This is a genomic window from Stenotrophomonas oahuensis (assembly GCF_031834595.1).
In the GTDB taxonomy this organism is placed as follows: Bacteria; Pseudomonadota; Gammaproteobacteria; order Xanthomonadales; family Xanthomonadaceae; genus Stenotrophomonas; species Stenotrophomonas oahuensis.
In genome coordinates, this window is sequence record NZ_CP115541.1 from 2102501 (window position 1) to 2216565 (window position 114065).

Consider the following 114065-nt stretch of genomic DNA (forward strand, 5'->3'; position numbering starts at 1 on the left):
GTTTATCAAAAACACAGCACTCTGCAAACACGAAAGTGGACGTATAGGGTGTGACGCCTGCCCGGTGCTGGAAGGTTAATTGATGGGGTCAGCCGCAAGGCGAAGCTCTTGATCGAAGCCCCAGTAAACGGCGGCCGTAACTATAACGGTCCTAAGGTAGCGAAATTCCTTGTCGGGTAAGTTCCGACCTGCACGAATGGCGTAACGACAGCGGCGCTGTCTCCACCCGAGACTCAGTGAAATTGAAATCGCTGTGAAGATGCAGCGTTCCCGTGGCAAGACGGAAAGACCCCGTGAACCTTTACTATAGCTTTACACTGAACGTTGAGTTCGTCTGTGTAGGATAGGTGGGAGGCTATGAAACTGTGGCGCTAGCTGCAGTGGAGCCATCCTTGAAATACCACCCTGTCGTGCTTGACGTTCTAACCTGGGCCCATTATCTGGGTCGGGGACCGTGTATGGTGGGTAGTTTGACTGGGGCGGTCTCCTCCTAAAGAGTAACGGAGGAGCTCGAAGGTACGCTCAGCGCGGTCGGACATCGCGCACTGTGTGCAAAGGCATAAGCGTGCTTGACTGCAAGATCGACGGATCAAGCAGGTAGGAAACTAGGACTTAGTGATCCGGTGGTTCTGTATGGAAGGGCCATCGCTCAACGGATAAAAGGTACTCCGGGGATAACAGGCTGATACCGCCCAAGAGTTCATATCGACGGCGGTGTTTGGCACCTCGATGTCGGCTCATCACATCCTGGGGCTGTAGTCGGTCCCAAGGGTATGGCTGTTCGCCATTTAAAGTGGTACGCGAGCTGGGTTCAGAACGTCGTGAGACAGTTCGGTCCCTATCTGCCATGGGCGTTGGAGATTTGAGAGGGGCTGCTCCTAGTACGAGAGGACCGGAGTGGACGAACCTCTGGTGTTCCGGTTGTCACGCCAGTGGCATTGCCGGGTAGCTATGTTCGGAAGCGATAACCGCTGAAAGCATCTAAGCGGGAAGCGCGCCTCAAGATGAGATCTCCCGGGGCACAAGCCCCCTGAAGGAACCATATAGACTATGTGGTTGATAGGTCAGGTGTGTAAGTGCAGCAATGCATTGAGCTAACTGATACTAATGATCCGTGTGGCTTGACCATATAACCTCAAGTTGCCTTGGCTTTACGACAGCGTCGTAAGAGCATCCAAGTGCACGCTACGTCACAAGAACTATGCGAGACAGGCGCTGATAGCGCTGCTCCAACCGTCTCCCTGGTGAAATTAGCGCTGTGGAACCACCCGATCCCATCCCGAACTCGGAAGTGAAACGCAGCTGCGCCGATGGTAGTGTGGCTCAAGCCATGCGAGAGTAGGTCATCGCCAGGGTTTACACCCAAAACCCCGCTGCTCACGCAGCGGGGTTTTTCTTCCGGTAGCACACGACCGTTGGTCGTGTGACCCGTGGGAAACATGCCGAGCTGGCGCAACGCGCTGCTCCAACCGTCTCCCTGGTGAAATTAGCGCTGTGGAACCACCCGATCCCATCCCGAACTCGGAAGTGAAACGCAGCTGCGCCGATGGTAGTGTGGCTCAAGCCATGCGAGAGTAGGTCATCGCCAGGGTTTACACCCAAAACCCCGCTGCTCACGCAGCGGGGTTTTTCTTTGTGCGCGAAATACCGGAACCACGGGCTAACCGGATTGGGGTGTTTGGGGATGGTCGGGACTGGTAGCGTCGGTCGCAAGACGACGGCCGATAACCTGGGTGATTGCTATAACGCATGGACCCGTGCAATCGAACGCGTGACATCACGCGTTCCCTCCGATTCTGGTCATGCCCCATCGAACGCGGACACGACATCGGCGGTCGACTATCGTGCGACCCGCGCCACAGTAGCACCGACGCACCGCATCGATGAACGCGTCGCCACGCGCCCGGGCGACCAATTCCCGACAAACAAACCCGCGCTTCCCTGATACCTGATCGACTGCCGCTGGCTGCATCAAACCCCAGACAGCACAAACAAAAACGGCACCCCGAAGGATGCCGTTCCTGATTGAACCGAACCCCGCCGCTTACTTCGCAGCCGGCTCCGAAACCTTGCCCTTCATCATCTCGTCGCGGGCCGCCTTGAACGGGTTGCCCTCGTACCAGTTCGGCCACTTGCCAGCGGTCGCCAGCTCCTGACCCACGCCGTACAGCAGCTGCAGGTCTTCCACCGTGCCGTCCAGCTTCCAGGTGGCCTGGTCGTACTCATCCTTCGGCCCGTGGTAACGATCACGCCCGTAGGCCTCAGCCGCCTTGCGGCCGGCTTCCACGCCACCGTCGCGCAGGTCTTCGCCGCCGTCGGCATACAGTGCCGGCACACCCGCCTTGGCGAAGTTGAAGTGATCCGAACGGAAGTAGAACCCGCTCTGCACCGAGGTCTCACCGTGCAGCGTACGGTCCTGCTTGGCCGCGAGCGGCTTCAGGATGTCTTCCAGTTCGGAGCTGCCAAAGCCGGTCACGGTCATGTCCTTGGCACGCCCAGCCACCGACATCGCGTCGATGTTGATCACGCCGGCAATCTTGTCCAGCGGGAAGGTCGGGTGGGTCACGTAGTACTTCGAGCCCAGCAGGCCCGACTCTTCCAGCGTCACCGCCAGGAACACCACCGAACGTTCCGGGGCCGGCTTCTGCTGCGCCATCGCACCGGCGATTTCCAGAATGCCGGCCACGCCAGTCGCGTTGTCCACCGCACCGTTGTAGATGTTGTCGCCCTGCTCACCCTCGTGCTTGCCCAGGTGGTCCCAGTGCGCCATGTACAGCACCGCTTCGTCGGCCTGCTTGCTGCCCGGCAGCACGCCCACCACGTTGCGCGAGGTCTTCTCGCTGATGGTGCTCTTCAGGTCCACCGACATCTTCGCCTTCAGCGGCACCGGCTTGAAGCCGCGCTTGTTGGCATCCTTGTACGCCTGGTCCAGGTCCAGCCCGGCGTCGGCAAACAGCTGGCGCGCGGCATCCGCACTCAGCCAGCCCTGCGCCGGCAGGCGCGGTTCCGGATCACCCTTGGCCGGCAAGTCGTACTGCGGGCCGGCCCAGGAGTTCTTCACCACATCCCAGCCGTAGGAAGCGCCTGCGGTGTCGTGCACGATCAGCGCGGCGGCAGCACCCTTGCGCGCGGCCTCTTCGAACTTGTACGTCCAACGGCCGTAGTAGGTCATGCGCTTGCCGTCGAACAGCTTCTCCTCGTTGACGTGGAAGCCCGGGTCGTTGACGAACATGACGACCGTCTTGCCCTTCCAGTCCTGGCCGGCGTAGTCGTTCCACTTCTGTTCCGGCGCATCCACGCCGTAGCCGACGAACACCAGGTCGCTGCCGTCGATCTTCACTTCCTGCTGGCCGCTGCGCGTACCGATCACCATGTCAGTGCCGAACTTCAGGTCGCGCGCCTTGCCGGCCTGGTCCAGCTTCAGAGCGGTGCTCTCATCGGCCGTGGTTTCGGTCATCGCCACGTCCTGGAACCAGCTGTCGCCGTTGCCCGGCTGCAGGCCGATGCGCTGCATCTGGTCGCGGATGTAGTTCACCGTGCGCTCTTCGCCGGCGCTGCCGGGGGCGCGGCCCTCGAACTCGTCCGAGGCCAGGGTCTTGACCAGTTCGCCGAAGTCGGCCTCATTGATCTCGGGCGAGAACGCATGCGCGCTCGCCGTGGGAGCGGCGTCAGTGGCCGGCGCAGGCGCGGCGGCGGGGGCTTCGGGCTCGCCCTTGCACGCGGTCAGCGCGGCAGTGGCGGCCAGGCACAGCAGAAGTTTGCGGGGCATCATCAATTCCTGGTGACTAAGGGCCGGTACCCGGGCAGGGCACCGGATGAAAAGGGTATCAATCCTGCGGCGCGGTATCGGTGTCGTACGGAATCGGCTCCGCACCATTCACCGGACCGATGGTGGCGGTGCGATGCACGTACAGCACCACTTCGCGCTCGAACTTCAGCTCACCCGCGACCGAGGCCTTCGGCCCGATGATCACACGCGGCTTGCGCGGCGCGTTGAGCGAGATGCTGAAGTTGGGCTTTTCGATGTGGATGCCGCCCTCGACCTGCGAACCGATGCCCACGGTGATGTCACCGTTGACCGTCTTGATGCTGTTGCGCACCCGCGTTTCGACCAGGCCAATGCCACCGTTGACGGTCTCAACGCCGCCCTCGATCTGGCCGCCGCGGTCAACGAAGATGCTGCCATTCACCGTTTCAACAGTGCCGCCCGCGGTGACCCGCGGGCCCAGAGAGATCTTGCCGTTGACCGTGGACACGCCGCCGGTGCGCGCGCCCTCTTCGATATCAATCCCGCCGTTGACGGTCTCGACGCTATGGGTGGTTGCCCCGGCACCTACCCGGATGCTGCCGTTGACGGTCTCCAGATCGCCAAACGCCTGCCCGGCCTCCACCTTGATGCTGCCGTTGACCTTGCTCACGTCCTCCAGCGCCCACGCCGGCCCGACGGGCAGCAGCAGGGCAAACAACAGCGGGAGCGAAAACTGTCTCATGAGGTCCTCTTCGGTCGTATGAGCGGCTGGCAGGCCGCGTGCAGGAATGTCACCATGCAGTGCTGCAATCCGCATCTGCCTGAAGTCACTGGAAAGCCCTTGCGCGCCAACGCTTTTTCCTCACGCCGGGATAACAAATCCATCGCCGCGCAGGGCATGAAAGCGCGTGGGCCGCTGCTGGCGACCGCGCTGCTGCTGGTGGCCAGCCTGCTGCTGCCGGCTCCGTTGCCGGCGCAGACGTCCAAGGAAACCGAACGCAAGCTGCAGAAGCTGCGCACCGAACTGAAAGGCGTGGCGCAGGAACGGCGCAGCCTGGAAGGCCAGCGTGGGCAGGCCTCGCGGCAGTTGCGCGAGGCCGATGAAAAGGTGGCGCGCACCGGGCGCGTGCTGGCCCAGACCGAAACCGCCCTGCAGGCTGAAACCCGCGCACTCGAACAGGCGCAGCAGCGCCGCGTCGAGCTGGAAACGGGCCTGGAGCAGCAGCGCAAGGAGCTGGCCTCCCTGCTGCAGGCCGCCTACCGCATCGGCAACCACGCACCGTTGAAGCTGCTGCTGTCCCAGGACCGCGTGGCCGACGCCAACCGCAGCCTGGCGTATCACCGCTACCTGCAGCGCGAGCGCGCCCGCCGCATCGGCACACTCACCGCCGACCTGACCGAACTGCAAACGCTGGAAGCGCAGATCACCGAGCGTCGCCAGGCACTGGAAGGCACCCGCCAGCAGCAGAAGCAGCAGGCCGCCGAACTGGCCAAGGACCGCCGCGACCGCGCCGCCACCGTGGCCAACCTGGACGAGCGCTTCAAGGACCGCAGCGAGCGCGAAAAGGCGCTGGGCCAGGATGCCAAGGCACTGGAAACCCTGCTCGCCAACCTGCGCGCCGCCGCCGCGCGCGCCGAAGCCGAGCGCCGCGCTGCCGCGCGCAGGGCCGCGGCCGAAAAGGCGGCCGCCGAGAAGGCCGAACGCGAAGCCGCCGCCAGCGGCACCAAGCCGCCGCCGCGCGCCACCAAGGTGCCGCCGCAGGTCGCCTCCGCGCCGGCCCCGAAGGTCGGCGGGTTGGGCTGGCCGTTGTCCGGCAATCTGCTCGCCCGTTACGGCGGCAAGCTGCCCGATGGCCGCACCAGCAGCGGCGTGCTCATCGGGGCCAACGCCGGCAGCACGGTCACCGCCGTAGCGGATGGCACCGTGGTGTTCTCCGACTGGATGACCGGCTACGGCATGATCCTCATCGTCGACCACGGCAACGGCTACATGAGCCTGTACGCGCACAACGACACCCTGCTGCGCGATGCCGGTTCCGCGGTGAAGAAGGGTGATGCCGTGGCCAAGGTCGGTAACTCCGGCGGCCAGGGCGTCACGGCGCTGTACTTTGAACTGCGTCGCAACGGCCAACCGGTCGATCCCACCTCGTGGCTGCAGCGACGCTGACATTCAACGGGAATTTACCCCTGCTTCGCGCATAATCGGGACGATGTTTCCCCGCACACCCTGGAGTGCTTCATGCGCGTAGCCCGTTCCGCCACCTTGCTGCTGGCCCTGCTGCCGGCGCTGTCCTGGGCGCAGCAGACCGCACCGGCCGCCCAGAGCGACAGTGACGCGGCCAACAGCGAAGAGGCGGTGACCTCGCGCGTGCCGCTGGAAGAGATCCGCCGCTACGTGGGGGTGTACAACGCGGTGCGGGCCGCCTACGTGGACCCGGTGGACGACAAGAAGCTGATGCAGTCGGCCATCCGCGGCCTGCTGCTGGACCTGGATCCGCACAGTACCTACTTCGACAAGGAAGATGCCGAAGCCTTCGACGAACAGGCAGAAGGTGCCTACGAAGGCATCGGTGTCGAACTGCAGCAGCAGCCTGACAACAGCAGCTTGAAGGTCATCGCGCCGATCGACGACACCCCGGCATCGAAGGCCGGCATTCTTGCCGGCGACCTCATCATTGCCATCGACGGCAAGCCGATCAGCGCCATTGAAGCCACCGAGCCGCTGCGCGGCAAGGCCGGGTCCAAAGTCGTGCTGACCATCGTCCGCGAAGGCAAGGCCAAGCCGTTCGATGTCTCGATCACCCGCCAGACAATTCGCGTCACCAGCGTGCGCAGCCGCATGCTCGAACCGGGTTATGGCTATGTGCGCCTGAGCACCTTCCAGGCCGACACCGGTGCCGATTTCCAGAAGCACGTGGCGCAGTTGCAGAAGCAGGCTGGCGGCCAGCTCAAGGGCCTGGTGCTGGACCTGCGCAGCAACCCCGGTGGCCTGCTCACCGCCGCCGTGCAGGTGGCCGATGACCTGCTGGAGAAGGGCAACATCGTCAGCACACGCGGTCGCATCTCGATCAGCGATGCGCGCTTTGACGCCACCCCGGGTGACCTGCTCAAGGGCGCACCGGTGGTGGTGCTGACCGACGCCGGTTCGGCCAGCGCGTCGGAAGTGCTGGCCGGCGCACTGCGTGACAACGGCCGTGCCCGCGTGATCGGCAGCCGCACCTTCGGCAAGGGCTCGGTGCAGACCGTACTGCCGTTGGACAACGGCGATTCCGTCAAGCTCACCACGGCGCGCTATTACACCCCCAGTGGCAAGTCGATCCAGGCCACCGGCATCGTGCCGGACGTGGTGCTGCTGCCGGAGAAAAAGGATGGCGACGATGACCTGCCCGCCAGCCTCACCGACTACAGCGAAGCGACGTTGCCGGGTCACCTGCGCGGCGATGATGAAGGCGGCGAAGGCTACACCGCCGGCGATGTGCTGCCGGGCGATGGTCCGATCAACGATGCGCTGGCGGAATTGAAGCAGCCGGGTTCGGTGGCGGCGAAGCAGAAGGCGGAGGCGGCGAAGAAGCCGGCGGTGGAGGCAAAGCCGGCGTCGGAAGCGAAGCCTGCTCCGAAACCCTGAGGTATGCCTCAGTTACCGACCAACGGTCGGTACCTACCGGTCTCCGATCCCCGGTAGCGCACGACCGTTGGTCGTGCGCCCGCACCCTCAAAACCCGTGGCGTTTACGCAACCGCCGCGCGATCGCCGCCCGCACATAGACCCCATACCCCAGCCCGAACGCAAACCCGGCAATGTGTGCCCACCACGCCACCATGCCGAAGCTCGGGCCGATGTAGGCGAACACCACCTGCAGTGCCGCCCACACCCCGATCAACAGGTACGCCGGCGCACGCACGAATTCCAGGAACAGCCCCAGCGGGATCACCACCCCCAGCCGTGCCCCAGGGAACAGCGCCAGGTACGCGCCAATCAGCGCCGACACCGCGCCGCTGGCCCCGATGATGATCTGGTCCGGGTTGCCCATCGTGTAGATCGCGGTGAGGTTCGAGATCGCCCCGCCCACCAGGAACAACAGGATCAGCCGCCACGGCCCCAGCACGCGCTCGGCCGGCAGCCCGAAGATCAACAGGAACACCAGGTTGCCCAGCAGGTGCGACCAGTCCGCATGCAGGAACAAGGCGGTGAACAAGCGCAGCACGCTGCCGTCCTGCAGCGTCGCCCACCAGTCCTGCGGATGGGTCAGCCCGGTGGACAGCGCCCCCCAGTCCAGCCACAGGCTTCGGCGGGCGTCGCCCGGCCGAGAAATCGACCACAGGAACGCCAGCCACAGGGCCGTGAACAGCAGCGGCGTGGCCCAGCGCAGGGCGGTTTTTCGGCGTGAGGGCAGGGAGACGAACATGGGTGGTGCAGCCTAACCCGGAGCAGGTCTGAGCGGGGTAAGGAGGCGTTCAGGCTGAATGGCCGAATACGCCTATCGCGTTATTGTTTCATTAACCGGTCTGGGTATACTCGCATACGGCGTCGTATGTCGGGAGGGGACTCCGGCGCATGTTTTCCGGCCTTTGCGGGTGGGAAAGCGTGCAGGCGCGCGTTGCCAAACATCACCGCAAATCCGGAGAGTAAAAACGATGCAAACCGCTTCCACGCTTGCCCGCGTCACCGCCCTGGCCGTCGGCATCGCCGGTGCCCTGGCCGTTGGCCACGTTCACGCCGCCGCCTTCCAGCTGAAGGAAAACAGCGCCAAGGGCCTCGGCCGCGCTTTTGCCGGTTCCGGCAGCGCCGCCGGCGACGCCTCGATCATCGCCGTCAACCCGGCCGGCATGCGCCAGCTGGACGGCACCCTGGTCCAGGGTGACCTGAGCGCCATCAGCTTCAAGGCCGAATTCGAAGGCACCGGCCGCAAGCCGACCGGCCAGCCGCAGACCGGCGGCGACGGCGGCGACGCCGGCATGATCGCCCCGGTTCCGGCCGCGTACTTCCACATGCCGATCGGCGAAAAGGCCCACTTCGGCGTCTCGCTGACCGCACCGTTCGGCTTCAAGACCGATTACGACAACGGCTGGGTGGGTCGCTACAGCGGCCTGAAGACCGACCTGAAGGCCATCGACCTGGGCTTTGCGGCTTCGTACGACGTCAACCCGTACGTGTCGTTCGGCGCGTCGGTGTTCGTTGAGCACCTGACCATCGAACTGAGCAACAACATCGACTTCGGCACCGCGCTGGCCCAGTCCCGCGTTCCGGGCTTCGCCCCGGGCAGCGCCGACGGCAAGCTGACCATGGAAGGCGATAACAACGCGGTGGGTTGGACCGTGGGCGGCCTGTTCAGCCCGAACGACGACACCCATATCGGCATCAGCTACCGTTCCAAGGTCGAGCACAAGATCACCGGCGGCGACGCCACCTTCGACGTGCCGCCGCCGGCCGCACAGGTGCTGGCCGTGGCCCAGCCGGGTCGTTTCGTGACCACCTCGGGCAAGGCCACCGTGACCCTGCCGGCCTCGGCCACGATCAGCGTCACCCACAACTTCACCCCGCGCTTCACCATGATGGCCGACGTCACCCGCACCGCGTGGTCGACCGCGTTTGACAGCGTCACCATCGACTACGGTTCGGCCCAGCCGGATTCGGTGCTGGACTTCAGCTACCGTGACACCACCTTCGCTTCGATCGGTGGCGACTACAAGCTGAACGACACCGTCACCCTGCGCGCCGGTGTGGCTTACGACCAGACCCCGACCACCGACGCCCACCGCGACGTCCGCGTGCCGGACACCAGCCGCAAGTGGCTGTCGTTCGGTCTGGGCTGGACCCCGTCGGCGAACACCGAATACAACTTCGGTTACACCCACCTGTTCACCAGCGACCCGAACGTGAACATCGCCGGCACCACCAACAACCAGGGCAACTCGCTGCAGGGCAAGTACAAGGTCCGTGGCGACGTGCTGGCCGCTTCGTTCCAGTACAAGTTCTAATCGCAACAAGCTGAAAAAAGAGGCCCCGCAAACGCGGGGCCTTTTTTGTTCAACATTCACCACTCCGCCCCGCCGCATACAACAACCCCTGCCGCAGGTGCGCCTGGAAATCGCGGTTCCGGTACACCGCCGTGTCATGCCCCAGCCCGGTGTACCAGCTGCGCCCGCCATCAAACGCGTGGCACCACGCAATCGGGTGATCAGCCCCCATCGTCCCGCCCTGGTACATGCGCTCATCCACCGTGGCGATCACCTGCACCGTTCCACGCGGGTTGCTCCGGAAGTTGTACAGCTCATCCCGCACCGGCCAGAACGTGCCCACCGGCTTGCCATCGCGCTCCGGCTGCACCCGGCTGAACTGCAGCCCCTCCGGATGATTGCGGAAGTACGCGCCCACCAGCCGCCCGTACCATGGCCAGTCGTACTCGGTATCCGCCGCCGAATGCACGCCAACGAAGCCCCCGCCGGCGCGGATGAAACCCTCCATCGCCGCCTGTTGCTCCGCATCCAGCACATCGCCGGTGGTATTGGCGAACACCACCACCTTGTAGCGTGCCAGGTTCGCCGCATTGAAGTCCGCCGGGTTCTCACTCTGGTCCACCGCCATGCGCTCGCGCCCGGCCAGCAGGCGCAGCGTACTGACCGCTGTGGGAATGGAATCGTGGCGGAACTTCGCCGTGTGGGTGAAAACCAGTACGCGTTCGGTCGGCGCGGCGATGGCCGCAGGCACGACGGTCAGGCACATGACCAGCAGCAGAGGCAGGACATTCGGGCGCATGGGCCGATCATGCCACAGCCGCGTACAATCGCCCCTCACCGTGCGCCCGGCCATACCCGCGCGCGGCGCACGGACCGCTCGATGCTTCATGACAAGGAAACCGCATGTCGTCTGTTCTGCTTCGCACCACTTTGGCCCTGGGCCTGTCTGCCATCGCCGCCCCGGCCTTCGCCGCCGGCGACTTCGCTGCCTGCTTCACCCTGACCCCGGGCGTGTCCTGGTCCAACGGCAGTGAAACCCTGTCCATCAGCGAGGCCACCGTGGCCGGCGAGTCCGCGCTGGCCGTGACCACCTCCGGTGGCGGCGTCAGCAGCGCTACCGTGCACGACCGCAGCGGCCGCCAGCTGCTTGCCGAGATCCGTTACGGCATTGCCGCCTGGGGCGGCGACGCCGCCGCGCCGGTAATGACCGACACCTTTGACCCGGCACCGACCTTCCCGGCCACCGCCAAGCCCGGAGAGCGTTTCACCGTCACCGGCAAGGGCGAGCGTACGAACCACGCGCAGGACACCGTCACCGATCTCGAGTTCGACGGGTTCTCCGACTACACGTTCGTCGGCTATGAAGACCTGGACGTGGAGATCGACTTCAAGCCGCGCACCTTCGCCAACACCTGCCACCTCACCACGACCTTTGAAGATGGCCGTGCCGAGGTCTGGTATGCCCCAGGCTTTGGCCGCATCAAGTTCCAGCGCTACAGTGGCGACAGCCTGCTGATGAGCGACGAGATCAGCAGCATCGTCAACGAGTAAGGACTGTCCTGCGCGCATGAACCTCGCCGACCCCAACTTCCAGCTGGAAATCGCGGCCAACGTCATGGTCGCAGGCTCGATCCTGCTGGCCGGGCGCAACAACGTCCACACCTGGTGGATGGGAATCGTCGGCTGCGCGCTGTTCGCCCTGGTGTTCGAGCACAACCACCTGTACGCCGACATGGTGCTGCAGTTCTTCTTCATTGCCATCAGCGTGCTCGGCTGGTGGCAGTGGCTGCGCGGCGACCACGGCGCGCCGCTGCCCATCACCCGGGTGCGTCCGCGCGCCTGGGTGTGGCTGGTCCCGGTGGCGGTGCTGGGCACGTTTGGTTATGGCTGGATGCTGCATCGGTTGACCGATGCCCATGCGCCGTTTGTGGACTCGGCTGTGCTCGTGCTGAGTGTCATTGCGCAGTTCCTGATGATGCGGCGCAAGCTGGAATCGTGGTGGGTGTGGCTGCTGGTGAACAGCATTGCCGTGCCGCTGTACTACAGCCGTGGGCTGCATCTGACGTCGATTCTGTATGTCGGGTTCTGGATCAACGCGTTGGTGGCGTACCGGCATTGGCGGAAGTTGATGGTGGCTCGGTAACGGTCGCGGTTTTGATCCGGGGTCATGCGTTACCGGGCGTGGAGGATTTCACGGCGGTCGTCTGTCGACCGACCCTACCTGGCCACGCCCCGTAGTGACACGCCATGCGTGTCATCGATAGCCCATCCGCAAGCCACGCCGTTGCCGTGGATTTTCCCGTGGCCACCGATCACCTGTCGAAGGTGGGGCGGGGTGGGTTTGCGGGACCGTAGAAAACATGGATGTTTTCTACGAGCCCCCATGGATGGGTTTACGGCGTGTCCCGCAAACCCATCCCGGCCCGCCAAACCAGGAAGGCCGTGAACCGAAGGCTGTTCGCACGAATCCAACAGCAGCCGGGCAAGCCCGGCTCTACGTGATCGCGATCAATCGCCCAGCGTCAGCAGCGACGCATTACCGCCGGCAGCCGTCGTGTTCACCGTCACCGTCTTCTCGGTAGCGAAACGCAGCAGGTAGTGCGGGCCGCCGGCCTTCGGACCCGTGCCCGACAGGCCCTGGCCGCCGAACGGCTGCACGCCCACCACCGCGCCGATCTGGTTGCGGTTCACGTACACGTTGCCCACGTTCACCCGCGACGAGATGCGGTCAACCGTTTCATCGATGCGCGAATGCACGCCCAGGGTCAGGCCGTAGCCGGTGGCGTTGATCTGGTCGATCACCGCGTCCAGCTGATCGCCCTTCCAGCGGATCAGGTGCAGCACCGGTCCGAAGATCTCCTTGTGCAGCTGGTCCAGGCTCTTCAGCTCGTACGCGCGCGGCGCGAAGAACGTGCCGTGTGCCGCCGCTTCGCTCAGCTCCGCCGCCGCGATCAGGCGCGCTTCCTTCTCCATCCGCACCGTGTGGTCGCGCAGGATCTGCAGCGCGTCCGCATCGATCACCGGACCCACGTCGGTCGACAGCAGGCCCGGATCGCCGATCTTCAGCTCCGCCATCGCGCCCGCCAGCATCGTCATCACCTTGTCGGCAATGTCGTCCTGCACGAACAGCACGCGTGCCGCCGAGCAGCGCTGGCCCGCCGAAGTGAACGCTGAACCGATCGCATCCTTCACCAGCTGTTCCGGCAGTGCCGACGAATCGGCAATGAACGCATTCTGGCCGCCCGTTTCCGCAATCAGCACGCCAATCGCCGCATCACGCGCCGCCATCGCACGGTTGATCGCACGCGCTGTCTCGGTCGAACCGGTGAACGCCACGCCCGCCACGCGCGGGTCGGCGGTCAGCGCCGCACCCACCGTCGCGCCGTCGCCCGGCAGGAACTGCACCACGCCTTCCGGCACGCCCGCGTCCAGCAGCAGCTTTACCGCGTAGTAGCCAATCAGGTTGGTCTGCTCCGCCGGCTTGGCAATCACGCTGTTACCCGCAGCCAGCGCCGCAGCCACCTGGCCCAGGAAGATCGCCAGCGGGAAGTTCCACGGGCTGATGCACACGAACACGCCGCGGCCATGCAGCTGCAGTTCGTTCGATTCGCCGGTCGGGCTCGGCAGCTTTTCGGCATGGCCGAACTGCTCGCGGGCCTGCTTGGCGTAGTAACGCAGGAAGTCCACCGCCTCGCGCACTTCCGCGATGCTGTCCGGCAGGCTCTTGCCCGCTTCCTTCACGCACAGCGCCATGAACTCCGGCAGGCGTGCTTCCAGCTGATCTGCGGCGTGTTCCAGGATCGCCGCGCGGCTCGCGGCCGGCGTGCGGTTCCACTGGGGCTGCGCCGCCACTGCGTTCACCAGCGCCTTTTCAACGGTGGCGCTGTCGGCGGCCTGCCACTGGCCCACCACCTGGCGGTTGTCGGCCGGGTTGATCACGTTGATCTGCGCACCGGTCGGCTGTGCGCCCGGCACCAGCGGCGCTGCCTGCCACGGCTTCACCGCCGCGTTGAGCTGCTCGGCCAGAGCGCGCAGATCGTTGTCGTTGGCGAGATTGACGCCCATGGAGTTCTTCCTGTCGTGGTTCTGGCTGCGCAGCAGGTCAACCGGCAGCGGGATTTTCGGGTGCGGAATGGAATCGAACGAAGACACGGCTTCAACCGGATCGCGGATCAGGTCATCAATGGCCACGTCTTCGTCGGTGATGCGGTTGACGAAGCTCGAGTTTGCGCCGTTTTCCAGCAGGCGGCGCACCAGGTACGGCAGCAGGTCCTCATGCGAGCCCACCGGCGCGTACACGCGGCACGGCACGTTCAGACGGTTGGCCGGCACCACTTCGGCATACAGGTCATCGCCCATGCCGTGCAGCTTCTGGTGCTCGTACTGGCCGCCCTTGGCAATCGCCTTCACCGCCGCGATGGTGTGCGCGTTGTGGGTGGCGAACATCGGGTAGATCGCATCGGCGTGGGTGAACAGCCGCTTCGCGCACGCCAGGTACGACACGTCGGTGTTCTGCTTGCGGGTGAACACCGGGTAGGCCGGCAGACCGTCGATCTGCGCGCGCTTGATCTCCGCGTCCCAGTACGCGCCCTTGACCAGGCGCACCTGCAGGCGGCGGCCGATGCGGCGGGCCAGGTCGGCCAGGTAGTCGATCGTGTACGGGGTGCGCTTCTGGTACGCCTGCACCACCACGCCGAAACCTTCCCAGCCCACCAGCGAAGCATCGCTCACCACCGCTTCAATGATGTCCAGCGACAGTTCCAGGCGGTCGGTTTCCTCGGCGTCCACCGTGCAACCAATGCCGTACGACTTGGCCAGCTGCGCCAGTTCCAGCACGCCCGGCACCAGGTCGGCCATCACGCGCGCGCGCTTGGCGTGCTCGTAGCGCGGGTACAGCGCCGACAGCTTGATCGAGATGCCCGGGGCCGAGTTCACGTCGCCGTCCGGACGGCCGCCACGGGCCTTGTGGTCGCCACCGATGGAGTGGATCGCGCGGCGGTAGTCTTCCAGGTAACGCTTGGCGTCCTTCATGGTCAGCGCGCCTTCGCCGAGCATGTCGAACGAATAGCGGTAGCTGGCGTTGTCACCCTTGTGCGAGCGCGACAGCGCTTCGTCAATGGTGCGGCCCATCACGAACTGATGGCCCATGATCTTCATCGCCTGACGCACGGCCAGACGCACCACCGGCTCGCCCACGCGGCCCATCAGGCGCGCGAACGCGCCCGGCACGTCGGCGCGGGTGGCGTCGTTGATGTTGACGATGTGGCCGGTGAGCATCAGGCCCCAGGTGGAGGCATTGACCAGCACCGAATCGCTGCCGCCCAGATGCTTCTTCCAGTCGGCCTCGCCCAGCTTGTCGCGAATGAGCTTGTCAGCGGTGTCCTGGTCCGGAATGCGCAGCAGGGCTTCGGCCACGCACATCAGCAGCACGCCTTCCTCGCTGCCCAGGTCGTACTGGCGCATGAAGGCTTCGATCGCCCCCTGGTCCTTGGCGCGCACGCGCACCCGGGCCACCAGGTCGGCGGCGGTGGCCTGCACCTGGGCCTGCTCGTCGGCCGGCAGACGCGCCTGGGCGAGCAGCTCGGTGACGTGACTGGCCTCATCCTTCATCCAGGCATCGGTAATTGCCTGGCGGAACGGGTTGGGCACGGGCGGCAGCTCGGGGCTGAGCAGGGCCGGGCGGGAAGCAGCAGCGGCGGCCGCTGCGGGGGGATGGGCGGAAGGTGCGGTCATGCCGGAAGGCTCGTGGAGAACTTGACCATTTTATGCGTTTTTTCGCCCCCGCAACATCTCCCCCGGGCCCCTTCCCATCCGCCGCATAGCCTTTCATAGAGGGGGATTTGGCCGATTCCGACAGTCCGTCAGGAACTGTGCTGAATTCGGCAAAACGGTTGCCGAGGTCATGCTGTGTTGCAACATTGCTGAAAATGTGAATGGACCCTTGCGGCTCGCGCGAGAGCAGGGCTACCATCGAGACGCGTCCCCCACGGGCGCTCGATACCGGCGCGTGTGGAGGCCCTGCCTGCACCCGACGTCCAGAAGGCTTGCTCGCGGCCAGCGATGGCTGCAACCGACGACGCTAAGGGTCTAGGCAATGAAGCAACGCAGAAAGTGGGGTACGACGTTTGCAAAGGCAGTGGGGTTCGGGGGCGCGTTGAGCGCACCGGTATTGGCGTTGGCCCAGTCGGCCGACCCCAAGCCGTGGCAGCTGAACATGGGCAAGGGGGTCACCCAGAGCTCGCGGCTGGCCTGGGAATCCAACATGTTTTCCCTGTGGGTATGCACCATCATCGGCGTGCTGGTCTTCGGCGCGATGGGCTACGCCATCTTCAAATTCCGCAAGTCCAAGGGCGCGGTCGCTGCCACCTTCAGCCACAACACCAAGGCCGAGATCATCTGGACGGTGATTCCCGTGCTGATCCTGGTGGTGATGGCGTGGCCGGCCACGGCCAACCTGATCAAGTTCTACGACACCCGTGATTCGGAAATGACCGTCAAGGTCACCGGTTACCAGTGGATGTGGAAGTACGAATACCTGGGCCAGGACGTCGCTTTCACCAGCCGCCTGGACCGTGAATCCGACCGCGTCCGCCAGAGCGGGCAGGTGCCGGACCGCAACAGCCACCCGCATTACCTGCTGGATGTCGACAACCGTCTGGTGCTGCCGGTCGACACCAAGGTGCGCTTCGTCATCACCTCCGACGACGTGATCCACGCGTGGTGGGTGCCCGCGCTGGGCTGGAAGCAGGACGCCATTCCGGGCTTCATCAACGAAGCCTGGACCAACATCGAGCAGGTCGGCGTGTATCGCGGGCAATGCGCGGAGTTGTGCGGCAAGGACCATGGGTTCATGCCGATCGTGGTGGAGGCGGTGTCCAAAGAAGACTTCCAGAAGTGGTTGGCGGAGAAGCGGCCCAAGGCGGCGGAACCCGCGCCAGCGACAGCACCGGCAGCACCGGCCGAAGCGCCCGTGCCGGCAGAAGCGCCGGCCCCGGCACCGGCCCCGGAAAAAGTCTGACTTCCCATCGCGCGCGCCGCACGGCGCGCGTCGCTACCAGCGGAACCAATGAGGTGTAGTGGCAATGGCGCATACCGCAGTTGATCACGACGGGCATCACGGTCATCAACAGGGCTTCTTCGAGCGTTGGTTGTTCTCGACCAACCACAAGGACATCGGCACCCTGTATCTGATTTTCAGCTTCATCATGTTCATCATCGGCGCGGCGATGAGCGTCATCATCCGCGCCGAGCTGATGCAGCCTGGGCTGCAGTTCGTCAAGCCGGAAACCTTCAACCAGCTCACCACCGTGCATGCACTGGTGATGATCTTCGGCGGTGTCATGCCGGCCTTCGTCGGCCTCGCCAACTGGATGGTGCCGCTGCAGATCGGCGCGCCGGACATGGCCCTGCCGCGCATGAACAACTGGTCGTTCTGGTTGCTGCCGGTGGCCTTCAGCCTGCTGCTGATGACCTTCCTGCTGCCCGGCGGCGCACCCGCCGGTGGTTGGACCCTGTACCCGCCACTGTCGCTGCAGGGCGGCTACAACGTCGCCTTCACCGTGTTCGCCATCCATGTGGCGGGCATCAGTTCGATCATGGGCGCGATCAACATCATCGCCACCGTGCTCAACATGCGCGCGCCCGGCATCGACCTGCTGAAGATGCCGATCTTCTGCTGGGCCTGGCTGATCACCGCCTTCCTGCTGATCGCGGTGATGCCGGTGCTGGCCGGTGCGGTCACCATGCTGCTTACCGACAAGTTCTTCGGCACCAGCTTCTTCAATGCCGCCGGTGGCGGTGACCCGGTGATGTTCCAGCACATCTTCTGGTTCTTCGGTCACCCCGAGGTGTACATCATGATCCTGCCCGCCTTCGGCGTGGTCAGCGAGATCATTCCCACCTTCAGCCGCAAGCCGCTGTTCGGCTACCAGGCCATGGTCTACGCCATCGCCGCCATCGCCTTCCTGTCGTTCATCGTGTGGGCGCATCACATGTTCACGGTGGGCATGCCGCTGGGGGGCGAGATCTACTTCATGTTCGCCACCATGCTCATCTCCATTCCCACCGGGGTGAAGGTGTTCAACTGGGTCAGCACCATGTGGCGCGGCTCACTCACCTTTGAAGCGCCGATGCTGTGGTCGGTGGCCTTCGTCATCCTGTTCACCATCGGCGGCTTCTCCGGGCTGATGCTGGCCATCGTGGTCGCCGACTTCCAGTACCACGACACCTATTTCGTGGTGGCGCACTTCCACTACGTGCTGGTCACCGGCGCGGTGTTCGCGCTGATTGCCGCGGTGTATTACTGGTGGCCGAAATGGACCGGGCGCATGTACAGCGAGAAGTGGGCCCAGGTGCACTTCTGGTGGACCATTGTGTTCGTCAACCTGCTGTTCTTCCCGCAGCACTTCCTCGGCCTGGCCGGCATGCCACGCCGCATTCCCGACTACAGCGTCGCCTTCGCGGACTGGAACCTGATCAGCTCGATCGGCGCGTTCGGCATGTTCGTCACCCCGTTCATGATGGCCGCGATCCTGATCGCCTCGTTGCGCAATGGGGAAAAGGCGGCGGACCGTTCCTGGGAAGGTGCGCGCGGACTGGAATGGACGGTGCCGTCACCGGCTCCGGCGCATACCTTCACCGTGCCGCCGGTCATCCGTCCGGGTGATCTGGCCCACGACGACGTCACCCACTGAGGTTGCCGATGAACACCACGCCTTCCGGATTCGATGACCTGGCCCTGCGCCGCCGCCGCGCCCGTCGTACCGCGATGGTGGTCGGTGCCGTGGCCGTGGCCGTGTACCTCGGTTTCATTCTGAGCGGGGTGATCGGCCGGTGAGCGAGGTGCAGCCCGCCAAGACGTCACCCACCGCCGGACTGCCGCGCCTGATCGCGGTGGTAGTGGCGGTGTTCGTGCTGACGTTCTCGCTGGTGCCGCTGTACCGCATTGCCTGCGAGAAGATCTTCGGCGTGCGTCTGGAGCGTGGGCCCGGCAGCGACATGGCCGGCACCGCCGTCGGCAAGCAGCGCACCGTGCGGGTGGAGTTCGACGGCGGCGTCAACTCGCACCTGCCGTGGGCCTTCCATCCCGAACAGCTGAGCATGGATGTGGTGCCCGGCGAGCTCAACGAAGCGCTGTACTTCGCCCGCAACGACAGCGACCACGCGCTGGTCGGCAGTGCGGTGCCTTCCGTGGCACCGGCCAAGGCCTCCGGCTACTTCAGCAAGACCGAATGCTTCTGCTTCACCGCGCAGACCCTGCAGGCGGGTGAAAAGCGCGACATGCCGGTGCGTTTCATCGTCGACCCGGATCTTCCGGCCAACGTGACCACCATCACCCTGTCCTACACCTTCTACAAGAACGATGCGCTGAGCGCGCAGCTGGTCGCGGCCCCGCCGCCGGCCACTGCCCGTTCCGCGCCCTGACCGTCTTACGGATACCGACCATGGCCCAGCACAGTCCCGACGCCAACGTGTACTTCGTACCCACGCACAGCAAGTGGCCCTTCATCGGCTCCATCGCGATGATGGTGACCATGGTCGGCGTGGCCAGCTGGCTCAACGACGCCGGCTGGGGCAAGTGGACCTTCTACGTCGGCCTGGCGATGCTGGTACTGACCCTGTTCTGGTGGTTCAGCGACGTCGTGCGCGAATCCCAGGCCGGGCACTACAACCGCCAGGTGGACGGCTCGTTCCGCATGGGCATGGTGTGGTTCATCTTCTCCGAAGTGATGTTCTTCGGTGCCTTCTTCGGCGCGCTGTTCTACACCCGCACCCTCGGCCTGGCCTGGCTGGGCGGCGAGGGCGACGGGGTGATGACCAACGAACTGCTCTGGGACGGTTACTCGGCCGCGTGGCCGACCAACGGCCCGGCCGGCATCGGCGGCCACTTCCAGACCATTCCGGCCTGGGGTCTGCCGCTGATCAACACGCTGATCCTGCTCACCTCCGGTGTGACCCTCACCATCGCCCACCATGCGCTCAAGGCCGGCCATCGCCGCCAGCTGCTGGTGTGGCTGGGCATCACCGTCGCCTTGGGTCTGTTCTTCCTGACCCTGCAGGCCGAGGAGTACATCCACGCCTACAAGGAGCTCAACCTGACCCTGGGTTCGGGCATCTATGGGTCGACCTTCTTCATGCTCACCGGCTTCCACGGCGCGCACGTGCTGCTGGGTACCATCATGCTGGCGGTGATGTGGCTGCGCGCGGCCAAGGGCCATTTCACCCGCGACAATCATTTCGGCTTCGAAGCCGCCGCGTGGTACTGGCACTTCGTCGACGTGGTCTGGCTGATGCTGTTCCTGTTCGTCTACGTGCTGTAGCGCAGGTGCGGAAGGATCAGCCGCCGATCCCGTGCGGCTTGATCCAGCCGGTGTAGATGCCGATCGCCACCAGTGCGATCAGCGCCACCGACAGCGCAATGCGGCGGGTGAGTGCATTGACGGTGCGCTTGGTCTGGCCCCGGTCCACCAGCAGGTAGTACAGCCCTGCGCCCAGATTCCAGACGATGACGATCAGAAACGCGATTACCAGCAGGGTCTTCAACGAATCATTCATGCGCGGCTCGAGGGCAGGGCGGGTTGACGTAGTTCACCGCGTTTGCGCCCGATTGTCATGATGCGCCAGCACACGCGCCTGATCGGCTGGGTGGCTGCCGTAGGGGTGATGGCGGTGTTCTGCCTGCTCGGCCGCTGGCAGCTGCAGCGGATGGAGCAGAAGCAGGCGCTGCTGGATCAGGAAGTCCCCGCCCGAGCACAGACGCTGGCGTTGGGACCCGCCTTGGTCGCGCCGCCGCAGCTGCGCTGGGTGGAGGACCATGGGCAATTCCTGGCCGGAACCGTGTTGCTGGACAACCAGATGCGGGAAGGCCGCGCCGGGCTGAAGGTGTATCAGCCGTTCCGCAGTGACAGCGGTGCGGTGGTGCTGGTGGATCTGGGCTGGTTGCCGATGCCGGCGGACCGTACGTTGCCGGTGATTGCCCCGCGCGAGGGACCGGCTCAGCTGGCTGGGCTGCTGGCTCCGCCGCCTGCGCCGGGGCTGGCGGTGGGTCCGGCGATGACTGCTGCCAAGCAGCCGGGGGTCTGGCTGGCCAGCCGGATGCCGCCGCAGGAGGTGGCGGCGGTGCTGAAGCTGCCGGGCGCGCTGCCTTATTCGGTGTTGCGGCTGGACCCGGCCTTGCCGGGTGGGTATGTCCGTGACCTGGAGCTGCTGCCCAACACCATGCCGCCAAGTCGGCACCTCGGGTATGCCGTGCAGTGGTTCGGGCTGGCGTTGACCGTGCTGGTGGTCGCGCTTGTGCTCGAGTGGCGTCGCCGCAAGCCCCCGTAGAGCCGGGCTTGCCCGGCTGGCTCTTCGCGACCACCCCCGCCCCCCCCCTCCCATCCCCCCTCAACATGCGAAAATCCCGCCCATGAACGCCATCACCCCGGAACAGCTCAAAGCCCGCAACCGCGGCCGCTGGACCCTGGTCGCCCTGTTCGGCCTGTTCTTCGGGGCCATGGCGCTGGCCGGGCTGCTGCGCTTCTCCGGCTGGCAGCCCACCGCCCACCGCAACACCGGGCAGATGATCGAACCGCACCTGGACGTACGCGCGCTGCCGCCCACCCTCGCCAGCGGCCAGCCCTACCCGTGGAAGTCCGATTCCCAGGTCTGGCGCATCCTCGTCGCCCCGTCACTTGGCTGCGCCGCCGAGTGCGTCACTTTGTCGCAGGACTTGGCCAAGGTGTGGCAGCTGTTCGGGCATAGGGCCGATAATGTCGAGATCCTGTGGCTGGGTACGCCGCCGGCCGAGGTCCAGGGCCTGCCCGCCCTGCGCGCGCTGCAGCCCCAGCCGGAGCTGCGCGCCGTGTTGCCGGGTGTGGACGATGCCGCCGGCACGCCTGTGTATGTGGTCGACCCGAACGGGTTCGTGCTCATGCGGTATGCGCCGGGATTCGAACTGGCCGGTCTGCGCAAGGACATGGCCACGCTGTTGAAACTGAAGTGAGTTCCGTTTGATGAACCCCACCGCGCGCCCGGCGCTGCACCGTAATTTCCACCGTCTGGCGTGGTTCGCCCTGATCATGACGGCCAGCACCATCATGTTCGGCTCCTTCGTGCGCCTGTCTGATGCCGGCTTGAGCTGCCCGGACTGGCCGACCTGCTATGGCCGCGCCACCTGGCCGCAGCATGCCGCTGAAGTGGCCGACCACGCCGCCACCCAGATCCGCCCGCTGGAAACCCACAAGGCCTGGCGCGAGCAGGTGCACCGTTTCCTGGCCGGCGCGCTGGGTATCGAGATCCTCACCCTGGCGCTGCTCGCCACCCGCCGCCGTCGCTGGGGCAGTACCGCCGTGGTCACCGCCTGCGTGCTGGTGGCGGCCGGCATTCCGCTGTACATGATGGGTCACCACGTGCCCGCCAGCATCATCGCCGTGCTTGGCGAGGTGATCCTGCTGATCGCCGCGCTGCGCTGGAACAACATCGACCTCTCACGCGCGGCCCTGCTCACGCTGGCGGTGGTGATCTTCCAGGCCCTGCTGGGCATGTGGACGGTCACCCTGCTGCTCAAACCGATCGTGGTCATGGGCCATCTGCTCGGCGGCATGCTGATGTTCGGGCTGCTGGTGTGGATGGCATGGCGTGCCACGCACATGCCGATCACCCTGGTTGAAGCGCCCACATTGAAGAACCTGTTGCGCGTCGGCGTAGCCGTGCTGGTGGTGCAGATTGCGCTGGGCGGCTGGGTCAGCGCCAACTACGCCGCGCTCGCCTGCGGCGGCGGCAGCGCCTCGCTGGACAACTTCCCGCGCTGCGTCAGCCAGTGGTGGCCGCCGCACAACTTCCAGGAAGGCTTCACCCTGTGGCGCGGCATCGGTGTGGATTACGAAGGGGGCGTCCTCGACGGAGCCTCGCGTATCGCCATCCAGATGGCGCATCGCATGTTCGCGGTGATCGTCGCCGTGTACTTACTGTGGCTCTCGTTCCGCCTGTTCCGCCTGCCGAGCATGCGTGGCTGGGCGACGGCCCTGGGTGTGCTGGTCGTCCTGCAGATCACCCTGGGCATCCTGAACGTGAAGCTGGCGCTGCCGCTGGAAGTGGCTGTCGCGCACAGCGGTGGCGCGGTGGCGTTGCTGTTCGTGCTGGTCACCCTGTTGGCGCGGATGCGTGCGCCGGACGCAGAAGGCGGCCGACCAACGGTCGGCGCTACCGAAACTGCGGCGGGTACTTCGCCATGAGCATCAGGCAGTACTGGGATCTCACCAAGCCCAAAGTCGTCGCCCTGATCGTGTTCACCGCACTGGTGGGCATGTTCCTCGCCATTCCCGGTCTGCCGACCGCGCAGCAGGCGCTGACCGGCGCGCTGGGCTTCCTGGGCATCTGGCTGGCCGCTTCCGCCGCCGCGGCCATCAACCAGCTGCTGGACGCGCAGATCGACGCGCAGATGGCGCGCACCTCGTGGCGCCCGCTGGTGGTGGGCAAGGTCAAGCCGTGGCAGGTGCTGGTGTTCGCCAGCGTGCTGATCGTACTGTCGATGACCATCCTGGTGATGTGGGTGAACGTCATCACCGCCGTGCTGACTTTCGCCTCGCTGATCGGCTACGCGGTGATCTACACCGTGTACCTCAAGCGTGCCACCTCGCAGAACATCGTCATCGGCGGACTCGCCGGGGCTACCCCGCCGATGCTCGGCTGGGCGGCCATCACCGGCATGCAGGGCCCGATGGACTGGGTGTATGCCTCGCTGCTGGTGCTGATCATCTTCATCTGGACCCCGCCGCATTTCTGGGCATTGGCCATCTTCCGCCGCGAAGACTATGCGAAGGCCAAGATCCCGATGCTGCCGGTCACTCACGGCGTGGCGTACACCCGCAAGTCGATCCTGGTGTATTCGATCGCGTTGGCGATTGTCGCCATCCTGCCGGTCGTCGTCGGCATGAGCGGGCTGTTCTACCTCGGCGGCGCGGTGGTGTTGAACGCCGTGTTCGTCTGGTACGCCTGGCGCATGCTCAACCCGCCGGACGAGCTGTTCTCGATGAAGATGTTCGGCTATTCCATCGTCTACCTGATGGCGCTGTTCGCCTTCCTGATGGTCGACCACTGGATGCTGCCCTGGTTGTAAGGGCACGCGCGTACGCGATGCGCGCTGTGCACGTGATCTTCGGGACGTGCATGGTGCTCCCGACGTTCGGGATCTTCGGGGCGTGCGGTGGTGGGCGTTGGTAGGGTCGCACGACAGTCGACCGCCGATGACGGCACATCGCCCGGTGGGGCATGACCGCGGAACGGAGGCATTTGCCCGATGGGGTCCATGCGCCAGCGTGCCGATCACCGTTATCGGCAGGCGTCTATCGACCGCCTCTACCAGTGCCATCATTGCGGCGTGCATCCATGCCCGTGCCACGCCGCGGCTGTGCCGTGGTGATGCGGCCGCGCATATGCAATGCGATTACGACACGAATCCCAGATCCTGCGCCAGCACGGCCGATCGCACAACGAGCACCGGGCGTCATCCTCTGTCGCATTGAACCCATCTACGCGTAGGAAACATCCGCGACCGACCCCAAGAGTCGAAAGTCGTCGCATCAGCTGTACGCATTTCCAACTTCCGTCGACGTCCAGACCCTAGAATCGAATCCGCGAAATCCTTCTCGCGCTATCGAATGGACTCCTCATGAATTCGCTGAAACTCCCCCTTCTGATTGCCGGCTGCCTGCTCAGTGCTTCGATTCACGCCGCTCAGGATGACGTTGATGACGTAGGAAAATGGCTCAACGAGCGCACCATGCAGGCAGCGCGAGAAGACAGTGCCCCAGGTCCGGCCAGTGCCGAGCGCGAAGGTACTTACCGCGTGATTCCATTGGCCGAACTGGAAGCGCCGGAGGAAGTCAAACAGGGTTTCCGCGACGAGATCGCGCAGAGCAAGGTGAAGGTGAAGCGCGCCTCCGTTGGCGAAATTCCATCAGTCGCCGAGATGACCGCGTCGCTGCCCAAGGTCGTGCTCGCAAGCGAAGCGCTGCGCAGCCGATTGCGCTCACCGCCGACCGACCTTCAAGCCACCCTTCTAGGAACTGCCGAGCTGATCGGCATGGAGCCGAGTGGTGCACTGGATGGTGTTCTGCACACGGGCCTGACGCGGTTCTATCGGCTGGAGGACATCGGCATTGTGGAATTCAATGAAAACCACTTCCGAGCGCCAGGTTCCACCATCACGGTGATTGCTGAAATGCAGAACCTCCGCGTCAATGGCGTGCCGGGGCGGTTGGACAGGATTGCCGATAGTCAGGGGCGTAGCCGCGCGACATTGAACTGGGCAGGAGAGAGCAAGCTCTATACCCTGATCGCAACGGGCGAAGGCGACGTGCAGCGCAAAGCCGAGGTGTTGCAGCAGATTGCGGCCGCCGTGAGGGATTGATGTAGTACGCATGGCAGCTCGTTGCGCACCAGGAATTCATTGCCTGGGCGCGTTGCGACGCGTTCATCAATGCGGTGCTTCAGTGTTATGGCGGCGCGGGTCGCCGGTAGGGTCGCACGACAGTCGACCGCCGATAGCGGTACATCGCCCGGTAGAGCATGACCGTTGAACGGAGGCGTTAGCCCGGCGGGGTCCATGCGTCAAAGCACCGACCAGCGTTATCGGCAGGCGTCTTGCGACCGCCTCTACCGAGAGTGTCCGTATTTTTGTGTTCGGGCGACGTGGGCTGCCCTGTGACAGCCCGGCTTCTTAGTACGGGCTCCGGATAAATCGGTCCCCGTAAAGTACGGCAAATTGGTTCATCGCGTTCTTCCAGCCGTGGCTGGTGCCTCCCCAGTTGGCCGTGATGTTGCGCAGCCCCAGCCAGATCAGCTTGATCGCCGCCTCGTCAGTTGGAAAATGCCCTCGGGTTTTGATGACCTTCCGCAGCTGCGCATTAACGCTCTCGATGGCGTTGGTGGTGTAGATGACACGACGGATCTCAGGTGGAAACGCGAAGAAGGGTATGACGCGGTCCCATGACCGTCGCCATGCCTGGGGCGCCGAGGGGTAGCGTTTGCCCAGCGGCGAGGCCTCCAGCGCTTCCAGGGCCTGTTCGGCGGACTCTGCATTGATGGCCTGGTAGATGGGCTTCAGCTCGGCTGCGAGAGCCCTTCGATCCTTCCAGCCGGCGTAGTCCAAGCTGTTGCGGATGAGATGCACGATGCAGGTCTGGAGAGTGGTCGCTGGGTAGACCGCCGCCAGCGCCTCGGGCATGCCTTTAAGGCCATCGGTCACCGCTATCAGTACGTCCTCCACGCCGCGCGTCTTGAGGTCGTTGAAGACCTTCATCCAGAACTTGGCCCCTTCTGTGTTCTCGATCCAGATGCCCAGGATGTCGCGACTTCCATCAGGTAGAACGCCTAATGCCAGATAGATCGCTTTGTTGCGCACTACGCCCTCGTCACGCACCTTGACGCGCAGGGCATCAAAGAACACCACCGGATACATCAGCTCCAGCGGACGCGTCTGCCACGCCGAAATCTCTTCCAGAACCTCGTCGGTCACCGAGCTGATGAAGTCCGCCGACACGTCTGTTCCATACTGTTCAGACAGAAACGCGCGGATGTCGCGGACGCTCATTCCGCGCGCGTACATCGCGACGATCTTGTCGTCAAAACCAGTGAAACGCCGCTCGTGCTTGGGAATCAGGATGGGCTGGAAGCTGCCATCCCGGTCCCGGGGAACGTCCAGTCGCAGGGGGCCATCCTCAGTCAGAACGGTTTTGCTGGACGTTCCATTTCGCTGATTGCCGGTCGATTCCGGTCGCTCGCTTCCGGGTGGGTACCCCAGGTGATGGCCCAGCTCGCCCTTCAGTGCCCGCTCAATCAAGGCCTTTTTCAGGGCTGTGGTGATGTCCAGGATCTCGCCCGCGGTCGTCGCTCCGTTGGCAAGCTGCTCAACGAGCTCGGCAGGCAGGGTAGGCAGCTGACGGGCAGCGGCCTTGGCGGTCATTTTCTTGGGTGGCATACATGATCCTTTTCAACATGTTATGCCCGAACACAAAATTCCTGACAGTCCCCCTCTACCAGTACCTCCATTGCCGCATGCATCTGTGCATCCTTGCCCCTTGCATCCTTTCCGATCGTCACCATTGCTGTTCTGACCGACCAAGGAATGACGGCATGACCCATAGACGCTGGATCGCGGCACTCCTCCTCGCACTCGCTTCATCCCTTTCCCACGCCACCCCGCCGGATGTGTACCAGGACATCGCCGAGCAGATCCGCACGCGCTCCGGTGACCATCGTCTGCTGGTGCTCGGCGAACTGCACGGCACCCGGGAGACGCCGCTGCTGGTGCAGGCACTGGTCGTCGGCTACGTCGACCAAGGCATCCCGTTGCAACTGGCCCTGGAACTTCCCGAGGCAGAAAACGCCGCACTCGCCACCTACATGGCGTCAACCGGCGACGCCGCGGCCAACCAGGCCCTACGCACCTCTCCTTACTGGAACGTCAAAGACCACCTGCATGACGGCCGTCGCAGCCAGGACATGCTCGACCTGATCGAGGCCGCACGCGCGCTGCGTGCGCAGGGCAGGGACGTCTCGGTGGTCGGCTTCGATGCCAATCCCACCGGAGAGCGTGCCCCCGGGGCCCGCGACGCCGACATGGCCAAGACCCTGCGTGCGGGATTCCAGGCGCTGCCGGCGAACGGCCGAATGATCGTGCTCACCGGCAACATGCACGGAAGTCGCGAGAGCTACGGCTTGATCGACTACCCGCCGGCCACCGCGCTTCTGACGGACCTGCCGCTCTACAACGTCCGCATCGAGGCGCAGCGTGGTGAGTTCTGGGCCTGCATGGGATACCGGAAGTGCGGTACGCGCAACCTGATCACCCGTGATGTCGGATCTCCGAGGGCCTACAACGATCCAGATCGTGATTACGACCTGTGGGTATTCCTGCCGCGCTTCACCGTGGCCCGGTTGTTGGATGCGGGCGACTGACGACGCGTCGTGCGTTGGGGAACGACCACGCCATGCCCCGGCCATTCATTTCACGGGCGCATGGCGACGCGTTCATCGATATGGCATGTCGGGGTCATGGTGGCGCGGGTCGCCGGTTTGGTCACCGGTAGGGTCGCACGACAGTCGACCGCCGATAACGGTTCAACGCCCGGTAGGGCATGACCGTTGAGCGCAGGCACGTGCCCGGTCGGGTCCATGCGCCAAAGCGCCGATCACCGTTATCGGCAGGCGTCTGTCGACCGCCTCTACCGATCCTGTGTCCGCGCATACCGCTTGGCGATCACCGCACACACAATCAACTGGATCTGGTGGTAGATCATCACCGGCAGCACGATCGCGCCCAGGCTGCCGCCGGCGAACAATACCTTCGCAATCGGCACGCCAGTCGCCAGGCTTTTCTTCGAACCACAGAACACAATGGTGATCTCGTCGGCGCGGTTGAAGCCCATCCGCCGCGCCAGCAGGGTGATCAGCGGCATCGCCACGCCCAGCAGCACGGCCGCCACCAGCGCCACGCCCAGCAGCGACAACAGCGGCGTCTTGCTCCACAGGCCTTCATTCACCGCTTCGCCGAACGCCGAATACACCACCAGCAGAATCGTGGCCTGGTCGGTGTAGCGCAGCAGCGCGCGCTGGCGCTGCACCCAGCCAGCAATCCACGGCCGCAGCAGATGGCCGGCCACGAACGGTACCAGCAGCTGCAGCATGATGCTGACAATGGCCTGCCCGGGGTTGTGCATGCCGCCGGAAGTGCCGGCCAGCAGGGCCAGCAGCAGCGGGGTCAGGAACACGCCCAGAATGCTCGACAGCGAGGCACTCACCACCGCCGCCGGCACGTTGCCGCCGGCCATCGAGGTGAACGCAATCGATGACTGCACGGTAGACGGCAGCGTGCACAGGAACAGCACGCCGATATACAGCTCCGGGGTCAGCAGCCAGCCCTGCAGCGGCTTGAAGGCCAGCCCCAGCAACGGGAACAGCACGAAGGTGCAAGCGAGGATGGTCAGGTGCAGCCGCCAGTGCAGCAGCCCCGCCACGATCGACTCACGCGGCAGGCGCGCGCCATGCAGGAAGAACAGCGCCGCAATCGCCACATCGGTGACATCGTCCAGCACCATCGCCGCGGCGCCCTGCATTGGCAGGAACGAGGCCAGCAGCACGGTGCACAGCAGGGCCAGGGTGAAGTTGTCCGGTCGCACGCGCGACCACCAATGCGTCATCGTCAGTGGTTTCCTTGCAGCGTCATCGCAATGTCGCGCGCGCCTTCAACAGCTCGCGCAACTCGTACTTGTCAGTATCGTCCAACCCCTGCTGGCGCTGCTTTGCCTGAAGCTCCTCCAGGCGTTGCAGCAACAGCTGCTTTTCCAGCTGCGCCACCGCGTCGTGCAGCTCCTGGGTCCAGATCGCATCATCGCCCGGCAGCGTCTGCGCGGCCAGCTTGTGCAGCGACGCCTGTTCCTCGCGGCCGTCAAAATGCTCCAGCAGCGCACCGGTGCTGATATCCGGGCGTTGTTCCACCAGCCCCAGCAGCTCCAGCAACAGCTCCACCCCCGGCAGGCGCAGGCCGTTGATCTGGTGCCCTTGCAGCGTCATCGCCAGCGAGGGCTGCTGCAGCAGAATCGCAATCGCCGCGCGCACCAGGCTGCGCTTCTGCGCCGGGGCCACCGCACGCGGCGGCGGACGCGAGGCCTGGGCGGGTGCGGAGGAGGCAGCGCCCAGCCCAGTCAACGTGGCCAGCTGCTGCTTCATCAGGTCGCCAAACGCACCATCCGGAATCTGCGCCAGCATCGGTCGCGCGCGCTCGGCCAAGCGGGCCTTGCCGTCCAGCGTGCCCATGTTGATTTCACGGGTGAGCTCGTCGAAGAAGAACTGCGACAGCGGCGTGGCCTGCTTCAGGCGCGCGTCGAAGGCGTCGCTGCCTTCCTTGCGCACGATGGTGTCGGGGTCTTCGCCATCCGGCAGGAACAGGAAGAAGGCCTGGCGGCCGTCCTTCATGCGCGGCAGCACCGATTCCAGCGCGCGCCAGCCAGCGCGGCGACCGGCGGCGTCGCCGTCGAAGCAGAAGAACACGTCCGGCGCATTGCGGAACAGCAGCTCGGCGTGTTCCGGCGTGGTCGCCGTGCCCAGCGTGGCCACCGCCTGGGTGACCCCGAACTGGAACAGCGACACCACGTCCATGTAGCCTTCCACCACGATCAGCCGCTCGATCTTCTGGTTGGCCTGGCGCACCTGCCACAGGCCATACAGTTCGCGGCCCTTGTGGAAGAGGGCGGTTTCCGGGGAATTGAGGTACTTCGGGCCGTCGTCCTTCTCGAACACGCGGCCACCGAAGGCGATCACGCGGCCGCGGCGGTCGAAGATCGGGAACATCACCCGGTCGCGGAACTTGTCGTAGACATGTCCGCGGTCGTTCTTCGAGAACAGGCCAGCGCGGTCGAGCAGCTTCATCCGCCGCTCGTCCTTGCCCAGCGCATCCTTCAGCGCGCTGTAGCCGTCCGGCGCGTAGCCGATCGAGAAGCGGGTGCGGGTGGCTTCGTCCACGCCACGCTGGTCCAGGTAGCTGCGTGCCTTGTCGCTGCCTTCCATCTGCTTCTGGAAAAAGCGCGTGGCCGCATCCAGCGCCGAGTACAGGTCGCGGCTGTCGTCCTGCTGCTGCGCGCTGCGCGGCTGGCTGTCGCGCGGCACTTCCATGCCCACGCGCTTGGCCAGCTCGTCCACCGCGTCGAGAAACTCGAGGCGGTCGTAGTTCATCAGGAAGCTGATCGCGGTGCCATGCGCGCCGCAGCCGAAGCAGTGATAGAACTGCTTGGTCGGCGACACCGTGAACGAGGCCGAGCGCTCGTCATGGAACGGGCACCGGGCTGAGTATTCCTTGCCCTGGCGCTTCAGCGGCACACGGCTGCCCACCACTTCGACAATGTCGGAGCGGGCCAGCAGGTCGTCAATGAAAGCGTCGGGAATACGGGCCATGAGCCCGTCTAGTTTACCCGTTGCCGGCCGTCTCGCCCGGCTTCGGGCAGGGAATGCCGGCCTGCGCCAGCTGCGCCCGTGCCCGCAGCCGTTCGTCGATCACCGCCGTCATCAGCGCACCGACGAAGAACACCACCGTGGCGTAGTAGATCCACACCAGGGAGATCACCAGCGCCCCCATCGAACCATAGGCGCTGCCTGGGGCCACCGTGGCGATGTACACGCCAATGGCATAGCGGCCCAGCGCGAACAGGGCCGAGGTGATCACCCCGCCAATGAACGCCTGCCGCCACTGCACCCGGCGGTCGGGCAGATAGTGGTACAGGAAGGCGAACGCCACCGCATACAGCAGCAGGGTGGTCACATAGCCAATGGCCGGCAGCACCGAAGGCAGCTGGGCGAACGCCACCTGCAGCATGGTGGTGGCAGTCATCGACAGAATCAGCAGGAAGCCAAGCGCCAGCACGACGCCGAAGGAGAACACGCGCTTGCGCAGCCAGGCCTTGATGCCTTCCAGGCGTTCGCCGCTGGTGTTGAAGATCAGATTCAGCGCGTTCTGCAGCTGTGCGAATACCGCCGTGGCACCAATGAACAGCAGCAGGGTGCTCCACACCCCCGCCAGCGAGCCCACATCCGGCTGGTTGTCGGCGTTCTTCAGCACCGTGTCGGCCACGCTGGCCGCACTCGACCCGGCCACATCGGCAATCTGCCCGACCAGCGCCTGCTGTGCGGGCGGATACAGGGAAGCGGTCAGCCACAGCAGCAGCACCAGCAGCGGGGCCATCGAGAGCAGGGCATAGAACGAGACCGACGCGGCCTGGGTCAGCACGTCGATCTCCACGAAGCGCTTGCCGACCGCCGCCGGAAAGCTGCGCTCCAGCCGGTCCACATATTTGCGCAGGCGCAACGGAACGCCCTGGTGATCGTGCGGGTCTTCAACCATGACCCCGTTTTATCAGCCGCCCATCGAAGACCCGGTGAAAACAAAAAAGGCACCGCCCTGATCGGGCGATGCCTCTGGTAGGTAACGACCGTTGGTCGTTACCCCCGATCAACCCAACTGCTGCTTCACCAGCTTCGACACCAGGCCCATATCAGCCTGACCGGCCAGCTTCGGCTTCAGCGCGCCCATCAGCTTGCCCATATCCGCCGGGCCCGCAGCGCCGGTTTCCGCAATCGCCGCCTGGATCGCCGCCACAATCTCGGCTTCACCCATCTTGGCCGGCAGGTAGGCTTCAATCACCACCAATTCGTCGCGCTCGATCTGCGCCAGGTCGTCGCGGTTGGCCGCGTCGTACTGGGTGATCGAGTCCTTGCGCTGCTTGACCATCTTGTCCAGCACGGCAATGACCGCAGCGTCATCCAGCTCGATGCGCTCGTCCACTTCCTTCTGCTTGATGGCGGCATTGATCAGGCGGATCACGCCCAGCTTGTGCTTTTCGCCCGCCTTCATGGCGGCCTTCATGTCATCGGTGAGCTGCTGCTTCATGCTCATGGAACACCTCGGTTCGGTGAATAGGGTAGAAACGCAAAAAGCCGGTAACGCTCGCGCGTTCCGGCTTCGGCTTCGTCGCGACAGGTCAAGCCTGCCGCATCGAAGTGCGTCCGATCAGTACAGGCGCTGACGCTTGGTGACGTCGCGCGACGAGCGGCGCAGCTGACGCTTCACAGCAGCAGCAGCCTTACGCTTGCGCTCCTGGGTCGGCTTTTCATAGAACTCGCGCTTGCGGGTTTCGGCCAGAACGCCGGCCTTTTCGCAGGTGCGCTTGAAGCGACGGAGCGCAAACTCGAAGGGCTCGTTCTCGCGGACTTTGACGCTGGGCATGGAATCTCCGGACACAGTAGAACCGGGTCACGCCCGGTGAGAGCCGCACATTATAGCGGCGAACAAGGAAGTTGCAACCCTCCCTGGCGAATAACCGGCCACGCGGAGGAACTGGGCACCCGGGCAATGACGCTGCCGGGGCCGCAAGAGGTCCATAATAGCAGGCATGCGAGTCCTTGGTATCGAATCATCCTGTGATGAGACCGGCGTAGCGGTGTACGACACCGCCCTGACCGGCCCGGAAGCCCTGCGCGCCCATGCGGTGTACAGCCAGATTGCCCTGCACGCCGAATACGGCGGGGTGGTGCCTGAACTGGCCAGCCGCGACCACGTGCGCAAACTGCTGCCGCTGATCCGCCAGACCCTGGCCGAGGCCGGGCTGGGAGTGAGCGACATCGACGGGGTGGCCTACACCGCCGGCCCCGGCCTGGTCGGCGCGCTGCTGGTTGGCGCGGGCGTGGCCCGTTCGCTGGCCTGGGCGCTGGAAGTGCCCGCCGTGGGCGTGCACCACATGGAAGGCCACCTGTTGGCCCCGCTGATGGAAGACGACCCGCCGGAACCCCCGTTCGTGGCCCTGCTGGTGTCCGGCGGCCACACCCAGCTGGTCGCGGTTGACCGTATCGGCCAGTACCGGCTGCTCGGCGAGACCCTGGACGATGCCGCCGGTGAGGCCTTTGACAAGACCGCCAAGTTGATGGGCCTGCCGTACCCCGGTGGCCCGCAGCTGGCCGCCCTGGCTGAACGCGGCACCCCGGGCGTGTACAAGTTCACTCGGCCCATGACCGACCGTCCCGGGCTGGATTTCAGCTTCTCCGGTCTGAAGACCCAGGTCCTCATGGCCTGGCGCGACAGCGACCAGAGCGACACCACCCGCGCCGACATCGCCCGTGGCTTTGAAGATGCGGTGGTCGAGACCCTGGCGATCAAGTGCGACCGCGCCCTCGATGCCGCCGGTTGCGACGTGCTGGTGGTCGCCGGTGGCGTCGGAGCCAACCGCCGCCTGCGCGCCCGCCTCGACGAAATGGCCCGCCGCCGCGGCGGCCGCGTCTGCTTCCCGCGTCCCGCGCTGTGCACCGACAACGGCGCAATGATCGCCTTCGCCGGTGCCCTGCGCCTGGAAGCCGGCCAGCACAACCCCCCGCAGGTGCAGGTCACCCCGCGCTGGGACATGGCCACGTTGCCAGCGGTGTAACCGACCGGTTCCCGGCACGTTGTTGCGCCGGTCGGTACCATGGCCCCCATATTTCATATGGCATGACTATGGACAAGGTATTCATCGAAGGGCTGGAAGTGGACGCCCTGATCGGCATCTACGACTGGGAGCGGCGCATCCGCCAGACCCTGCGCTTCGACCTGGAAATGGGCTTCGACAACCGCAAGCCCGCGGCCAGCGACGACATTGCCGACACCCTGAACTACAAGGCCGTCAGCAAGCGCATCGAACAGTTCGTGCGCGAATCCGACTTCGGCCTGGTCGAAACCCTGGCCGAGCGCATCGCCGAGATCGTGCTGCGCGAATTCAACGTGCAGTGGCTGCGCCTGAAGCTCAGCAAGCCCGGTGCCGTGCGCGGTGCCAAGGCCGTCGGCGTCATCATCGAACGCTCGGCCCCGTAACCCGCCCAACCCCGTAACCCGTAGAGCCGGGCTTGCCCGGCTGCTCTCCCCAAGGAACCCCACAAACGATGGTTGACGCCGTAATCGCCGTAAAGCTCCTCGAAGACCTGCAACAAACCCTGCAACCCTGGCCCTGGGCCTACACCGCAGTCGTCCTGGCCGCCCTCATCCTCGCCGCCTGGCTGGCCAACTTCGTCACCAAGAAGATCCTGCTGCGTGGCCTGCGCAAACTGATCGCCCGCCTCCCCGGCGGCACCGCCTCCGGCCGCGAACAAGGCAGCAACCTGCGCGTCATCTCGCGCCTGTCGAACGTGGTGCCCAGCATGGTGCTGGCCGCCGGCATCCGCATCGTCCCCGACCTGCCGCCGGAACTGGTGGGCTTCGTCATCGCCGCCTGCCGCGCCTGGGCCGTGCTCACCGTCGCGCTGGCCGTCTCGCACGCGCTCGACGCCGCCAACGAACTCTACGAACGCCGCCCCGACGCCCGCAACAAGCCGATCAAGGGCTACCTGCAGGTGGTCAAGATCGTGGTCTTCGTCATCGCCGGCCTGTCCATCGTCGCCACCCTGCTCGGGGTGAAGCTGGGCCCGCTGGTCACCGGCCTCGGTGCCGCCACCGCCGTGCTGATGCTGATCTTCCAGGACACCATCCTCTCCCTGGTCGCCAGCGTGCAGATCAGCGGCGACGGCCGCGTGCGACTGGGCGACTGGATCGAAATGCCCAGCCAGAACGCCGATGGCGACGTCATCGACATCGCCCTGCACACCATCACCGTGCAGAACTTCGACAAGACCATCACCACCATCCCGACCAAGAAGCTGGTCACCGAGTCGTTCAAGAACTGGCGCGGCATGCAGGAAGCCGGCGGCCGCCGGATCAAGCGCGCGTTGTACCTGGACCAGCACAGCGTCGGCTTCCTCGACGAAGCCGCCGTGGACCGCCTGGAGCAGTTCAGCGTGCTGGGCGACTACCTGCGCGAAAAGCAGGACGAGCTGGACCAGCACAACGCCCAGCTGCAGGCCCAGGGCCTGGCCGCGGTCAACGCGCGCCGGGTCACCAACCTGGGCACCTTCCGCGCCTACGTGGAGCGCTACCTGCGCAGCCACCCCGGCATCCATACGGAAATGACCCTGCTGGTACGGCAGCTGCAGCCCACCACCGAAGGCCTGCCGCTGGAGATCTACTGCTTCACCCGCAGCACCGAGTGGGGCGTCTATGAAGGCGTGCAGTCGGACGTGTTCGATCACCTGCTGGCGACGCTGCCGGCGTTCGGGCTGCGGGTGTTCCAGGCCTCCAGCGACGCCATGCTGATGACCGCGCAGACCGTACGGTCCCCGACGGAGTAAGCTTCCGTGCCGCCCGGCGCAGCGTGCGCTGCGTCGGGTTTTTCCCCTCCGGGGAAAAAAATGAATGCCGAAATCACTCACAACGGGGCCGGGGACGCTAGAATCCCGGCCTTGTAAACGTTTTCATAAGGACCGCCGGTGGCCTCCGATCGCATCGAAACCCTCATTGCCCAGATGACCGTCGAAGAAAAAGTCGGCCAGCTGGGTGTGTTCGCAGACATGGTTCGGCCGTTCGCCCCGGATGTGAATCCGGAAGCCAACGTCAGCAATGCCGACCAGGTGTTGCAGCAGATCCGCGAGGGCAAGGTCGGCTCGCTGTTCAACGGCGTCGGCGTGGAAGCCGGCCGTCGCATCCAGCAGGTGGCCCTGGAAGAAAGCCGCCTGAAGATCCCGGTGATCCTGGCCGCCGACGTCATCCACGGCATGCGTACCGTGTTCCCGATTCCGCTGGGCGAAGCGGCCAGCTTCGAGCCCGATCTGGCCGAGCGCACCGCCCGCGCCACCGCAGTGGAAGCCACCGCTGCCGGCCTGCACTGGACCTACGCCCCGGCCGTGGACATCGCCCGTGACCAGCGCTGGGGCCGTGGTGCCGAAGGTGCCGGCGAGGACGTGGTGCTGGGCTGTGCGTTTGCCGCCGCCCGCGTGCGCGGCTTCCAGGGCACCGACCTGCGCGCGCACGACGCGCTGCTGTCCACGCCCAAGCACTTCGCCGCCTACGGCGCGGTGATGGCTGGCATGGAATACAACATGGTGGACATCTCGCCGCAGACCCTCCGCGACGTGCACCTGCCGCCGTTCAAGGCCGCCTTCGACGCCGGTGCCATCACCGTGATGTCCTCGTTCAACGACATCAACGGCGTGCCCGCCAGCGCCAATGCCGAACTGCTCACCGACATCCTGCGCGGCGAGTGGAATTTCCCCGGTGTGGTCATCTCCGATTACACCGCCGACATGGAACTCGTCGCCCACGGCTATGCCGCCGATGACCGCGACGCCACCGCCAAGGCGTTCACCGCCGGCCTCGACCTGAGCATGCAGAGCGGCTTCTACGCCGAGCACCTGCCGGGCCTGGTGGAACGCGGCGAAGTGCCGATGGCCACGCTGGACGAATCCGTGCGCCGCATCCTCAACCTGAAGGAAGCGATCGGTCTGTTCGACGACCCGTACCGTTCGCTGGACCTGGCCCGCGAAGCCGACACCTCGCACATCGCCGCGCACGACGAACTGTCGCGCGACGCCGCACGCCGTTCCATCGTGCTGCTGAAGAACGAAGGCAATGTGCTGCCGCTGCGCAAGGCCGGGCAGAAGATCGCCCTGTTCGGCCCGTTCGCGCAGGACCGCGAGAACATCGAAGGCTGCTGGACTTTGTTCGGCGACAAGTCGCGCTACGTCACCCTGGAAGCCGGCGTGCGCGCCGCGATCAGCGACGAAAGCCTGCTCGAGATCGTGCCCGGCTGTGATCTGGAAGCCGCGCTGCAGGACGGCGTGGAACAGGCCGTGGCCGCCGCGCTGCGTGCCGACGTGGTGGTGCTGGCGCTGGGCGAACCGCAGCGGTACAGCGGTGAAGCGCAGTCGCGCGTCGAAATCACCCTGCCGCCGGCGCAGCAGGCGCTGGCCGAAGCCGTCGCCATGACCGGCAAGCCCATGGTGGTGCTGCTGCGCAATGGCCGCGCGCTGGCCCTGCAGGGCGCGGTGCGCAATGCCGCCGCCGTGGCAGTCACCTGGTACCTCGGCACCCAGACCGGCCCGGCCGTGGCAGACGTGCTGTTCGGTGACTACAACCCGTCCGGCCGCCTTCCGGTCAGCTTCCCGCAGGTCAGCGGGCAGCAGCCGTTCTTCTACAACCACCCGCGCACCGGGCGTCCTGAACTGCCGACCATGTCCGAGTTCAAGGCACGCTGGCGCGAGATTCCGAACGCACCGCTGTACCCGTTCGGGCACGGCATGGGCTACACCACCTACGGTTACGGCGTGCCGCAGCTCAGCCAGGCCAAACTCGGCTGGGATGACACCCTGACCATCACCACCACCGTCACCAACACCGGTGATGTGGCCGGCGAGGAAGTGGTGCAGTTGTACATCCACGACCGCGTCGCCAGCCGCGTGCGGCCGGTGCGTGAGCTGAAGGATTTCCGCAAGATCGCGCTGCAGCCGGGCGAAAGTGCCGAGGTGGTGTTCACGCTGGATCGCCATGCGCTGGGCTTCACCGGGCGTGATGGCGTGTATCGCGCCGAGCCCGGGTTGTTTGATGTGTGGGTGTGCGCGAGTTCGATCAGTGGTGATGCCGTGCAGTTCGAGCTGCTGGCGTCCTGATTCGGGTTGCCACGGTCACGACCAACGGTCGTGACCTACCGCAAGGATCGGCGGTGCATTGACCGGCACATATCGACGATGCACTGACCGGTAGGTCACGACCGTTGGTCGTGACCGCGCGATGTCTCCGATCATCCGCACGTGACACCCTGCGCACTACCCTGATTCCATTCTCATTCGGATGGAACGCGCATGCGCCTGACGCCCCTCCTGCTCGCCCTCACCACCCCCCTGTGGCTGACCGCCTGCAGCAAGCCCGAATCCTCCGGCACCACCGAAGCGCCCGCCGCCACCGCCCCAGCGGAAGATGCGCCGGTCGCCGGCAACTCCCCTGACGCGGTCCCGGCCACCAGCGAACCGGCCCCGGCCACCACGCCCGCACCCGCCACCACCGAAGTGGCCGCCGGTGAAGCCGCCGCCTCTGGCGACGACCACGCCGCCGCCGCGGAAGGCGACGCGCGCCAGCGTATCGAACGCCTGCTCGGTGACGTGGATCAGTACGAAAAGGTGTTCACCGAGCTGCAGCGCGGCGTTGCCGCCGATGATGCCGCTGCGGTCGCCGCGCTGCTGCGTTACCCGGTGCGGGTGAGCGTGGACGGCAAGACCGTAAAGCTTGCCGACGCGGCTGCATTCCAGCGGGATTACGCGAAGATCGTTACGCCGGCGCTGAAGGCGCTGATTGCCGAGCAGCGTTTCGACACGTTGTTCGTCAACCAGCAGGGCGTGATGCTGGGGCAGGGCGAGGTGTGGATCACCGGCACGTGCGTGGACAAGGCATGTGCGAAGTCCGACGTGAAGGTCAACAATATCGGCGCGTGATCGCCCGGTGCGGCACCGCGAAGGACGCGCATGGCGGGACATCGGGCGACCATGGATGGCGTTGACGCGCATGGCGCGTCACTACGATCCATGGTCGCTCGACCGGTAGGGACGCGCCATGCGCGTCCATCGCGGGGTCTCTCGCACCCGGAACAATTAACCCTTCGGCGTCAACTTCAACAGCCGGCCGTTGCTGCCATCTTCCAGAATCCAGATGGCCCCATCCGGACCCTGCTCCACCTCGCGAATCCGCTCACCCATCGCAAACCGCTCGGCTTCCTTCGCGTTGTCACCATCAAACGCGACGCGCACCAGCGACGTTGACGACAGCCCGCCAATGAAGCCGCTGCCCTTCCACTGCGGGAACTGCGAACCGTTGTAGATGATGAAACCGGCCGGCGAAATCACCGGCGTCCAGGTGATCTTCGGTGCTTCAAACTCCGGACGCGTGCTGTGGTCCGGAATCTCGCGGCCGTCGTAATGGTTGCCGTTGGAGACAATCGGGTAGCCATAGTTCTTGCCGCGCACGATCAGATTCAACTCATCGCCGCCGGCCGGGCCCATTTCATGCACCCACAGCTTGCCCTTCGCATCAAAGGCAATACCCAGCGCATTGCGATGGCCGATCGACCACGCCTGCGCCGCCACGCCACCTTGTGAGGCGAACGGGTTGTCACCCGGCACCGTGCCGTCGTCGTTCAGACGGACGATCTTGCCCAGGTTGCCGCTCATGTCCTGCGCCGGGTCGAACTTCTGCCGTTCGCTGGAGGTGATCCACAGCTTGCCGTCCGGCCCGAACGCCAGGCGATGGCCGTAATGGCCCTTGCCGCTCACCTTCGGGGTCTGCCGCCAGATCACCTTGAAGTCCTGCAGCGTGCCGCTGCCATCGGCGGCCAGCACCAGCTTGGCGCGCGCCACGGCCGCGCCGCGGGTGTCGTTTTCACCCTCTTCGGCGTAGCTCACGTACACAAAGCCGTTCTTGGCGAAGTCCGGGTGCGGCAGCACATCGCCCAAGCCGCCCTGGCCGCCGTAGGCCACCTTCGGCAGGCCGGTGATCTCGGCGCGCTTGCCGGTCTGCACATTGAAGTGCTGCAGCGTGCCTTCCTTCTCGGTCACCAGCAGGCTGCCATCGGGCAGGAAGGCCATCGCCCACGGCTGGTCGAACTTGGCGACCTCGGTGGCGGTGAACGGCCATTGCGCCTTCTGCAGCACCGGTGCCGCATCGGGGCTGGCCGCCACGCAGGCGGTGGTGAACAGGGCAGGGGTGGCCGCAAGGGCCAGGGTGAGCAGCAGATGGCGGGGCATGAGGGTGTCTCCGTCAGGGGTGCAATGTGAAGCCATGGTTGTACAGCATGGCCATCAACACCGCGTGGACCATAGGTCACCCCGGATAGGCGCGCCGCCCGGATTCAGCTAACGTACGCAGCAACACGGACGCCTCAAAACGGAGTTTGCAGCATGAATGCCAGCGTACAGAAACCTTCCCCCGCCTTCATCGCCGCCTCCTGGACGGCGCTGCTGCTGGGCGCGGCGGCCTACCTGATCGGCCTTTTCAACGCTGAGATGGCCCTCAACGAGAAGGGCTACTACCTGACCCTGCTGCTGTTCGGCCTGTTCGCCGCCGTGTCGCTGCAGAAGAGCGTACGCGACCGTGTGGAAGGCATTCCGGTCAGCGGCCTGTACTACGCGCTGTGCTGGTTCGCCCTGCTGGCCTCGCTGCTGCTGTTGCTGGTCGGCCTGTGGAACGCCACCCTGCTGCTCAGCGAAAAGGGCTTCTACGGCATGGCCTTCGCGCTCAGTCTGTTCGGCGCAGTGGCCGTACAGAAGAACACCCGCGACCTCATGGCCGCAGGTGCTGATGAGCCGAAGCGCGCAGCCAAGCTGCCGCCGCTCCCCGGCGAATAAGAGCTCACGTCCCGCGCGGCACACCTTTATCCAGATGCGCCTGCCGCAACGCGGTGGACTCATCCCACCCACGCTGCACCGCCGAGCGCGCCTGCTCCCAGGTCAGCTTGCTTTTCGCATGTTCACTTGCCCAGCGCGACTGCAGCTCCGCTTCAACCTGCTCATACGCCTCAATCACCTCATCGGCCCGCGTACGCTGATGACGCGCGCTGTAACCGAGGTAATACGCCGGCTCGTAATCATCAAAGATCAGCTCGCTGTTGCCGTCGTAATACGGCTCCGCGCTGAAGCGCTCGCGCCAGTAATCGGCAACTGCCTGGCGCGGCACGCCGTCTTCCGGCACCCGGCCGGGAATCTGATAGTCAGGGCTCATGTCTGGCTCCGGTGGGGTGAGGGTTTACCGTAGCCTTGAGGCGGTTAACGTTGTGGGCGTGGCGGGTGAATGGTGGATCAAACCGCCCGCACGCCCCGCCACGACCAACGGTCGTGGCCTACCGATCGCCCGCCAACGGATGCACCGACGGATCGTTCGCCATCGATCCGGCTCCGGTAGATCACGACCGTTGGTCGTGATCGCCCTTCCGCGGCAACAGATAAATCACCCCACCCACCGCGAACGCAATCAACGCCGCCGCGATGTTCTGCCAGCTGGCACTGGCAAACAACGCCAGACACAGCACCAGCGCCAGGATAGGAATCAACGGCCCCCCTGGCAGCTTCAATGCCCCCGGCCGATCCCGGAAACGCCGCGCCAGCACAATCACCGCCGCCGCCGTGCCGATATACGCAAACAACCGCGTCGTCATCGACAACAACGCCAGCTGCACGAACGACCCGCTCAGCGCCAGCACCAGCGCAATCAACCCCTGGGTCACAATCGCCGCCGCCGGCGTGCGGAAGCGCGGATGCACCTGCGCCAGCAGCTTCGGTCCATAGCCATCGCGCGCCAGCGCAAACAGGAAACGCGGCCCCATCATCATCGTGTTGCTGTTGGTGCCCAGAATCGAAATCGTCGCGCCCACGGTCAGAATCAGCGCCAGCGCCTCACCCCCAAACCCCGCCGCCGCATCCGCCAACGGCGTCGCCGAATCCGCCAGCGCCGGCAGCGTGCCCTGCGCAATGAACTGCACCGCGCCGTAAATCACCGTCACCGTCACAATCATGGTGATCAGCGCGAACGGAATGTCGCGCTTCGGGTTGCGATATTCACCCGCCGCCGCCGGAATGTTCTCAAAACCCGCATACGCATACAGCAGCAACAGCGCCGCCTCGCCCATGCGCTGCAGGTCATGCGGATCGGGGCGCTGGCCGGAGAACGCCAGGTCCATGTCCACATAGAACGCGCCAATCAGCACGAACAGCAGCAGCGGCAGCAGCTTGCCGATCACCAGCACGATGCCGGTGCGCGCCGCCGAGCGCACGCCCATCACGTTCACCGCGGTCAGGAACCCCAGCGACACCACGATCACCAGCACCCGGCCCATATCGTGCCCGGCCCACGGCCAGAACCGCGCCACCGCATCGGCCAGCGCATTGCTCAACGCCGCCGCCGAGCTGATCCGGGTCAGCCAGATCATCCAGCCGATCTCAAACCCGGCAAAGCGCCCGAACGCCTCGCGCGCATACAGATAACTGCCACCCGGCTCATCGAAGTAGCTCGCGGCCTGCGCGTAGCACAGCACCAGCAGCGCCACCACGATGCCCGCCGCCACCACGCCCCACAGGCTGAACGGTCCCAGCAGCAATACCGTGGCCGCCGGCAGCAGGTAGATCCCGCTGCCAATCACGTCGTTGATCGACAGCCCGACAATCTGCCAGCGGCTGACCGCACGCTCCAGTTGCGGTTCGGAAGGTGTGCTCATGGCGCGCCCAGAGCCGGCAGCTGCCACTGCGCCTGCAGCTGCGCGTACTGCGCCTTCGGCAGCAGCACGAAGCGCGGTTGTGCCGCCGGCGTCAGCCAGCCCAGCAGGGTGGTCATGTGCGCCGGCTCCATCGCCGTGCACCCGGCCGTGGCCTCACCGGGGGTGCGCCACAGGTGGGCGAAGATGCAGCTGCCGCCGCGCGGCACCGCCTTCGGGTTGTGCTCGATCACAAAGCCCTCGCGGTACCGCACATCGCCCTTGTTGTGCAGGTCCAGCCGCATCGGCTCGGTGGAACCCTCCACCGCCTCGGCTCCCACCACGTCCGCATCGACGATGCGGTTGTAGTACTTCGAATCCGGTACATCCATGCAGTAGCTGCTTTCCATCATCGGCTGGTAGGGCAGGGACGTGGTCACCTTGTCCGCATAGCCGAACGCCTCGCCAATCGCGAAGATCCCGGCCGGGCTGCGGCCATCACCTTCCTGCTTCTGCGGCCCGCCCTTCTGCGCCGGGTGCAGGCCCGTGCCCCAGGCGCTGCCGCTGCGACCCACCGCCACCGTGAATGCCTCACCCTGCGGTCGCCAGCCGGTCTCGGTGCGCGCATACGCCTGCAGCGTGCCGGAGGTGGCATCCCAGTCAGCCGTGGTCACCACCACCAGCTGGGTGGTGCCGTCCAGGGGATCGGCGGCCCAGGCGGGCAGGGCACAGGCCAGCACAACGGTGGCAACAGCGGTTCGCAGGTACGGCAGCATCGTCAACTCCAGAAATCAGGTGTCGATCAGGTGTTCAATCCGCTCCAGGTTCACCCCCAGCTGGCGGTGCCGGTCCGGGTTGGCGTGGCAGAGCAGAACAAACAGAAAGTCCAGCAGCGACTGCAAGGCTGAACGGTACAACAGTTGTGCCATCGAAGGGGCCGGGTCGTGCGCGCACACCACCAGCGCCGCATCGGCGTGCGCGCGCAGCGGGTTGGCACTGTGGCGGGTGATCGACACCACCTTGCCGCCCATGTCCTGGAACTGACGCGACAGCTGATACAGCTGCGGCAGCTTGCCGAACTCCGAGAACACCAGCAGCACGTCACCCGGCCGCACTGCGGAAAGATTGGCCATCATCAGAATCGGGTCAGCGTGGTGCACGGTCAGCATGCCCAGCAACGACAACCGCATCGCGAACTCGCGTGCATACAGGCCATCGTCGCCCAGCCCGTACACGAACACCTTCGGTGCGCCGTCCACCAGCGCCACAATCCGCTCCACATCGGCCTGCGCATTGGCCACCCGGGTTTCGTCATCGGCGGCCTGCCGGCTGTGCCGCAGGCGCTCGCCCAGCTGTGCGTAGCCGTTGCCTGGCTCGCCCGCTGGAGGGGCCGCCTGCGGGTCGCTGCCCGCGCGCGCCACCGCCTGGCCCACCGAGTACTTCAGGTCCGGGTAGCCCTTGAAGCCCAGCTTCTGGCTGAACTTCACCACGCTGGACTGGCTGATCCCCAGCGCGCTGGCCAGTTGCTGCGACGAGTAGTCGCGCAGCAGGTGCGCGTTGTCCAGGATGAAGTCGGCAATGCGGCGTTCAATCGCCGACATCTGGTCGCGTTCAGAGCGGATTTTCAGCAAAGGCGGCATCGGTTACCAACGTGGCGGCGTGATCATTTCCAACCCCTGCACCTCGGTGATCCCCAACCCCGGCGTATCACTGATGGTGATCTCAGACTCGTTGAAATGCACGCCCCCGGTGACCGGATTGAAGCGGCCCAGCGACGGCCCGTCCAGGTCCACCTTGGTGATCACATCGCTCTTGGCCACCGCCAGGTGCACCGCCGCGGCCACGCTGATGCTGGACTCGATCATGCAGCCAATCATGCACGGCACCCCGTAGATGGCGGCAATGTCCGCAATGCGGATCGCGTTCGACAGCCCGCCGGTCTTCATCAGCTTGATGTTGATGATGTCCGCCGCGCGCTGCTGGATCAGGTCGAACACCTGGCCCGGATTGAACACGCTCTCATCGGCCATCACCGGCGTGTTGACCCGGTCGGTGACGTACTTCAGCCCGCTGATGTCGGCCGCCTTCACCGGCTGCTCCAGCAGTTCCAGTACCACCCCGGCTTCTTCCAGCGTGCGCATCGCCTGCACCGCCTGCTTCGCCGTCCAGCCCTGGTTGGCATCCAGGCGCAGCAGGGCACGGCCCTGCACGGCAGCGTGGATCGCCTTCACCCGCTCCACGTCCAGGCCGATGTCCTTGCCCACCTTGATCTTCAGCGACTCGAAGCCGCGATCAATCGCGGACAGCGAGTCCGCCACCATCTTGTCGATGTAGTCCACGCTGATGGTGATGTCGGTGGTGATCACCGGGTCGCCACCGCCCAGCATCTGGTACAGCGGCGCGTTGTGCAGCTGTGCCCATAAGTCGTACAGCGCGATCTCCACCGCCGCCTTCGCGCTGGTGTTGCGCTCCAGCGATGATTGCACCAGCGCGCAGTTGCGGTTGAGGTTGGCCACGTCCTGGCCAATCAGGCGCGGCTTGATGAAGCGGTCAATCGCCTCAATGATCGACCCGTGCGTATCGCCGGTGATCACCGCCGTCGCGGGCGCTTCGCCGTAGCCGGTGTGGCCGCTGTCGGTGCGGATCAGCACTACCACGTCTTCCACGGTATCCACCGTGCGCAGCGCGGTTTTGAACGGGGTTTTCAAGGGCACGCGCAGCATGCCCAGTTCGATATCGGTGATTTTCATCAAGGGGTCTTGGCGCGCATGCGTTGGATGTTGGTGATGCGGTCGATGTAGCTCACGGTGTCGCTGGCCATCATCGGCTCCAGCGGGGTCACCGAAACGCCGTTGAGGTGCGCCTGCACGCGGGTGCCGTCCGGTGCGAACCAGCTGCCACCGGCGGTGTCGTGAATCATCCAGGTGTTGCCGCCGAAGTGACCCAGGGTCAGCATCACGTGGCCCGGAATGTAGACCAGGTCGCCGGGCTGCAGATTTTTCACTGCCTCCATGCGCTTGGCTTTGCCGTCTTTCGCGCTGAACGCAATGCGGTCCAGCGCCGGACTCACTGCCTGCGCGCTGGTATTGCGCGGCATCAGAATGCCGAAGCTGCGGTACACCTCGGAAACGAAGCCGCTGCAGTCGCGGGTGTCATACGAATGACCCCAGCCGTAGCGTTCGCCCAGGAACTTGAACGCCTGCGTGTACAGATCGCGCGGGGTCAGTTCCAGATAGGTTTCGCTGGTGTCCTGTGAGCGGGCGATCAGCGCCGGCACCAGGGCAAGCGAGCCATCGTCATTGCGTACCGGCAGCTGCACCACGTAGCTGGCATGCGCCTGCTGGCCGTTCACCGGCTGCTGCAGCGGCCAGTCGACCAGCGCTGGAAGACGCACGCCCATGTCCAGCTGCAGGCGCGAAACCCGCGGCTCCTCCGGGGTAAACGTGGTGAATACGGTGGCTCCGGTCACCACGCGGTAGTGTTCCGTTGCGCCGTAGCCCAGCACCGTCGCTTTGTCGCCCACGCCGACGAAGCGCTTTTCGATCCACGCCGTGTAGCGCTCGCTGGTAACGAACAGCCACTGGCCATCCGCACTTTCATGCAGCACCGCCACCGCGTCGCCGGGGAACAGCGCCGATTCCTGGAAGCGGTCGATATCGGTATCGCCCGGGCGGCTGAGCACCCGCAGCAGCGTCGGGAAGGTCCGCAGCGCCGCGCGGTGCACCACCAGCCCGTACTGCAGCGGGCGGTTCGCGGCTATGGCGTCAGCGCCGGCGTTGGCGATGATGGACGCGCGCTGATCGGCGCTGATCGGCTGGCCGTCTTCGCCATACAGCGGCTTTTCCGGCCAGCCCGACAGTGCATCAAGGTCGGCTTTCACTTTAGCCCGGGTCAGCGAAGCCGGCAGCGCATCCAGGTTGTGAATGGACGGATCGTTCGCCCGCATGCGCGCGTTCTGCGCGTCGATGTCGTCCCGGCTGAGCAGAATCCGGTCTGCTTCGGTAGGGGGGATCGCTGGCCTGCCCGCGCCTCCGTCCTGCTCACCAGACCAGAACTCCGGGTGCAGGAACGAGTCGGTCAGCCCGATGACATCGCCATACCCCGAAAGCGGCCGCTCCGCGTCCTGTGCCCCAGTCGCGCCCGCGACCGTCAGCAACAGCGCCATCGCCATCGCCATCGCCATCGCGCGCAACCGCAAACCGGCCTGGCCCCCGCGCGCCGCCCGCACTCGCGACGCGGCCTGATTCCCGTAGTGACACGCCATGCGTGTCATCGACCCAGCATCAACGCCCATCAACGGTCACCCTCCAGAAAACCTTGTGGAATATTTATTCCTTCTTCAGCCAAAAGCAAGAATAAATTATTGACCGCCTACCCGCCGCGTGTTACACAGCGATTACCACCCGCACCTGTGGAAGTGTCGCCGTGGAATCCGCAGTTCGCAAACCGCACCGGCTCCGTCGCTTCGCCTGGCACACCGCAGCCTGCCTGCTGCTGGTGTCGCCGGCGCTGTGCGCGCAGCCGATGCCTGCGCTGCCGGATCTCATCACCCAGATAGACGCCGGCCACTTCGCCCAGGCCGAAGCCGACATCAGCCGCGCCTTGGCCGATGCCAACCTCAGCCAGGACCAGCGCGACGCCTACACCTTCCAGCGCGAGCGCATGCGCCGCATCCGCCTCGACTTCACCCTGGATGCCGCCGCCGCGCAGGCCCAGGTGCGCAAGCAGATTCCTGACCTGACCGACGCCGAGTTCGCCCGCTGGGACGCACAGGGGCATCTGGAGCATCTGGACATCGACGGCCAGCGCCACTGGTTCAAGCGCGCACCGTCGAACCTGTTTCGGGTGAGCGCCGAGGCCCGTGCCCGTCGTGCGCCGGGCGTGCCGGTGCCGAAGGACGGGCCGTATGAAGTGCTTGGGCCGCACCATCAAGAGGTGGTTGACGCGGCACGTTCGTATCGACCAACGGTCGATACCTACCGGGATGACGTCGGCGATCATCATCCCGCGGCATCCACCACCGACGACCGGAATGCCGGTAGCCCACGACCGTTGGTCGTGGGCCCGCTATCCCTCACCCCACGCCACGTCACCGTCACTCAATCCCTCACCGTCAAACCCGACACAGTGCCCGCCGGTGAAACCGTGCGCGCCTGGATTCCATACCCCCGCGCCATCCCCGGCCAGCAGGAAAACATTCGTTTCCTCGGCAGCAGCGGCGGCACCGCGCCCGCGCAGATCGCCCCGGAAGACACCCAGCAGCGCACCGCCTACCTGCAGGCCCCTGCCGTCGCCGGCCAGCCCACGCAGTTCGAGGTTCGCTACGAACTCACCGTGTACGCCCGCCACACCGACATCGACCCGGCCAAGGTGCAGCCCACGCCAAACGACCCGGCGCTGCAGCCGTACCTGACCGAACGCGCCCCGCACGTGGTGTTCACTCCCGCCCTGCGCGCGTTCTCCCAACGCATCGTCGGCGACGAAACCAACCCTTATCGCATCTTCGAAAAACTCTTCGACGCCGTAGACCGCATCCCCTGGGCCGGCGCACGCGAGTATTCCACCCTGTCCAACATCAGCGACTACGCCCTGCACGCCGGCCACGCCGACTGCGGCCAGCAGACCCTGCTGCTGATCACCCTGCTGCGCCTGAACGGCATTCCCGCGCGCTGGCAGTCCGGCATGGTCTATTCCGACGACGCGGTGGGTTACAACAACCTGCACGACTGGGGCGCGGTGTACCTCGCGCCGTACGGCTGGGTCCCGATGGACGTCACCACTGGCCGCCTGCACAGCAGCACGCCCGCCCTGCGCGACTTCTATATGGGCGGCCTGGACGCCTACCGCATCGCCTTCAACGACGATTACGACCGGCCGCTGGTGCCGGCGAAGCACTACCCGCGCTCGGACACGGTCGACAACCAGCGCGGTGAAGTGGAGTGGTCCGGCGGCAACCTGTACTACGACCAGTGGACCTACGACTTCCAGTCACACATGAAATAACCCACCACCACCATTTCACAATCTGCAGGAGAGAGCAGGGGATGAAAGCGAACAGTTTGAAGCGGGCGGCGCTGTGCGTCGCACTCGGGGCCTGTCTTGGCGTTGTGGCTCCCGGCATTGCCTGGGCCCAGGCCGTCAGCGGTGCGGTCGCCGGCCGCGCCACCGCCGGTGACCAGGTCACCGTGGTCAGCACCAGCACCGGGGCCAGCCGCAGCGTCACCGTCGGCAGCGACGGTACCTATCGCCTGGGCCAGCTGCCGGTGGGTGACTATCGCCTGCAGGTCAGCCGTAATGGCCAAAACCTCGGCGACAGCGTGGCGGTCAGTGTGGCCGTCGGCGGCACCACCAACGTCAACCTGGCCAGCAGCGGTGACGTCGTCAATCTGGATGCACTGCAGGTGGTGGGCACGCGCGTGGTGAACCGCGTGGACGTGTTCTCCACCGAAAGCTCGTTCAACGTCAACCGCCAGGAAGTCTCGCGCCTGCCGGTGGCGCAGGACCTTTCCGCCGTCGCGCTGCTTGCGCCGGGTGTGGTGGGCGGCAACTCCACCTTCGGCGGTCTGTCGTTCGCCGGTTCCTCGGTGGCCGAGAACGCGGTGTTCATCAACGGTCTCAATGTCACCGACATGTACACCCGGCGCGGCTTCTCCAGCGCACCGTTTGCGTTCTTCAACGAATTCCAGGTCAAGACCGGCGGCTACTCGGTGGAGTTCGGCCGTTCCACCGGTGGCGTCATCAATGCGGTGACCCGCTCGGGCAGCAATGAATTTGAAGGCGGCATCGAAGTCACCGCCGAACCGTCCGCATGGCGCTCCAGCGGACGCGACCATTTCCACCGCGACGGCAGCGCGCATTCCTACGCCAGCCGCGATGACAGCAGCTTCTTCAAGACCAATGTGTGGGCCAGCGGCCCGGTGGTGAAAGACAAGCTGTTCCTGTTCGCCATGTATGAAAAGCGCGACGAGAACGGCCACAACACCTCCAACGACGCCCTCACCTGGTTCAAGAACGAGGCCGACAACGGCTTCTGGGGCACCAAGCTCGACTGGAACATCAACGACAACCACAGCCTGGCGCTGCTGGCGTTCAGCGACGAAACCGAAACCACCGCCGGCGCGTACAACTACGACTGGGACGACAACGTCATCGGTGCGTGGGGCGGTGATTCGGTCACCGAAGCCGGCGGCAAGAACTGGTCGGCCACCTACACCGGCCATTTCGGCGAAACCTTCACCGCCCGCGCCATGGTCGGCCAGAACAACCAGCGTGCGTTCACTCGTTCCTCGCTGGACGAACTGTGCAGCCCGGTGTTCACCGATGCCAGCTACGCCTCGCGCCTGGGTCAGCTCAATGGGCTGCGCCCCGGCTGCCATCCCACTGGTGCCGCCGTGGCCGAGCGTGACGACACCCGCGATGTCGCCCGCCTCGATTTCGAATGGCAGCTCGGCACGCACCTGCTGCGCTTCGGTGTCGACCGCGAGCTGATGACCACCGAGCAGAGCACCCGCTACCCTGGCCCCACCCAGCTCAGCTACACCGCCTATGTGGCCCGCCCCGGTGATGAAGTGTGGGACGGTGCCAACGCTTTTGTGCCGCCCGGCGTGACCGAGATGCTGCGCGCGCGCAACCGCGTGTCCGGCGGCACCTTTGAAACCGAAGCCAATGCCTTCTACCTCGAAGACATCTGGAACATCACCCCCAACCTCATGCTCAACCTGGGCGTGCGCTGGGACCGCTTCGAGAACCGCACCGCGGATGGCGATGCCTTCATCAAGATGGACGACCTCATCGCCCCGCGCTTCGGTTTCAGCTGGGACATGAAGGGTGACGGCACCACCAAGCTGTTCGGTAACGCCGGCCGCTACTACCTGCCGGTCACCAACAACATCAACGTCAACTTCGCCGGCGGCCTCACCGACGAGTACAGCTACTACGTGCTCAACGGCTGGCAGACCCAGGCCAACCCGGTCACCGGTGCGCCGTATGCCGCGCCGATCATCGGCCAGCAGATCGGCCCGGTCGACACCCGCATGAACACTGGTGCGGCCGACCTTCGCCAGAGCGTGGACCGCGACCTCAAGGCCGTGTACCAGGACGAATACATCCTCGGCTTCCAGAGCATGCTCAACCAGGCCTGGTCGTGGGGCATCAACGCCACCTACCGGCGCATGACCCGCGCGCTGGACGACATGCGCCTGAACTACACCCCGTGCGGCCCGACCGGCACCACCCTGTGGCCGATCGCCAACCCCGGTGAAAGCCTGACCATCTGGGGCGATTCCAGCATCGGCTGCGCCGAGGAAGGCTGGATCACCATCGACACCGCCAACAGCGGCTACCGCAAGGGCGGCAGTGGCGAAGTGGTCGGCTACTCCAAGCCCAAGCGCACCTACAAGGCGCTGGAATTCCAGATCGACCGCGCCTGGGACGAGAAGTGGCTGTTCAACGCGTCCTACCTGTGGTCACGCAGCGACGGCAACTTTGAAGGCCCGGTCAATTCGGACACCGGCTACGGTGATACCGGCATGGTCCAGCACTGGGACCACCCCGCCAACAACGAACGCTATGGCGTGCTGTTCAACGACTTCCGCCACCAGTTCAAGTTCCGCGCTGCGTATGCGCTGAGCGAGCAGTGGAGCTTCGGCACCACCCTGCAGGTGCAGTCCGGTGGCCCGGTCACCGCATTCGGCGTGATGTGGCCCAACGACAGCACTGCCGGCGGCAGCACCAGCAGCGAAAGCAGCGGCGGCGGCACCGGCTGGCTGTGCGTGGCCAACTGCAGCGGCACCTACGCCCAGCGCCAGTTCGAGTACAGCCCGCGCGGTGCCTATGGCCGCCTGCCCTGGACCTGGACCATGGGAGCCAACGTCACCTGGCGTCTGCCGGTGGAAGGCGTGGACCTGAGCGTGCGGCTGTCGGTGTTCAACCTGTTCAACAACCAGACCGTGGTCAACGTGCACCAGCGTTATGAAGCCCAGCCGGGCCAGTACCGCGAGAGCACGTTCAACACCGGCACCCGTTGGCAGGCCCCGCGGTATACGCAGCTGCAGGCGACGTGGAATTTCTGATGGCGATCTTCCATCAATGGCTGACCGCATTGATGGTGGTGATCTCCCGTAGAGCCGGGCTCTGCCCGGCTGCTTTTCCGCGGTACCCCGTGGAGCCGGGCAAGACCCGGCTCTACATCGCGTTGGCATTGTTCATCCCCACGGTCGCATCTGCCTCCCCCTTCACCCCACTGCTGGACCAAACCATCCAGCACTACCCGGTCGAAGGCATCGCCATGGCCGTCATCGAAGACGGCCAAACCACCTTCACCGCCACCCGCGGCGAAGGCATCACCGACCACACCCGCTTCAAAATCGCCTCCAACACCAAAGCCATGACCGCCGCGGTCCTGGCCCGCCTGGTCCAGCGCGGCGTGTTGCACTGGAACGACCCGGTCATCCAACACCTGCCGCAGTTCCGCATGCACGACCCCTGGGTCACCGAACACATGCAGGTGCGCGACCTGCTCATCCACAACAGCGGTCTCGGCCTCGGCGCAGGCGACCTGATGCTGTGGCCCGAGCCCAACGCCTACACCCGCGCCGACATCATCGCCGGGCTGGCCCACCTCAAGCCCGTCACCAGCTTCCGCAGCGGCTACGCCTACGACAACCTGATGTACGTCGTCGCTGGCGAAGTGGCCGCTGCCGCCGCCGGCAAGCCGATCGACGTACTGCTGCAGGAAGAGCTGTTCACCCCGCTGGGCATGACCGGCTGCCAGACCGACCCCACCCAGACCTCGCTCGCCGCCGGTGGCGTCCGCTGCAGCCTGCGCGATATGACCCGCTGGATGCAGGTGTTGCTGGACCCGTCGCTCGTCCCCGATTGGCTCAACGCCGAGCAGCGCCGGCAGCTGTGGACCGCCCACATGCCCATGCCCCTCGGCGAACGCCAACGGCGCTGGGACAACGCGCATTTCTCCGCCTACGGCTATGGCTGGCGGCTGTCGGACATGGACGGCCAGTTCAAGGTGGCCCACACCGGCACCTTGAGTGGTGCGTATTCCTCGCTGGCGTTGCTGCCAGACAGCAGGAAAGGCGTCGTCATCCTCATCAACGGTGAAGGCGAAAACGCCAGAACCGTCTTGATGCAGGCCGCATTGAAGACCCTGATCCACGCAACATCGATCGACCAAACCCCGCGTAGTGACGCGCCATGCGCGTCATCGCCATGCCAAAACACCGCGACCAAACCCACGATCGCCCCATACATCACCGAACTCCAATCCGAACACACCACCCGCAAACCCCGCCCCGACACCTCCGCCCGCACCCCAGCCCCCACCACCGTCCCCTGGCAGGGCATCTACCAGGACCCCTGGCTGGGCACCGCCCACCTCTGCCCCGAAAACGGGAAACTCCGCTTCAGCGTCGAAAAATCCCCACGCCTGCGCGGAACCGTGATGCAGCTCGATTCCCGTTGGCTGGTGCAGTGGGATACCCTCGAAGCGGACGCCGAGCCCTGGCTGCAGGTATCGCCGGGCACCCCGCAGACCCTGAGCCTGCGTGCCATCGACCCGGATATCGACTTCAGCTATGACTATCAGGACCTGCATTTCACCCGCACAGGCAGTTGCCCCCGGTAGGTCACGACCGTTGGTCGTGACGGCCCTCGCGCTGACCCTCACCGCCCTGACCACCACCGCCCACGCCCAACCGGTCCAGATCGCCCTGGTCCGCACCGCCGAACAAGCCGGCCTGGTCGACATCACCACGCTGTCCCCCAACATCCAGCTCGACATGCGCTACGCCGGCAGCAACAACTTCACCGGCCGCAGCGTGCCCGGCTACGAATCCCCCAAGTGCCTGCTGCTAGCCCAAGCCGCCAGCGCACTGGCCCAGGTCGAAGCCGACCTGCGCAGCGAAGGCCTCGGCCTGAAGCTCTTCGACTGCTACCGCCCGGCGCAATCCGTGCAGGCCTTCGTGGACTGGGCCAACGACCCCACCGAGCTCTCGCGCAAAACCATCCAGTACCCCGGCATCGACAAACCGCAGCTGCTGGGCGGCTACATCGCCGAAACCTCCGGCCACAGCCGCGGGGCCACCGTGGATCTGGGCCTGGTGGACTGCCGCAGCGGCACCTGCACCGATGTGGATATGGGCACCGACTTCGACTACTTCGGCCCCGAAGCCCACACCGACACCGCGCAGATCACCCCCGACCAGTACAACAACCGCCAGCGGCTGGTGCGCGCCATGCAGGCGCAGGGCTTCAAGAACTACCCGCTGGAATGGTGGCACTACACCCTGGACCCCGAGCCCGACCCGAAAACCGCCTACGACGTCCCCGTGCGCTGATCGCTGCCCCGTACAATGGCGGCGGACGCCATTCGCCCGGAACGCAATGAATCTGCCGCTGCACTTTGGACTGCTGGGAACCCTGGAAGCCGGTCTTATCGCTCTGCTCGTTGGACTGCTGGTCTACAGCCTGTGGCAGCGCCTGTGCCGCTGGGCTGGCTGGTCGATGGGCCATGCGATTGGCTGGGCCTGCTTCATCTCGGTGATCATCAGCGCCGGCATCGACGCCTGGAAACTGTTCTACATGGGCATCGTGCGGCTGGAGTCGCCGTTCTACGCGCGCATGTACCTGGCCACCATCCACGATCCCAACGAACTGGGCTCGCGCGTGGTCATTGAAGTGGCCGGTGCACTCGCCGGTGTGGCACTCGGCTGGGTGATATTCAGTTCCCGGTCAGCCGAAAAAACTGAGACCTCGAACTGATTTTCCGTTCGGTGCGCGTTAAACGCAGGCGCGCTGAATGCGCACATTACCGACCTGTCACCTGCGCGTAACCGAGCCGGTAATGCACGCATCTGCGTAAGTGGTTAAGACCGCGTTCGCACGCCGGTTGCAGCCCAAGATCGATTCACAAACGCGGTGGCAGGGTAGGTGCCGTACGGAAACAACGACCCGTGCAATACCCCTTTGACGGAGACCACCCCAATGACGAATCGCAACCGCAAGCCCCTGATCGCCCTGTTGATCGCCGCCGGCAGTGTGATGGCCATTCCGGCAATGGCGCAGACCGCGCAGCAGAGCGCCGCGCAGGCCCAGCAGCAGGCCGCCCAGGCGCAGCAGGCCGCCGGTGCCGCCGGCCAGGCCGCTGACAATGCCAGCGGTGCACCCGCCGCAGCATCGGCACAGGCCGGCGGTGGCGGTGGCGGTCAGACCTGGGCCAGCGTCGACACCGACGGCAACGGCACCATCAGCAAGTCCGAAGCCCAGGTCAACGCCGGCCTCGCCCAGGTCTTCGACCAGGCCGACACCAACAAGGACGGCGAGCTCACCCCGGATGAATACAAGGCCTACGTCGCCGCCCAGCAGACCGGTGCCGCCAACGGCGGCAACGCCCCGGGCCGGTAACATCCGACCGTTGGTCGGATGACTTTGACGCAACACCAAGCGCAGAAGGGCCCAACACCGCTGGACAACGGTGAAAGGCAGTGAGGGGGGAAGGGCGGCTTCGGCCGCCCTTCCTTTTGCGCGGTCGCGGTATCCTTCCCCCATGATGACCTCCCAACCCACGCCCACCGGCCACATCGGCCTGGTCGGCTTCGACGGTGACGACACGCTCTGGAAGAGCGAGGACTACTACCAGAAAGCCGAACAGGACTACCTCGACATCCTGTCGCGCTATATCGACGTGCACGACACCGCCACCGCCCGGCACCTGCTGGAAGTGCAGCAGCGCAACCTCGCCGTGTTCGGCTACGGCGTAAAGGGCATGACCCTGTCCATGCTCGAAGCCGCCATCGACATCAGCCAGCAGATGATCACCGCGCGTGACCTTCAGCAGATCCTCGACATCGGCCACGACACCCTGCGCCACCCGGTCGAACTCATCGACGGCGTGCGCGAATCGGTTGCCGCCATCGCCAACGACTACCCCGTGGTGCTGATCACCAAGGGCGACCTGTTCCACCAGGAAGCCAAGATCAAGGTCGCCAACCTGCGCGACCTGTTCCCGCGCATCGAGATCGTGTCCGAGAAGGATCCGGAAACCTACGCCCGCGTGCTGGAAGAATTCGACCTGCCCATGGACCGTTTCGTCATGGTCGGCAATTCGCTGCGATCGGACATCGAGCCGGTCGTCACCCTCGGTGGCTGGGGCATCCACACCCCGTATGCCGTCACCTGGGCGCATGAAACCCAGCACGGTGTGGCCGTGGACGAGCCGCGCATGGTGGAAGCTCCCACCGCCTTCGATTGGCCGCAGGCATTGCGCGCCATCGAAGCCAAGGCCGCACAGGGCTGAGCCGGTGAAGCGCCTGTGCCTGCTGCTGGTGTTGTGGCTGGGGCTGCCATGGGCCGCCCTGGCCCAGCAGACGGCCGAGAAGTCCGACACCTACCAGGTGCACACCGGCGATGCCTGGGTGGACGCGCAGCTGCAGGACATCAACCATTACGCCGAGCGTTTCCCCGACAGCTTCCTCGACGAAGTTGCGCGCTATGCCGGCGTGTCGCGCGGTTACATCGCCGCGCTGATGTACACCCACGGCTGGCACGCCGGTGACATCTATTTCGCGTGCTTCTGGGGCAAGGTCACCGAGCATTCCTGCCGCGACTGCGTTCGCGCCTTCAGCCGCCACGTGCCGGAAGAGGGCGGGTTCGTGCAGTGGTCGGATGTGGTGAACGACGACCTCGGCACCGAGCCCACCAACCTGCACTGGCGCGCGCTGCGCCACGCCATTGTGGCCAGCCATGATCACTGGGATCGCCCGGTGGAGCTGGATGCCACGTTGAAGCGGCAATTGGGCGATCGTGCGCAGCGGGATAAGCGGGCGCGGGCCGACCGTTGATTCTCCTGTGACGGGCATGGCCCGTCACTACACGGATGGTTGGCCTGTAGTGACACGCCATGCGTGTCATCGCGGTGCCGGCCCCGCGCGACGCCCCATTCATGGCCCCGCCAAACATCCCGATGACGCGCATGGCGCGTCACTACGCGGTGCGCGACAATGGCGCAAATCCCCCCGCGCCCTGTCTCCGAGTACGCAATGAGCACCACTGCCTTCGTTTCGCCCGACGACATCCGCACCCTGTTCGCGCAGGCCATGTCCAGCATGTACCGCACCGAGGTGCCGCTGTACGGCACACTGGTGGACCTGGTCGCTGAAATCAACGACGCCGTCCTTACCGACAACCCGGCCCTGGCCGACCAGCTCGACCGCAACGACGAGCGCGCCCGCCTCGCCCAGGAACGCCACGGTGCGATCCGCGTCGGCACCGCCGCTGAACTGGCCACCCTCGGCCGCCTGTTCGCGGTGATGGGCATGCACCCGGTGGGGTACTACGACCTGTCCGTGGCCGGCGTGCCGGTGCACTCCACCGCGTTCCGCCCGCGCACCGCCGCTGCGCTTGCGCACAACCCGTTCCGTGTGTTCACCTCGCTGCTGCGGCTGGAACTGATTGAGGACCCCGCCTTACGCGAGCAGGCCGCGCAGATCCTCGCGCGCCGCCACATCTTCACCGACGAATGCCTGCACCTCATCGCCCAGGCCGAGCGTGATGGCGGCCTGGAAGAAACCGAAGCGCGCCGTTTCGTGCTGGCCGCGCTGGAAACCTTCCGCTGGCACAGCGACGCCACCGTGTCGCTGGACACCTACCACGCACTGAGCAAGGCCCATCGCCTCATCGCCGACGTGGTCAGCTTCCGCGGCCCGCACATCAACCACCTCACCCCGCGCACGCTGGACATCGACGCCGCCCAGGCCGGCATGCTCGCGCGCGGTATCGACGCCAAGGCCGTGGTCGAAGGCCCACCGCCGCGCAAGTGCCCGATCCTGCTGCGCCAGACCAGCTTCAAGGCGCTGGAGGAAGAGGTGAACTTCCCCGAAGACGGCCGCAGCGATGTCGGCACCCACACCGCGCGTTTCGGCGAAATCGAGCAGCGCGGTCTGGCGCTGACCCCCAAGGGTCGCGCGCTGTACGACCAGCTGTTGAACCAGGCGCGTGATGCAGGTGGGGCGGGCAGCACCGGCGGTGACTACACCACGCGGTTGGCGAATGCGTTTGCGGCGTTCCCGGATGACCATGACACCCTGCGCCGTGAGGGCTTGGGGTATTACCGGTATGCACTGACCGAGGCCGGGCGTGCGGACAAGGCCGCGGTGGGTTATCTGCCGGCCGAAGCGTTGATTGCCGCCGGTCTGGCGACGGCCGACCCGATTGTGTATGAGGATTTCCTGCCGGTGAGTGCGGCGGGGATTTTCCAGTCCAACCTGGGCGGGGAAGAACAGCGCGCGTATGCCGCGCATGCCAACCGTGAGGCGTTTGAACAGGCGCTGGGGTTGAAGGTGGAGGATGAGTTCGGGATTTACCAGCGGTTGCAGGACGAATCGTTGGCCGCGTTGCGCGGTTGAACCAACCCCGGTAGGTACCGACCGTTGGTCGGTACCGGGGCCACCTCACCCCTTCATCGTCCCCGTATCCAACCACCGCTGGTGCCACGACAACGCCTCCGGCAACAGATGCGGCGTGTGCTTGCCGTAACTCTCACGGCTGGCACGCTCGAAGTAATCATTGATCTGGTCCCGGAACTCCGGGTGCACGCAGTTATCAATCACCACGCGCGCACGCTTGCGCGGGGTCAACCCACGCAGGTCCGCCAACCCCTGCTCGGTCACGATCACCGACACATCGTGCTCGGTGTGATCCACATGGCTCACCATCGGCACAATCGCCGAGATGGTCCCGTTCTTCGCCGTGGACGGACTCAGGAACGCGGAAAGGAACCCGTTACGCGCGAAATCACCCGAACCGCCAATGCCGTTCATGATCCGCGTGCCCATCACGTGGGTGGAATTCACGTTGCCGTAGATGTCCGCCTCGATCATCCCATTCATGCCGATGCAGCCCAGACGGCGCACCAGTTCCGGATGGTTCGAGATCTCCTGCGTACGCATGATGATGCGCTCGCGGTAGAAATCGATGTTCTCCTTGAACGTCTCATTCGCCTGCGGGCTCAGCGCAAACCCCGTGCACGAGGCGTAGCTCAGCACGCCGTCGCGCAGCAGGTCCAGCATGCCGTCCTGGATCACCTCGGTGAACGCGCTCAGGTCGCGGAAGCCGCTCTTGCCCAGCCCCGCCAGCACCGCGTTCGGAATATTGCCCACGCCGCTCTGCAGCGGCAGCAGGTTGGCCGGCAGGCGGCCGCGCGCCACTTCGTGCTTCAGGAACTCGATCAGGTGCCCGGCAATCAGCTCGCTGGTCGCATCAATCGGGCTGAACGGGCTGTTGCGGTCTGGGCCGTTGGTACGCACCACCGCCACAATCTTGTCCGGGTCGCAGCGCAGTGCCGTGTCGCCAATGCGGTCGTTCGCATGCACCAGCGGAATCGGCTTGCGGTACGGCGGCAGCGCCGTGCCGTAGTAGATGTCGTGCATGCCATCCACACCGGCCGGCTGCCACTCGTTGACCTCGACGATCACCTTCTTGGCCAGGTCCAGCCAGGTCTTGTTGTTGCCCACCGACGTGGAAGGCACCAGCGAGCCGTCTTCGCGGATGGCCGACACTTCCACCACCGCCGTGTCGATATCGCCGTAGAAGCCGAACCACACATGCTGGGCCACGTGGCTCAGGTGGATGTCGATGTAATCCAGCTTGCCCTCGTTGATGCGGTTGCGCGCATCCGGGTCGCTCTGGAACGGCATGCGCATCGCGATGCCATCGGCCTTGGCCAGCGCGCCGTCCAGTTCCGGGGCGGTCGAAGCGCCCGTCATCAGGCTGATCTGGAAGGGCTGGTTCTGCGCGTGGAAGGCTTCAATGCGCTCGGCCAGCGCCACCGGCACCGCTTTCGGATAACCCGAACCGGTAAAGCCACTCATGGCGACGGTTTCACCTGGCTGAATCAGTGCAGCGGCAGCTTCGGCAGAAACCACCCGGTCGCGCAGACGCGCGTTGGCAATGCGATCAACAGACATGGCAACAGCAGCTGTGTAGGGGACCTTCATTATCGGCCATACCCGACACCCCCTGTCGTTCGACCAAGGTGTTATGCCGAACACAGGAAATAACCGGCCGTATTCAGCTTCCAGAAAGCTTCTGTACCCACCAGTATTGTTTTGCAGTGCAGCGTGCAACTTGTTTCCGGAGCCTAGATGATCGCCCTGCATCCCGACGTGGGGGAGGGAGCAGAGCCCGCTGGCAGTTCGCTGCAAGCGGGCTTTTTTATGCGCGCAATTCGGGAATCGCGCGACCCGGTCATAATCCCCCCATGCCAATCCCCGCCAACGCCGTCCCCGCCGCCCTTGTCCCCCTGGTAGACCGCGCCTTGGCGCGCCTGGCTCTCAGCCTGGCCGACACGCCCCACTGGCCCCCCACCGAGCCGGTGCTCGACCAACTCCGCGAACTCGCCCTCGCCAGCGACTTCGCCATCGACACCCTGTGCCGCCAGCCCGCACTGCTGTCGCAATTGACCCAAAACGACTGCCCGCCGATCCCGCTTCCGGAACTCGATCCCGAGCACCCCAGCGACTGGCCGGTCCGTCTGCGCCGTTACCGCACCGCCGCCTCCACCCGCCTCATCTGGCGTGACCTGAACGGGCTGGACGACGTCCCCGCCACCCTGCGCGGTGCCACCGCCCTGGCCGAAGACTGCCTCGGCCTCGCCCTGGCCGCGCTGGAGAAGGAATTCGCCACCCGCCACGGCACCGTGCGTGCCACCGCCGACGGCAGCGAACAGCGCCTGGTCGTGTTCGGGCTGGGCAAGCTAGGCGGCGGCGAACTCAACTTCAGCTCCGACGTCGACCTGGTCTACGCCTACCCACAGGGCGGCGAATCCGACGGCCCGCGCCCGCTGGCCGCCGAGGAATACTTCGCCCGCCTCGGCCAGCGCCTGGCCAAGCTGCTCGACGAAACCACCGTGGACGGCTTCAGCCACCGCGTGGACCTGCGCCTGCGCCCGTTCGGCAACGCCGGCCGCGTGGCGCTGTCGTTCGCCGGCATGGACAACTACTTCCAGCGCGAAGGCCGCGACTGGGAGCGCTACGCCTGGCTCAAGGCCCGCGCCGTGGCCGGTGACATCCCCGCCGGCGAAGCCTGGCTGCAGACCCTGCGCCCGTTCGTGTACCGCCGCTACCTCGATTTCACCGCGCTGGACGGCCTGCGTGAAATGAAAGCCGCCATCACCGCCGAAGTCGCGCGCAAGGACATGTTCGACGACATCAAGCGTGGCCCCGGCGGTATCCGCGAAATCGAATTCCTCACCCAGGCCCTGCAGCTCATCCGCGGCGGCCGCGAGGCCACCCTGCGCGAGCGCCGCCTGCTGTACGCGCTGCCCGCCCTGGTCGCGTGTGGCCAGATGGACCCGCAGGACGGGGCCGACCTGCTGCACGCCTACGACTTCCTGCGCCGGCTGGAAAACCGCCTGCAGATGCTGCGCGACGCCCAGACCCACGCCCTGCCCAGCGATCCCACCGACCGCCTGCGTCTGGCCTGCACGCTCGGCTACGCTGATTGGGATGCGCTGGTTGCCGCACTCGACGTGCAGCGCAACCGCGTCAGCACCGAGTTCGCCGCATTGCTCGCCCCACGCGCCGGCCAGGCCGCCCCCGACGCGCTTTCGAACTACTGGCGCGGCCTGCCCGAAGGCAGCAGTGCCGAGGTGCTGGCCGAGGCCGGCTTCAGTGATGCGCACGGGGCCGACCAGTCGCTGCGTGATTTCGCCCAGTCGCTCGGCGTGAAGTCGCTCTCTGACGCCGCGCGGGCGCGCCTGGACCGCGTGCTGCCCGCGCTGCTGCACGCCGCCACCCGCTCACCGCAGCCCGACGCCGCGCTCAAGCGCGTGCTCGGCCTGCTGCAGGCTGTTCTGCGCCGCACCAGCTACCTCGCCCTGCTGGACGAACAGCCCAGCGCGCTCGCCCGCCTTGTCGACGTGCTCGCCCGCAGTGCACTGCTGGCCGAACGTCTCGCCGCGTATCCGCTGCTGCTGGACGAACTGCTCGACATCCGCGTGTCCGGCCCGATGCCGGACGAAGCCGCCATGCAGGCCGAGTGCAACGCCGCGCTCAACGTCGACGACCCTGAGGCCGCGCTGCGCCTGCTCAACGAAACCCGCCTCGCGCTCAGCTTCCGCATGGCTCTGGCCGCACTGGATGGCCGCCAGCGCGCCGTCGACAGCACCCGTCAGCTCGCCCAGCTTGCGCAGGCCGTGGTCGTCACCGCGCTGCAGATGGCCGAGGCCGACATGCAGCAGGCGCACGGCATCATTCCCGGCGGCCGCTTCGCCATCATCGGCTACGGCAGCCTGGGTGGGCTTGAGCTCGGCTTCGGTTCCGACCTCGACCTCGTGTTCCTGCACGACCACCCCAGCGACCAGGACAGCAGCGACGGCAAGCGCCCGCTTGACCCCGGCCGCTGGTACGCGCGCCTCGCCCAGAAGGTGATGGCCCTGCTCGGCGCCGTCACCGCCGCCGGCCGCCTGTACGACATCGACGTGCGCCTGCGCCCGGATGGCGGCAAGGGCTCGCTCGTCTCCTCGCTGGCCAGCTACACCGAATACCAGCGCGAGCGCGCGTGGACCTGGGAACACCAGGCCCTCGTGCGCGCACGCGGCATTGCCGGCGATGAAAGCCTGCTGGCTGATTTCGAACGCGTGCGCGCGCAGACCCTCGGCCGCGTGCGCGATCGCGAGGTGTTGTTTGCGGATGTGCTGAAGATGCGCGCCCGCATGCGTACTGAGCTGGACCGCAGTGATGCGGGTCGTCTGGATCTGAAGCAGGGGCCAGGCGGGGTAGTGGACCTCGAGTTCCTGCTGCAAACCGGCGTGCTGGACAGCGCCGCAGAACACCCGCAGGTGCTGGGGCCGCGTGACACGCCCAGCTTGATTGATGCGCTGGCGGAGATGGCGTGGCTGCCGGGTGGCACGCGCGATGGATTGCATGAAGCGCATGCCGCGCTGCTGGATGTGGGGTTGGCGTGCACGTTGGACAGAAGGCCGCGCATGGCCGTGCCGACGCCGGCATTGGAGGAGGCGCAGCGCGTGATCACCGCAGCGTGTGATGCTGCGGACCTCCCGTTCACCAGCTCCACGGCTGCATGACTGCTTTGGTGGGATCGGTCGACAGACGATCGCCGATAACGCCCGATCGGCGCTTTAACGCATGGACCCCACCGGGCAAACGCTTTCAACGGCGGCCACGCGTCTTGCTGCACTGGTGGGGGCGGTCGACAGACGCCCGCCGATAACGCCCGATCGGTGCTTTAACGCATGGGCCCATCCGGGCAAACGCCTCCGTTCCCCGGTCATGCGTCCCCGAACGTGGTCCTCCTACCGGCGGTCGACTGTCGTCCGACCCTACCGGGCAGGTCTCATCTCCATTACGACGAACGCGTGGCCACGCGCCCGGGCCTCACCGCCAACCTCACCCCACCCGCGGCGCCATCTTCCACAACAACGCCCGGAACGGGGCCAACAAAAACACCCCGATCCCCAGCTTCACCGCCAGATCCCCCGCCGCCCAACTCACCCACGGCAAACCGGACCCAGCGAACGCAATACTCCAGAAAATGCACGTATCCAACGTCGCACTGCACGTCGTCGCCACCATCGGCGCGCGCCACCAGTTCCCCCGGCGCAGCCGGTCAAACACAGTGATATCCAACAACTGGGCCGCAATGAACGCCACGCACGACGCCACCGCAATACGCGGCGTGGCGATCCACACCGAAAGCACAACCGCCAGCGCAAACCCCGCCCACGCCACCCGCCGCGCCGCCGACGGCCCGAAGCGCCGGTTGATCAGATTGCTGACCAGAAACGCCACCGGGTAGCTGAACGCCCCCCAGGTCAGCCAGTCATTGATCGGAAACTGCACCAGCACATTCGACAGCAGCACCACCGCGCCCATCGCCAACACCGCCAGCAGCAGGCTGCGGGTGGTCAACGGAGCAAACACAACATCGGGGCGCGCGGACATGGCGAACAGGGGCAGGGTGGGGAAGGGGGCGCATTATCCCCCATCCCGAGCGGCGGGGCCGGATGTCGCACTGGGTGCGGAGTGTGGCTTTGGCTGTGGCTCTGTTGTGGCTTTGGTAGAGGCGGTCGCAAGACGCCTGCCGATAACACCCGATCGGCCCTTTAACGCATGGACCCCAACCGGGCAAACGCGTCCGGTCCCCGGTCATGCACCGCGAGCCGGTGGACGGCCGACACAATCCCTGTCCTCAGGACAGGGATTGTAGGCGGCACATGCGACAGCACGGGAAGGATAAAACCCATTGTAATCAAAGGGTTTTCATTGAGGAGGTAAGCACCGTGCAGGTCCATCCATACAATCGGCGTCCTTAGGACGCCGATTGTATGGATGGAAATCCCAATCGCCCGGCAGCGTTCAGGCGCAGCCGCCCGCGCAGATCAATGTCGCAGGCGTCCCGCTCCCCTCAATACGCCTCACTCATCTGTGACTTCGCCGCATCCGCCGTCGGCATGAACGCCAGGGTTTCCCCCTTTGCATTGGCCACCATCCACCCGGCACCGGCTTCGGTCGGGGTCAGGTCCAACACATCGCCCACCTTCAACGTCTTGCCCGGGTTGTTCTCGCGCGCCGGCCACTGAATCACCGCAACCTCAGGCGATTCCGGGTTCCGCAGCGCGACTTCAACAGCGCCATCGGCCTTGGTTTCCACCGTCTCCACCGTCAACGGCGGCAGCGGCTGTGCCTTTGCGGCCTTACCCTTGCCCTTCCCGTTGCCGGACTCGCTCAGCTTCTCCGACCCCGCGACCGAAGCGCCCAGCGTCAACCACACCGGCGAGGTCACAATCGCCACAGCCACCGACGAACCCGCCATTCCGTAGCTGCCCACCTTGTCGCTGAAGCCGGTGGGCGGGTCGCCCGCGTAGACCGGTGCGGCCACCAACAGCGTTGCCAGTGCCGCGGAAATCAAAGAACTGCGCATCAGTGCGTCTCCCTGTTCGTGTGTTTCAAGGTTGCGGTGCCGCCATGCCGGCTACCGGCACGTGCGCCACGCTCAGCTCCTGCACCAGCAGGTCATGCTGCTGCAGGAAATCGAACACAGATTCCACCGTCACTACCGAGTAGTTGCCGGAAATACGTTCGCTGCCCGGGTGGTCGGTGGTGGCCGCATTGGCCGCGAAGAAGCGCGCGCCCAGCCGCTTGCCCACGCCAATGTGCAGAATGCTGGGCTTGTAGCGGTACGCACGCAGGTAAGACTGCGCCTGCCTGCGCGTGCTGATCGTGTTGCCCTGGTCGGCCTGCTGCATCGCCGCCACCAGCACTTCCAGCACCCACTGGTTGGAGTTCTGGTATTCCAGCGAGAACGGGAAGGCCACCACGCTGTAGCGCGGTTCGTGCAGGGCTTTGGCGGTTGCGCCGTCACCCGCAAGCAGCGTCTTCAGCGCCGTGCGCAGTTCCGGCGTGGGCACGCCCACGCGGATATCCGTGTGGGTGCCGGTTTCACCAATGAAATTGCTCAGCCCTTCGCGGAACAGCGTCGAGGTTGAAGACTTGCAGTGGTTCAGCAGATGCACCACTCGCCACTGGCCGTCGTCTTCGCGCAGTGCGAGCGCAAGGTGACTGTGGCGCAGGCCGTATTTGCTCAGGTCCTGGCCGCCGCGTGCCAGCAGCGCCACGTCCACGTTCTCCTGCGCGTCCAGGGATTCGGCCGTGGCCTGGGCCACGTCGAACATGGCGGCCATTGAGGCCGGGGTGGGGTAGCGGGGCAGGCATTCCGGTGCCGCCAGGGCGGTGCCTGGCATTAAAAGCAGCAAGCAGATCAACCAACGTTCCATGTCACCCCCTTACGTTTGGGCATCTTACCCATAACGGGCGGCCGGAATCCTGCGATGACGCGCATGGCGCGTCACTACGGAGCTTCGGGCGGCGTGTAGTGACGCGCCATGCGCGTCATCGCGGTGCCCGGTCAACCGACCAACCGCTCCAACACCAACGTGGCCACCCGCCCGGTCTCCCGCAACGGCACCACATCCCCTTCAACCCCCCACTCCAACCACCGTTCCTGCAACCGCCCGCGCTCGCGCAGCGCCTGCTGGAACGCCACCATCCTTCCCTGCGCCTGCTCGCCCAGCGCCACACACACCGGCACCCGCGTCGCACACGCCTCGGACAACAGATTCACTGAATCCGGCGACACCACCACGCGATGCGCCCAGCCCAACAGCCCTGCATACGGATTCACCCCATCGCCACCATCGCCCCAGATCACCTGCGGCAACCCAGCAAACGCACTACGCAGCGCCCCCACCAACGCCGGCGGGGTCCGCCGCGAGGTCGTCGCCAACACACTGCCGCCCTCGGCCCGCACCTGCGCGGCAACCTCTTCAAACACCCGCGCCATGGCCGCCTCATCCCAAGGCGCATGCCCGGTCGGCCCGCCCACCAGCAGCGCCGTCCGCGGCCCCGGCAACGAACCGAACTCCGCAAACGCCGCACGCCCCAGCGCCAGCCAATCGTCATTCACCGGGTTCAAGCTGCCCAGCAGGGTCAGCACGTTCTCGCCACGCAGGCGGTCGTGTTCCGGCACCACCACCAGATCCCAATGCCGGAGCGAAATGCGCGGGTCCAGAATCTGCACCACGGTAGAACCGCGCTCGCGCAACAACCGCAGCGCCCCCGCCGCCTGCCGCCCACACCCCACCACCAGCTCCGGCGGACTCGCAGCCAACGCAGACAACCCCGGTCCAAAACCGTCAGCCATCCCCGGCAACCAGCGCGGAGCCACCCACTTCCAAGGCGCGCGCGGCTGCAGCACCAGCGGCCGATGGGCCCCCAGCTTCAGCGCGCTGGCCAGCGCCACTGCCTGGCGCACATTACCCGCGCGGCCGTCAGTGATCGTCCAGGGGGCGGTCCATCGTTTCACGTGTGGCATTAATTCGTTTCAGTCAGGCTGGGTGTTGCAGCTGTTGCGACACTCTACACTGCGAGCCTTCACCGATCCCGGAGGCTTCATGTCCAACGTGCTTAACGACACCGCGCTAGACCAGCTGTTCCGTACCGCCCGCACCCAGAACGCCTTCCAGGACAAGCCCGTGGAAGACGCCCAGCTGCGCGCCCTGTACGACCTGCTGAAGTGGGCCCCCACCGCTGCCAACGGCAGCCCGGCGCGTTTCGTGTTCGTGAAGTCGAAGGAAGCCAAGGCCAAGCTGGCCCCGGCGCTGTCCGAGGGCAACCTCAACAAGACCCTCGCCGCCCCGGTCACCGTGATCGTCGGCTTCGACGAAGACTTCCACGAGAAGCTGCCGTTCCTGTTCCCGCACACCGACGCCAAGGCGTGGTTCGACGGCCCGCGTGAAGGCCGCACCGAAGGCGCGTTCCGCAACGGCAGCCTGCAGGGTGGCTACCTCATCCTCGCCGCCCGCGCGCTAGGCTTGGATGCCGGCCCCATGAGCGGCTTCGACAACGCCAAGGTGGACGAGGCCTTCTTCAAGGGCACCGCCATCAAGTCGAATTTCCTGGTCAACTTGGGGTACGGTGATCCTTCGGGCCTGTTCCCCCGGCTGCCTCGCCTGTCGTTCGACGAAGCCGCCCGCATCGAATAAGCGTCACCGCCAGACCGCGGCCCGTCTGTGCGGACGGGCTGTATGTAGTTGCTTTCTTCCCCTTCCCTTAGCGAGAGAGACTCACATGACCGTTACCCGCAAACTGCTGCTGCCGCTGGCCCTCACCCTGGCCATCACCGCCTGCTCGAAGCCGGCCGATGAAGCCGCCGCCCCGGCCGCCGACGCCGCTGCCACCCCGGCCGCTGCTGAAACCACCACCCCGGCTGCTGATGCCGCTGCCGCTGCGCCGGCTGCTGAAGCCATCCAGATCGCTTCGGGCACCTACAAGCTCGACCCGAGCCACACCGACGTGCTGGCCCAGTGGAGCCACTTCGGCTTCTCCAACCCCAGCGCCCACTTCGGCAACGCCGAAGGCACCCTGGTGTTCGATTCCGCTGACGTGACCAAGAGCACCGTCGAAGTGAAGCTGCCGCTGAGCGGCCTGAACAGCTTCACCGCCAAGTTCGACGAACACCTGAAGAGCGCCGATTTCTTCGACGCCGCCAAGTTCCCGGCCGCCACCTTCAAGAGCACCAAGGTGGAAGCTGCTGGCACCAACAAGCTGACCGTCACCGGTGACCTGACCATCAAGGACATCACCAAGCCGGTCGTGCTGGACGTCACCATCAACGGCGGTGGCGAGCACCCGATGGCCAAGGTTCCGGCGGCTGGCTTCGACGCCACCACCACCATCAAGCGCAGCGATTTCGGCGTCGGCGCATATGCTCCGAACGTGAGCGATGAAGTGAAGATCCGCATCACCACCGAAGCGACCGGCGAAAAGCCGGCTGCGTAACGGTTGATGGATTGAAACGCAAAAGGCCCGGCAGAAATGCCGGGCCTTTTTCGTTCTACCTCACCCCACCAACTTCCCCAACCACAACACACTGAAATCCGTCGGGGTCCGCCGTGCCGGCACCACCACCCCTGTTTCCCGCAAAAATACATGCGTGGCCTGCGCAAACGCCTGCCGCGCCACCAACGCCGTCTGCTTCACCGCCGCCTGCTGCTTGCGCAACTGCACGATCTGCAGGTTCGGCTTCCCGGGTGCGGCGAACTTTTGATACTTCCGCAGCTCATCGGCCACCAGGTCCATGTCGGCCTGGGCTTTCAGGAGCGCTTGTTGGGAAAGGGCGAGGGCCAAGGCGGCCTCGCGCACCGGGACGGTGGCGTTTGGGGCGGCGGCGGCCAGGGCAGCATCAAGGGAAGGGTCGCCTTCTTGAAGGCGCGCAACAAGGTCGGCAAGGGCCGAAGAGGTCAGGGCAGGCATAGAGGGAATTGTAATCCCGGCGATGACGCGGCACGCGCGTCATCGGCCATGTTCGGGCACCCCGCATGACGCGCATGGCGCGTCACTACGTTTCCCACGTCCGACGTCGCGTAGTGACGCGCCATGCGCGTCATCCCGGTCCATCAGGCGCGGTCAATCCCCCTCATGCTCATCCCCGTGCGCCTTCCAATACCCCTTCGACCGGATCCACTCCTTCGGCACCCCCAGATGCCCCTCCAGATACTTCCGCATCATCCGCGCCCGGCGTGACTCGGTGGCAATCCAGTAGAACGTATCCCCCTCCGGCTCCTCGAAATCAGTAAACACGTCCTCCAGCAGCGTGCTGGTGGCCGCATCAAACCAATTCCGCTCCAGCCACGAAACCGCAATCCGCTCATCCTCAGGCAGCTCCTGCCGGTCCTCCGCCGAAGGCACTTCCACATACACCTGCGCCCGCGCACCCTCCGGCAACTGCTCCAACCACCGCGCAATCGCCGGCAGCGCGGTCTCATCGCCAATCAGCACATACGTATCAAAGTCATCCGCGGTGATATGCGACCCACGCGGCCCACCCACCGCAATCGCATCACCCGGCTTCGCATTCGACGCCCAGCGCGACGCCACGCCGTCGCCATGCAGCACGAAGTCGATCGCCAGCTCCCCCGCCTCCAGGTCCCACCAGCGCGGCGTGTAATCACGCGCAGGGGAGGGCTCCTGGCCTTCCGGGTAGCGCGGGCCGTGTTCGGTCATGGTGGGCACCACAAATTCCCCCGCTGCATTGGGGAAGAACAACTTCACGTGGTCGTCCGGCGCGGGCGAATCAAAGCCCTCCAACGCCGGCCCACCCACCACCACCCGGCGCATGCTGGGGGTCAGCTCTTCGGTGCGCAGCACCTGCAGCGGGCGGAACTTCACGGTATGACGCAGCAACTGATGTTCGTGCAAAGCCATGGGGGAATACCTGTATCAAGGTCGCCGAAGCGGCAAATGTGAAATGTGTTGCCTGGGCGGGTCACGACCAACGGTCGTGACCTACCGGGGTGTTTCGCGATGTTTCATTCAACCCGATGAACCGTCACCGCCCGGCCCGAATCCTCAAAGCCGCCTCGCGCAACGCCTGCGCCACAACAGCAGCGTTCTCATCCGACCACCGCGCGTGATGCAACCCAAGCGCCTGCTTCACCTCACGCAGCGCCTCCCGCACCGGCATCGGCAAATTCGCCTTCGCAATCGTGCGCGCGCTGTCGCGAACGCGGCGCATCGCCGCATTCACCTCATCGCGCTGCGCCTCCAGCTCCGCCTGTCCCAGCGCATTGAGCTGAAACCGCCGCCGGCCACCATCACTGCTCACATCCACCCAACCAGACGCCTCGAACTGCGCCAGCACCGGGTAGATCGAGCCCGCACTGGGCGTGTATACCCGCACGAACATCTCTGCGATGCACTGGATGAGCTCATAGCCATGCCGCGGCTGCTCCGCCAGCAGCGCCAGCACCAGCAGGCGCAGGTCACCCCGGCTCAGCGGCCGCGCGCTGCTGGAGCGGGCAGGGGAATCAGGTTCGCGTGGACAGGTCATTTCGATATATCGATTCGAGTGCGATAACGATATATCGAAAACCACCGGACGGAAACCCCGAACCCCGAATCCGTTCACCAAACGCACCGTGCCCCGCATGGAACAACCCACCCACCGCGCCCGATTGTCGCGCCCTGTCCCAAAGACAACCCCCAAATACCAAGCATCGCGCACCGTAGAGCCGGGCTTGCCCGGCTGAAACCGCCGCGATCCCCGGCTGCTCCACCTCCATACGCCCCCGTAGCGAAGATCGCAAACCCATTGGTGCGCTACACTTTGCGGCTAGAAATCTAAAACACCTCGCGCGCGTGCGTGCGGTCATGGGAGCGCTAATGAACTGGTTGAACGATGTGCTGAGCAACGACCCGAACCCGGTGGAAACCCAGGAGTGGATCGAGTCGCTGAAGGCCGTTATTGATGTCGAGGGCCCTGAGCGCGCGCATCAGCTGTTGGAAGGCATGGTGGAACTCACCCGTCGTTCGGGTGCCTACCTGCCGTTCTCTCCCACCACCGAGTACGTGAACACCATTTCGCCGAACCTGGAGGCCAAGAGCCCCGGCAACGCCGAACTGGAATGGCGCATTCGTTCCATCATCCGCTGGAACGCCATGGCCACCGTCGTGCGCGCGAACCGCAAGCCGGGCGACCTGGGCGGCCACATCGCCAGCTTCGCCTCCGGTGCCACCCTGTACGACGTGGGCTTCAACCACTTCTGGCGCGCCCCCAGCGACAACCACCCCGGCGACCTGCTGTTCATCCAGGGCCACAGCGCCCCGGGCATCTATGCGCGTTCCTTCCTGGAAGGCCGCATTGACGAACAGCAGCTCGACAAGTTCCGCATGGAAGTCGACGGCGGCGGCCTTTCCAGCTACCCGCACCCGTGGCTGATGCCGGACTACTGGCAGACCCCCACCGTGTCGATGGGCCTGGGCCCGCTGGCCGCCATCTACCAGGCGCAGTTCCTGCGTTACCTGGAAAACCGTGGCCTGATCGAAAAGAGCGACCGCAAGGTGTGGTGCTTCATCGGCGACGGCGAAAGCGACGAGCCGGAAACCCTCGGTGCCATCGCCCTGGCCGGCCGTGAAGGCCTGGACAACCTCATCTTCGTGGTGAACTGCAACCTGCAGCGCCTGGACGGCCCGGTGCGCGGCAACGGCAAGATTATCCAGGAACTGGAGGGCGTGTTCCGTGGCGGCGGCTGGAACGTCATCAAGCTGCTGTGGGGCGGTTACTGGGATGCCCTGCTGGCCAAGGACACCAACGGTGTTCTGAAGAAGCTGATGATGGAAACCGTCGACGGCGAATACCAGAACTGCAAGGCCTTCGGCGGCGCGTACACGCGCGAGCATTTCTTCGGCAAGTACCCGGAAACCGCCGCCATGGTGGCCGGTCTGTCCGACGACGACATCTGGCGCCTGAACCGCGGCGGCCACGACCCGCACAAGGTGTATGCCGCCTACCACGAAGCCGTGAACACCAAGGGCATGCCCACCGTGATTCTGGCCAAGACCGTGAAGGGCTACGGCATGGGCAGCGCCGGTGAAGCGCTGAACCCCACCCACCAGACCAAGAAGCTGGACGACGAAGCCGTTCGCCACTTCCGCGACCGCTTCAACATTCCGGTCACCGACGAGCAGCTGAAGGACGGCCAGGTGCCGTTCTATCACCCCGGCCCGGACAGCCCGGAAGTTAAGTACCTGCAGGAACGCCGTGCCGCCCTGGGCGGTTACCTGCCGCAGCGCCGCCGCAAGGCCAGCAAGAGCTTCAACGCACCGAAGCTGGAAGCCTACGAGCGCCTGCTGAAGAGCAGCGGCGAGCGCAGCTACAGCACCACCATGGCCTTCGTGCAGAGCCTGAACATCACCCTGCGCGACAAGGAACTGGGCCCGCACATCGTGCCGATCGTGGCCGACGAAGCCCGTACCTTCGGTATGGAAGGCCTGTTCCGCCAGATCGGCATCTACGCGCCGTTCGGCCAGAAGTACAAGCCGGTCGACGCCGACCAGCTGATGTTCTACCGCGAAGACCAGAGCGGGCAGGTGCTGCAGCAGGGCATCAGCGAACCCGGTGCCATTGCCTCGTGGATGGCCGCCGGTACCAGCTATTCGGTGAGCAACGTGCCGATGCTGCCGTTCTACATCTACTACAGCATGTTCGGCTTCCAGCGCGTGGGCGACATTGCCTGGCAGGCCGCCGACATGCGTACCCGCGGCTTCCTGCTCGGCGGCACCGCCGGCCGCACCACCCTGAACGGTGAAGGCCTGCAGCACGAAGACGGCCACAGCCACCTGGCCGCCGGCGGCATTCCGAACGTGCGCAGCTACGACCCGACCTTCGGCTTCGAAGTGACGGTGATTCTGCAGCACGGCACCAAGGCGATGATGGAAGACCAGGTAGACGAGTACTACTACCTGACCCTGATGAACGAAAACTACACCCACCCGGAAATGCCGGAAGGTGCAGCCGAAGGCATCGTGAAGGGTATGTACCTGCTGACCGACGCCGGCAAGCCGAAGAAGAACGAGCTGCGCGTGCAGCTGCTGGGTTCGGGCACCATTCTGCGCGAAGCCATTGAAGCGGCCGCGCTGCTGGAGAAGGACTTCGGCGTCACCGCCGACATCTGGAGCTGCCCCAGCTTCAACGAACTGCGCCGCGATGGCTTCGACGCAGAGCGTTGGAACCGCCTGCACCCGGAAGACACCCAGCGCAAGGCCTATGTGACCGAGCTGCTGGAAGACCGCCAGGGCCCGGTGATTGCCGCCACCGACTACGTGCGCGCCTACGCCGACCAGATCCGCGCCTTCGTGCCGGCCACCTACACCGTGCTGGGCACCGACGGCTTCGGCCGCTCGGACACCCGCGCCAACCTGCGCCGCTTCTTTGAAGTGGATCGGTACTACATTGCCCACGCGGCAATTGCGGCACTGGCGAAGGACGGGAAGATGACCGGGAAGGATGTGGCGAGAGCGATCAAGCAGTACAAGATTGATCCGGAGAAGGCTAACCCTGTTGGGGTTTGATTGAAGGCGCAAAGGGGGGGGCGACTAAAGTCGCTCCCCTTTTTTTTGCAGCCTTGACGAAACTGCGCCAAGGCAGCGATGATCGATTACATGTGGAATAAGCACTCTCAAATTTTTTGACTCTAAGACTGTTCAAGGAAACGAACATGAGCAAAGCACTAGCAGAGATCGCATACGACCTTCACTCTGGGCTCGCATCTAATCAAATTCCAGAGTTTGATGACCTGCAGTTGATCGGAATGGCCGGTACTTTAGCGATTCACATCAAAGGCTTGGGTGAGATTGAATACGAAGTGCTAAGGAAGGTCTCCGATCACTTAATGAATATTCCTTCACTTGCACTGGAGAGGGTGTTGCGGTTACTGGGCGATGTGGGCTTTGTGAGGCTTGTCGAAAATGGAAGGCGCATCACAAGTGTAATTCCGAACATCCCAGTGTTTGATGATGTCTATGCGGGTATCGGTAAATATGCAGCATCAGAGTGCACGCTAAACGAGCATGAGCAAGCAACCATTCAGATTCTTGGGGTTTTGCAGCAGTCTCCCATAAACAAGAACTCCCTCATCAATAGCATGGGGGCCGAGAAGAGGGTTTTTGATCGGTGTCTGGTGGTTGGGAAAGCAAGTGGGATCGTTAGTGAGCACCAGGCTCGGGGCAGGGACATACTCATTAGTCCATTCTACTTTTCGGATAACCTTGATGGATTGGCGGACGCTGCGGCATCCGCGGGAGCAGGTGCCATTAAGTCAACTCTGGAGAAGGTGAGGGCAAACCAAGGTTGGCCGCTATCGGTTGTCAAGCAAACCCGAGAGATTGGTGGAGTCAGCCTTTCGCAAACCGAGCTATCTCTTGTCGATAAAATGGCGGGGGAGGGTATGATCAAGCCCCCGACGATTTCCTTTGGAAATAAAAGTGAATCGTTCTTGTTTACGCCCAAGCCGGGTGCGACTAGGCTAAACGCTTCTAATCGAGAAATCTACGAGCGCGCAATGGCGCTCATATCTGCTGTGCGAAAAGGTCAACTGCTAGCGGATAGCTACCGCATACGAAGTCCTGTGCGCATACTGGAAAGCTTGCGAGAAAAGGGCTACTTAGGCTCCAACTCCGAGGCGCGCGCGCAGTATCAAAATCTTGTTGTGCTGAAGGTTGCATATCTAAAGCAGACTTCCGGGAACATGTGGCAGCTTTGCTTGAACCGTACCCCGGAGAATGAGGATGCGCTAACACTCGCTATTTCGCTGCTAAGGACGGGTGAGCTGTCTGGGATGGAGATCAACAATGATGCCAGGATCGCACTTAGCAAGGGCGAGGAATACATACAATCATTGATATCAGCATCCGAGATTAAGAAGCGCCAGCGTGTAGTTGCTGATCCCCAGGCAACATTCGAGTTCGAACAACTTCTGCTAAAGTTGAGTTGAGATAATGGGTTCACTGGACAAAGATCGTTTTCAGAAAGAGCTGGCGATTCGCTATTGCTTGGCCAGGGGCATGGTTCCATTCCCTGAGGTCCTGGTTTCGAGCTCATCAGATCTAAGTGATTCGCCGGAAGTCCTGACTGACCTTGACGTCCTTGGCTTGGAGTTTCTTAGTGATGGAGAGTTGCGCAAGTCGCTTTTTGACTGTAAAAGCGGCTCCAGGCTCAGTGCTATTAATCGAGCGTTCTGGGTATCAGGCGTCATGGCCTACACCTCGTGCGACCATGGCTTTGTATTGCTTAAGGCCAAGGCCGTGAGCAATCATCGCTTGTCCGCCCTCAGTATTCGAGTGGACCTTCATAGTGAAGAATCATTTGTGTCTCTGGGTAAAACTCTGGATGCGAGCTTCCCTGGCAGCTCGTATTACCAATCTTCAATCGAGAGGTGGAACCACGTCGACGGAATCTACAGCGCAAATGGTTGGTCAATGGATATCAGGGGGCTCGTTCGGAACGCTGTCCCCCTTGCAAAGTCATCATCAACTGTCTTTCGCAGGATCATAGCCGAACTAAGGGCCGCTCGAGGATCCTTTGATCCCGGGAAGCCATCTCACATTTGCATCTTCTTGGATGCAATATCGTCACTCATGGTGCTCTGGGCGTCGCTTTCACGGGATGCGCGACGATTTTATGTCCCCGGAATGGAGAAGGCGGAGTTTGAGCGTATCCTTCGGCTTTATCTATGGGGCGGACGTGAGGCGTACAAGGTGAGGCAGCTCTTGACGAAGGATCGTTCAGGTTCGGATTTGAGTACAAGCTTGGTTGTGGATTTCCCCGCGTGGGATCAGCTCGTGTCGTATTTTGGGCTCGTTATCGATGCACCCCAAGAGACCTTCAAATGCGCACACCTCTGTCGGGAAGCTGCCTTCCGTGTTGGCGGGGACCGCGATGCCCTGCTTGATGCTTCTGTTGCACGGTATGCCTCTAATTCTCCTCGTGCAAAGCAGTTCTCATGTGGAATGATCGATTATATCGTTGCGGCATGTGGGTTGCCGCGCGACCTAGGCCGGGCCGCATCAGAGCAAATTCTGGCCGCTTAACCCTGCGTTTGGCGAGTCACTTAAAGCCTGCTTAGATATTGCTTTACCGCCAGTGGCGTCGCTCCGCCTGGGCGGAGGGCGGGTCATCAGGCCTGCAATGTCGCATCGCCGGAGGTTCCCAGGACCTACTCATTCGCATCGTTGCTTGAGACTGCTAGACCCGCCTCCAGCGCAGTGGTTTAGGGCCCGATCCTAAGGGCGGTACGGCCCATTGTATGAACAGGAGTCGGCTGGTGTGCGCAACCCTTCGACACAAGTGGGCCAGGCTTGACGGGTTAAGCTAATGTGAAATATCACTGTAGTCCAGCAGGCGGGGCTGGACAACGGACATGTCGACGAAGGCTACAAAACACAGTGCTCCCGGGCCATACCTAGGATACGGATTGCAGACCGTGCGATTGTGTGCCCGGCTTTTAAATGAGCTTGGTGATTCGACTGTATTCGTAGAGCAAGACGATGATATCTCGGTGCTGTACGGCAACGGAAGCAGGCTCCTCGAGCAGACGAAGCGAGTGAAGGGCAATCCTCTATCAGATTGGTCTCTAGACCTTTGGAAGACTATTCACAACTGGCTTGAAGATCATGCCCCATTCAATGGGATATCCAAGCTATGCCTCTACACCACGTCCGCGCACGAGCCTGGCCCTTTTGCGAAGGCGCTTCTAGCGGCGCGTAGCTCGCAGGATGTAGATCTGTTGGTGGCTGACATTAATGGAAAGCTAACCACCGCAAAGAAGAAGACAAAAGTATACGAGTACATCAAGCGGTTCCTCGACGCCACTGCTGAAGAGCAGAAGTCTCTCGCGATTCGATTCGAAGTTATCCAAGAGACGGATGTTCTTGCTTCCATTCGATCGCGCTATGAGGCCGCTGTGCCTCCTCCTTTGCTTGAACGTGTCATATCGTTCGCCTTAGGCGAGGCGAAGATTAGATCTGATCGTCTTCTGGAGTTGGGAAAGCCTGGTGCGCTAAATGCCGGCGAATTTCGAAGTATGGTCAGGCTATTCGTCAAAGAGATAAATCTTCCGGCGTACTTTGACTTTGATTCAGCGCCGGTGCCTCAGGCTGAGCTGGATAACGAGTTCGTGTCAAGGCCCGTATTTGTAAAGCAGTTGGAGCTGATTGAAGCGAGTAGGCAGCAGCAGCTGCAGGCAATCAACGACTACTTGAGGGCGGTTGCAAGTAAGACGAGATGGGGGGACGAGGGCACACTTCTTCCTGGGTCATTGGATGAGTGGGAGAATGAGCTGCTTCAAAGGCATTCCGCCATCTGCGACAGTCTGGACATTCTTCACGCAGGACTTAGCGAAGTGAGTCGCGGTAAGGCTGTCTATGCTGAGTGCAGAAAGGTCGAGCTCTCACTTCAGGGCAAGAGCGTTCCCGGCCATTTCACTCACGGATGTTTCAACGAGCTCTCTGGATCAAAAAGAATAGGCTGGCATCCTGCCTACCTAGACCTATTGGAATAAACCGTGGTCATGACCGACAGAACCAAGCAGAACCCCGGCCGGCTGTCGGGGCTGGACCTGATCTACAATCCGTCGTTGGGCTCATTCCTGTTTTGGCGCGCTGCGTCGGGCTACTTCTCGGAGTGCGGGCGCGGACTTCCTGTGGCATTAGCCTTTACCGTACTTCCGATTGCACTCCATGACCAGTCTAGGAGAGTGCTTTTTGGGACGAAATTGCCTTCTGGTCTAACACTGTTCGCGGCTAAACTCGGGGTTGAACAAGAAAGTTTGCTTGCAATTCACAATCGAACACTTGCTCTCCGAAGTCTGTCGTTGGCCTCTCTGACTGCCGGTGTTATGTCTGAGATGTTAATTCTCGATTCGACGAGCGCAACAATCCTGTCAATGAGTTCAGCGCCCCCGCAATTGAGTCCAAATATGCAGAAGCTTGGATTGGGGTGCGAAAAGCTGGGCGTCTGGTTCGCACGAATTCCGATCGAGCAGGTTGCGTCGACTCTTAGGGTGAGCTTCTAATGTACTTTCAAATCTTAAAGCTGGTTCTTTGGCCTAAGAATGGTGGCGCGATCAGGGAGGTCGTATTCGAGCCAGGGATGGTCAACGTCATCACAGGTTCTTCAAAAACCGGAAAATCTGCTGTCATCCCGATTATCGACTATTGTTTGGCGTCCAGGAGTTGCACTGTTCCGGTGGGTGTAATAAGAGATAAATGCTCTTGGTTTGGCGTGGTTGTTGAAACTGTTGAGGGTCAGAAGTTGTTCGCGCGTAGGGAGCCAGGCGATCAAGTCCAGACAAACGAGATGTTCGTTGTTGAGTCGGAGGAAATTGCTCTCCCCAGCGCAATCGATGGCGGGAATACCAACGCAGGCGTCGTACGTGGACTGTTGGATCGCCTTGCGGGGCTTACTCAGCTGGATTTTGAACCAGAGACGGAATATGGATACAAACAACGACCGTCCTTCAGAGATCTGACGTCGCTAGTTTTCCAGCCGCAGAACATTGTTGCGAATCCTAATGTCCTATTCTACAAGGCGGATTCTAATGAGCACCGGGAGAAGCTCAGGACTGTCCTTCCCTACGTTCTGAATGCGGTCACCGCCCAGGTCATTGCGTTGCGGCACGAGTCAGACAGACTGAGCCGTAGGATCAAGAGGCTTGAATCTGAACTAAGAGAGATGAACTCCATCTCCGCAAGACGGATGTCGGAGGGGCGTCGTTGGGTTAATCAAGGGAGGGAGCTGGGGCTATCTACTCGGCGAGGTCAGCTAAATGATTGGCCGGAGATACTGGCGGAGCTTCAGCAGATAACACTTGTCAATCATGTTGGAAGGTCTGCATCGGTTGATGGTATAGAGGCGACACTGAGCGTTCTGTCGGAGCTGCGATCTAGGGAGCAGGAGCTAGCAGCAATGGCTTCCGGACACCGTCAGCGACTCATGGAATTGAAACGATTACGTGAGGGGAGCGATGAATATGCTGGTGCGCTCCGCATACAGCGTGATCGCATATCACTATCCTCTTGGATGAGTGATGAGATCAAGAGGAGGAACGAGGCAGCTCTGCTGTTCTCTTCTGAAACAGCTTCATCGCTTGATAAGCTCTCAAGCGCGCTCAAGGAGGTGGAGGGAAAGCTTCAAGCTTATCCTCTAGCCACGACGTCGTTAGACGCTGAATACCATCGTCAACGGGTCAGGACTGAAGAGGTGCTTGCTGAGATATCAATCGTGAGGCAGGAGATTCGCTATCATGAAGCTTACTCTGAAGCAGCTCGACAGGAGATCTCCTATACCTCAGCCATCGACCGTTTCTTAGGGGGGCTGCAGCAGCTTCTAGATCAGTACGAGCTATCAGACGCGTCATCAGAGCATGAGATGGAATTATCTGAGCTGCGTGATAAGCTGAGTACGATTGACAGAAGAATAAACGAGGCTGCGATCCAGCGCAGGCTCGACAGTACTCTGGATGAGATTCAGCAGATAACTGGGTCAATAATTCCGGCTCTCAATGCAGAATGGGGTGAGAGCCCGGTAAGGCTAGATCCGAAGGAGTTAACGGTTAGGGTGTCTCGTCAGGGGCGTAAAGACTATCTTTGGGAAATTGGAAGTGGCGCCAACTGGCTTGCGTACCACGTTGCGGTGACTTTGGCGCTACACACTTACTTCCTCAGCCATCCGCCGAGTCCTGTGCCGGGGCTAATCGTTTATGACCAACCAAGTCAAGTCTACTTCCCGGCAGTCGTGATTGACAAAAAGACCGGGGAAAAGGACCGGAAGCTGGTGGAGCAGGAAGATGTTCAGGCAGTTCGGAGCATCTTCGCAGAGATTGGAAATCGCGTTGTGTCTGCAAAGGGGGCGCTGCAAATTATCATCCTCGATCACGCGAATCAGGATGTTTGGGGGGAGCTCGAAGGCATCTTCCTTGTGGAGGAGTGGCGGGGAAAGAAGCTGGTTCCTTTGGAGTGGTAGCCGAATGATCACGTCTCTATCACTCCGGAAAAGCGTCGGCTTATGGCTTGGCCTGGGCGCAGATTGTTGTGCGGCCAGTTCAAGTGCACGTAGCTGACCCTGCTGACCCTCATTTTCTGATGAGGTCATGCGGCTAACATGGCGACGTAAGCTGCGTCCGGGGTCGCCATCTTCAGTGCGCCAAGGCGACGTTCAACTACTCGCGCCTTTGCCGAGTGGTGGGCGGTAAATGCTAGGGTCAAGCTGCGCCGCGAGGCGGCGTCAGCTTGAATGAACCGTTTGGTCAGGATCTAAGCACCCTCAATGAAATGCTTGTCAACTTGAAACCATTCGTGAACGCCGTTTATCGGCGCACTAGTGACAATTCCTCTGCTCATGAGCTCCTCTATATGGCTCGAGGCGATTGCCTCGGCCGCGGAACGACTGATTCCGAATAGCAGAAATTGAGAAGCTCTGGATCTACCGCGATGGTGGGAGTGCATGATGTCTACAATGTGCCTTCGGGTAAAGGCGAGCTGCCCATTTATGGTGGATCTTGTGTTCACGTATCTCAACTCATGGAATAGGTAAGCAAGTCCATCTTCTGATGAGAGAAATTCTGCGCGCGATTCGGCCTTTCTCTCTCTCTGTACCACGCAATAGCAAAAAATGCGCCGCTGTACAGCCAGGCGGAGAGGATGACCATGTCGGCATGCTGAATTTCAAGAATTTTTCCAAGAACTGGGTTCTCCTTCAGAGCTCCCATAAAGGCCAGCAATCCTGTGCTTATCGCAAGAAACGTGCCAGATGTCACCTTTATCCCTCGATGTTGCGCTCTGACGCTTTCCTTGATGAGACTATTTCTCTGCGCTCGCAAGCTCTCTTCCTGGGCTCCGGCCAGGGGAGCAAATGCCTTTGTGAAGGTCTCCACGAGTGCGGTGACCTCCTTTAAAGGAACCAAGGTGCCAGATGGTTCCAATGATTCGATAGCTGACTGAATCCTGAGGTAGTTCAGTTGTGACTCCTCCGAAGCGAAGTCGCCTCCATTGCGATCAGGATGCAGTTCTCCCAAGCGCTTCCTCAGCGCTTTGAGCACACCGTTGCTGTCTGTCGGATCTGCATCTAGCTCAAATTTCTTTACTATCTCTGAAAGGGTCATGTGCGCACTTTGCTCTGGTACTAAGCCGACCCGCTAGGCGGGTTCGTCTTGAATGAACTGGTAGGTCCCAAAGCGGATTCCAGAACTGGCTTGAAACCCTTTGGGAGCAACATGTCTGGTTTTGACTACAGCCGCACCCCGAGTGCATCGAGCGTTGGCGTGGTCATCGTCCCGGTCGCCCGGATACCATGAGCCAGTTGGAACATGTGTAATGACCCACTGAATTCCTGCTCAGGTGTTACTTTTCCCAAAGGAGACACCGATGAGCGAAATGATGGAAGAAGAGATCAAGCGCTGGAACGCCCGTCGCAAGTCCGCACTGGTCCTTGAGATCATCCAGGGCAAGACCTCAGTGGCGGCAGCGAGTCGCCAGTTCGACCTGACCCCTGCAGAAATCGAGAGCTGGGTTGAAGACGGCAAACGCGGCATGGAGAACGCCCTGAGAGCCAAGCCTGAGGACGTGCGCGAGCAGTACGAGCGCCAGTTGAAGGACCTCCAGGAAACCTACGGCGAGGCCATGCTGGAGATCCGCGCGCGAAAAAAGCTGGCATCCCTGCTGGGAAAGGACGAGAGCTGATGCTCTCGGTCCAGCAGGGCCTGAGGGACGAAGGCGTCACGGTGCCAATGACCAAGCTGTGTCAGTGGTTCGGCGTGGCGCGTCGAACGACGTACTACAAGCCGACCAAGGGCCCGGCCAAGGTCAATGCTGAGCTGGCAGAGCCCATCAAGGAAATGATCGAGGCCGAGCCCTCGTTCGGCTATCGCACCGTGGCGGCGCTGCTGGGCATGAACAAGAACACTGTGCAGCGGATCTTTCAGCTCAAGGGTTGGCAGGTCCGTAAGCGTCCGCTCGGTCAGCGCCCGCGAATCGAAGCCAAGGTTTCCCGCGCTGAAGGGCCTGATCAGCGTTGGGCTACGGACCTGTGCAGGGTCTGGGGCGGCAGGGACGGCTGGTTGAGCCTGGCGCTGGTGATCGACTGCGGCACACGTCAGTTGCTTGGCTGGCACCTGCCTCGAACTGGCAAGGCAAGTACCGCCTCCGCCGCGCTGGAGCAGGCCCTGATCACCCGCTACGGCACGCTGGGGCGGGTGCCGGTGCCCTTCCTGCTGCGTTCTGACAACGGCCTGGTGTTCACCAGCCGCGTCTATACGCGCCTGGTGCGCAGCTATGGTCTGCAGCAGGAGTTCATTACGCCACACTGCCCGCAGCAGAACGGGATGGTGGAACGCGTCATTCGAACGCTGAAGGAGCAATGTGTGCACCGGCACCGCTTTGAGAGCCAAGTGCACGCCACAAGGGTGATCGCTGACTGGATTGCCTTCTACAACCAACAGCGCCCTCATCAGGCGCTGAAGATGATGACCCCGGACGCGGCGTATGCCGCTACATTAACCGCATGACCTGAGCAGGAATTCAGTGGGTCATTACACGTGTTCAACGGGGCAGTATGCTATTGAGCTGTCCGCGCACATTGCAGCCGTACTCTTCTCTTAGCAAAAGCGCCTTGTGCCCAACTCGACTTCGAAGGATATCAAGTTCTTGCCGCTGCGTGCTTGAGTACCGGCTAGTGTGATTCATGTACTCCCGGCACACATCGTAGAGATCCTTGATCACGTCTTTGAGGTTGGTGTCATATCGAATTTTCTGGCGAAGCTTCGACAGATCCTTCCGGAGGCGCTCAATGGAGAGCGAGACATGATGGGATACTTCCAGATGATGATCAACGAAGAGAGCCCCGTGCATCTCCAAAAGGTCAACCACATCCTGGGCAATTTGCCCTTCTTCAGTAAACCTTCTGAGCAGCGGTACCGGGCTGCGGTGGGAGTGAAGAAGTGATCTGATCAAGTCCTCGTGGGTCCTCTTCCATGCAGTTAACATAGTAACTGGAAAGTCGGCACCATTGTTCTTGTCAACCAGGGTGTGGCAGCTTGCACAAAGCCAAATTCCATTCTCTACGCTTGCTCTGGCCTCATCTGACATCAGATGGTCATAGCGAGCTTCCCCCTCCTTCTTTGCGGAAATATGGGCCGCCTCACCAATCTTCAGCTTCAAAGGCCCTTTCCCGTCTGAAGGGCCTGTCGTGATTGTCTGACATCTAGGATTGTTGCAGATCAGGCCGGATCGGAAGGCCAATGTATCGATTGTTTGCTTTGCAAAGTCTGGGGCAGCCACGTCTATATCCTGATGTTCAAAGTATGAACCAAAGTGCGCTGGAAGACGGCGTCGGCTAGGCAGAGATTCCTGCCGGGAGAGAATCCGTCGGAATGTTGGCTAGAGTTGAAAATGCCGATGGAGGCTATGAGTCACTGTTCGAGGGATAGAATTCGATTGTGATCTCTTCGTCATGTGTTTTGATCGTGACGCGGCCACCGTTGCTAGCTTCCTTCAGGTGCTTCACAAGTCTCTCGACGCGGGGCCGAATTCTCTTGCGGCCACTAGTTGCTGGCACACCTCTGGCGTGACTTTGGCCATTATGCTGCACGCTAATCCCCGCGACTTTAGCGCTGTACGTCGCAACGGCCCATATAACGTTTGAGATCAAGTTCTGGCAAACCGCTGCCGCACCCGGGGCGGAGAAGACCGCGGCTATAACAGGTGCGAGTTCGTAGACGATAGATCCCTGCCGAACGCCGGCTATACGGGCGCGGATTAGTACGTCGTCCCTGTTGAGATTCTGAGGAATTTGCTCCAGTACCTTGGTAGTGCCTTGGCGCTCAGCTTCCGCGTTGGCTTCTTCGAACAGAGCGATAGCCACGTGATTCAATATATCGTGTATCGCCTGATTCAAGATTCCTGTCTGCAGAAGGTCCATGTCGTTTGACGACAGGGAAAGTTCGAGCCTTTCGTCGAGCGGTAGGTATTCCACGCAATGTCCTTTTGTTTGGATTTACTCTTTTCGTGGCAGGAGAAGTAAAGCTATGGAGTAGCCAAGTTGGTGAAGTACATGAGCCATCCACATCATCACGTATGGGCAGCTACGCTTTTTCGTACACCTCGATCCTAGGCTGCTGCGGCTCGGCAAACAAGCCGGTGGGTTGCTGCACTAGAGGGGCCGCTGCAGTCTTGCCCCTGAAAAATTCTAATCCTAGGCTACGGCAATACGTCCACGATGATGGCCCCAGCCGACGTACGCGTTATCGTGACCTTGTCGCCCTCCGTGGCCGCATCCATAACCGCATTGGTCTGGAAGTAAAGCCTGTACTCGCTACGCGTAGGGTGGGCCTCCCGGGAGTCGTACCAAGTAATGCCCGCATGGGCCACAATGGAGCCGTTGCTATATCGGAACTCGGCAGTGCCACGAAACTCTTCGATTCCGAAGATCTTCTTGAACTGAGAGACCCCATTCAGCTCATGCTGGTTGGATGCCAGTGGGCTCGCCTCTACTGCAGACAGGGTCTTGGATACGCTAATCATAATCTTCCCGATTGTGGTCCAGTATTTGGCTCAGCCCTTCTAGGCTGGAGCTGTCCATGCAAACATCGGAGCACTTGACGTCAAAGAATTGACACAAGGCCGCTGCGACAAAAGGTATTGCCAACCCTCATTGCATACTGATATCAATAGCGAAAAGGAAGCGGCCGCGCAAGAGAACGGAATGGAGACCGGAATGGCACAGTGGCAGTTCAGAGCGCTCAACCCGAACGAGAACTCGGGTTCCAGCATATCCGACGACAACTTCTCAATTGAGGAGAGGACAAACGTCGAGATTCTCGTACGAGAAACGCTACAAAACCCGCTTGACGCACGTGCGAGCTCCGACGACACGGTCCGGGTCAGCTATCGCATTGTTGAGATCGACGCAGATGCTGGGCAGACAGTGCGCTCCCTGTTCTCAGAAGGCTGGCTTAGCCACGCTCGAGCCGGTCAGCTTCTTACGGACAAGCTTGCGCCAGTGCTTCGCTTCTTGCTCATTGAAGACTTCGGTACCACGGGGCTGGAGGGGGCCTACACGGACTCCTCAGTTGATGGCGAGAGCGAAAACTGGAATGCATTCTGGTTCCGGGAAGGTGAGGGGGCCAAGCATGCCAGGGCCAACGGAGGTGCCGGGCAGGGCAAAATCACTCTCTACCTTGCAAGCAAAGTGAGGACAGTGGTCGCGCTGACGAACCGTCTATCGGATGGCAGGGCGCTGCTATTCGGTTGCAGCCGGTTCCCGCGGAACTACAGGCTTGGTGACGAGAAGACGCGTTGGGCAAAGGAGGCGCGTTGGGGGCGGGAGTCGGACCAACAGAGCTTGGCCGTGCCGATTAGCGATGCCTCATTCATAGAGTCAATCAAAAGTGAGCTGGGACTGCGCAGAGGGGATGCGCCTGGGACGAGCTTCATCGTGCCCTTGCCCTTGGACAATCTCACAGAGCAGGACATCAAGACTGCTGTCATCAATGAGTTCTTCTTCGCAATCTGTCGGGGGCGACTGGAGGTTGAGGTTGGAGGTGCGCTTCTTGAGAAGTCAACGATTGTCTCGGAGGCTGATGGACTTCCAGATGGCGGTCGGGTAAGCCAAGACTACCGCCAGTTCCTTCAGGCTGCCGCAGAGCGGAGCGGTCTTGTGCCCTTGGCAAATGCAAAGGCCACGTGGGTGAAGGGCATGGATTCCGCCTCCTTTGACGAGGGTGATCTGTTTAACTTGACGCACGGATTTGAGCTCGGACAGCCAGTTTCGGTCGACTTCCCGTTGACAATCAAAGCGAAGCGTGGCGCCACTTACGCGACCAAGTTCAGGGTACATCTGCAGCTCGCAGACAGCCTCGATAGAAGTGAGGAGCTGTTCGTTCGCCAGGATCTGGCAATTGACGGCGAGAAGAAACTCAGATCCGTTCGTTCGGGGGATCCGGTGATGGCCTTGACCTTCATCGATGATCCCCGGCTTTCCGACCTGCTGGTCTGCGCCGAAGAACCCACACACAGAACGTGGAATGCACAGCGACCAAAGGTGAAGAATGCATACCAAGCCCCGGGCGCTGCGCTCTCAGCTGTTAGAAACGCGGCGGCAAAGCTTGTCCAGCTACTCGCCCCCGCTGGTCAGCGCGATGAGACCGCTTTGGCTGCGTACTTCGCGGATCCCGCGCATCTCTTGGAGCTGAAGAAGGGTGCGAGGGGTAAGAAGGAAGGCAGCAAGCCCGGTCCGCCTCCAGTGGACGAAGTTCCCGTTGCGAAGCCAAAGCCAGTGGTGGTTACGCCGCAGCGCGATGGGTTTACTGTTTCAGTTTCCCCCAATCAAGATGGAGGCTTCCAGCGATTGGAATGCTCAGTGGAGCTTGCCTACGCAACGGTGCGAGGTGACCCGTTCCGTCAGTGGGATTCTGCCGACTTCTGGTTGGAAGACGCGTCTGCATTTCCAATCGAACTCACGGGCGTGTCAAATCTTCGTCGCGAAGGGAATAGGCTTCGGTTCGACATGGATCGAGAGGGGGCGGCATTGGCAGTTCGCGGGTTCGACCACGAGCGACAGCTCGAGATTCGTCTGAAGTACACGGAGGTGGCAGATGAAGCAGATATCACGTCGTACTAATCCCACCGGGCTACATGAGGTCGATCGAAAGAACTTCTGTGTGCGCGTTGCGGATGACGAAAAGCTGGGGCGTGTGTTCTGGTTGGAGAGCTTTGACCAGAAGGCCGCTGGCGTATCGACTGACACTCAGATCCACTGCATAGCCAGTGCTGGCACCACCGAGCAGTATTTCTCGCTTGGTGATGCCGGGAGCTACGTGCGAACGCAGCAGGCAATCAATGAGTTGGCTCGAGATAAACCGCTGAAGTTTCGTTTTGTGTTTAACCAGCCTGGCCAGAACCGTCTATGTGCGTTCGCCGATGGAGTTCGCCCTACGGACGAATCAGAGGATCTCGGATCAAGTCTGGTGGATATCCTTCCTGCCGAGCTGGGTGGGCCGATCTGGACGCTTGAGCTGCCTGCAAACAGCGCTGATGCAGATTCCAAGCCGTGCATTCTTGTTGAGCAGCGTGTCTATAGAACCGCGGGTGCCGCTGTGAGAAGTCACGCGTTCACAGCGTTCGTTATGCCGGAGGTCATGAGGCAGGTGGCGCTTTGCATTGCGCAGAACCCCGCAGAACTTGAGAGTGAAGATTCTTGGGTTGGAAGATGGAAGGGTTTCATCGAGCACCTCGGTGCGGGACATCCTCCGGAAGAGGACGAGGGGGACCCAGCTGAATGGGCAGATTCGGTAACCAAGAGATTCTGTACAGTCGGGCATATGAGAGCCCAGTTGGACAACCTCATTGCTGAGATGACGGGAGAGCTAGAGTGAGTACACTGGTGCGGTCACTCAACGAAGGCGGCATCGCTCGGTTCATGGATTGGCTAGAATCTCCCGTCGGTCCGCCACCCCGGAGCATCTTGGAAGACGACAGCTACGGCTCTGTTCTTTGTGAGGACTGGTACGTCGATGTCGATGCGAAGTTTGGCAGTACGTATGAACTTGGTTGCTACCTGAACGAAATTTTCGGGTCCGGTGCTGACAGGCTCGCATTACGCGCGGACAAGGGAATGTGGGCATGGATGTCGTTGGCATTCATGCCAAATCTGCTGGGCCGTGAACGTCAGAGAAAGGCGCTCCCGCTGGCAAAACATCACTACGTCGAGATCGTCCCGCGCTTGGCATACCGTCTGATCACCAGGGCCGCATGGGAACTGGTGTTCCTTCATGGCGACAAAGCCCGAGTCGCGCTAAGCTCCACGCGGTCGCCATGGGGCGATGTCGCCGAACAGATGACTGCAAGGCAGGAGATGTATTCTCACCCGAGCTTCTGGGCCGTAGCGGAGGCGTTGTACTTGAGTGCATCTGGACGACAGAAGCCGGGAGCAGCTGCGGCCAGGAAGGCCGTGCATCGAAAGCTTCGCGGAAACGAGGTTGGCTTGGGCGGCGTCAGGCGCTTGGCTATCAGCTTCGGACAGTTTGAGCGCACCTACCTACTTCGCAGCATGAGCGCCAGCGATGTTGTAGGGATACTTCCCGTTGAGTACTCCAAGTGGAAGTAGGGGGAGGGAGTGGTGAGCCAGGCCTTTACCTGTGAGCGTACTATTGCTTCAAGGACTTCCTGACTCGCGTTCTGGGGCGTCGCTGTCGGGCGAGAATCATGCCTGATTCGAGCAGCAAGTTGGGCCGCATGACTGCGATGGCGTCATCGAAGAATGAACGGAACGAAATGACGTTGCTATCGTTGCGATACAGCGACTCGGTCTTCACCGCTTTCATGGATTCGGGGACAACCAGTGTAATCTCGGCTTCACGAAGCTCGTTCAAGGTTTCCACTGAGATGCGGTCATCGACAGTTGCCAGGAAGATCGAGCAGTTGAATCGCTCATGAGTGATCTGCTTCCAGCGTTCGCGCAGGGTTGTTTTGGCCGATAGGATCGCTGCAGCATAGTAGTCTTTGCGGTCAGCGTCTCTGACAGTCCTTGCATCCGGCATTACAAAGTCTGGCCTTCGCTGTCCCAAGATCGCTTGGGGTTGGGATCTGACGCCACCGGCACGCAGCAGATAATCCAAGTGGCTCTCGAAGGATCTGCCACCTCTGCTCTTTCGTTGTTGGCTGGCAGAGAGGAAGGCCGCGTCTAGCGCCCGAAATCCTTGTACAGCTGCGGACGCGGCCGACTTGTGTTTGGCAAGAATGGCGGCCACCTCTACCGCTCGCAGCCTTAGCTCATGCTGCCTGTAGACTGCGTACTCGATGTCCCTGCTGATTCTCATCACCGCATCTCCAGGGCGTTCAAGCTCCCAAGGATTCAGGTCTCCGTAGCCCATTGTCTTGAGATGCATGTTGCGCGCTTGTTTGGATAGCTGCTCAGGACTTGGTAGCCTGGAGTACTTCAGCAGAAGGCTCTCAATCGTGCCAGCAAGAAGTGCTGCTTGGATCTCTGCCTCTAGCTGTGCCGCCTCTTCGGACTGATCCTTGCTTGCAGACGAGAGAGCTGCTGGGTCAAAGAGTCCGAAATGGAAGTCGGAGCTTACATCAAGTCGTGTTTCGAGGAGCTCGGCGGCGGCGGATTGGGAATCAATCACCATGAACCAGTGATGTGCGAGACCTTCTGGTGCAACCAACGTCCCGCCAAGCAGCCACGATGCAGGGTTCAGGAGCTGGAAGAGCTCCTTTGGGATCCGAGTGAAATGGCACTCGGATGTCTTGTTAGTGAAATACCTGATATGAGAATCATCCCTCACGGTATCTGCTTGTGGCCAATAGGAGGGGCACTTCGCTTCCTCAATGTGCGGCAGATCTTTGCGTGGTTCTAGCGCGGGGAAGAATCTCGACTCTCGAATGTCCCGGGGAACATAGAATCCGCTCTGGTTGGATCCTCCCGGCATGGACCAAGACGTGTCGTTGCGCGAAAGCTTCTTCAGAAAGATCTTTCGGCTCTTCAGGGCGAGCTCCTCGACCATCTTCCAGTCTGTTTGCTTTCCTTCCGAGACGATATCAGTCTTCATTGTTGGTCCATGGTGTGCGGTCGACAATTGACGCCGCGAGTTCGTCAAAAACTGCGGTTTTCATCGCTTCGCTTGCATTCCGAAGTGAGCACTCCCAGATAGTGAGTACGCGCCATCCTGAAACCCTCAGTTCATGCTCCACTCGAGCATCCCGTTCCCGGTTCCGGCTTATCTTGTCAGCCCAGAAATCCGGACGCGTCTTGGGCAGACGATACAGCGGGCAGCTATGCCCATGCCAGAAGCAGCCATGAACAAATACGACCGTTCGGTACTTGGGAAGAACGATGTCCGGGCGCCCAGGCAAACCAGCTCCACCCAGCCTATAGCGAAATCCACGCGAATGGAGAGCCTTCCGGACCAGGACCTCCAGCTTTGTGTTGGCGCCACGGATCCGCGACATCTGCGCGGACCGTTGCTCGGGTGTGAGACTGTCAACCAAGGTTAGGTCTTTGCCTTCTTCACGACGGTCTTTCGCGGTCTTTTGGAAGCGTCATTCATCAAGTAGGGCATCATGATTCTCGCCACCTCGCTGATGACGGGAACGACCACCGAGTTGCCAAATTGCTTGTAGGCGCGAGTGTCAGACACCGGGATGCGGAAGTTCTCGTCGAACCCCATCAGGCGCGCGCATTCGCGCGGCGTCAGTCGGCGGGGATTTTTCTTAAGGCCTTGAGAGATGAGAATCTCCGAGCCATCCTTGTAGTACCGCGCCGAAAGTGTACGGCAAGTACTCTCGCTGTTCACCAGCCCGAAGCCGAAGCCGTTGCCCTTGTCGCGGTGCTTTGCGGCGTAGTTCTGCAGGTATTCCCACAGCTTGTCCGAAAGCGTGTACTTGTCCAGCACCTTGCCCTTGGGGCCCTCGATGTATGGAGAGTCAGCAGCTTCGGTGCCATCTTGGCTGTGCAGGACTGCGCCCATCTTCGGAGCCTCATCGAAGCTCGGCAGCTCGACCTTATGGATGTCAAAGTCGTTAGGCTCGCGGAAGCCCACGATGATGATGCGCTCCCGGTGTTGCGGTCCGAAGTGCTTGCCGTTGATGACCTTGTGCCTAACCTGGTAGCCGAGCTCGTTCTGCAGCACATCGATGATGGTGGAGAACGTGCGGCCCTTGTCGTGGCTCATCAGGTTCTTCACGTTCTCCAGCAGAAACGCGCGCGGCTTCTTTTCGGCGATGATGCGCGCGACGTCGAAGAAGAGGGTGCCTTGCGTCTTGTCGGAGAACCCATGCGGCCGGCCCAGCGCGTTCTTCTTCGACACGCCAGCAATGGAGAACGGCTGGCAGGGGAAGCCGGCCAGCAGCACGTCGTGGTCCGGAACGTCTGCTTCGTGAACCTTGGTGATATCGGTGGCGAAGGTGTGCCCCGGGCCATCGTGGAAGTTGGCCTTATACGTCTTTACGGCGTAGGGGTCCCATTCGCTGGTGAACACGCAGCGGCCACCCTGCTTTTCGAAAGCGGTGCGGATGCCGCCGATGCCGGCAAACAGGTCAATGAAGCGGAACTTGCCTTCCCCGGTCGGCGGCTCGCCGAAGGGCAGCAGGCGCTGGCGGATGGCATCCGCGATGTAGGGCTTGGGCTCCGTCTCGCGGACCTGCCAGCGCTTTACGGTTTTCGGATCAACTCCAAGGGCTTGGGCGACCTCCTTCGCGGAAAAGCGCTGGAGGGAAAGGTCGATCAGCTCGTACGTATTCATGGGTGCTCCGGGTATTCGTTGGACAGTATGTCCAATTTCGTCCCGTGGGTGAAGGGGGGCAATCAGCACCCCCCTTGATCAGGCGTCGGAAACGTCAGCTACCAAGGGCAGGCAATTGGCTACATGACCGCAGCGTGCCAGCCGTACGTCTCATTGACTGAGATATCCGGCTGGCAATGTTCTGCCCGAGCAACGCTCTCAGCTGACTTCTTCAGCCCGTTGGCCGGCGGGTTGGTTGTCCTTCCATGCGCCATACGTGATGCTGCTTCCTTGGACCCGCCAAGTCGTCCGTCCATTGTCCGCCCGGCCCACCACCACGGCGGACGCAGCACTCGGACTGGAGAAGTCGGCATCCTTCATGAACACGAGGTGGGTGCCGTCGGCAGACGCTGACAGGGCCCCGGTGCTCTGAAGCTCGACCCGCAGCTGCTCGTAAGCATGGTTCTTACCTGTCCAATTCAGTCTTGCCTGCGAACCCTTCAAGATCGTGAATCTGTCCGGATGTTGCTTTGCCTGAGCGGTGATCCCAATACGCCGGCTGGCAATCTCAAACACGATGGAGCTTGGGTCGACTTCCAGAAGGCGCAGCAGTTCCTTGCTCAACTCTTCCTTGCTACGGCGGTCCTGCAAGCGCCAGTGGGATTCAAGCAGGCCGACCATTCTGGCCTGACGTTTCTCCAGCACGTCGAGCGTCCAGTCGGCATGCTGAAGTACCTCGGTCGTAAGGGCGAACGCTGAGGTTCCACCCTTGGTGAAGTAGCTTGACTTCTTCCACCCGAAATCTCGATTGCTGGCAGAGCTGTTCTTCTTCCTGCTGAGCAGTGCGAGGTTGCCCAGTCGGTGAACCCAGCGCTGGTGGTCAGCCTTGTCGGGCATCCACGCTGCCCAACTGCTGTTGGGTGCAGGCTGCTGTGGCATGACATGCTCGACCGAAACAACGTCGTGCTGATATGTCGCGGAGGCATCCGACATGATCCTGTCGAGTCGCAGCAGCAGCAACGCCAGAGCGCGCGAGGAATGGGTGTCGTACATCGCGCCGTCCAGCGCCATGTAGGCAAGATGCTGCTCTTCGGCAGACAGCTGCAGCGGAGAGGAGCTGTCGAAGAGGTCCATTTCCGATTCGATCGCCGAAGTCAGTGCGGAGAACCGTTCGATACGGCCATTGGGACCGATCCTCCGGATCAGCATCGAGTAACTGAGCCGCTCCAGGTCGCGGAAGAATTCGAGCACCAGGCTTGGGTCGTTACGGTGCAGTACGAAGAACCGCAGAGCGGGCGGAACCCAGTCGTTGAACTCCAGTCGATTCAGCCACGTCAGGTGTTCATTGACCTTCTCGGCATGCTGGGTGCTCGTGTACACCGCATCTCGCAGTTCCGAGAATGCTTCAGCCATGGGGATTATGACCTCATCGACTAGTTGGCGAGGCTGGTGCGACGGAATCACGTGCTCGTTGAACTCCTTGAGAAGAGTTCCATGAGGTTTGGATTTTCGGTAGACCATGCGGATGTGGCTGAAGAGATCACCGAACTCGCTTCGGCCCAAATCCTCTTCCTTGCTCTCCCACTTCTGCGTATAATCGTCGCGCAGGGATTCGTCGACCTTACCGATGATGTCTGCTTTCAGAATGTCGGTCGCGCTCAGGTCGAGTCCGCGGCTGTTGAGAACTCCGAAGATGCGATACGCGGAGTCCAAATCCGGGGTGGCTACAGTGACCAGATAGCAGCGCGTGATGATGAACTGGACCAGTCGAACAAGATCGGGCTGCGACAGTTTCAACAGTTCCGCCATGAACACCTGTGCGTTGGAACGCAGCCGGTCCTGCGCATCGGGGAGCTTGGCGGTCAGAGAAACCAGCTGGCTCAAGCCATCCTCATGCTGCACATACGTGCGGAAGAACTCCCGGTCTCTATCCCGTAAAGACAGGCGATAAGAGGCCTGCGTTGCCTTTACAACGCTGCCTTTCTCGTAAATGCAGCCGGTGATCTCGTTCTGGACAGCTGCGTCGCCCACCGTCGCCCGGATGGCGGAGAGCAACAGGGTCAACGTAGTCAGACGTTGTTGCCCGTCCACAACGGTGGCTTCGGTCGACGATTCCGGCTTGATGAGAACGATGCTTCCCAGGAAGTATGGCGTTGAATCGCCAAGGTTCGGGGGTGCAAGCGCCAGGGCCGTGGTCAGGTCGCTGATAAGCTCGTTGGCCTGTTCGGTTCCCCATGAGTAGGGGCGCTGATACCCGGGAATCTGAAAAACGTAGTCAGCGCTGAAGATGCGGGCGAGCGACTGTTCTTTGGCGGTCAGTGTGTGCGACATGGGTTTGGGGAGTCGAGGTCTGGCGAGGATGAGCTGCCCCGAAATCGACGCGTCCCGGATCTGAGAGTGCAATTGCGCACCCGCAGGACCGGGTCTGGGGAGAGGCGTCGTTCAGAGCTGCGGCTGAGCCGGGGCGGAAGCCCCGATTAGCGGCTTGGCCAATGGATGCTGTGTCTGATGCGGACGCCTCCCTGTGCGCTGTAGATCCTTCTCGTAGTCAGAGTATGCCGTAGACGCCACTGGGTGGCGCAATCGGACCCTTAGCTGGCGAGCCGAAGCCCATGCAGCGGCCAAACCCGATCCCTCCGACAAAGATCAAAGTCCTCCCCGTACGCCACCGCTGCCTCCCCGGCCGGCATCTCGCAATACCACCCCAACTCCTCCCGATCCATCCCCGCATCCGCGTGGTCAATCGCAAACAAGGCCAAAAGCGCCTCGTCGAACGCGGCCAGCCACTCCGAGTCAATCTGCATTTTTCCGTCCGTCTCCTACGAGGGAGGGGCATGATCTGCGCGCTGCGTCCCAGATCCTGCGACTGAAGCGGGGCGCTTCAGGTAGCCATTGGTCGATTCCGTAGCGTCGCCCTAAGTCAATGATTTTGCTGGGGTGGGTAATTGGGTTTCCCTGCTGCAAAAGGCTCGGCCCGAACCCCCCTGCGACGAACGCGTTCCGGCGGGGCCGGCTCCCGACTCCCCCGCCCGCGGCTGCTGCCTGCGCCACATCGGGCTGGGCAAGGGCACCACGCCCCCCCCTGGGTTTCCGCCCCCCTGCACCTGCCCAGCAGGCCGGAACGCGAGGTCCATTACAGCCAGGTGCAGGCCCTCGCCCACCGCCCAGCGCTGAAGGGGTTCACGCCATGACCATGACCAAGCCGTCGTACATGCGGTTCAAGGTGGAAGACGACCTGGGCTGCCGCTTCAAGGGCTCGGACTTTTCCGATACCAAAACCCGACCAACCCTGACACCCTATCGCAACCAGCCGGCCACCCAGGCCTAACCCTAAATGGAGCACCACCCGCATGGACCAGCCCCCGTCATCCCCGCTCAACTCCGCACTATGCGACCACCCCGCTGGGGAAGAATCTGTCCTTCTTGCGGCGCGAAGGCCTTCTTCCTCTACAAGTTTCACTTCAGAGGCTCGCCTGAGTGACGTCGCAAGCCGTGGACAGTTCGTCACTACGATACGATCTCCCGGGGACGAGGTGTGAGCCTTCATTGGAGACTCTGATCCTTCGGGACCAATAATCTGTATAGAAGCGTATGAGCGAGACCACAATCGTGAATCAACCAAGAGTTGGCGAGTACTACATCATCAACCCGGACTTCGACGTCGCCCCGCATGAAGTTGAGTTTTCGAACAAGGAGGCTCTTCGACCCCCGGGAGGCGGGATCATCAGGCCCAGGACGGGTGGATTCCCTAAGTTTTCCGAAACGCCAGTGATGACAGATTTGGCGCCTGAGGGTTCTCTCCATGATTTCCAGGTCGCCTTTGAAGGTTACTGGCTTGTCTCCGAGCGATTGAAGAGGGTGTTTGAGGCAGTTGATCCCAGTGGATTCCTGTTCGTGCAATGTGAGCTGATACGCTTTGATGGAAGCACTGGTCCGTTGCACTACTTGTGCGATGTTTGCCGGATACTGGATGCTGTCGATGAGAATGCTTCCGAGGTGAAAGTCCTTACGGAAGGCTTTCCAAATGGCAGGTTCTATGACCTTGCAGGCGGGGCGCGCCTCGCCTTCAGAAAGGATGTTGTGAAGGATGCGCACATCTTCAGGTCCCCATTTAATGGCGCGATGATTGTGTGTGATCGAATCATGCGCGACGCCCTTGTCGAGCATGGATTCGGCGTGTACGGCGGCGATAGCGGTATGGCGTTGGATGACGCGGCAGATTATTGATTTCTAGCGGGATGCTTAGTCGATAGGTGGAGAGAATGTCATCGAGCAGCGTTGTTCTACAGAGTCACCACGTCATAGATACGGTTCAGTTGAAGAGCAGCGAAATTCTGCAAAAACTGGTCAGTAGCAAGCTTATCGACTTGGACTCCTCGCGAAATCGATTGTATTTGCCATTCGACGGCGTGCTCGCCGACGAGATCGAGTCGAGTCCTCATAGAGGACGCACCCGTGGCTCATACAACACCGCAATTCGTGAAGTCCTCGAAAAAATATCGGCGAGTGCAGATGGAATGGCAGCACTGGACAATGATCCAGATGCGCTTGCCCGCGTCGCGGCTAAAGTGGAATCCATCCAGGATACCTTGAAGGTCGCCATCATCAATGGAGATGCATTCGCCACCACGCCTGATCGCCTGAGCAAAGATGGAGCAAACGCGGCAAACCGCGCAACGATCGGCGATCTCAACGGATATGCAGTACGTCACGCAGACCAGATCGACCATCTCCGTCGAATGGGACCAGTCGAGTCAGAATGGGCGGCGGTAACTCACAACGAGAGCCGTGTTGCCTTCGTGGTCGAAGCTGCGCAAGCGGAGGGCCGGCACCTTGTCTCCGCCCGTGGTGAGGCACCAGCGAAGGAGGTTGCCGGCCGCATGGAGATGCGGATGGCCATAGCCCAGGCCCAAGCGGCGAACCGCCTTACGCTGTCGGACGAAACCTCCAAGCTCGTCAAGCAGGTGCTGGTGGATGAGCTCCCGGAGATCGGCCAGACCAAAGGCGGTATCTACGACCTTGCCGCCCATCCCCCAAAGGCCTACATCCCCCTATCTCAGCGCGGCGGCATCAGCCCCGAACTGCTCTTCGGCAACCCCACCGCCAACAGCGCCCTCCGCGCTGCGGGCTTGTTTGCCAGTGCGGCCGACGCCGTCACCACCGCACAGCGCGTTGCCGATCTATACAACCAGGACAACGCACTCGGCGCGCAATCCGAGGCGGTAGGCTTTGCCGCCCGCAACGGCGGCGGCTGGGCGGGGGGTGTAGCGACGGCCTATGCGCTGGGTGCATCGGCGGGCGCAGGGCCCATGGTGCTCATTGCCGCCGATGCTGCTTTCTGGGCAAAGGTCGGTGATAAGGCCGTAGATCTGTGGGAAGACAAGAAGATCTACCAACAGAAGGACGCCAGCGGCGTCGAATGGGAGTTCACCGGCCGCGCCTGGACGCGTTCTGGTATGGCCGATACGACCGCCGATGGGGTGGACAATCCGGTTGCCACCACCATTGCGGCGGGTTACGACGTGGCCCGGGCGCTCAACTGCAAGGCCACCAATGCCTCCGTCGATCTGGCGCTGAAGGCGCTGCCCCCCGCGCAGAATCCGTACCGGCTGCCTGCCAACGATAGTGACCGAGGAAGCATCAGCCCCGCTGACTGGACACGTGATCCGGCGGACGGTCAATGGCATCGAACGGTGAAGGTCGGTGTGTCCGGTGAGGGAAATCGGGGTAGTTATATGCCCGAGACAGCCAGTCCCGAGCGTGCCGCAGAGCTGGATGCGCAGGCGGAGGCGGTCATTGCCCGCAATATTGCGAACAGCCCGGCGGCCGTGGCGGCGCGCTACGATCTGGTTTACCACCGGAGCGGTTGGGCTGCAGATAACCTCGAACGCTCCAGGGCGGCTGACTACGCGATGGGCAACGCGGACAAGCTGACGACCTGGAACGGCCAGAAGTATGAGCGGGTGGGTGAAGGGCAGTGGGTGCACGATGGGGTGCCCGCCACAGGCAACACATTGCTTGAGCTGGAGAACACCCGCAGTTTGTTGCTGCCGGAGCTTCAGCGGCACACCGACCTGGTGAGCGAGATCAAGGCAAATCCTCCAAGCCCGGAGGACATTGGCCGCGAGCAGACGCAGTATCGCTATCGCATGGTCGGCACGGAGCTGTTTCCGGGCTGGCAGCAGGCGATTGACGCTGCCGTGCATCGAACCCGGGAGGAGCATGGGCTTCACGGTGGGGCCATGCTGTTGCAGCCGGATGAAGAGGGGAAGTTCACTGCCGCCAGCCCTATCGCGCATCTGCAGATCGGTGCGGATGGTGTTCGTCGCGTGGTGGCGGTGACCAGCAGCGAAGAGATTCTTGCTGCGCTGCGGGAGACGAATACGCGTGCGCAAACAGAAGCCGTGGTACCGCAGGCCCCCGAGCTGAAGATTTCGGCGCTTACTCCTCAGCAGTTTGAGGCGCATCAGCAAGCGCTGCGCGAGGCCAATCGCGCGGGGCTGTCCATGGAGCAGGCCGGGCAGGCGGCGATGCTGGCAGCAGGGCAGCTGGGTTCTCGCGAATCTGGCGAGTATTCGGATGCTTTGGATGTGGCGGCTTCGACTAGCCACGCATGGCGTGGCTCTACAGATTCTGATGCGATGGCCGCAGCCGAGGCAACCCGCGTGGCCGAAGCGGCCCGTATGGCCGCATCATCACCACCAACCGAAGCCGCAATCCCCGTAGAGCCGGGCTCTGCCCGGCTGAACAACGACGCACCCCAAACCCCAACACCCACCCGCCCCGAAGCCGAAGCACTCCACCACCAAGCCCAACAGCGCGAGCAGGAAGCCGCCCGCGCCGAGCAGGATCGCGCCCGCCAGGAACAGGCAACGACTCCCGCAGCCGAACCTCATACACCGGAGGCGCAGGTCCGCCAGCAGCCCACTGACGGTGCCGCTCCTGCTCAACCCGCACATCCCCCTTCCAACACAGCCGCGGAAACGCAAGCAACAGCCGCTCACTTGCACGAAAGCGCCCAAGCTTCCAGGATCGAGGTCCAGCACGTCGCTCCCGTCGACCCGGCAAGTGACCCATCCCTGCACAAAGTGGATGAGCCCCTCAAACCGGTAACCCAGGATACGAAGGAAGCTCCCGAGCACGAAGTCTCTCAAGCCCACGAGCACCACGACACTTTCCTGGCGTCCCAGCTCCCCGTCTACGAAGCTCACCCGGAAGAAGAACTGCCAGCGCCAGAGATGGCGAGCAGCGCCGATGTCCCCGAGCACGTGCTACCGGAAGCGGAGCACGCCCAAGCAGATGAACCCGCTCTCAGCCAACTGCAACCCAGCGACCCAGCACACCCGGCCAACGCCCTCTACCGCCAGGTGCGCGAACAGGTCGAAAAACTGGACCAAAGCCTCGGCCGCACCTACGACGACACCAGCGAGCGCCTCACCAGCAGCCTGATGGTACTGGCGAAGGAGAACGGCCTGCAGCGTGTGGACCATGTGGTGCTCAGCAATCAGGTCGGCGACCAGCGCCCGGGCTTCAACGTGTTCGTGGTGCAGGGCGAACTGAACAACCCCGCACACCGACGTGCCGTGATGCCGACGGAGCAGGCCGTGACAACGCCGCACGAGGAATCGCTGGAGCGGCTGGATGTATTGCTGGAACGCGACATGCAGCAGGAACAGCAGGCCAACCTGCAGCGCCAGCAGGACCAGGAGCGGGTCAACGAGGAACACGTCCGAGCCATGGTCATGGGTGGCGGAGGCGGTGGTGGTGGAGGCGGCGGCTAGCGATCCATCCCCGCATCCGCGTGGTGAATCGAAAAAAAGGCAAGAAGCGCCTCGTCGGACGTGGCCAGCTGATTCGAGTCAATCTGCATTTTTCTCCGTGTCTGCGAGGCGGCGAGCATCATCTGTGGACTGCGCGCTAGAAGGTTCCGAGGGCCACCTCATGAACCCAGGTCACTGCTGACGGCATGGTCCTCCAACGGACCTGGCAGGTGTGACATCTCGGTTCATGTATGCTATTCATCTTCAGAGGAAGCGCTATCCGTATCTACTTGATCGACAAGAAGGAACTTGGGCGATGGCCAGACGAATTCTCATTTCCGCAACGCTGCTGGCCGCTGTGGCAGCCGCTGGCTACTTCACTTGGGCCCATTCGCGGCTGGAAGAACCTGCAACCTCGGTTCCTCAGAACGTACACTCCGGTGCCCGTGACACTTCCCCATCAGCTAGCGAATCTCAAGCGACCAATGCAGAGGTGCGCTCGTCCGGTCCTATTACAGTACTGGCATTTGAAGAACTGAAATCCCGGGCCAAGGCTGGCGATGCGGTCGCTCAGCGACAGCTTGCGCAGACCTACGACGCATGCTTCATGGTGAACATGTCGCCGGAGAACTACTTGTCGGATTACGAAACCCGCGCAAAGTACGTTGGCGACAGCGCGGAAGCATCTGAGATGCTTCGAGTTGCACGAGCACGGGCGGAAGAGTGCAGGAACGTGGACGGCGGTGCGCCCATACCTCTGGAACTGATCAAGGGGTGGTACGCACAGGCGTCCGAAAACGGAGATTTGGCGTCGAAGGCCACATCAATCTCACTCTCTGCAAAGAAGCCCGATAAGGCTACGTCAAATAACTTGTGGGAAGGTGTCACGCAGTCCGGTGATCCTGCGGCAGCCTTCTCCTTAGGAGAGCTCGCGGCTGGTTTGGGCTTGATTGCTTCGGACGATCAGCCAGAGGACCTCTTGTCAGGTGTGACCTCCGGATATGCCTGGATGGTAATCGCCTGCAGAAATGGGTATGACTGCTCGCCGAACAGCCGACTGATGCAGAACATGTGCTTGAACACTGGTCGATGTGCGGGCGAGGATTTCGAGCAGTTTGTGCGATCGAGCGTCATAACCTCCTCCGATTCGCAGGTTCTCGATAAGAAAATTGAACGGATTTCAGGTTTTCTCAAAGCCCCTTAAGGAGGGCGCATGTCAAGGAAGTCGAAGCTTCGTATCAGATACCTCGTTGCACTAATTGGTAGTCTCGCGCTGATTGCAATAGCTGGAACCATATCCATCGATGCGGGAAAGCTGCCTTACTCTGAAGTCAATGCTGCGAAGAACATTGGCGTCTTTGAAGATGATGTGCTCAGAATCGCTGCGCTCACTGGCCTTACAGGGATGTACAGGACTGTCCATGGTTCCACCTCTGCACCGCTGGGTACCGTTGTCGATGTTACGTATGCAGATGGCACCAAGGAGAAGGGGCTTGTCTCATGTTTGGGAACAATGTGCACCGTGCCTATCGAAGGTACGCAGCAGGCTGCGCCTGGCGGAAGCGCGAGTGGCGGTGACGGTAGCGGCGGCAGCGGTGCGGCTGGTGGCGGCGGTGGCATCGATACTCCCGGATCGGGTTGGGGCAACCCTTCGCCTCCGATCTGTCTAAATGGCCCCTGCGAAGGCAGCGGTACCGTGACGGTAGGCTGATTTCGTCAGGAACGCTCGCCGGAACCTACAGCAGGGCCGGCGAGCTCTTCCGGGTGCATGCCATCAAGCAAAGGTGATCGCGAACACCGGCATCTCGCAATACCACCCCAACTCCTCCCGATCCATCCCCGCATCCGCGTGGTCAATCGCAAACAAGGCCAAAAGCGCCTCGTCGAACGCGGCCAGCCACTCCGAGTCAATCTGCATTTTTCGTCCGTCTCCTACGCGGAGGGGCATGATCTGTGCACTGCGTCCCAGATCCTGCGACTGAAACGGGTCACCTGCGACAGCCATTTGTCGTTTCCGAAATATCACTCTAAGTCAATGATTTTGCACGGGTACTTTTCCAAATCGGAATCGACCAATCTACTCGGACGGAGCGTGGAACCTCCCAAGCACGAACAATGATGGACGTAGGCCCGAGGTCGGGAGGGTGGTTAATACAACACCCTCTTCCTCCGGGGGAAATACGCCACGCCGTTTCGTGCTTGACGGTTCCAACCTCCCGACCACCCCTCGCCACTTCCGGCGAGGGGGGCCTACTCCATGAGGCTGTCCATCATGCAAAAGATCTGGCCCGAAACACCCAACCCCGAACGCGATTCGGTCGCTATAGAACCGGACTCCGAAACCCCAACCGCACCACCCCAGGCCGCCGCCTCCGCCGGCGGCTCCGAGCCCCCCAATCCCCCGCCCGCCAACGACGACGAACACGACGACTACGTCCCGTTCTTCCTCACCCGCGGCCGCTGGCTGCGCCACATCGGGCTGGGCAAGGGCACCACGCTCCGGTTCGAGTGGACCGGCGAACAGCTCATCATCACCCCGCGCTACCCGCCGGGCTTCCGCACCCTGCACATGCCCACCACGCTGGAACGCGAGGTCCACTACAGCCAGGTGCAGGCCTACGCCCACCACCCTGCGCCGAAGGGGTTCACGCCATGACCATGACCAAGCCGTCGTACATGCGGTTCAAGGTGGAAGACGACCTGCGCTGCCGCTTCAAGGGCTCGGCCATGCGTGCGCATTACTACCCGGCCGAGGCCATTCGCTTGTTCATGGAGCGGTTCGTGGAGCTGGAATACGACCCGCATGCGGTGGACCTTACCTGCTTCAGTGATGCGGTGGATCGCGCGGCGCTGAAGGTGCGCAAGGAGATGCCGCCGGTGGAGCCGCGAGAGCCGGAGTTTGGCGATGAAGATGAGGTGCAGCGGGCCCGGCGGGAAGGGTGGGCCAGTTCCCGGTTTGGGCGCGAGTAAACGGTTGGTTGGTTGATCCGTGCGTGCCACGCCGGGCGTGGCACCAATGTTGTGGAGGATTTCATGAACATCATTATTCCCCTGCGTTCTGCGCGGGCTGGGTGCCTGCGTGCCGTGCGCGGCGTGCTGGGTTGGTATCTGCGCAAGACCGTCAGGATGCCGCGGCTGCCGCTTATCTATCTGCAGATGAACGACGCGCTGCGCATCACCGCATCCTTCGTGCTGAAGCTCCTGCCGCATCCGCAGCCGATGGCCCCTCGCGCGCGCACGCCGGAGGACCTGGACGCGCTGGTGCAGCGCCAGTACGGCTGGCACAACCCCACCCATGGCAACCGCAGGAGGCACCACCATGCTGCGCAGTGAGGAAGTGCCGCCGCTGCACCCCGGCACCATACTGTCCGAAGACTTCATGGTGCCGATGCGGCTTTCCGGCCGCGCGTTGGCGTGCGCGCTGAACGTGTCCCACACCCGCATTGCCTGCATCATGCGTGGCAACGCGGCCATCACCGCCGATACCGCGCTGCGCCTGGGGCACTACTTCAACACCTCACCGTGGTTCTGGATGAACCTGCAGGTCCGGTTTGATCTGGAAATGGCCGAGCGCGAACGGCCGCATCCCACCGCGGGCATCTGCCCTTCCGCCAGCGACCCGGAAATAGGGTGGTGGACCGGTAACGATGTCGGGGAGGGGCAGTGATGGTGATCAAGCGCTTTCGGCGGGTGATGGTCGGGCGCGTGCGGCCGCATCCGCAGCCGGGTGCACGCGCGCGGTTGGTGCTGCCGCCGCTACCTGCGCGGTTGGCGGAGCAGCTGAAGGATTACCCGCTGCATGTGGAGCAGCTGCAGCTGGCGTTGCAGGGTGTGGCGATGGCACGCGGCACGCGGCTGCCGCGGATAGAGATGGCGCTGTGGGTGCTGGAAGATCGCGTGGGGCGGTTTCTGGCGGAGGCACGGCGGGAGCTGGATGCGGCGCGGTGCAGTGGCAATGTGGAGCGGTTTGCGGCGGCGCAGAAGATGGAGAAGGTGATGTTTACGTTGCGGTTGAGGCACCAGTGGTTAAGGGATGAGGTGTTTGTGGGGTACTTCCGGGATTTGCGGTGATGGTGGGCGGGATGGACCTGCCGAATGCGCCCGTACTGTGTGGCGCGGTAGAGTCGGTCGATAGACGACTGCCGTGGAATCCGCATCACCCGGTAACGCATGACCATTGAACGGGGACGCGCGTTTTCGATTCATGGTCATGCGTCACCGTGCCGATCACCGTTATCGGCAGTCGTCTATCGACCGACTCTACCGAAGCGGGTTGGCGCGCAGATGCCGCCGACGACGTGATTATCAGGACCGAACACGCGTACCTTTCGTGCTCCTGCGCATCTTCATCGTTACTCCTCCTGAGTGGAAATCGAAGTGATTCCTTGCTTAACAAACTCGTTGAAACCTGGACGAGGGTCCAGTCCCGCGGGTGACTGCAGAGTAGAGCCCATGCTCCGCAGCAACATCTCTTGCATAAGATCTGATCGAAGGCGCTGCGTATTGTTGAGCTGAGGCGAAAGCAGGTATCGCTGTTCGAATCCAGCTTGGTCGCCGGCCCGAGCTTGCAGGCCGTAGTAGGCACTGGCGATCGCAGGATCGCGGTAGCCGTCCACTGTCATGTATATGTCGCCAGCAGTCTTAAGTGCGTAGACCGATCCCTCATTGGCCGATTTACTCAGAGCCGTGAGAACCTCTGCGGGTGGGCGACCCGAGGTGGCCAGCTTGTACGCGTAGATCGCGGCCGCGGGTTGATTGCCGCGCGCGGCGAGCGATTCCAGTTCCTGCAAGGAAAGGCGGCGGAGATGGTCTTCAACATCCGGACCGGGAAATCCCTTGGACTCCAACCACGCGGCATCAGCTTCGCTGGTTGCGATACCAGGTTTCGATGCATCCCACCGATAACCTGATTCTGATCTGGTGAACGGCTTGCGTGAGGTCGTCGATTGCGGAGATGGAGTTACGGGCGAGCTAGGTGTGGCTTCAGCGGCTGGCTGACCATCTTCCTGAGCATTTGAAGAGACGAAGAAGTAGGTTGCGTACAACACTGCGGCCGACAACGTTGCCCCGGCGATGACCTTGGAAGAACGCCCCATCCACATGCCTCCATTCATGATTAGTATATTCTTGGCGTACCCGTGAGGGCCCGTCAACGGGCGGACATTTGCCGCTCGCGCCAACCAGCCGGGCTTGGCCAGAATGCCGCATGCGCCGGCTATTCCGGGAGCGGTAGGGTCGGTCGATAGACGACCGCCGTGGAATTCGCATCAACCGGTGACGCATGACCATTGAACGGGGACGTGCGTTTTCGATTCATGGTCATACGTTACCGTGCCGATCACCGTTATCGGCAGTCGTCTGTCGATCGACTCTACCGAAGCGGGTGCGCGAGCGCGTTCGCATCCATAGTTCGGCAGTCAGAACCGAAGCGCGTCGGCTGCAGTTGCCGCCGTCGACGTGATTGCGGGGGGCGGCCACGCCCACCGAAACCCGGGTCACCCTGATCGACTACTGGCCCACCGTCCAGCTGCAGAAGATCCGCGAGCCGGACGGGAGCAGCATCACCTATATCTACGATGCCGCGCAGCGCCTGACCGACATTGAAGACAATGCCGGCAACTCCATCCACTATGACCTCGACAATGCCGGCAACCGCCTGCGCGAGGACACCGCTGACACCAACGGCAGCCTGCGCCTCACCCTCAGCCGCTTCTACAACGCGCTGGGCCCCAGCAGTATGACCCGCTCAACCGGCTGGCCCGCACCCTGCAGGATGCCAGTGGCATCAATGCCGAAATCCAGAGCAGCTACAACGCGCTGGACCAGGTCACCCAGGTCACCGACCCCAAGGGCCTGAACACCACTTACACCTATAACGGCTTCGGCGACCTCATTGTCCAGAGCAGCCCCGACAGCGGCGAAACCTTCATGGATCGCGACGGGGCCGGCAATCTTGTTGTGCGGACAGACGCGCGCGGCGTACAGGTGGAGCACCACTACGACGCCCTCAACCGCCTGATCGGCATCAGCTACCCCGACCCGAATCTCAACGTCGGCTACGCCTACGACACCGCCCCGGCCGTGTGCAGCACCAACGAGCGCTTCCACACGGGCCGCGTGGCCCAGGTGCAGCATGCCGGCGGCAGCACCACCTACTGCTACGACCGCTTCGGCCAGATGACCCGCAAGGTGCAGACGGTCAATGGCGTGGCCAGCACCGTGCGCTATGCCTACACCATCGGCGGACGACTGCAGCAGTTGACCTACCCGGACGGCAGCGTGGCCGACTACGTGCGCGACAGCCTCGGCCGGATCAGTGAAATCGGCCTGACCCGCCCGGGCCAGGCCCGGCAGGTGGTGGTGAACAACCTGATGTACGCCCCGTTCGGGCCGGCCACCGGGTGGACCTACGGCGACGGGCGTCAGCTGATTCGCCCTGTGGACTACAACTACCGTCCCGAGCGGATCTGGGATGTGGGCCAGGATGGCCTGTCACTGGGCTTCACCTATGACCCGGTGGGAGCCATCACCGAGCTCAAGACCGCTGACGGGGTTACCTCGCTGGCGCAGTTCGGCTACGACGGCATGGGCCGACTCACCCAGACCAAGGACGGCCCCAGCGGGACGGTCATCGAGGCGTACGACTACGACCCCACCGGCAACCGCATGGGCATGACCAGCAATGCCGGCACCCAGGTGTATTCCTACGCTCCGGGTAGCCACCGCCTGACCAGCGTGGACGGCGAAGTACGGGACCACGATGCGGCGGGCAACACCACCAGCATTGGTAGCCGCGAGTACGTGTACAGCGATGCCAACCGCCTGCGTCAGGCCAAGCAGGGCGGGGCAGTGCTGGAAAGCTACCTGTACAACCACCGGGGTGAGCGCATTCAGCGCGAACCCACTGGCGGAGGTGCGCAGATCACGGTGTATGACGAGGCGGGTCAGTGGCTGGGTAACTACAGCAGCACTGGGCAGGCCCTGCAGCAGGCGATCTGGCTGGATAACTATCCGGTGGCGCTGATCAATGCGCCGGCTGCGGGTGTGCCGGTGGTGGCTTACATCCAGCCCGACCATCTGGGCACGCCGCGTGTGGTGATCGACCCGGTGCGCAACCTGAGCATCTGGGAGTGGAGCAGCAAGAGCGAGGTGTTTGGTAACCAGGCTCCGAATGGTGATCCGGATGGGGATGGGGTGGCGTTTGAGCTGGCGCTGCGGTTCCCGGGGCAGCAAGCTACGGATGCGAGTGGGTTGTTCTACAACGACCAGCGCGAGTATGACCCGGCGGTGGGTCGGTACTCGCAGAGTGATCCGATTGGGTTGAGTGGAGGGATCAGCACCTATGGTTACGTAGGCGGCCTGCCCAATGGTGCAATTGATCCTCGGGGTCTTCAGCGGGCAGTTCCCAGGCCTGTCCCCCCGCCGTCGACGGGCGGAGTTTGGCTTGATCCGGATGGCTATCCAGTCGCGGACACAGGCTATGCTACTCACTATCCAGCTCCGCCTATGACTGGAGTCTTTCCCGCCGACTCCGCGGTCGGAGTGTTGACCACGATCACTCTGGCAATTCCGTCGGGGGTCAAAGCCTACCTCAATCAGAAGCATGGTTCTGGGACCCAGCCGGCTGCGTGCCCGATTCCTGGGGTTACCCCTGGCCGAAAGACAAGGGGGCCAAGTGACATCTACACCAAGCCGGGAGGGTTTGATACGGCAAACGGTGACTTTGATGCGCTTTCGCCGAACGGCGTTTCAGACAAGGGTGGCGGAATTCGAGTGGGAACGTTGGACGATGGTCGAACAATCGTTGTCAGGCCGGACTCAACGGACGGTTCGCCTACGATTGAGATACAGTCTGGAAGGAACAAGACCAAGGTGCGATATGTCAAATAGGTTCGAAGTGGTACTCGAAAAGTTGCCCGATGTGTGCGTCAGCAGGGTCAGCTTTGACGACGGGGCGCTCCTTGTACAAGGCGGAAGAGAAGACGGTGCTATCGCCATCGAAGTAAGGTTTACGGGCGTGCATTTCGTCGGAATCTCTGATGAGGGCTCCAAGCTCCGACTTCTTCGGGATTTGAATGGTGTTCGTGGAGCAATTCTCCGAAGTGAAAGCGATCCGGTGATGAGACAGTTCATAGTTGAGTCACTGGATACTCTGGAAGGTGTCGAACTTTTTCACTACGTCCTGATGCTGGGTGAAGAGATTATTGATGTCATCTCGGGCTACGATCCGGACATTAGAGTGATTTAAAGTTGTGTAGTCGGGCCCAGTCCAGCTCACCCAGACCAAGGACGGCCCCAGCGGGACGGTCATCGAGGCGTACGACTACGACCCGACCGGCAACCGCATGGGGATGACCAGCAAGGAGAGTTACGCGACCACGACGCGGCGGGCAATACCACCAGCATTGGTAGCCGCGAGTACTTGTACAGCGATGCCAACCGCCTACGTCATGCCATGCAGGGTGGGGCGGTGCTGGAAAGCTACCTGTACAACCACCGTGGCGAGCGCATCCAACGCGAACCGACCGGTGGCACCGCCCAGCTCACGGTGTATGACGAGGCCTGCCAGTGGTTGGGCAACTACAGCAGCACTGGGCAGGCGCTGCAGCAGGCGATCTGGCTGGGTAACTATCCGGTGGCATTGATCAATGCACCGGCAGCGGGTGTGCCGGAGGTGGCGTACATCCAACCCGACCATCTGGGTACGCCGCGTGTGGTGATCGACCCGGTGCGCAACCTGAGCATCTGGGATTGGAGCAGCAAGAGCGAGGTGTTTGGGAACCAGGCTCCGAATGGTGATCCGGATGGGGATGGGGTGGCGTTTGAGCTGGCGCTGCGGTTCCCGGGACAGCAGGCGACGAAAGCTAGTGGGCTGTACGATAACTACCAGCGGTAGTATGGCCCGGCGGTGGGTAGCACTCGCAGAGTTATCCGATTGGGTTTGCGGAAGGGGTGAGTACTTACGCCTCCGTTGCAGGGGATCCGCTAAATGAGATGGTTCGCGGCAAGTCTACTTTTCGAATCAAAGCACTCCAAATCCAGCGCTGAGGGAGGACTCTGGGAGGAGCGAATCATCATCCTGCATGCTGAGTCTCAGGATGATGCGACCGCCCAAGCGCACCAGATAGGTGTCGCAGGCGAGACCTCCTACGAGGCGAAGGAAGGGGGCCAAGTGAACTGGGTATTCTCCCAAGTTGAACGAATTCTGGAGGTGGAGTCTGAATCACTCTCAAGCGGTACAGAAATCTTCTCCAGATTCCTTCGCGCTTCTGAGGTCGGGAGCCTCCTGACGCCCTTCGAAGACTGATCAGTGTGCGACCAGAATGGGAGTGCAACCAGTTGGTAGAGGCGCTGAAGTTCGGAGAGGGCCTGGCGATGGGCCTTCTTCAGCAGATTTGGCATGAAAATCTGGCTGCCGTGACTGCGGCTTGATCTAGCCCCGGCATGGCATGATCAGGGGACATTCGGTAAGAACGCTGATTGAGGTATAGATAGAAGCAATCCAGGCACCTGGGAGTATTTCGACGAAGGAGCTGCGCCTTGATGGAATTCAAAAGTAAACACGCAGCGTATGCGGTTGGGGTGTGGACGGCCCTTGGGGTGTCGTCTGCTTGGTCGGTTCCACCCCCGCCACCTCCTCCCAGCGTGATTGTTCCCAACCCGAGATCCATTGACCGAGGTTCGGAACTTGAGGGCGAAAAGCTTCAGAATTTCATGGCGCTTGCGCGTTCTGGAGATGCAAGTGCAGCGTTTCGCCTCTCCCGTCACTATGCAGCGATTGGGGATGTTGTCGAAGCTCGATACTGGACGGTCGTTGCTGCGGCCCGTGGGCACCGTGTTGCCCAGTACAGCTTAGGCTTCTCGAAGGCTGAAGCGGATGACTGCCTGACTCTCGCGGAAGCAAAAGCATGGATTGAAGAGTTCAGTCGGGTAGACGGCTTTCGTGATCCAGGGATCGCTCCCGCTCTTGAGGCGAAGTACGCGAAGTCGTGCGAAGAGAAGGGAAAATGATCGGAATGAATGGTATCTATTGATGTCGAGTTCAGCTGATCAACGCGGCGTGTTCCCGGTCAGGCTTCGCGCCAATGGTGAAGAAGCTTGGCTCTTGTGGGAGTCATCGGATGCCGGTGATTACTTCTGGGGTAAGGATGGAGGGATTTTGGCTGCAGAGGACTTGCCGTCCATCGTGTCAAAAGCGGACTTGTCGGCCGGAAATGTGAAGGTAGGGGAGGAGTCCTTCTTTGATTTCGATGGAGCATTGAGGTCACTACGGGCGACCTCAAGTGTTGATCCCGAGCTGATGATCGACATCTGGAACCTGCTAACTGATCTCTTCAGGACAATTTCGGGAAGCAGGGACCGGTTTCATGCGGATCTTTCCGAAACGTACGACGCTTACTTCTCCAGATGTGAAGTGGCGGGCTTTGTGGGGCTCCAGCCTGAAGCCCTTGCATCGCAGGACGTGATGAGCGCTATCAAGGTGCTTGAGGATGGCGTGACAATGATCTCAGGGGCGATCAGGTTGTGACAGTTAGGGGGTCGTCAAGTGCGGAAGATAAAGGCGCGAGCTCGAGTGGATGCCGAGAAACTGACAGGGCAGAGTCTGCAAAAGATCGTGCTGTCTGTCTTTAGGAAATGCCACGATTACGCTGGCCTGGATGCAAGCGAGTTGCTGTCAGAACTTGAAGATTTCGGCATAACGACGAACAAATCTTTCAGGCTGCTGATGAAGAAGCACCGGCGAGCGATTCTCTCGGACGAGAAGCAGAAGATGTTGCGCGCAGAGACGCTCGACCTCCTGCGTCAATTCAATCCTGCTGGAATTGACGTCCATTCGAATACCTCCCGTTTCGCAGTAAGTGGGTTGGTAAGGGGGGCGCTTGAAAAAGAATTCGGTTGGGATGCTGTTGTCGAGAAAGTTCCGGGTTCGTTAGTCACATCGGACTAGAGCGCCAGGAATACGGGTCGCCTCACTCAGACCAAGGACGGCCCCAGTGGGACGGCTGCCGACGTTCTCTGCTCTGCGTCCACTTCGTCCACTGTGATACTCCGGGAGTGGGGGGCAGCCTGCAGCAGGCGATCTGGCTCGAATATGCCCGGTGGCGCTGTATGCCGGCGACGGTAGAGTCGGTCGATAGACGACTGCCGTGAAATCTTCAATGCCCGGTAACGCATGACCATTGAACGGGCGCGCGCTTCTCCGGCCGATGTTCATGCGTTACCGTGCAGATTAACGTTATCGGCAGTCGTCTGTCGGCCGAATCTAGCGAAGCGGGTCTGCGAACGAAATCGAAGTACCCCCACACAGAACCAAAAGGGTTTGGCCTCATGTCTACCTCGCGCACGCTCGCCATCGTCATCGCCCCGCTGGCACTCGCAGGCTGGCTTGCCTGGAGGCACATATCCCCACCGTCGCCGCGGCCCCCTCTGGCATCTGGGGACACCCCCATCACCGCACAGCCAGCATCGCCCGGCACGGCCCACACAGCCTCCGCCACCAAATCCCCCAGCCTGTACCACCAATACCGCACCCTTAAGCAACGCGCCGAAGCCGGGGACGCCGTAGCCCAGCGGCTGGTGGCGCAGGTGCTCATCGACTGCGCCCACATCTATGACCACCCGCTCAAGTTCACTCCACTGGAGCTGAGCGACATTCCCGCCGACAGCCCCGAGTCCATGTCGATTGACGCCCACCGCGCGCTCCAGCAGGACTGCACCCAGGTGGAGGGCGGGGCACGCGTCACCCTGAAGGACGGTGAGCACTGGTACAGGAAGGCGGCCGAGAACGGCGACCTGGCCGCGCGGGCCATCGTCAACATGTTCCGCCACCCACCTTTCAGTGCCGATGAGGCGCGGCGCTTTCTTGACGATGTGATTGCATCCAAAGATCCCGTGGCCGTGTTCGCCTACGGCAACGTGATGGGCGGGCCGGTGACCGAGAACCTGGGCGAGGGCTATGGTCCGTTGGTCAGCGGCAAGGCAAGCCTTGCCTGGATGCTGGCCGGTTGCCGCATGGGTATGGACTGCGGGCCGGAGAGTCCGCTGGCGACCAATCACTGCCTGCATCATGCCGTGTGCGGCAAAGGGGATTACGAGCAGGCCATGAAGAGCGAGATCGAATCAGAGGCAGACCGCGAAGCCCTGGACCAACAAATAGAAGCCGTCCTGGCCATCCTGGAAACCCCGTAGAGCCGGGCTTGCCCGGCTGCTCCACGCGACCAACCCCGACGTGCCCCGCTTGCGACCATGCTGATGGAGCGGTAGGGTCGGTCGATAGACGACCGCCCTGGAATTCCCATTGCCCGGTAACGCATGACCATCAAACGCAGAAGCGCTTCTTCGTTCCATGGTCATGCGTTACCGTGCGGATCACCGATATCGGCGGTCGACTGTCGTCCGACCCTACCAAGGCACCAAACGTGAACGCCCCAAACGGACTTGGCCCCATGCGCACATTAGGCAAGCTCTTCATCATCATCACAGCGCTGCTCGCCTTGGCGGTCGCCTTTGCATGGAAGCATTTCACCAGGCCAGCTCCGGCCGCACAGGCCTCCGCTGCCACCATCGAGCCGTCCGCCAGCACAATGTCGGCGCAACGCCGCACCACTGCCCCCGATACCCTCTCATCTTCCGCACACGCCGGAGTAGACGAGGCCCAAGCCTTCCAATCCCTCAAGCAACGCGCCAAATCTGGCGACGCGGTCGCCCAGCGCTTGCTGGCGGAGACCTACGATGCCTGCCTCGTGCCGAACCTGTTCCGCGACCGCTTTCTACAGTGGAACGAGCGAGCCGGGCAGGACCGGCCCGAGCAGGCCGCTGAACTGGACCGCATTGCGCAGAAGCGGATCGCACTGTGCGACGCCGTGGATGGCGGGGCTATCATTCCCCAGGAGCTGATTCGTGGTTGGTACGAACAAGCCGCCGCAAACGGCGACCTTGCCGCCCGCGCCAGGGGCTACGGCATGCAGCGCACCCCGCTGGACGCCGCAACGGCCACTCAGCTGCTGGATGACGTAGTGGCCTCCAGAGACCCCGCAGCGATGCGCAGCTTGGGCGCAACCCTGACAAGCAGCATCACGGCCAACATAGGCGAGCCCTATAAAGGGCTGGTGACTGGTCCATTGGCAGGGGAAGCGTGGGTGCTGGCCGCCTGCCGCATGGGCTACGACTGCGGCCCGGAGAGCATGGATATGGCCAACATCTGTCTATTCGGAGGCCGCTGCCTGGGCGAGACCAGCGAAGAAATGATGTTCGCCACGATCAAGACAGACGCCGAGCGCGCAGCGCTGGAGCAGAAGATCCAGCAGATCCTCGAGGTAGTATCCCCGTAGAGCCGGGCTTGCCCGGCTGCCGTTAGCGACCACCACGACGCGCATGGCGCGTCGCTACTCCTCCATCGGTATGACTACCTCGGCAAGGACCACGGTGCCATCCTCGGCAACAGGAATGTGCTCAGGCAAGGAAACGCCGACTTCGGCAAGCGCGGCGGCAGTTGTCACCATCGGATGGCGACGGCATTCATACCGGCTTCGGTGTTCCCCACAACTTGCAATGATGAAGCCCATCGCGACCCCCTGAAGAAACGAGAAGTCGTCCTCCGTGGTGGGAAGTACTTCCCTGAGTTCAAGCAGCATACGAATGGTGTTGGGGTGGGTTGCATCCAGGGGATAGAAGCACTCGCCTTTCTCGTTCCGTCTGTACTCATGCCCGGCAACTCCCGTGAATCCCGTGCCTTCCACCACAACGCCTTCGCGTTTCACGTTGAAAAGGTAGTCGGGAGGGGATGGCCCGCCAGCCTCGGTTCGGAAGTTGTGAATTGACACGCCGGTGCCTTCATCGAACGCACCCCCACGGTTGATGCGCCTCTGGAAATTCAGTCGCGTGCTTCTTTGGGGATCCATATCCGTCCTCCATATCCACTCGTCATTCTTCGACGAAACCCCAATCCGCACCGCCCCAAGGCGCGGGAAAAGCGCTTCAGGAGCCAGGGAGCCTACAGGTCCTTTCTGGCAGAAGACGATCGCGTTGATGCCATAGCCCTCACGCACCGCCTTGCCGAAGCCTTGCAGAAGGGCCAGTTCGATACCCAGCCCTTGGGCAAACGCGTGCACATTGATGGATGAAAGCATCGCCCTGCGCCGGCGGCGACTCACGTCGATCTCGCGAATGGTGGCTATCCGAATCCCGGCAACGGACAAACGAAACGATTGTTGGTGGCGAAAGCGTTCAGTACGCCAGATCCTGCTCAACGGGACGCCGCCGGGCATCACCCGCACATGTCGGACGAAGTCGTTGATGAGCGCCTTGCGCACCACTCGACCCAACCAACGATTGATGTGGGTCTTCAGAAATTACGCTTCCTGCTTGAAGGCCGGATCGTCGCTCAAACGCGGGCCCGGCGGACGCCGGCGTGCATCGGCCACAAGACGATGGAACGCATAGATGGCGATCGTGCCGCGAACACTTACAAAGGTCATCACGCCAGACACGACAAGTGCGGGCACCGAAACGTCACCCTGCGCGATCCTCAGGAACGCCCCCAGCAACCCGATCACACTGATCACCAGTGTGCCCACGGCCACCAGCGGGATGCGCTTGTAGATGCCAACCGCAAGGGGCACATAGATGCAGGTCGTAATCCCCAGTCCAGCTGCGAGGAAGGTGCCATAGGGCTGATTGCCGAGAAGCAGCACCAATGCCGCAACGGCAGAAATGGCGCTCAGGACGGCGAGCAGCAACCACATGTACTTGATGGGGCGAGTGATGGAGACCGGAACCTCAATGACCCAGCTTTCGACGGGTCGGGCGGGAAGGGGCTTTGTTGCGTGGTACGGGTCCTGATCCATGGCGTGCGACTCCAGTTGAAGGCTGGCGAAGGTTAGCGCTGGCGTGGGGTGCCGGGAATAGGATTTTTCTGACACTCCGTAGAGCCGGGCTTGCCCGGCTGCTGTCCGCGACCCAATTCAACGCCCGACGCACGCGGGGCAACAACACGTGTAAAGCCCAGCCGGGCAAGCCCGGCTCTACGCATCCTGCTTCTGTGCGAACGCGGGGTCGTCCGCCAAACTGGGGCTCGATCGGCGCTTTCGCGAAGCTGCCACGAAGCTATGGTAGTCACGAATGGCCTGCGTACCGCGAACACCGATGATGGTGGTAACAACACCCACGATCAAAGCAAATATCGAGGGCGTGCCTTTAAGCAGGCTGAAAAGCTCCATGACCAGCGAAAGCCCGTACAGCACCGTCACGACAACGGCAACCCAGTAAACGCGGTTGTACACGCCAAATGCGCAGGCTGCGTTGATGACCGCCGTCATGCCGAAGATCGCGGCCAGGAAAAGCGCCATCGATGGCGCGGTGAGGACCTGGTACCCACCCCACACCACGGCAATGCCGGTCTGCACAGCGAGCAGGATCCAAAGATATGTGATCGGTCGCGTGATTTCGCCGGGTACCCCGGTGGCAGAGCCGTCGGCGGCGGTGCTGAGTTCAGCCTTGCCGGCCAGATAAGGGCTGTTTTCTTCCATGATCTAAACCTCCGTGGTTGATGCCCGCAGCATACCCCGTAGAGCCGGGCTCTGCCCGGCTGCCTTTTTGCGACTCACATCAACGCCGGAAGCGCATGACGCGGCGTTACAGGGCTGGGGGGCAGCAGGTGGGTCACCCTCAGACTTTCCCGATAGAAGAATCCATCCAATCCCTACAGTCTGGCGGCACGACTGGGCACAACACCCACGCCACCGGAGAATGAGTATCCCGTCCAAACCGTCGCAGACGGATGGGGATCATTGCCGCGCCGAAATCGCTGACTCTGGTAGCGTCGGTCGACAGACGACGGCCGATAACACCAATCGCTGCTGGAACGCATGACCT

General features: G+C 62.8%; 102 protein-coding genes, 3 rRNA genes and 2 pseudogenes (1 of these 107 cut by a window edge). 67 read left to right on the top strand and 40 right to left on the bottom strand.

Annotated elements, in window-relative coordinates; genetic code table 11:
- From PDM29_RS09175 to rrf (PDM29_RS09185), 3 genes are all read left to right on the top strand, one after another.
- Positions 1–1129: ribosomal RNA gene (locus tag PDM29_RS09175) — 23S ribosomal RNA — on the top strand (it extends 1749 nt beyond the left edge of the window).
- 111 nt (positions 1130–1240) lie between these two features.
- Positions 1241–1355 (top strand): 5S ribosomal RNA (rrf, locus tag PDM29_RS09180).
- Positions 1356–1476: 121 nt separating this feature from the next.
- Positions 1477–1591, top strand: a 5S ribosomal RNA gene (gene rrf / locus PDM29_RS09185).
- A gap of 453 nt (positions 1592–2044) precedes the next feature.
- On the opposite strand, the gene PDM29_RS09190 is transcribed toward rrf (PDM29_RS09185), so the two are convergent.
- Entirely contained in the window at positions 2045–3769 is a 1725-nt protein-coding gene (locus PDM29_RS09190) for a M28 family metallopeptidase (RefSeq protein WP_311193521.1), read from the bottom strand.
- Between the two features lie 58 nt (positions 3770–3827).
- Positions 3828–4490: a DUF4097 family beta strand repeat-containing protein gene (locus PDM29_RS09195; protein WP_311193522.1), complete on the bottom strand. Its 663-nt coding sequence runs from the start codon at positions 4488–4490 to the stop codon at positions 3828–3830.
- Positions 4491–4589: 99 nt separating this feature from the next.
- On the opposite strand from PDM29_RS09195, the gene PDM29_RS09200 reads away from it, so the two are divergent.
- A complete protein-coding gene (locus tag PDM29_RS09200) occupies positions 4590–5915 on the top strand; it encodes a murein hydrolase activator EnvC family protein (RefSeq protein ID WP_311193523.1) in 1326 nt (441 codons plus the stop codon).
- 72 nt (positions 5916–5987) lie between these two features.
- Complete coding sequence (locus tag PDM29_RS09205) at positions 5988–7373, top strand: S41 family peptidase (RefSeq protein ID WP_311193524.1); 1386 nt, start codon at positions 5988–5990, stop codon at positions 7371–7373.
- 87 nt (positions 7374–7460) lie between these two features.
- Here PDM29_RS09205 and PDM29_RS09210 read toward each other — a convergent pair whose 3' ends face one another.
- Positions 7461–8153: a rhomboid family intramembrane serine protease gene (locus PDM29_RS09210; RefSeq protein ID WP_311193525.1), complete on the bottom strand. Its 693-nt coding sequence runs from the start codon at positions 8151–8153 to the stop codon at positions 7461–7463.
- A 229-nt stretch (positions 8154–8382) separates the two neighbouring features.
- Here PDM29_RS09210 and PDM29_RS09215 point away from each other — a divergent pair, with 229 nt between their 5' ends.
- Positions 8383–9726, top strand: a complete 1344-nt coding sequence (locus PDM29_RS09215; RefSeq protein ID WP_311193526.1) for an outer membrane protein transport protein — start codon at positions 8383–8385, stop codon at positions 9724–9726.
- A 49-nt stretch (positions 9727–9775) separates the two neighbouring features.
- On the opposite strand, the gene PDM29_RS09220 is transcribed toward PDM29_RS09215, so the two are convergent.
- Positions 9776–10504, bottom strand: coding sequence for a ThuA domain-containing protein (locus tag PDM29_RS09220; RefSeq protein WP_311193527.1), 729 nt, complete (start codon positions 10502–10504; stop codon positions 9776–9778).
- 104 nt (positions 10505–10608) lie between these two features.
- On the opposite strand from PDM29_RS09220, the gene PDM29_RS09225 reads away from it, so the two are divergent.
- Together PDM29_RS09225 and pnuC are read left to right on the top strand one after the other, a co-directional pair.
- The gene (locus PDM29_RS09225) at positions 10609–11256 is read left to right on the top strand and encodes a hypothetical protein (RefSeq protein ID WP_311193528.1); all 648 of its coding nucleotides are present in this window, start codon (positions 10609–10611) and stop codon (positions 11254–11256) included.
- A gap of 16 nt (positions 11257–11272) precedes the next feature.
- Positions 11273–11848 carry a nicotinamide riboside transporter PnuC gene (gene pnuC / locus PDM29_RS09230; protein WP_311193529.1) on the top strand — a complete coding sequence of 192 codons (576 nt, stop codon included), beginning with the start codon at positions 11273–11275 and terminating at the stop codon, positions 11846–11848.
- A gap of 365 nt (positions 11849–12213) precedes the next feature.
- Here pnuC and putA read toward each other — a convergent pair whose 3' ends face one another.
- Positions 12214–15438, bottom strand: coding sequence for a bifunctional proline dehydrogenase/L-glutamate gamma-semialdehyde dehydrogenase PutA (gene putA / locus PDM29_RS09235; protein WP_311193530.1), 3225 nt, complete (start codon positions 15436–15438; stop codon positions 12214–12216).
- Between the two features lie 361 nt (positions 15439–15799).
- Between putA and coxB the strand changes: the two genes are divergently transcribed.
- The 5 genes from coxB (at position 15800) to PDM29_RS09260 (ending at position 20024) form a co-directional block, all read left to right on the top strand.
- Positions 15800–16723, top strand: coding sequence for a cytochrome c oxidase subunit II (gene coxB, locus PDM29_RS09240; RefSeq protein ID WP_311193531.1), 924 nt, complete (start codon positions 15800–15802; stop codon positions 16721–16723).
- A 64-nt stretch (positions 16724–16787) separates the two neighbouring features.
- Entirely contained in the window at positions 16788–18398 is a 1611-nt protein-coding gene (ctaD, locus tag PDM29_RS09245) for a cytochrome c oxidase subunit I (protein WP_311193532.1), read from the top strand.
- Positions 18399–18406: 8 nt separating this feature from the next.
- Complete coding sequence (locus tag PDM29_RS09250) at positions 18407–18541, top strand: hypothetical protein (protein ID WP_311193533.1); 135 nt, start codon at positions 18407–18409, stop codon at positions 18539–18541.
- A complete protein-coding gene (locus PDM29_RS09255; protein ID WP_425508734.1) occupies positions 18538–19128 on the top strand; it encodes a cytochrome c oxidase assembly protein in 591 nt (196 codons plus the stop codon). Before PDM29_RS09250 ends, PDM29_RS09255 begins: the two co-directional genes overlap by 4 nt.
- Positions 19129–19148: 20 nt before the next feature.
- Positions 19149–20024 carry a cytochrome c oxidase subunit 3 gene (locus PDM29_RS09260; RefSeq protein WP_311193534.1) on the top strand — a complete coding sequence of 292 codons (876 nt, stop codon included), beginning with the start codon at positions 19149–19151 and terminating at the stop codon, positions 20022–20024.
- A 16-nt stretch (positions 20025–20040) separates the two neighbouring features.
- Here the strand turns inward: PDM29_RS09260 and PDM29_RS09265 are convergent, their stop codons facing one another.
- On the bottom strand, positions 20041–20259 hold the full coding sequence (locus PDM29_RS09265) for a twin transmembrane helix small protein (protein ID WP_125360266.1): 219 nt from the start codon (positions 20257–20259) through the stop codon (positions 20041–20043).
- 57 nt (positions 20260–20316) lie between these two features.
- Between PDM29_RS09265 and PDM29_RS09270 the strand changes: the two genes are divergently transcribed.
- From PDM29_RS09270 to PDM29_RS09290, 5 genes are all read left to right on the top strand, one after another.
- Positions 20317–21030, top strand: a complete 714-nt coding sequence (locus PDM29_RS09270) for an SURF1 family protein (protein WP_311193535.1) — start codon at positions 20317–20319, stop codon at positions 21028–21030.
- A gap of 82 nt (positions 21031–21112) precedes the next feature.
- Positions 21113–21688 carry a hypothetical protein gene (locus tag PDM29_RS09275; RefSeq protein ID WP_311193536.1) on the top strand — a complete coding sequence of 192 codons (576 nt, stop codon included), beginning with the start codon at positions 21113–21115 and terminating at the stop codon, positions 21686–21688.
- 10 nt (positions 21689–21698) lie between these two features.
- Positions 21699–22919, top strand: a complete 1221-nt coding sequence (locus PDM29_RS09280; RefSeq protein ID WP_311193537.1) for a COX15/CtaA family protein — start codon at positions 21699–21701, stop codon at positions 22917–22919.
- Positions 22916–23803 (top strand): heme o synthase, encoded by an 888-nt coding sequence (gene cyoE / locus PDM29_RS09285; RefSeq protein ID WP_311193538.1) that lies wholly within the window; start codon positions 22916–22918, stop codon positions 23801–23803. The genes PDM29_RS09280 and cyoE overlap by 4 nt, the downstream gene beginning before the upstream one ends.
- A 552-nt stretch (positions 23804–24355) precedes the next feature.
- Complete coding sequence (locus PDM29_RS09290) at positions 24356–25096, top strand: hypothetical protein (protein WP_311193539.1); 741 nt, start codon at positions 24356–24358, stop codon at positions 25094–25096.
- A gap of 309 nt (positions 25097–25405) precedes the next feature.
- Here PDM29_RS09290 and PDM29_RS09295 read toward each other — a convergent pair whose 3' ends face one another.
- Positions 25406–26665, bottom strand: coding sequence for an IS256 family transposase (locus tag PDM29_RS09295; RefSeq protein WP_311190592.1), 1260 nt, complete (start codon positions 26663–26665; stop codon positions 25406–25408).
- 155 nt (positions 26666–26820) lie between these two features.
- Between PDM29_RS09295 and PDM29_RS09300 the strand changes: the two genes are divergently transcribed.
- On the top strand, positions 26821–27645 hold the full coding sequence (locus PDM29_RS09300) for a calcium-binding protein (RefSeq protein ID WP_311193540.1): 825 nt from the start codon (positions 26821–26823) through the stop codon (positions 27643–27645).
- A gap of 266 nt (positions 27646–27911) precedes the next feature.
- Here the strand turns inward: PDM29_RS09300 and PDM29_RS09305 are convergent, their stop codons facing one another.
- From PDM29_RS09305 to rpsU, 5 genes are all read right to left on the bottom strand, one after another.
- Positions 27912–28886, bottom strand: a complete 975-nt coding sequence (locus PDM29_RS09305) for a bile acid:sodium symporter family protein (protein WP_311193541.1) — start codon at positions 28884–28886, stop codon at positions 27912–27914.
- A 22-nt stretch (positions 28887–28908) separates the two neighbouring features.
- The gene (dnaG, locus tag PDM29_RS09310) at positions 28909–30636 is read right to left on the bottom strand and encodes a DNA primase (RefSeq protein ID WP_311193542.1); all 1728 of its coding nucleotides are present in this window, start codon (positions 30634–30636) and stop codon (positions 28909–28911) included.
- Positions 30637–30649: 13 nt separating this feature from the next.
- Positions 30650–31579, bottom strand: a complete 930-nt coding sequence (locus tag PDM29_RS09315) for a YihY/virulence factor BrkB family protein (RefSeq protein ID WP_311193543.1) — start codon at positions 31577–31579, stop codon at positions 30650–30652.
- Between the two features lie 108 nt (positions 31580–31687).
- Positions 31688–32131 carry a GatB/YqeY domain-containing protein gene (locus PDM29_RS09320; RefSeq protein ID WP_311193544.1) on the bottom strand — a complete coding sequence of 148 codons (444 nt, stop codon included), beginning with the start codon at positions 32129–32131 and terminating at the stop codon, positions 31688–31690.
- A gap of 114 nt (positions 32132–32245) precedes the next feature.
- Positions 32246–32461 carry a 30S ribosomal protein S21 gene (gene rpsU / locus PDM29_RS09325; protein WP_002808376.1) on the bottom strand — a complete coding sequence of 72 codons (216 nt, stop codon included), beginning with the start codon at positions 32459–32461 and terminating at the stop codon, positions 32246–32248.
- Between the two features lie 166 nt (positions 32462–32627).
- On the opposite strand from rpsU, the gene tsaD reads away from it, so the two are divergent.
- From tsaD to PDM29_RS09350, 5 genes are all read left to right on the top strand, one after another.
- Positions 32628–33653, top strand: coding sequence for a tRNA (adenosine(37)-N6)-threonylcarbamoyltransferase complex transferase subunit TsaD (gene tsaD, locus PDM29_RS09330; RefSeq protein ID WP_311193545.1), 1026 nt, complete (start codon positions 32628–32630; stop codon positions 33651–33653).
- 68 nt (positions 33654–33721) lie between these two features.
- A complete protein-coding gene (gene folB / locus PDM29_RS09335) occupies positions 33722–34075 on the top strand; it encodes a dihydroneopterin aldolase (protein WP_311193546.1) in 354 nt (117 codons plus the stop codon).
- A gap of 68 nt (positions 34076–34143) precedes the next feature.
- Complete coding sequence (locus tag PDM29_RS09340; RefSeq protein ID WP_311193547.1) at positions 34144–35421, top strand: mechanosensitive ion channel family protein; 1278 nt, start codon at positions 34144–34146, stop codon at positions 35419–35421.
- A gap of 138 nt (positions 35422–35559) precedes the next feature.
- On the top strand, positions 35560–37734 hold the full coding sequence (locus PDM29_RS09345) for a glycoside hydrolase family 3 N-terminal domain-containing protein (protein ID WP_311193548.1): 2175 nt from the start codon (positions 35560–35562) through the stop codon (positions 37732–37734).
- A gap of 192 nt (positions 37735–37926) precedes the next feature.
- Positions 37927–38553 (top strand): hypothetical protein, encoded by a 627-nt coding sequence (locus PDM29_RS09350; protein WP_311193549.1) that lies wholly within the window; start codon positions 37927–37929, stop codon positions 38551–38553.
- A gap of 156 nt (positions 38554–38709) precedes the next feature.
- Here the strand turns inward: PDM29_RS09350 and PDM29_RS09355 are convergent, their stop codons facing one another.
- Positions 38710–39858 carry a PQQ-dependent sugar dehydrogenase gene (locus PDM29_RS09355; RefSeq protein ID WP_311193550.1) on the bottom strand — a complete coding sequence of 383 codons (1149 nt, stop codon included), beginning with the start codon at positions 39856–39858 and terminating at the stop codon, positions 38710–38712.
- 153 nt (positions 39859–40011) lie between these two features.
- On the opposite strand from PDM29_RS09355, the gene yiaA reads away from it, so the two are divergent.
- On the top strand, positions 40012–40458 hold the full coding sequence (yiaA, locus tag PDM29_RS09360) for an inner membrane protein YiaA (protein WP_311193551.1): 447 nt from the start codon (positions 40012–40014) through the stop codon (positions 40456–40458).
- A gap of 4 nt (positions 40459–40462) precedes the next feature.
- Here the strand turns inward: yiaA and PDM29_RS09365 are convergent, their stop codons facing one another.
- The 6 genes from PDM29_RS09365 to PDM29_RS09390 form a co-directional block, all read right to left on the bottom strand.
- Positions 40463–40831 carry a hypothetical protein gene (locus PDM29_RS09365; protein ID WP_311193552.1) on the bottom strand — a complete coding sequence of 123 codons (369 nt, stop codon included), beginning with the start codon at positions 40829–40831 and terminating at the stop codon, positions 40463–40465.
- Between the two features lie 181 nt (positions 40832–41012).
- Complete coding sequence (locus PDM29_RS09370; protein ID WP_311193553.1) at positions 41013–42320, bottom strand: APC family permease; 1308 nt, start codon at positions 42318–42320, stop codon at positions 41013–41015.
- On the bottom strand, positions 42317–43072 hold the full coding sequence (locus PDM29_RS09375) for a L,D-transpeptidase family protein (RefSeq protein WP_311193554.1): 756 nt from the start codon (positions 43070–43072) through the stop codon (positions 42317–42319). Before PDM29_RS09375 ends, PDM29_RS09370 begins: the two co-directional genes overlap by 4 nt.
- Before the next feature lie 15 nt (positions 43073–43087).
- On the bottom strand, positions 43088–43936 hold the full coding sequence (locus PDM29_RS09380; protein ID WP_311193555.1) for a MurR/RpiR family transcriptional regulator: 849 nt from the start codon (positions 43934–43936) through the stop codon (positions 43088–43090).
- Between the two features lie 3 nt (positions 43937–43939).
- Positions 43940–45046, bottom strand: coding sequence for a dipeptide epimerase (locus tag PDM29_RS09385; RefSeq protein WP_311193556.1), 1107 nt, complete (start codon positions 45044–45046; stop codon positions 43940–43942).
- Positions 45046–46479, bottom strand: a complete 1434-nt coding sequence (locus PDM29_RS09390) for a C40 family peptidase (protein WP_425508750.1) — start codon at positions 46477–46479, stop codon at positions 45046–45048. Before PDM29_RS09390 ends, PDM29_RS09385 begins: the two co-directional genes overlap by 1 nt.
- Before the next feature lie 341 nt (positions 46480–46820).
- Here PDM29_RS09390 and PDM29_RS09395 point away from each other — a divergent pair, with 341 nt between their 5' ends.
- The 9 genes from PDM29_RS09395 to hglS all read left to right on the top strand — a co-directional run bounded on the left by PDM29_RS09395 (position 46821) and on the right by hglS (position 57709).
- Positions 46821–48299, top strand: a complete 1479-nt coding sequence (locus PDM29_RS09395) for a transglutaminase-like domain-containing protein (RefSeq protein WP_311193756.1) — start codon at positions 46821–46823, stop codon at positions 48297–48299.
- A gap of 41 nt (positions 48300–48340) precedes the next feature.
- Positions 48341–51367 carry a TonB-dependent receptor gene (locus tag PDM29_RS09400; RefSeq protein ID WP_311193558.1) on the top strand — a complete coding sequence of 1009 codons (3027 nt, stop codon included), beginning with the start codon at positions 48341–48343 and terminating at the stop codon, positions 51365–51367.
- The gene (locus PDM29_RS09405; protein WP_311193559.1) at positions 51367–52932 is read left to right on the top strand and encodes a serine hydrolase domain-containing protein; all 1566 of its coding nucleotides are present in this window, start codon (positions 51367–51369) and stop codon (positions 52930–52932) included. Before PDM29_RS09400 ends, PDM29_RS09405 begins: the two co-directional genes overlap by 1 nt.
- Positions 52883–53644, top strand: coding sequence for a M15 family metallopeptidase (locus PDM29_RS09410; protein WP_425508735.1), 762 nt, complete (start codon positions 52883–52885; stop codon positions 53642–53644). The genes PDM29_RS09405 and PDM29_RS09410 overlap by 50 nt, the downstream gene beginning before the upstream one ends.
- Before the next feature lie 46 nt (positions 53645–53690).
- Positions 53691–54068, top strand: coding sequence for a hypothetical protein (locus tag PDM29_RS09415; protein WP_311193561.1), 378 nt, complete (start codon positions 53691–53693; stop codon positions 54066–54068).
- Positions 54069–54290: 222 nt separating this feature from the next.
- Positions 54291–54710 (top strand): EF-hand domain-containing protein, encoded by a 420-nt coding sequence (locus PDM29_RS09420; RefSeq protein WP_311193562.1) that lies wholly within the window; start codon positions 54291–54293, stop codon positions 54708–54710.
- Between the two features lie 142 nt (positions 54711–54852).
- Entirely contained in the window at positions 54853–55602 is a 750-nt protein-coding gene (locus tag PDM29_RS09425; RefSeq protein ID WP_311193563.1) for an HAD family hydrolase, read from the top strand.
- A 4-nt stretch (positions 55603–55606) separates the two neighbouring features.
- Entirely contained in the window at positions 55607–56146 is a 540-nt protein-coding gene (locus PDM29_RS09430) for a hypothetical protein (RefSeq protein ID WP_311193564.1), read from the top strand.
- 198 nt (positions 56147–56344) lie between these two features.
- Positions 56345–57709, top strand: a complete 1365-nt coding sequence (gene hglS, locus PDM29_RS09435; protein ID WP_311193565.1) for a 2-oxoadipate dioxygenase/decarboxylase HglS — start codon at positions 56345–56347, stop codon at positions 57707–57709.
- Between the two features lie 45 nt (positions 57710–57754).
- Here hglS and scpC read toward each other — a convergent pair whose 3' ends face one another.
- Positions 57755–59269 (bottom strand): succinyl-CoA:acetate CoA-transferase ScpC, encoded by a 1515-nt coding sequence (gene scpC / locus PDM29_RS09440; RefSeq protein WP_311193566.1) that lies wholly within the window; start codon positions 59267–59269, stop codon positions 57755–57757.
- Between the two features lie 293 nt (positions 59270–59562).
- On the opposite strand from scpC, the gene glnE reads away from it, so the two are divergent.
- The gene (glnE, locus tag PDM29_RS09445) at positions 59563–62388 is read left to right on the top strand and encodes a bifunctional [glutamate--ammonia ligase]-adenylyl-L-tyrosine phosphorylase/[glutamate--ammonia-ligase] adenylyltransferase (RefSeq protein ID WP_311193567.1); all 2826 of its coding nucleotides are present in this window, start codon (positions 59563–59565) and stop codon (positions 62386–62388) included.
- Between the two features lie 322 nt (positions 62389–62710).
- On the opposite strand, the gene PDM29_RS09450 is transcribed toward glnE, so the two are convergent.
- The 4 genes from PDM29_RS09450 to PDM29_RS09465 form a co-directional block, all read right to left on the bottom strand.
- Positions 62711–63265 (bottom strand): queuosine precursor transporter, encoded by a 555-nt coding sequence (locus PDM29_RS09450; RefSeq protein ID WP_311193568.1) that lies wholly within the window; start codon positions 63263–63265, stop codon positions 62711–62713.
- Between the two features lie 463 nt (positions 63266–63728).
- On the bottom strand, positions 63729–64244 hold the full coding sequence (locus tag PDM29_RS09455; RefSeq protein ID WP_311193569.1) for a hypothetical protein: 516 nt from the start codon (positions 64242–64244) through the stop codon (positions 63729–63731).
- A 25-nt stretch (positions 64245–64269) separates the two neighbouring features.
- Positions 64270–65097, bottom strand: coding sequence for a DUF2145 domain-containing protein (locus PDM29_RS09460; protein WP_425508736.1), 828 nt, complete (start codon positions 65095–65097; stop codon positions 64270–64272).
- 131 nt (positions 65098–65228) lie between these two features.
- Positions 65229–66194 (bottom strand): mitochondrial fission ELM1 family protein, encoded by a 966-nt coding sequence (locus PDM29_RS09465; RefSeq protein ID WP_311193571.1) that lies wholly within the window; start codon positions 66192–66194, stop codon positions 65229–65231.
- Between the two features lie 79 nt (positions 66195–66273).
- Between PDM29_RS09465 and PDM29_RS09470 the strand changes: the two genes are divergently transcribed.
- Both PDM29_RS09470 and PDM29_RS09475 read left to right on the top strand, forming a co-directional pair.
- Positions 66274–66864, top strand: coding sequence for a malonic semialdehyde reductase (locus tag PDM29_RS09470; RefSeq protein ID WP_311193572.1), 591 nt, complete (start codon positions 66274–66276; stop codon positions 66862–66864).
- Positions 66865–66949: 85 nt separating this feature from the next.
- Positions 66950–67660, top strand: a complete 711-nt coding sequence (locus PDM29_RS09475; RefSeq protein ID WP_311193573.1) for a YceI family protein — start codon at positions 66950–66952, stop codon at positions 67658–67660.
- A gap of 60 nt (positions 67661–67720) precedes the next feature.
- On the opposite strand, the gene PDM29_RS09480 is transcribed toward PDM29_RS09475, so the two are convergent.
- From PDM29_RS09480 to PDM29_RS09490, 3 genes are all read right to left on the bottom strand, one after another.
- On the bottom strand, positions 67721–68134 hold the full coding sequence (locus PDM29_RS09480) for a hypothetical protein (protein WP_311193574.1): 414 nt from the start codon (positions 68132–68134) through the stop codon (positions 67721–67723).
- Positions 68135–68287: 153 nt separating this feature from the next.
- The gene (locus PDM29_RS09485) at positions 68288–69085 is read right to left on the bottom strand and encodes a siderophore-interacting protein (protein ID WP_311193575.1); all 798 of its coding nucleotides are present in this window, start codon (positions 69083–69085) and stop codon (positions 68288–68290) included.
- A 124-nt stretch (positions 69086–69209) separates the two neighbouring features.
- The gene (locus PDM29_RS09490; protein WP_311193576.1) at positions 69210–69710 is read right to left on the bottom strand and encodes a PadR family transcriptional regulator; all 501 of its coding nucleotides are present in this window, start codon (positions 69708–69710) and stop codon (positions 69210–69212) included.
- 332 nt (positions 69711–70042) lie between these two features.
- Between PDM29_RS09490 and aceE the strand changes: the two genes are divergently transcribed.
- The 6 genes from aceE to PDM29_RS09520 all read left to right on the top strand — a co-directional run bounded on the left by aceE (position 70043) and on the right by PDM29_RS09520 (position 79178).
- Positions 70043–72730, top strand: a complete 2688-nt coding sequence (aceE, locus tag PDM29_RS09495; protein ID WP_311193577.1) for a pyruvate dehydrogenase (acetyl-transferring), homodimeric type — start codon at positions 70043–70045, stop codon at positions 72728–72730.
- A gap of 146 nt (positions 72731–72876) precedes the next feature.
- The gene (locus PDM29_RS09500; RefSeq protein WP_311193578.1) at positions 72877–74151 is read left to right on the top strand and encodes a hypothetical protein; all 1275 of its coding nucleotides are present in this window, start codon (positions 72877–72879) and stop codon (positions 74149–74151) included.
- A 4-nt stretch (positions 74152–74155) separates the two neighbouring features.
- A complete protein-coding gene (locus tag PDM29_RS09505) occupies positions 74156–75247 on the top strand; it encodes a hypothetical protein (RefSeq protein WP_311193579.1) in 1092 nt (363 codons plus the stop codon).
- A 329-nt stretch (positions 75248–75576) separates the two neighbouring features.
- On the top strand, positions 75577–76716 hold the full coding sequence (locus PDM29_RS09510) for an ABC-three component system protein (RefSeq protein ID WP_311193580.1): 1140 nt from the start codon (positions 75577–75579) through the stop codon (positions 76714–76716).
- A gap of 9 nt (positions 76717–76725) precedes the next feature.
- A complete protein-coding gene (locus PDM29_RS09515) occupies positions 76726–77229 on the top strand; it encodes a three component ABC system middle component (protein WP_311193581.1) in 504 nt (167 codons plus the stop codon).
- Complete coding sequence (locus PDM29_RS09520; protein WP_311193582.1) at positions 77229–79178, top strand: DUF3732 domain-containing protein; 1950 nt, start codon at positions 77229–77231, stop codon at positions 79176–79178. The genes PDM29_RS09515 and PDM29_RS09520 overlap by 1 nt, the downstream gene beginning before the upstream one ends.
- Before the next feature lie 550 nt (positions 79179–79728).
- On the opposite strand, the gene PDM29_RS09525 is transcribed toward PDM29_RS09520, so the two are convergent.
- The gene (locus tag PDM29_RS09525; RefSeq protein ID WP_311193583.1) at positions 79729–80316 is read right to left on the bottom strand and encodes a hypothetical protein; all 588 of its coding nucleotides are present in this window, start codon (positions 80314–80316) and stop codon (positions 79729–79731) included.
- A gap of 262 nt (positions 80317–80578) precedes the next feature.
- Between PDM29_RS09525 and PDM29_RS09530 the strand changes: the two genes are divergently transcribed.
- Both PDM29_RS09530 and PDM29_RS09535 read left to right on the top strand, forming a co-directional pair.
- The gene (locus tag PDM29_RS09530; RefSeq protein ID WP_311193584.1) at positions 80579–80893 is read left to right on the top strand and encodes a DUF1153 domain-containing protein; all 315 of its coding nucleotides are present in this window, start codon (positions 80579–80581) and stop codon (positions 80891–80893) included.
- Positions 80893–81717, top strand: coding sequence for an IS3 family transposase (locus PDM29_RS09535; RefSeq protein WP_311193585.1), 825 nt, complete (start codon positions 80893–80895; stop codon positions 81715–81717). The genes PDM29_RS09530 and PDM29_RS09535 overlap by 1 nt, the downstream gene beginning before the upstream one ends.
- A 34-nt stretch (positions 81718–81751) precedes the next feature.
- On the opposite strand, the gene PDM29_RS09540 is transcribed toward PDM29_RS09535, so the two are convergent.
- Positions 81752–82369 carry an HNH endonuclease gene (locus PDM29_RS09540; protein ID WP_311193586.1) on the bottom strand — a complete coding sequence of 206 codons (618 nt, stop codon included), beginning with the start codon at positions 82367–82369 and terminating at the stop codon, positions 81752–81754.
- A 244-nt stretch (positions 82370–82613) separates the two neighbouring features.
- Positions 82614–83183, bottom strand: coding sequence for a hypothetical protein (locus PDM29_RS09545; RefSeq protein WP_311193587.1), 570 nt, complete (start codon positions 83181–83183; stop codon positions 82614–82616).
- 741 nt (positions 83184–83924) lie between these two features.
- On the opposite strand from PDM29_RS09545, the gene PDM29_RS09550 reads away from it, so the two are divergent.
- The 3 genes from PDM29_RS09550 (at position 83925) to PDM29_RS09560 (ending at position 87314) form a co-directional block, all read left to right on the top strand.
- Positions 83925–85829 carry a hypothetical protein gene (locus PDM29_RS09550; protein ID WP_311193588.1) on the top strand — a complete coding sequence of 635 codons (1905 nt, stop codon included), beginning with the start codon at positions 83925–83927 and terminating at the stop codon, positions 85827–85829.
- Positions 85804–86583 (top strand): hypothetical protein, encoded by a 780-nt coding sequence (locus PDM29_RS09555; protein WP_311193589.1) that lies wholly within the window; start codon positions 85804–85806, stop codon positions 86581–86583. The genes PDM29_RS09550 and PDM29_RS09555 overlap by 26 nt, the downstream gene beginning before the upstream one ends.
- Positions 86584–86672: 89 nt before the next feature.
- Complete coding sequence (locus PDM29_RS09560) at positions 86673–87314, top strand: hypothetical protein (RefSeq protein WP_311193590.1); 642 nt, start codon at positions 86673–86675, stop codon at positions 87312–87314.
- A 40-nt stretch (positions 87315–87354) separates the two neighbouring features.
- On the opposite strand, the gene PDM29_RS09565 is transcribed toward PDM29_RS09560, so the two are convergent.
- The 5 genes from PDM29_RS09565 to PDM29_RS09585 form a co-directional block, all read right to left on the bottom strand.
- The gene (locus PDM29_RS09565) at positions 87355–88761 is read right to left on the bottom strand and encodes a type II restriction endonuclease (RefSeq protein WP_311193591.1); all 1407 of its coding nucleotides are present in this window, start codon (positions 88759–88761) and stop codon (positions 87355–87357) included.
- On the bottom strand, positions 88751–89200 hold the full coding sequence (locus PDM29_RS09570; RefSeq protein WP_311193592.1) for a very short patch repair endonuclease: 450 nt from the start codon (positions 89198–89200) through the stop codon (positions 88751–88753). Before PDM29_RS09570 ends, PDM29_RS09565 begins: the two co-directional genes overlap by 11 nt.
- A gap of 2 nt (positions 89201–89202) precedes the next feature.
- The gene (gene dcm / locus PDM29_RS09575) at positions 89203–90453 is read right to left on the bottom strand and encodes a DNA (cytosine-5-)-methyltransferase (RefSeq protein WP_311193593.1); all 1251 of its coding nucleotides are present in this window, start codon (positions 90451–90453) and stop codon (positions 89203–89205) included.
- A 198-nt stretch (positions 90454–90651) separates the two neighbouring features.
- Complete coding sequence (locus PDM29_RS09580) at positions 90652–92763, bottom strand: DUF4357 domain-containing protein (RefSeq protein ID WP_311193594.1); 2112 nt, start codon at positions 92761–92763, stop codon at positions 90652–90654.
- Between the two features lie 260 nt (positions 92764–93023).
- A complete protein-coding gene (locus PDM29_RS09585) occupies positions 93024–93236 on the bottom strand; it encodes a hypothetical protein (RefSeq protein WP_311193595.1) in 213 nt (70 codons plus the stop codon).
- A 383-nt stretch (positions 93237–93619) separates the two neighbouring features.
- Between PDM29_RS09585 and PDM29_RS09590 the strand changes: the two genes are divergently transcribed.
- The 5 genes from PDM29_RS09590 to PDM29_RS09610 all read left to right on the top strand — a co-directional run bounded on the left by PDM29_RS09590 (position 93620) and on the right by PDM29_RS09610 (position 99903).
- Positions 93620–93760: a hypothetical protein gene (locus PDM29_RS09590; RefSeq protein ID WP_311193596.1), complete on the top strand. Its 141-nt coding sequence runs from the start codon at positions 93620–93622 to the stop codon at positions 93758–93760.
- Between the two features lie 263 nt (positions 93761–94023).
- Entirely contained in the window at positions 94024–94659 is a 636-nt protein-coding gene (locus PDM29_RS09595; protein ID WP_311193597.1) for an imm11 family protein, read from the top strand.
- A 35-nt stretch (positions 94660–94694) separates the two neighbouring features.
- Entirely contained in the window at positions 94695–98213 is a 3519-nt protein-coding gene (locus PDM29_RS09600) for an XVIPCD domain-containing protein (protein ID WP_311193598.1), read from the top strand.
- Positions 98214–98508: 295 nt separating this feature from the next.
- Entirely contained in the window at positions 98509–99396 is an 888-nt protein-coding gene (locus PDM29_RS09605) for a hypothetical protein (RefSeq protein WP_311193599.1), read from the top strand.
- 9 nt (positions 99397–99405) lie between these two features.
- Entirely contained in the window at positions 99406–99903 is a 498-nt protein-coding gene (locus tag PDM29_RS09610; RefSeq protein WP_311193600.1) for a hypothetical protein, read from the top strand.
- A 63-nt stretch (positions 99904–99966) separates the two neighbouring features.
- On the opposite strand, the gene PDM29_RS09615 is transcribed toward PDM29_RS09610, so the two are convergent.
- A complete protein-coding gene (locus PDM29_RS09615; RefSeq protein WP_311193601.1) occupies positions 99967–100110 on the bottom strand; it encodes a hypothetical protein in 144 nt (47 codons plus the stop codon).
- Positions 100111–100464: 354 nt separating this feature from the next.
- On the opposite strand from PDM29_RS09615, the gene PDM29_RS09620 reads away from it, so the two are divergent.
- The 5 genes from PDM29_RS09620 to PDM29_RS09640 all read left to right on the top strand — a co-directional run bounded on the left by PDM29_RS09620 (position 100465) and on the right by PDM29_RS09640 (position 102263).
- On the top strand, positions 100465–100848 hold the full coding sequence (locus PDM29_RS09620) for a hypothetical protein (RefSeq protein ID WP_311193602.1): 384 nt from the start codon (positions 100465–100467) through the stop codon (positions 100846–100848).
- Entirely contained in the window at positions 100845–101162 is a 318-nt protein-coding gene (locus tag PDM29_RS09625; RefSeq protein WP_311193603.1) for a hypothetical protein, read from the top strand. Before PDM29_RS09620 ends, PDM29_RS09625 begins: the two co-directional genes overlap by 4 nt.
- Before the next feature lie 63 nt (positions 101163–101225).
- On the top strand, positions 101226–101525 hold the full coding sequence (locus PDM29_RS09630; RefSeq protein WP_311193604.1) for a hypothetical protein: 300 nt from the start codon (positions 101226–101228) through the stop codon (positions 101523–101525).
- Positions 101512–101859: a HigA family addiction module antitoxin gene (locus PDM29_RS09635; RefSeq protein WP_311193605.1), complete on the top strand. Its 348-nt coding sequence runs from the start codon at positions 101512–101514 to the stop codon at positions 101857–101859. Before PDM29_RS09630 ends, PDM29_RS09635 begins: the two co-directional genes overlap by 14 nt.
- Positions 101859–102263, top strand: coding sequence for a hypothetical protein (locus tag PDM29_RS09640; RefSeq protein ID WP_311193606.1), 405 nt, complete (start codon positions 101859–101861; stop codon positions 102261–102263). Before PDM29_RS09635 ends, PDM29_RS09640 begins: the two co-directional genes overlap by 1 nt.
- Positions 102264–102544: 281 nt before the next feature.
- Here the strand turns inward: PDM29_RS09640 and PDM29_RS09645 are convergent, their stop codons facing one another.
- Positions 102545–103306 (bottom strand): hypothetical protein, encoded by a 762-nt coding sequence (locus PDM29_RS09645; RefSeq protein ID WP_311193607.1) that lies wholly within the window; start codon positions 103304–103306, stop codon positions 102545–102547.
- A 347-nt stretch (positions 103307–103653) separates the two neighbouring features.
- Here PDM29_RS09645 and PDM29_RS09650 point away from each other — a divergent pair.
- The 9 genes and pseudogenes from PDM29_RS09650 to PDM29_RS09685 all read left to right on the top strand — a co-directional run.
- A pseudogene (locus tag PDM29_RS09650) lies at positions 103654–105596 on the top strand (RHS repeat-associated core domain-containing protein); the annotation flags it as partial.
- Between the two features lie 475 nt (positions 105597–106071).
- A complete protein-coding gene (locus PDM29_RS09655) occupies positions 106072–106440 on the top strand; it encodes a hypothetical protein (RefSeq protein ID WP_311193608.1) in 369 nt (122 codons plus the stop codon).
- Positions 106441–106554: 114 nt separating this feature from the next.
- A pseudogene (locus PDM29_RS09660) lies at positions 106555–107177 on the top strand (RHS repeat-associated core domain-containing protein); the annotation flags it as partial.
- 4 nt (positions 107178–107181) lie between these two features.
- Positions 107182–107499 (top strand): DUF4288 domain-containing protein, encoded by a 318-nt coding sequence (locus tag PDM29_RS21055; RefSeq protein WP_425508737.1) that lies wholly within the window; start codon positions 107182–107184, stop codon positions 107497–107499.
- A 236-nt stretch (positions 107500–107735) separates the two neighbouring features.
- Positions 107736–108203, top strand: a complete 468-nt coding sequence (locus PDM29_RS09665) for a hypothetical protein (RefSeq protein WP_311193609.1) — start codon at positions 107736–107738, stop codon at positions 108201–108203.
- A 22-nt stretch (positions 108204–108225) separates the two neighbouring features.
- A complete protein-coding gene (locus PDM29_RS09670) occupies positions 108226–108720 on the top strand; it encodes a hypothetical protein (RefSeq protein WP_311193610.1) in 495 nt (164 codons plus the stop codon).
- Between the two features lie 45 nt (positions 108721–108765).
- Entirely contained in the window at positions 108766–109140 is a 375-nt protein-coding gene (locus PDM29_RS09675; RefSeq protein ID WP_311193611.1) for a hypothetical protein, read from the top strand.
- Positions 109141–109415: 275 nt separating this feature from the next.
- On the top strand, positions 109416–110381 hold the full coding sequence (locus PDM29_RS09680) for a hypothetical protein (protein WP_311193612.1): 966 nt from the start codon (positions 109416–109418) through the stop codon (positions 110379–110381).
- A 257-nt stretch (positions 110382–110638) separates the two neighbouring features.
- The gene (locus tag PDM29_RS09685; protein WP_311193613.1) at positions 110639–111523 is read left to right on the top strand and encodes a hypothetical protein; all 885 of its coding nucleotides are present in this window, start codon (positions 110639–110641) and stop codon (positions 111521–111523) included.
- Positions 111524–111577: 54 nt separating this feature from the next.
- On the opposite strand, the gene PDM29_RS09690 is transcribed toward PDM29_RS09685, so the two are convergent.
- The 3 genes from PDM29_RS09690 to PDM29_RS09700 form a co-directional block, all read right to left on the bottom strand.
- The gene (locus PDM29_RS09690) at positions 111578–112504 is read right to left on the bottom strand and encodes a hypothetical protein (protein ID WP_311193614.1); all 927 of its coding nucleotides are present in this window, start codon (positions 112502–112504) and stop codon (positions 111578–111580) included.
- Between the two features lie 39 nt (positions 112505–112543).
- The gene (locus PDM29_RS09695) at positions 112544–113038 is read right to left on the bottom strand and encodes a hypothetical protein (protein ID WP_311193615.1); all 495 of its coding nucleotides are present in this window, start codon (positions 113036–113038) and stop codon (positions 112544–112546) included.
- Between the two features lie 177 nt (positions 113039–113215).
- Entirely contained in the window at positions 113216–113719 is a 504-nt protein-coding gene (locus PDM29_RS09700) for a hypothetical protein (RefSeq protein WP_311193616.1), read from the bottom strand.
- Between the last annotated feature and the right edge of the window lie 346 nt (positions 113720–114065).

What these genes read in the sequence shown, in the direction of transcription:
- PDM29_RS09290 (WP_311193539.1), top strand. Translation starts at nt 24,356, where the DNA reads ATGAATTCGCTGAAACTCCCCCTTCTGATTGCCGGCTGCCTGCTCAGT.
- PDM29_RS09320 (WP_311193544.1), bottom strand. Translation starts at nt 32,131, where the DNA reads ATGAGCATGAAGCAGCAGCTCACCGATGACATGAAGGCCGCCATGAAG.
- PDM29_RS09565 (WP_311193591.1), bottom strand. Translation starts at nt 88,761, where the DNA reads ATGAAGACTGATATCGTCTCGGAAGGAAAGCAAACAGACTGGAAGATG.
- PDM29_RS09215 (WP_311193526.1), top strand. Translation starts at nt 8,383, where the DNA reads ATGCAAACCGCTTCCACGCTTGCCCGCGTCACCGCCCTGGCCGTCGGC.
- PDM29_RS09515 (WP_311193581.1), top strand. Translation starts at nt 76,726, where the DNA reads ATGACCGACAGAACCAAGCAGAACCCCGGCCGGCTGTCGGGGCTGGAC.
- PDM29_RS09455 (WP_311193569.1), bottom strand. Translation starts at nt 64,244, where the DNA reads ATGCGCAGTTCTTTGATTTCCGCGGCACTGGCAACGCTGTTGGTGGCC.
- PDM29_RS09225 (WP_311193528.1), top strand. Translation starts at nt 10,609, where the DNA reads ATGTCGTCTGTTCTGCTTCGCACCACTTTGGCCCTGGGCCTGTCTGCC.
- PDM29_RS09695 (WP_311193615.1), bottom strand. Translation starts at nt 113,038, where the DNA reads ATGGATCAGGACCCGTACCACGCAACAAAGCCCCTTCCCGCCCGACCC.
- PDM29_RS09670 (WP_311193610.1), top strand. Translation starts at nt 108,226, where the DNA reads ATGTCGAGTTCAGCTGATCAACGCGGCGTGTTCCCGGTCAGGCTTCGC.
- PDM29_RS09590 (WP_311193596.1), top strand. Translation starts at nt 93,620, where the DNA reads ATGACCATGACCAAGCCGTCGTACATGCGGTTCAAGGTGGAAGACGAC.
- PDM29_RS09195 (WP_311193522.1), bottom strand. Translation starts at nt 4,490, where the DNA reads ATGAGACAGTTTTCGCTCCCGCTGTTGTTTGCCCTGCTGCTGCCCGTC.
- PDM29_RS09210 (WP_311193525.1), bottom strand. Translation starts at nt 8,153, where the DNA reads ATGTTCGTCTCCCTGCCCTCACGCCGAAAAACCGCCCTGCGCTGGGCC.
- PDM29_RS09395 (WP_311193756.1), top strand. Translation starts at nt 46,821, where the DNA reads ATGCCTGCGCTGCCGGATCTCATCACCCAGATAGACGCCGGCCACTTC.
- dnaG (WP_311193542.1), bottom strand. Translation starts at nt 30,636, where the DNA reads ATGGCCCGTATTCCCGACGCTTTCATTGACGACCTGCTGGCCCGCTCC.
- PDM29_RS09520 (WP_311193582.1), top strand. Translation starts at nt 77,229, where the DNA reads ATGTACTTTCAAATCTTAAAGCTGGTTCTTTGGCCTAAGAATGGTGGC.
- PDM29_RS09350 (WP_311193549.1), top strand. Translation starts at nt 37,927, where the DNA reads ATGCGCCTGACGCCCCTCCTGCTCGCCCTCACCACCCCCCTGTGGCTG.
- PDM29_RS09655 (WP_311193608.1), top strand. Translation starts at nt 106,072, where the DNA reads ATGTCAAATAGGTTCGAAGTGGTACTCGAAAAGTTGCCCGATGTGTGC.
- PDM29_RS09300 (WP_311193540.1), top strand. Translation starts at nt 26,821, where the DNA reads ATGACCCATAGACGCTGGATCGCGGCACTCCTCCTCGCACTCGCTTCA.
- cyoE (WP_311193538.1), top strand. Translation starts at nt 22,916, where the DNA reads ATGAGCATCAGGCAGTACTGGGATCTCACCAAGCCCAAAGTCGTCGCC.
- PDM29_RS09365 (WP_311193552.1), bottom strand. Translation starts at nt 40,831, where the DNA reads ATGAGCCCTGACTATCAGATTCCCGGCCGGGTGCCGGAAGACGGCGTG.
- PDM29_RS09525 (WP_311193583.1), bottom strand. Translation starts at nt 80,316, where the DNA reads ATGACCCTTTCAGAGATAGTAAAGAAATTTGAGCTAGATGCAGATCCG.
- PDM29_RS09510 (WP_311193580.1), top strand. Translation starts at nt 75,577, where the DNA reads ATGTCGACGAAGGCTACAAAACACAGTGCTCCCGGGCCATACCTAGGA.
- PDM29_RS09500 (WP_311193578.1), top strand. Translation starts at nt 72,877, where the DNA reads ATGAGCAAAGCACTAGCAGAGATCGCATACGACCTTCACTCTGGGCTC.
- PDM29_RS09280 (WP_311193537.1), top strand. Translation starts at nt 21,699, where the DNA reads ATGAACCCCACCGCGCGCCCGGCGCTGCACCGTAATTTCCACCGTCTG.
- hglS (WP_311193565.1), top strand. Translation starts at nt 56,345, where the DNA reads ATGAGCACCACTGCCTTCGTTTCGCCCGACGACATCCGCACCCTGTTC.
- rpsU (WP_002808376.1), bottom strand. Translation starts at nt 32,461, where the DNA reads ATGCCCAGCGTCAAAGTCCGCGAGAACGAGCCCTTCGAGTTTGCGCTC.
- PDM29_RS09400 (WP_311193558.1), top strand. Translation starts at nt 48,341, where the DNA reads ATGAAAGCGAACAGTTTGAAGCGGGCGGCGCTGTGCGTCGCACTCGGG.
- PDM29_RS09700 (WP_311193616.1), bottom strand. Translation starts at nt 113,719, where the DNA reads ATGGAAGAAAACAGCCCTTATCTGGCCGGCAAGGCTGAACTCAGCACC.
- PDM29_RS21055 (WP_425508737.1), top strand. Translation starts at nt 107,182, where the DNA reads ATGAGATGGTTCGCGGCAAGTCTACTTTTCGAATCAAAGCACTCCAAA.
- PDM29_RS09380 (WP_311193555.1), bottom strand. Translation starts at nt 43,936, where the DNA reads ATGCCGCCTTTGCTGAAAATCCGCTCTGAACGCGACCAGATGTCGGCG.
- PDM29_RS09390 (WP_425508750.1), bottom strand. Translation starts at nt 46,479, where the DNA reads ATGGCGATGGCGATGGCGATGGCGCTGTTGCTGACGGTCGCGGGCGCG.
- PDM29_RS09405 (WP_311193559.1), top strand. Translation starts at nt 51,367, where the DNA reads ATGGCGATCTTCCATCAATGGCTGACCGCATTGATGGTGGTGATCTCC.
- PDM29_RS09340 (WP_311193547.1), top strand. Translation starts at nt 34,144, where the DNA reads ATGGTTGACGCCGTAATCGCCGTAAAGCTCCTCGAAGACCTGCAACAA.
- PDM29_RS09625 (WP_311193603.1), top strand. Translation starts at nt 100,845, where the DNA reads ATGACCATGACCAAGCCGTCGTACATGCGGTTCAAGGTGGAAGACGAC.
- PDM29_RS09630 (WP_311193604.1), top strand. Translation starts at nt 101,226, where the DNA reads ATGAACATCATTATTCCCCTGCGTTCTGCGCGGGCTGGGTGCCTGCGT.
- PDM29_RS09530 (WP_311193584.1), top strand. Translation starts at nt 80,579, where the DNA reads ATGAGCGAAATGATGGAAGAAGAGATCAAGCGCTGGAACGCCCGTCGC.
- PDM29_RS09665 (WP_311193609.1), top strand. Translation starts at nt 107,736, where the DNA reads ATGGAATTCAAAAGTAAACACGCAGCGTATGCGGTTGGGGTGTGGACG.
- PDM29_RS09585 (WP_311193595.1), bottom strand. Translation starts at nt 93,236, where the DNA reads ATGCAGATTGACTCGGAGTGGCTGGCCGCGTTCGACGAGGCGCTTTTG.
- PDM29_RS09420 (WP_311193562.1), top strand. Translation starts at nt 54,291, where the DNA reads ATGACGAATCGCAACCGCAAGCCCCTGATCGCCCTGTTGATCGCCGCC.
- dcm (WP_311193593.1), bottom strand. Translation starts at nt 90,453, where the DNA reads ATGAATACGTACGAGCTGATCGACCTTTCCCTCCAGCGCTTTTCCGCG.
- PDM29_RS09205 (WP_311193524.1), top strand. Translation starts at nt 5,988, where the DNA reads ATGCGCGTAGCCCGTTCCGCCACCTTGCTGCTGGCCCTGCTGCCGGCG.
- glnE (WP_311193567.1), top strand. Translation starts at nt 59,563, where the DNA reads ATGCCAATCCCCGCCAACGCCGTCCCCGCCGCCCTTGTCCCCCTGGTA.
- PDM29_RS09645 (WP_311193607.1), bottom strand. Translation starts at nt 103,306, where the DNA reads ATGAATGGAGGCATGTGGATGGGGCGTTCTTCCAAGGTCATCGCCGGG.
- PDM29_RS09685 (WP_311193613.1), top strand. Translation starts at nt 110,639, where the DNA reads ATGCGCACATTAGGCAAGCTCTTCATCATCATCACAGCGCTGCTCGCC.
- PDM29_RS09475 (WP_311193573.1), top strand. Translation starts at nt 66,950, where the DNA reads ATGACCGTTACCCGCAAACTGCTGCTGCCGCTGGCCCTCACCCTGGCC.
- ctaD (WP_311193532.1), top strand. Translation starts at nt 16,788, where the DNA reads ATGGCGCATACCGCAGTTGATCACGACGGGCATCACGGTCATCAACAG.
- PDM29_RS09425 (WP_311193563.1), top strand. Translation starts at nt 54,853, where the DNA reads ATGATGACCTCCCAACCCACGCCCACCGGCCACATCGGCCTGGTCGGC.
- PDM29_RS09260 (WP_311193534.1), top strand. Translation starts at nt 19,149, where the DNA reads ATGGCCCAGCACAGTCCCGACGCCAACGTGTACTTCGTACCCACGCAC.
- PDM29_RS09480 (WP_311193574.1), bottom strand. Translation starts at nt 68,134, where the DNA reads ATGCCTGCCCTGACCTCTTCGGCCCTTGCCGACCTTGTTGCGCGCCTT.
- PDM29_RS09460 (WP_425508736.1), bottom strand. Translation starts at nt 65,097, where the DNA reads ATGGAACGTTGGTTGATCTGCTTGCTGCTTTTAATGCCAGGCACCGCC.
- folB (WP_311193546.1), top strand. Translation starts at nt 33,722, where the DNA reads ATGGACAAGGTATTCATCGAAGGGCTGGAAGTGGACGCCCTGATCGGC.
- PDM29_RS09415 (WP_311193561.1), top strand. Translation starts at nt 53,691, where the DNA reads ATGAATCTGCCGCTGCACTTTGGACTGCTGGGAACCCTGGAAGCCGGT.
- PDM29_RS09370 (WP_311193553.1), bottom strand. Translation starts at nt 42,320, where the DNA reads ATGAGCACACCTTCCGAACCGCAACTGGAGCGTGCGGTCAGCCGCTGG.
- scpC (WP_311193566.1), bottom strand. Translation starts at nt 59,269, where the DNA reads ATGTCTGTTGATCGCATTGCCAACGCGCGTCTGCGCGACCGGGTGGTT.
- PDM29_RS09615 (WP_311193601.1), bottom strand. Translation starts at nt 100,110, where the DNA reads ATGCAGATTGACTCGGAGTGGCTGGCCGCGTTCGACGAGGCGCTTTTG.
- PDM29_RS09620 (WP_311193602.1), top strand. Translation starts at nt 100,465, where the DNA reads ATGCAAAAGATCTGGCCCGAAACACCCAACCCCGAACGCGATTCGGTC.
- coxB (WP_311193531.1), top strand. Translation starts at nt 15,800, where the DNA reads ATGAAGCAACGCAGAAAGTGGGGTACGACGTTTGCAAAGGCAGTGGGG.
- PDM29_RS09465 (WP_311193571.1), bottom strand. Translation starts at nt 66,194, where the DNA reads ATGCCACACGTGAAACGATGGACCGCCCCCTGGACGATCACTGACGGC.
- PDM29_RS09305 (WP_311193541.1), bottom strand. Translation starts at nt 28,886, where the DNA reads ATGACGCATTGGTGGTCGCGCGTGCGACCGGACAACTTCACCCTGGCC.
- PDM29_RS09270 (WP_311193535.1), top strand. Translation starts at nt 20,317, where the DNA reads ATGATGCGCCAGCACACGCGCCTGATCGGCTGGGTGGCTGCCGTAGGG.
- aceE (WP_311193577.1), top strand. Translation starts at nt 70,043, where the DNA reads ATGAACTGGTTGAACGATGTGCTGAGCAACGACCCGAACCCGGTGGAA.
- putA (WP_311193530.1), bottom strand. Translation starts at nt 15,438, where the DNA reads ATGACCGCACCTTCCGCCCATCCCCCCGCAGCGGCCGCCGCTGCTGCT.
- PDM29_RS09450 (WP_311193568.1), bottom strand. Translation starts at nt 63,265, where the DNA reads ATGTCCGCGCGCCCCGATGTTGTGTTTGCTCCGTTGACCACCCGCAGC.
- PDM29_RS09265 (WP_125360266.1), bottom strand. Translation starts at nt 20,259, where the DNA reads ATGAATGATTCGTTGAAGACCCTGCTGGTAATCGCGTTTCTGATCGTC.
- PDM29_RS09275 (WP_311193536.1), top strand. Translation starts at nt 21,113, where the DNA reads ATGAACGCCATCACCCCGGAACAGCTCAAAGCCCGCAACCGCGGCCGC.
- PDM29_RS09600 (WP_311193598.1), top strand. Translation starts at nt 94,695, where the DNA reads ATGTCATCGAGCAGCGTTGTTCTACAGAGTCACCACGTCATAGATACG.
- PDM29_RS09490 (WP_311193576.1), bottom strand. Translation starts at nt 69,710, where the DNA reads ATGACCTGTCCACGCGAACCTGATTCCCCTGCCCGCTCCAGCAGCGCG.
- PDM29_RS09410 (WP_425508735.1), top strand. Translation starts at nt 52,883, where the DNA reads ATGACTATCAGGACCTGCATTTCACCCGCACAGGCAGTTGCCCCCGGT.
- PDM29_RS09605 (WP_311193599.1), top strand. Translation starts at nt 98,509, where the DNA reads ATGGCCAGACGAATTCTCATTTCCGCAACGCTGCTGGCCGCTGTGGCA.
- PDM29_RS09580 (WP_311193594.1), bottom strand. Translation starts at nt 92,763, where the DNA reads ATGTCGCACACACTGACCGCCAAAGAACAGTCGCTCGCCCGCATCTTC.
- PDM29_RS09385 (WP_311193556.1), bottom strand. Translation starts at nt 45,046, where the DNA reads ATGAAAATCACCGATATCGAACTGGGCATGCTGCGCGTGCCCTTGAAA.
- PDM29_RS09190 (WP_311193521.1), bottom strand. Translation starts at nt 3,769, where the DNA reads ATGCCCCGCAAACTTCTGCTGTGCCTGGCCGCCACTGCCGCGCTGACC.
- PDM29_RS09470 (WP_311193572.1), top strand. Translation starts at nt 66,274, where the DNA reads ATGTCCAACGTGCTTAACGACACCGCGCTAGACCAGCTGTTCCGTACC.
- PDM29_RS09595 (WP_311193597.1), top strand. Translation starts at nt 94,024, where the DNA reads ATGAGCGAGACCACAATCGTGAATCAACCAAGAGTTGGCGAGTACTAC.
- PDM29_RS09220 (WP_311193527.1), bottom strand. Translation starts at nt 10,504, where the DNA reads ATGCGCCCGAATGTCCTGCCTCTGCTGCTGGTCATGTGCCTGACCGTC.
- PDM29_RS09535 (WP_311193585.1), top strand. Translation starts at nt 80,893, where the DNA reads ATGCTCTCGGTCCAGCAGGGCCTGAGGGACGAAGGCGTCACGGTGCCA.
- PDM29_RS09505 (WP_311193579.1), top strand. Translation starts at nt 74,156, where the DNA reads ATGGGTTCACTGGACAAAGATCGTTTTCAGAAAGAGCTGGCGATTCGC.
- PDM29_RS09295 (WP_311190592.1), bottom strand. Translation starts at nt 26,665, where the DNA reads ATGCCACCCAAGAAAATGACCGCCAAGGCCGCTGCCCGTCAGCTGCCT.
- PDM29_RS09640 (WP_311193606.1), top strand. Translation starts at nt 101,859, where the DNA reads ATGGTGATCAAGCGCTTTCGGCGGGTGATGGTCGGGCGCGTGCGGCCG.
- PDM29_RS09355 (WP_311193550.1), bottom strand. Translation starts at nt 39,858, where the DNA reads ATGCCCCGCCATCTGCTGCTCACCCTGGCCCTTGCGGCCACCCCTGCC.
- PDM29_RS09550 (WP_311193588.1), top strand. Translation starts at nt 83,925, where the DNA reads ATGGCACAGTGGCAGTTCAGAGCGCTCAACCCGAACGAGAACTCGGGT.
- tsaD (WP_311193545.1), top strand. Translation starts at nt 32,628, where the DNA reads ATGCGAGTCCTTGGTATCGAATCATCCTGTGATGAGACCGGCGTAGCG.
- PDM29_RS09375 (WP_311193554.1), bottom strand. Translation starts at nt 43,072, where the DNA reads ATGCTGCCGTACCTGCGAACCGCTGTTGCCACCGTTGTGCTGGCCTGT.
- PDM29_RS09610 (WP_311193600.1), top strand. Translation starts at nt 99,406, where the DNA reads ATGTCAAGGAAGTCGAAGCTTCGTATCAGATACCTCGTTGCACTAATT.
- PDM29_RS09250 (WP_311193533.1), top strand. Translation starts at nt 18,407, where the DNA reads ATGAACACCACGCCTTCCGGATTCGATGACCTGGCCCTGCGCCGCCGC.
- PDM29_RS09635 (WP_311193605.1), top strand. Translation starts at nt 101,512, where the DNA reads ATGCTGCGCAGTGAGGAAGTGCCGCCGCTGCACCCCGGCACCATACTG.
- pnuC (WP_311193529.1), top strand. Translation starts at nt 11,273, where the DNA reads ATGAACCTCGCCGACCCCAACTTCCAGCTGGAAATCGCGGCCAACGTC.
- yiaA (WP_311193551.1), top strand. Translation starts at nt 40,012, where the DNA reads ATGAATGCCAGCGTACAGAAACCTTCCCCCGCCTTCATCGCCGCCTCC.
- PDM29_RS09555 (WP_311193589.1), top strand. Translation starts at nt 85,804, where the DNA reads ATGAAGCAGATATCACGTCGTACTAATCCCACCGGGCTACATGAGGTC.
- PDM29_RS09315 (WP_311193543.1), bottom strand. Translation starts at nt 31,579, where the DNA reads ATGGTTGAAGACCCGCACGATCACCAGGGCGTTCCGTTGCGCCTGCGC.
- PDM29_RS09485 (WP_311193575.1), bottom strand. Translation starts at nt 69,085, where the DNA reads ATGGCTTTGCACGAACATCAGTTGCTGCGTCATACCGTGAAGTTCCGC.